At 70.4% G+C, this 115,343-nt stretch carries 88 protein-coding genes and 7 pseudogenes (1 of these 95 running past the window's edge); 42 read left to right on the top strand and 53 right to left on the bottom strand.

The features are described from left to right. The 6 genes in view from IF43_RS0107360 to IF43_RS42025 are tightly spaced (at most 29 nt apart) and all read right to left on the bottom strand, a layout consistent with a single transcriptional unit that may run on beyond the window. Positions 1–764: the 5' portion of a D-isomer specific 2-hydroxyacid dehydrogenase family protein gene (locus IF43_RS0107360; protein ID WP_030195686.1), read on the bottom strand. 160 nt of this gene lie to the left of the window's left edge; 764 of the gene's 924 nt are visible here — the first part of the coding sequence; its start codon is at positions 762–764; its stop codon lies off the left edge, out of view. Next, complete coding sequence (locus IF43_RS0107355) at positions 761–1,426, bottom strand: TylF/MycF/NovP-related O-methyltransferase (protein ID WP_030195684.1); 666 nt, start codon at positions 1,424–1,426, stop codon at positions 761–763. The genes IF43_RS0107360 and IF43_RS0107355 overlap by 4 nt, the downstream gene beginning before the upstream one ends. 5 nt (positions 1,427–1,431) lie before the next feature. Then, entirely contained in the window at positions 1,432–1,863 is a 432-nt protein-coding gene (locus IF43_RS0107350; RefSeq protein WP_234331993.1) for an NUDIX domain-containing protein, read from the bottom strand. Between the two features lie 29 nt (positions 1,864–1,892). Beyond that, the gene (locus IF43_RS0107345; RefSeq protein WP_030195679.1) at positions 1,893–2,762 is read right to left on the bottom strand and encodes an isocitrate lyase/phosphoenolpyruvate mutase family protein; all 870 of its coding nucleotides are present in this window, start codon (positions 2,760–2,762) and stop codon (positions 1,893–1,895) included. After that, positions 2,755–3,441, bottom strand: coding sequence for a dTMP kinase (locus IF43_RS0107340; RefSeq protein ID WP_030195676.1), 687 nt, complete (start codon positions 3,439–3,441; stop codon positions 2,755–2,757). Before IF43_RS0107340 ends, IF43_RS0107345 begins: the two co-directional genes overlap by 8 nt. Continuing rightward, complete coding sequence (locus IF43_RS42025; protein ID WP_199922687.1) at positions 3,438–4,199, bottom strand: hypothetical protein; 762 nt, start codon at positions 4,197–4,199, stop codon at positions 3,438–3,440. The genes IF43_RS0107340 and IF43_RS42025 overlap by 4 nt, the downstream gene beginning before the upstream one ends. Positions 4,200–4,505: 306 nt before the next feature. On the opposite strand from IF43_RS42025, the gene IF43_RS37835 reads away from it, so the two are divergent. From IF43_RS37835 to IF43_RS0107320, 3 genes are read left to right on the top strand one after another with little or no spacing between them, the layout of a single operon-like run. Beyond that, on the top strand, positions 4,506–5,918 hold the full coding sequence (locus tag IF43_RS37835; RefSeq protein ID WP_051794830.1) for a helix-turn-helix transcriptional regulator: 1,413 nt from the start codon (positions 4,506–4,508) through the stop codon (positions 5,916–5,918). Between the two features lie 59 nt (positions 5,919–5,977). Then, positions 5,978–6,979: an asparaginase gene (locus IF43_RS0107325; RefSeq protein ID WP_030195667.1), complete on the top strand. Its 1,002-nt coding sequence runs from the start codon at positions 5,978–5,980 to the stop codon at positions 6,977–6,979. Positions 6,980–7,006: 27 nt separating this feature from the next. Beyond that, positions 7,007–7,465, top strand: a complete 459-nt coding sequence (locus IF43_RS0107320) for a PPC domain-containing DNA-binding protein (RefSeq protein ID WP_030195664.1) — start codon at positions 7,007–7,009, stop codon at positions 7,463–7,465. Here the strand turns inward: IF43_RS0107320 and IF43_RS0107315 are convergent. Further along, positions 7,452–8,075, bottom strand: a complete 624-nt coding sequence (locus IF43_RS0107315; protein WP_030195661.1) for an amino acid transporter — start codon at positions 8,073–8,075, stop codon at positions 7,452–7,454. The genes IF43_RS0107320 and IF43_RS0107315 overlap by 14 nt on opposite strands. 325 nt (positions 8,076–8,400) lie before the next feature. Between IF43_RS0107315 and IF43_RS0107305 the strand changes: the two genes are divergently transcribed. The 6 genes from IF43_RS0107305 (at position 8,401) to IF43_RS0107285 (ending at position 15,627) form a co-directional block, all read left to right on the top strand. After that, complete coding sequence (locus tag IF43_RS0107305) at positions 8,401–8,967, top strand: ATP-binding protein (RefSeq protein WP_051794828.1); 567 nt, start codon at positions 8,401–8,403, stop codon at positions 8,965–8,967. Between the two features lie 78 nt (positions 8,968–9,045). Beyond that, entirely contained in the window at positions 9,046–10,872 is a 1,827-nt protein-coding gene (locus tag IF43_RS0107300) for an SIR2 family protein (RefSeq protein ID WP_051794826.1), read from the top strand. Between the two features lie 162 nt (positions 10,873–11,034). Further along, on the top strand, positions 11,035–12,255 hold the full coding sequence (locus IF43_RS0107295; protein WP_030195653.1) for a damage-control phosphatase ARMT1 family protein: 1,221 nt from the start codon (positions 11,035–11,037) through the stop codon (positions 12,253–12,255). Between the two features lie 660 nt (positions 12,256–12,915). Further along, positions 12,916–13,362: an ImmA/IrrE family metallo-endopeptidase gene (locus IF43_RS39025; protein ID WP_234331991.1), complete on the top strand. Its 447-nt coding sequence runs from the start codon at positions 12,916–12,918 to the stop codon at positions 13,360–13,362. Between the two features lie 149 nt (positions 13,363–13,511). Next, a complete protein-coding gene (locus tag IF43_RS0107290) occupies positions 13,512–14,747 on the top strand; it encodes an MAB_1171c family putative transporter (protein WP_030195650.1) in 1,236 nt (411 codons plus the stop codon). Positions 14,748–14,997: 250 nt separating this feature from the next. Continuing rightward, entirely contained in the window at positions 14,998–15,627 is a 630-nt protein-coding gene (locus IF43_RS0107285) for an HAD-IA family hydrolase (RefSeq protein ID WP_030195647.1), read from the top strand. A gap of 374 nt (positions 15,628–16,001) precedes the next feature. Here the strand turns inward: IF43_RS0107285 and IF43_RS0107280 are convergent, their stop codons facing one another. After that, a complete protein-coding gene (locus IF43_RS0107280; RefSeq protein ID WP_030195645.1) occupies positions 16,002–16,874 on the bottom strand; it encodes a helix-turn-helix transcriptional regulator in 873 nt (290 codons plus the stop codon). A 647-nt stretch (positions 16,875–17,521) separates the two neighbouring features. On the opposite strand from IF43_RS0107280, the gene IF43_RS0107275 reads away from it, so the two are divergent. From IF43_RS0107275 to IF43_RS0107225, 11 genes are all read left to right on the top strand, one after another. Further along, the gene (locus IF43_RS0107275) at positions 17,522–17,848 is read left to right on the top strand and encodes a transcriptional regulator (protein WP_030195643.1); all 327 of its coding nucleotides are present in this window, start codon (positions 17,522–17,524) and stop codon (positions 17,846–17,848) included. A gap of 1 nt (position 17,849) precedes the next feature. Beyond that, positions 17,850–18,869, top strand: coding sequence for a hypothetical protein (locus tag IF43_RS0107270; protein ID WP_030195641.1), 1,020 nt, complete (start codon positions 17,850–17,852; stop codon positions 18,867–18,869). Further along, positions 18,869–19,567: an ATP-binding protein gene (locus IF43_RS0107265; RefSeq protein WP_030195639.1), complete on the top strand. Its 699-nt coding sequence runs from the start codon at positions 18,869–18,871 to the stop codon at positions 19,565–19,567. Before IF43_RS0107270 ends, IF43_RS0107265 begins: the two co-directional genes overlap by 1 nt. 116 nt (positions 19,568–19,683) lie before the next feature. Continuing rightward, the gene (locus IF43_RS0107260) at positions 19,684–20,250 is read left to right on the top strand and encodes a WhiB family transcriptional regulator (protein ID WP_030195637.1); all 567 of its coding nucleotides are present in this window, start codon (positions 19,684–19,686) and stop codon (positions 20,248–20,250) included. Continuing rightward, a complete protein-coding gene (locus tag IF43_RS0107255; RefSeq protein ID WP_051794824.1) occupies positions 20,247–21,326 on the top strand; it encodes a DUF2637 domain-containing protein in 1,080 nt (359 codons plus the stop codon). Before IF43_RS0107260 ends, IF43_RS0107255 begins: the two co-directional genes overlap by 4 nt. Before the next feature lie 100 nt (positions 21,327–21,426). Continuing rightward, positions 21,427–21,651: a hypothetical protein gene (locus IF43_RS0107250; RefSeq protein ID WP_030195633.1), complete on the top strand. Its 225-nt coding sequence runs from the start codon at positions 21,427–21,429 to the stop codon at positions 21,649–21,651. Further along, complete coding sequence (mobC, locus tag IF43_RS0107245) at positions 21,648–22,313, top strand: plasmid mobilization relaxosome protein MobC (protein ID WP_030195630.1); 666 nt, start codon at positions 21,648–21,650, stop codon at positions 22,311–22,313. The genes IF43_RS0107250 and mobC overlap by 4 nt, the downstream gene beginning before the upstream one ends. Further along, entirely contained in the window at positions 22,313–24,070 is a 1,758-nt protein-coding gene (locus IF43_RS0107240; RefSeq protein ID WP_030195628.1) for a relaxase/mobilization nuclease domain-containing protein, read from the top strand. Before mobC ends, IF43_RS0107240 begins: the two co-directional genes overlap by 1 nt. Before the next feature lie 111 nt (positions 24,071–24,181). Continuing rightward, positions 24,182–24,583 (top strand): hypothetical protein, encoded by a 402-nt coding sequence (locus tag IF43_RS0107235; protein ID WP_324605087.1) that lies wholly within the window; start codon positions 24,182–24,184, stop codon positions 24,581–24,583. A 141-nt stretch (positions 24,584–24,724) separates the two neighbouring features. Then, complete coding sequence (locus IF43_RS0107230; protein ID WP_051794822.1) at positions 24,725–26,323, top strand: restriction endonuclease; 1,599 nt, start codon at positions 24,725–24,727, stop codon at positions 26,321–26,323. A 508-nt stretch (positions 26,324–26,831) separates the two neighbouring features. Further along, the gene (locus tag IF43_RS0107225; protein ID WP_030195625.1) at positions 26,832–27,353 is read left to right on the top strand and encodes a hypothetical protein; all 522 of its coding nucleotides are present in this window, start codon (positions 26,832–26,834) and stop codon (positions 27,351–27,353) included. 439 nt (positions 27,354–27,792) lie between these two features. On the opposite strand, the gene IF43_RS0107220 is transcribed toward IF43_RS0107225, so the two are convergent. From IF43_RS0107220 to IF43_RS0107205, 4 genes are all read right to left on the bottom strand, one after another. After that, a complete protein-coding gene (locus IF43_RS0107220; protein WP_030195624.1) occupies positions 27,793–28,122 on the bottom strand; it encodes a hypothetical protein in 330 nt (109 codons plus the stop codon). 72 nt (positions 28,123–28,194) lie between these two features. Then, positions 28,195–28,407, bottom strand: a complete 213-nt coding sequence (locus IF43_RS0107215) for a hypothetical protein (protein WP_030195622.1) — start codon at positions 28,405–28,407, stop codon at positions 28,195–28,197. 41 nt (positions 28,408–28,448) lie between these two features. After that, positions 28,449–28,709, bottom strand: a complete 261-nt coding sequence (locus tag IF43_RS0107210) for a hypothetical protein (RefSeq protein ID WP_030195620.1) — start codon at positions 28,707–28,709, stop codon at positions 28,449–28,451. A 350-nt stretch (positions 28,710–29,059) separates the two neighbouring features. Then, on the bottom strand, positions 29,060–29,407 hold the full coding sequence (locus IF43_RS0107205; RefSeq protein ID WP_030195618.1) for a DUF317 domain-containing protein: 348 nt from the start codon (positions 29,405–29,407) through the stop codon (positions 29,060–29,062). Positions 29,408–29,510: 103 nt separating this feature from the next. On the opposite strand from IF43_RS0107205, the gene IF43_RS0107200 reads away from it, so the two are divergent. Next, entirely contained in the window at positions 29,511–29,897 is a 387-nt protein-coding gene (locus IF43_RS0107200; RefSeq protein ID WP_234331989.1) for a hypothetical protein, read from the top strand. Between the two features lie 4 nt (positions 29,898–29,901). Here IF43_RS0107200 and IF43_RS0107195 read toward each other — a convergent pair whose 3' ends face one another. The 13 genes and pseudogenes from IF43_RS0107195 to IF43_RS42420 form a co-directional block, all read right to left on the bottom strand. Then, positions 29,902–30,390: a hypothetical protein gene (locus IF43_RS0107195; RefSeq protein WP_030195614.1), complete on the bottom strand. Its 489-nt coding sequence runs from the start codon at positions 30,388–30,390 to the stop codon at positions 29,902–29,904. 59 nt (positions 30,391–30,449) lie between these two features. Then, positions 30,450–31,388, bottom strand: a complete 939-nt coding sequence (locus tag IF43_RS0107190) for a DUF317 domain-containing protein (RefSeq protein WP_030195612.1) — start codon at positions 31,386–31,388, stop codon at positions 30,450–30,452. Positions 31,389–32,076: 688 nt separating this feature from the next. Beyond that, a pseudogene (locus IF43_RS42425) lies at positions 32,077–32,220 on the bottom strand (hypothetical protein); the annotation flags it as partial. A 140-nt stretch (positions 32,221–32,360) separates the two neighbouring features. Continuing rightward, entirely contained in the window at positions 32,361–33,029 is a 669-nt protein-coding gene (locus tag IF43_RS0107185; protein WP_030195606.1) for a hypothetical protein, read from the bottom strand. Further along, entirely contained in the window at positions 33,026–33,502 is a 477-nt protein-coding gene (locus IF43_RS0107180; RefSeq protein ID WP_030195602.1) for a hypothetical protein, read from the bottom strand. Before IF43_RS0107180 ends, IF43_RS0107185 begins: the two co-directional genes overlap by 4 nt. After that, on the bottom strand, positions 33,499–34,290 hold the full coding sequence (locus tag IF43_RS0107175) for a hypothetical protein (protein ID WP_030195598.1): 792 nt from the start codon (positions 34,288–34,290) through the stop codon (positions 33,499–33,501). Before IF43_RS0107175 ends, IF43_RS0107180 begins: the two co-directional genes overlap by 4 nt. Beyond that, a complete protein-coding gene (locus tag IF43_RS0107170; protein ID WP_030195596.1) occupies positions 34,287–34,898 on the bottom strand; it encodes a DUF4913 domain-containing protein in 612 nt (203 codons plus the stop codon). The genes IF43_RS0107175 and IF43_RS0107170 overlap by 4 nt, the downstream gene beginning before the upstream one ends. A 93-nt stretch (positions 34,899–34,991) precedes the next feature. After that, positions 34,992–35,897, bottom strand: a pseudogene (locus IF43_RS39015) (DNA cytosine methyltransferase); the annotation flags it as partial. A 121-nt stretch (positions 35,898–36,018) separates the two neighbouring features. Further along, positions 36,019–36,192: pseudogene (locus IF43_RS43380) on the bottom strand (DNA cytosine methyltransferase); the annotation flags it as partial. A 1-nt stretch (position 36,193) separates the two neighbouring features. Further along, entirely contained in the window at positions 36,194–36,778 is a 585-nt protein-coding gene (locus IF43_RS0107160) for a hypothetical protein (protein WP_158939194.1), read from the bottom strand. A gap of 41 nt (positions 36,779–36,819) precedes the next feature. Further along, positions 36,820–37,992 (bottom strand): DnaB-like helicase N-terminal domain-containing protein, encoded by a 1,173-nt coding sequence (locus IF43_RS0107155; protein ID WP_030195582.1) that lies wholly within the window; start codon positions 37,990–37,992, stop codon positions 36,820–36,822. Positions 37,993–38,215: 223 nt separating this feature from the next. Then, a pseudogene (locus IF43_RS0107150) lies at positions 38,216–40,004 on the bottom strand (type IV secretory system conjugative DNA transfer family protein). 93 nt (positions 40,005–40,097) lie between these two features. Beyond that, a complete protein-coding gene (locus IF43_RS42420; protein ID WP_234331987.1) occupies positions 40,098–41,363 on the bottom strand; it encodes a hypothetical protein in 1,266 nt (421 codons plus the stop codon). 345 nt (positions 41,364–41,708) lie between these two features. Between IF43_RS42420 and IF43_RS0107135 the strand changes: the two genes are divergently transcribed. Continuing rightward, positions 41,709–42,362: a hypothetical protein gene (locus tag IF43_RS0107135; RefSeq protein ID WP_158939192.1), complete on the top strand. Its 654-nt coding sequence runs from the start codon at positions 41,709–41,711 to the stop codon at positions 42,360–42,362. A gap of 156 nt (positions 42,363–42,518) precedes the next feature. Here the strand turns inward: IF43_RS0107135 and IF43_RS0107130 are convergent, their stop codons facing one another. From IF43_RS0107130 to IF43_RS0107085, 10 genes are all read right to left on the bottom strand, one after another. Then, positions 42,519–43,016: a hypothetical protein gene (locus tag IF43_RS0107130; RefSeq protein WP_030195559.1), complete on the bottom strand. Its 498-nt coding sequence runs from the start codon at positions 43,014–43,016 to the stop codon at positions 42,519–42,521. Between the two features lie 26 nt (positions 43,017–43,042). Next, entirely contained in the window at positions 43,043–43,807 is a 765-nt protein-coding gene (locus tag IF43_RS0107125) for a hypothetical protein (protein ID WP_234331986.1), read from the bottom strand. 191 nt (positions 43,808–43,998) lie between these two features. Further along, positions 43,999–44,697 (bottom strand): hypothetical protein, encoded by a 699-nt coding sequence (locus tag IF43_RS0107120; RefSeq protein ID WP_030195557.1) that lies wholly within the window; start codon positions 44,695–44,697, stop codon positions 43,999–44,001. Between the two features lie 21 nt (positions 44,698–44,718). Further along, the gene (locus IF43_RS0107115; RefSeq protein WP_030195556.1) at positions 44,719–46,224 is read right to left on the bottom strand and encodes an ATP-binding protein; all 1,506 of its coding nucleotides are present in this window, start codon (positions 46,222–46,224) and stop codon (positions 44,719–44,721) included. Between the two features lie 27 nt (positions 46,225–46,251). Continuing rightward, positions 46,252–46,704 (bottom strand): DUF6238 family protein, encoded by a 453-nt coding sequence (locus tag IF43_RS0107110; RefSeq protein WP_030195555.1) that lies wholly within the window; start codon positions 46,702–46,704, stop codon positions 46,252–46,254. 35 nt (positions 46,705–46,739) lie between these two features. Further along, a complete protein-coding gene (locus IF43_RS0107105; RefSeq protein ID WP_030195554.1) occupies positions 46,740–48,206 on the bottom strand; it encodes an SCO6880 family protein in 1,467 nt (488 codons plus the stop codon). Positions 48,207–48,337: 131 nt separating this feature from the next. Continuing rightward, the gene (locus IF43_RS0107100; protein WP_030195552.1) at positions 48,338–49,735 is read right to left on the bottom strand and encodes an ATP-binding protein; all 1,398 of its coding nucleotides are present in this window, start codon (positions 49,733–49,735) and stop codon (positions 48,338–48,340) included. Between the two features lie 27 nt (positions 49,736–49,762). After that, a complete protein-coding gene (locus tag IF43_RS0107095) occupies positions 49,763–50,452 on the bottom strand; it encodes a hypothetical protein (protein WP_030195550.1) in 690 nt (229 codons plus the stop codon). Next, positions 50,452–50,760 (bottom strand): DUF6112 family protein, encoded by a 309-nt coding sequence (locus tag IF43_RS0107090; protein ID WP_030195549.1) that lies wholly within the window; start codon positions 50,758–50,760, stop codon positions 50,452–50,454. The genes IF43_RS0107095 and IF43_RS0107090 overlap by 1 nt, the downstream gene beginning before the upstream one ends. Before the next feature lie 92 nt (positions 50,761–50,852). After that, complete coding sequence (locus IF43_RS0107085) at positions 50,853–51,998, bottom strand: C40 family peptidase (protein WP_030195547.1); 1,146 nt, start codon at positions 51,996–51,998, stop codon at positions 50,853–50,855. Between the two features lie 578 nt (positions 51,999–52,576). Between IF43_RS0107085 and IF43_RS0107080 the strand changes: the two genes are divergently transcribed. Then, positions 52,577–53,323 (top strand): site-specific DNA-methyltransferase, encoded by a 747-nt coding sequence (locus IF43_RS0107080; RefSeq protein ID WP_030195544.1) that lies wholly within the window; start codon positions 52,577–52,579, stop codon positions 53,321–53,323. 98 nt (positions 53,324–53,421) lie between these two features. Here the strand turns inward: IF43_RS0107080 and IF43_RS0107075 are convergent, their stop codons facing one another. Further along, positions 53,422–54,357, bottom strand: coding sequence for a DUF5655 domain-containing protein (locus IF43_RS0107075; RefSeq protein ID WP_030195539.1), 936 nt, complete (start codon positions 54,355–54,357; stop codon positions 53,422–53,424). 382 nt (positions 54,358–54,739) lie between these two features. On the opposite strand from IF43_RS0107075, the gene IF43_RS0107070 reads away from it, so the two are divergent. After that, positions 54,740–56,395: an N-6 DNA methylase gene (locus tag IF43_RS0107070; RefSeq protein ID WP_030195528.1), complete on the top strand. Its 1,656-nt coding sequence runs from the start codon at positions 54,740–54,742 to the stop codon at positions 56,393–56,395. Between the two features lie 61 nt (positions 56,396–56,456). Here IF43_RS0107070 and IF43_RS0107065 read toward each other — a convergent pair whose 3' ends face one another. Genes IF43_RS0107065 through IF43_RS0107055 form a run of 3 tightly spaced genes read right to left on the bottom strand, consistent with a single transcriptional unit; the run spans position 56,457 to position 61,718 of the window. Further along, on the bottom strand, positions 56,457–58,592 hold the full coding sequence (locus tag IF43_RS0107065) for a UvrD-helicase domain-containing protein (protein WP_030195525.1): 2,136 nt from the start codon (positions 58,590–58,592) through the stop codon (positions 56,457–56,459). Positions 58,593–58,629: 37 nt separating this feature from the next. Further along, positions 58,630–59,895 carry an McrC family protein gene (locus IF43_RS0107060; RefSeq protein WP_030195517.1) on the bottom strand — a complete coding sequence of 422 codons (1,266 nt, stop codon included), beginning with the start codon at positions 59,893–59,895 and terminating at the stop codon, positions 58,630–58,632. Then, a complete protein-coding gene (locus IF43_RS0107055; protein ID WP_030195514.1) occupies positions 59,892–61,718 on the bottom strand; it encodes an AAA family ATPase in 1,827 nt (608 codons plus the stop codon). Before IF43_RS0107055 ends, IF43_RS0107060 begins: the two co-directional genes overlap by 4 nt. Positions 61,719–61,931: 213 nt before the next feature. Between IF43_RS0107055 and IF43_RS0107050 the strand changes: the two genes are divergently transcribed. The 6 genes from IF43_RS0107050 to IF43_RS36145 all read left to right on the top strand — a co-directional run bounded on the left by IF43_RS0107050 (position 61,932) and on the right by IF43_RS36145 (position 71,335). Beyond that, positions 61,932–63,473 (top strand): RNA polymerase sigma factor RpoD/SigA, encoded by a 1,542-nt coding sequence (locus tag IF43_RS0107050; protein WP_234331984.1) that lies wholly within the window; start codon positions 61,932–61,934, stop codon positions 63,471–63,473. A gap of 72 nt (positions 63,474–63,545) precedes the next feature. Then, complete coding sequence (locus IF43_RS0107045; protein ID WP_030195512.1) at positions 63,546–66,695, top strand: helicase-related protein; 3,150 nt, start codon at positions 63,546–63,548, stop codon at positions 66,693–66,695. Next, a complete protein-coding gene (gene drmB, locus IF43_RS0107040) occupies positions 66,692–68,575 on the top strand; it encodes a DUF1998 domain-containing protein (protein WP_030195511.1) in 1,884 nt (627 codons plus the stop codon). The genes IF43_RS0107045 and drmB overlap by 4 nt, the downstream gene beginning before the upstream one ends. 5 nt (positions 68,576–68,580) lie before the next feature. Further along, positions 68,581–69,693 carry a hypothetical protein gene (locus IF43_RS0107035; protein WP_030195510.1) on the top strand — a complete coding sequence of 371 codons (1,113 nt, stop codon included), beginning with the start codon at positions 68,581–68,583 and terminating at the stop codon, positions 69,691–69,693. 162 nt (positions 69,694–69,855) lie between these two features. Continuing rightward, positions 69,856–71,169: a hypothetical protein gene (locus tag IF43_RS0107030; protein WP_030195509.1), complete on the top strand. Its 1,314-nt coding sequence runs from the start codon at positions 69,856–69,858 to the stop codon at positions 71,167–71,169. Beyond that, on the top strand, positions 71,153–71,335 hold the full coding sequence (locus IF43_RS36145; protein ID WP_037887580.1) for a DUF397 domain-containing protein: 183 nt from the start codon (positions 71,153–71,155) through the stop codon (positions 71,333–71,335). The genes IF43_RS0107030 and IF43_RS36145 overlap by 17 nt, the downstream gene beginning before the upstream one ends. 62 nt (positions 71,336–71,397) lie before the next feature. On the opposite strand, the gene IF43_RS37830 is transcribed toward IF43_RS36145, so the two are convergent. The 6 genes from IF43_RS37830 to IF43_RS0106995 all read right to left on the bottom strand — a co-directional run bounded on the left by IF43_RS37830 (position 71,398) and on the right by IF43_RS0106995 (position 91,004). Continuing rightward, complete coding sequence (locus IF43_RS37830; RefSeq protein WP_030195508.1) at positions 71,398–73,617, bottom strand: competence protein CoiA family protein; 2,220 nt, start codon at positions 73,615–73,617, stop codon at positions 71,398–71,400. Between the two features lie 30 nt (positions 73,618–73,647). Further along, a complete protein-coding gene (locus IF43_RS0107015) occupies positions 73,648–75,510 on the bottom strand; it encodes a UvrD-helicase domain-containing protein (protein WP_030195507.1) in 1,863 nt (620 codons plus the stop codon). Then, complete coding sequence (locus IF43_RS0107010) at positions 75,507–77,366, bottom strand: ATP-dependent endonuclease (protein ID WP_051794820.1); 1,860 nt, start codon at positions 77,364–77,366, stop codon at positions 75,507–75,509. Before IF43_RS0107010 ends, IF43_RS0107015 begins: the two co-directional genes overlap by 4 nt. 119 nt (positions 77,367–77,485) lie before the next feature. Further along, the gene (locus IF43_RS0107005; RefSeq protein WP_030195505.1) at positions 77,486–81,664 is read right to left on the bottom strand and encodes a DNA methyltransferase; all 4,179 of its coding nucleotides are present in this window, start codon (positions 81,662–81,664) and stop codon (positions 77,486–77,488) included. Further along, positions 81,664–84,621, bottom strand: a complete 2,958-nt coding sequence (locus IF43_RS0107000) for a DEAD/DEAH box helicase (RefSeq protein ID WP_030195504.1) — start codon at positions 84,619–84,621, stop codon at positions 81,664–81,666. Before IF43_RS0107000 ends, IF43_RS0107005 begins: the two co-directional genes overlap by 1 nt. A 41-nt stretch (positions 84,622–84,662) precedes the next feature. Further along, positions 84,663–91,004, bottom strand: a complete 6,342-nt coding sequence (locus IF43_RS0106995; protein WP_030195503.1) for a protein kinase — start codon at positions 91,002–91,004, stop codon at positions 84,663–84,665. A gap of 445 nt (positions 91,005–91,449) precedes the next feature. On the opposite strand from IF43_RS0106995, the gene IF43_RS0106990 reads away from it, so the two are divergent. From IF43_RS0106990 to IF43_RS0106980, 3 genes are all read left to right on the top strand, one after another. After that, on the top strand, positions 91,450–92,175 hold the full coding sequence (locus IF43_RS0106990; protein WP_234331980.1) for a hypothetical protein: 726 nt from the start codon (positions 91,450–91,452) through the stop codon (positions 92,173–92,175). 298 nt (positions 92,176–92,473) lie between these two features. Further along, positions 92,474–93,652: a ribosome small subunit-dependent GTPase A gene (gene rsgA, locus IF43_RS0106985; protein WP_030195498.1), complete on the top strand. Its 1,179-nt coding sequence runs from the start codon at positions 92,474–92,476 to the stop codon at positions 93,650–93,652. Between the two features lie 114 nt (positions 93,653–93,766). Then, a complete protein-coding gene (locus IF43_RS0106980; RefSeq protein ID WP_063753278.1) occupies positions 93,767–94,714 on the top strand; it encodes a helix-turn-helix domain-containing protein in 948 nt (315 codons plus the stop codon). Between the two features lie 58 nt (positions 94,715–94,772). On the opposite strand, the gene IF43_RS0106975 is transcribed toward IF43_RS0106980, so the two are convergent. From IF43_RS0106975 to IF43_RS0106965, 3 genes are all read right to left on the bottom strand, one after another. Beyond that, the gene (locus IF43_RS0106975) at positions 94,773–95,153 is read right to left on the bottom strand and encodes a PPOX class F420-dependent oxidoreductase (RefSeq protein ID WP_030195495.1); all 381 of its coding nucleotides are present in this window, start codon (positions 95,151–95,153) and stop codon (positions 94,773–94,775) included. Between the two features lie 251 nt (positions 95,154–95,404). Further along, positions 95,405–95,887: a DUF456 domain-containing protein gene (locus tag IF43_RS0106970; protein WP_030195494.1), complete on the bottom strand. Its 483-nt coding sequence runs from the start codon at positions 95,885–95,887 to the stop codon at positions 95,405–95,407. 97 nt (positions 95,888–95,984) lie between these two features. After that, positions 95,985–96,965: a helix-turn-helix domain-containing protein gene (locus IF43_RS0106965; protein WP_030195493.1), complete on the bottom strand. Its 981-nt coding sequence runs from the start codon at positions 96,963–96,965 to the stop codon at positions 95,985–95,987. Positions 96,966–97,381: 416 nt separating this feature from the next. Here IF43_RS0106965 and IF43_RS0106960 point away from each other — a divergent pair, with 416 nt between their 5' ends. From IF43_RS0106960 to IF43_RS0106955, 3 genes and pseudogenes are all read left to right on the top strand, one after another. Then, a complete protein-coding gene (locus IF43_RS0106960) occupies positions 97,382–99,157 on the top strand; it encodes a protein phosphatase 2C domain-containing protein (protein WP_030195492.1) in 1,776 nt (591 codons plus the stop codon). 54 nt (positions 99,158–99,211) lie between these two features. Further along, positions 99,212–99,637 (top strand): annotated as a pseudogene (locus tag IF43_RS42020) (thiamine pyrophosphate-dependent enzyme); the annotation flags it as partial. A gap of 133 nt (positions 99,638–99,770) precedes the next feature. Then, positions 99,771–100,193, top strand: a pseudogene (locus IF43_RS0106955) (ATP-binding protein); the annotation flags it as partial. A 156-nt stretch (positions 100,194–100,349) separates the two neighbouring features. Here the strand turns inward: IF43_RS0106955 and IF43_RS0106950 are convergent. Together IF43_RS0106950 and IF43_RS0106945 are read right to left on the bottom strand one after the other, a co-directional pair. Further along, positions 100,350–101,414, bottom strand: coding sequence for a DUF2637 domain-containing protein (locus tag IF43_RS0106950; RefSeq protein WP_030195488.1), 1,065 nt, complete (start codon positions 101,412–101,414; stop codon positions 100,350–100,352). A gap of 260 nt (positions 101,415–101,674) precedes the next feature. After that, positions 101,675–102,601, bottom strand: coding sequence for a (2Fe-2S)-binding protein (locus tag IF43_RS0106945; protein ID WP_107048418.1), 927 nt, complete (start codon positions 102,599–102,601; stop codon positions 101,675–101,677). 388 nt (positions 102,602–102,989) lie between these two features. Here IF43_RS0106945 and IF43_RS0106940 point away from each other — a divergent pair, with 388 nt between their 5' ends. Further along, on the top strand, positions 102,990–103,634 hold the full coding sequence (locus IF43_RS0106940) for a GntR family transcriptional regulator (RefSeq protein ID WP_051794834.1): 645 nt from the start codon (positions 102,990–102,992) through the stop codon (positions 103,632–103,634). A gap of 79 nt (positions 103,635–103,713) precedes the next feature. On the opposite strand, the gene IF43_RS0106935 is transcribed toward IF43_RS0106940, so the two are convergent. Beyond that, complete coding sequence (locus IF43_RS0106935) at positions 103,714–104,475, bottom strand: hypothetical protein (RefSeq protein ID WP_030195480.1); 762 nt, start codon at positions 104,473–104,475, stop codon at positions 103,714–103,716. A 183-nt stretch (positions 104,476–104,658) separates the two neighbouring features. After that, positions 104,659–106,323, bottom strand: coding sequence for a PucR family transcriptional regulator ligand-binding domain-containing protein (locus tag IF43_RS0106930; protein ID WP_030195478.1), 1,665 nt, complete (start codon positions 106,321–106,323; stop codon positions 104,659–104,661). A 253-nt stretch (positions 106,324–106,576) separates the two neighbouring features. Here IF43_RS0106930 and IF43_RS0106925 point away from each other — a divergent pair, with 253 nt between their 5' ends. The 5 genes and pseudogenes from IF43_RS0106925 to IF43_RS39000 form a co-directional block, all read left to right on the top strand. Further along, the gene (locus IF43_RS0106925; protein WP_030195476.1) at positions 106,577–107,470 is read left to right on the top strand and encodes a xanthine dehydrogenase family protein subunit M; all 894 of its coding nucleotides are present in this window, start codon (positions 106,577–106,579) and stop codon (positions 107,468–107,470) included. 2 nt (positions 107,471–107,472) lie between these two features. Then, entirely contained in the window at positions 107,473–108,072 is a 600-nt protein-coding gene (locus tag IF43_RS0106920) for a (2Fe-2S)-binding protein (RefSeq protein ID WP_030195474.1), read from the top strand. 2 nt (positions 108,073–108,074) lie between these two features. After that, positions 108,075–110,477, top strand: coding sequence for a xanthine dehydrogenase family protein molybdopterin-binding subunit (locus IF43_RS0106915; RefSeq protein WP_030195471.1), 2,403 nt, complete (start codon positions 108,075–108,077; stop codon positions 110,475–110,477). A 409-nt stretch (positions 110,478–110,886) separates the two neighbouring features. Beyond that, positions 110,887–112,350 carry an NCS2 family permease gene (locus IF43_RS0106910; protein WP_030195468.1) on the top strand — a complete coding sequence of 488 codons (1,464 nt, stop codon included), beginning with the start codon at positions 110,887–110,889 and terminating at the stop codon, positions 112,348–112,350. 149 nt (positions 112,351–112,499) lie between these two features. Further along, positions 112,500–113,612 (top strand): annotated as a pseudogene (locus tag IF43_RS39000) (XdhC family protein); the annotation flags it as partial. Positions 113,613–114,354: 742 nt separating this feature from the next. Here IF43_RS39000 and IF43_RS0106895 read toward each other — a convergent pair. Beyond that, on the bottom strand, positions 114,355–114,987 hold the full coding sequence (locus IF43_RS0106895) for a GNAT family N-acetyltransferase (protein ID WP_037887546.1): 633 nt from the start codon (positions 114,985–114,987) through the stop codon (positions 114,355–114,357). Positions 114,988–115,343 lie beyond the last annotated feature (356 nt).

The following is a 115,343-nucleotide window of genomic DNA, read 5'->3' as shown; positions in this document are numbered from 1 at the left end:
GGCAGGTGCTCCCGCTCGACCGGGTCGAGTGCAAGGCCCGAGAGCCTTCCGTCCTCCAGTGCCCGCAGGCAGGCGGCGACGTCGAGGGTCTCCAGCCGTCCTGCGCAGATGAGCAGAGGCCGCTGCGGAGCGACGCGTTCGAGGAAGTCCTCGCCGATGAGCTGTTCGGTCGTGGGGCGCAGCGGCAGAGCGATCACGTGTACCTGCGACTGCTCCATGAGCGCTGCCTGAGACAGCTCTCGCAGACCGGGAGGGTTCGACGGCCACGCGGCGAAGGCCGTGCGGCCCACGTAGGGGGCGAGTGCCCAGTCGGCGGCCAGCCCCACCGGGCCCGCGCCCCAGATGCCTGCGGCCAGGGTGCCGAGTGACGCTCCCATACACGCCTGCTTCTCGTGCCGGCCGAGCAGCAGCGCGTGATGCCCCAAGGGGATCCGCCGGGCCAGGGAGAGGGCAGCGGCGAGCACCCACTCGCCCACGGCGCCCGCGCCGGCCTCGGCGTTGCGATGCAGCGTGATGCCACGGTGCCGGAGGGCGCTCACGTCGATGTGGTCGATGCCGGAGCCGGTCCGTACGACGTGCCGCAGGCGGGGGAGCGCGTCGAGCTCCCGCTCGCCGAGACGGACGCCGGAGCGCAGGACGAGCACGGCCGTGTCGGCGGGCGGAGGCGAGTCCAGGTCCGGCAACTCGTGTACGGCGACATCGGACAGGGCGCGGCGGATCGCGCTCGCGTCCGCCGCACCTCGTAGCACCAGGACAGCGCTCATCCGAGGAACTCCCGCTTCTCGTACCGGCCGAAGGCGAGATCACCCTCGCCGACGACGACGGTCACGGGCGACGGCGTGCCGAAGTACGCGTCGCAGGCGCGCTTCACGCCCGGGAGCCCGTCCCAGGCTCGCGGATTGACCGCCGTGTCCGCGTAGTCGTCGACGAACAACACGCCCGTCGGCATCAGGCGGGTGACGCAGTGCGTGAGTCCCGTGAGTGTCGAGTCGTAGAAGTCGCCGTCCAGGTAGGCGAACGCGATCTCGTCGGGCAGCTCCTTGGGAAGGGTCTCGTCGAACCATCCCGGATGGATGACCGGCGCCGGCCTGCCCCAGGCCGCGTGCGTGGCGCGCACGTCGTCTGGAGACGACCGGAGCTCGCCCGCCGCCAGGTGGTTCGAGTCCTTGGCACCGGGCGCGGGCATGCCCTGGAAGGAGTCGTAGACGTGGATCTCGCGGTTGTGGTCGCCCAGCGATTCGAGCACGCTACGGATCCAGAGGGCCATCGCGCCCCTGTAACAACCGAGTTCGACCACCGGCCCCGGCAGACCGCGGGCGGTCAGGCCAGCGAGCTCATCGGCGATCACGCGGAGCCGGTCGGCGCACACCGTCCCGGGGTGCTCCCGCAGCAGCCACTCCCGCAGATCCTTCAGCATCGGATCCATGAATGTCACCACCTGTCCACGAAGGGGTCGGCGAGCTCCCCGTTCAACGCCGCCGACAGCGGGCGGTTGATCCGGGGCAACAGGTACACGTCGCCTAGACGATCCAGCGGAACCCACTCGAAGCCCACCTGGATGGGGTCCGGCGGTTCCGGCATGCGCGGCTCCGCGTCGTCCACCTGCTCCGCGAGGAAGTTGAACTGGACCTTCTGTACGTCCCCGAACTTGCCCTGCCACGAGTCGGGGACGTACTCGACGACGCACAACAGACGCCGGGCCACGACCTGCAGGCCGGTCTCCTGCGCGACCTTGCGGTTCACGGCCTGGCGCAGGTCCTCGCCGACCTGGGCCTTGCCGCCGGGAAGGTTGAAGTGGAACCCGGCCTCGTCGTTGTACGACAGCAGTAGGACGGCGCCGTCGCGCACGATCGCTGCCTTCACGGACACGCTGATCCGAGGCAGCTCGGGCGTCAGAGGCACGACAGCGCCTCCGGCTCGCCGACGCGCATCAGGTCGCCGACCTCCGCCAGAGATCCCGCGACGGTGGAGCGGAAACTCCCTCCACGCCGGAACTGACGGGCGGCGGTGCGCATACCCGCGAGGGCGGCACGGCTGAGCTGGTTCGCGTAGATGCAGAGGCGGAAGCCGGCCTCGCCGAGTTCGGCGGCGCTCAGGTCGGGGAACGCCGTGGGCACGCTGACCAGCGGCACGCCGTTACTCCACGATCGCCCGATGGCCCGCGCCTGCTCACCGGTCGCGTCCTTGGAGTGGATGAGTACCGCATCCGCTCCGGCTTCGGCGTACGCCTCGGCGCGGGCGATCGCCGTGGCCAGGTCCTCGCCGGCGATCAGGGCCTCGGTGCGGGCCACGACCACGAGGCCGTCACCGGCGACCTTCCGTATGCGCCCCACCTGTTCGCACAACAGGTCCCGGTCCGCGAGGCTCTGGTCCCGGTGAGCCGCGAAGCTGTTGCACTTCGGGTACGCGCTGTCCTCGACACACACCGCCGCGGCTCCTGCGCGCATCAGGTCGTACGCGAACCGCTCCGCCGTGCGCCCCGAGCCGCCCGCGTTGTCGATGTCCACGATGACGGGCAGTTCGGTGACACGGCCGAGCGAGGCGACCACGTCGGACAGGTCGCGGGGGCCCAGGACATTGGCGTCCGGCAGCCCGGAGGCTGCGGACACCTCCAGCCCGCTCACCCACAGGGCGTCGAAGCCCGATTCCGCCGCGACATGCGCAGCGAGCGCGTTCACCGCACCGATCGCCAGGAGCGGGTGCTTCCGCTCGCTGTCGTTGATGGCCTCGCGCAGATGCATCGCCTTCGTGCCGTCAGCCATGGGTCTCTCCTCCTTCCGTGCGGGCGGCGACCGGCGGCACCAGCTGCCGTTCACGCAGTACGTCCCAGGCGGCGAGCAGCACCTCGGACCGGGGTCGGCGGGCGTCCAGGCGGACCACGTCGCCGAGGAGCTGGAACTCGTCGGGCTTCGAGACCACGGCCTCGTAGGTCTCGCGAACCCGGCTCTGGACGTCGTGCACGTCCCAGTCGGCCCGGACCGCGTCACCCTGGCGGGCCTGCGCCCGGCTCATCGAGGCGTCGGTCTCCAGGTCCAGGACGAACGTGAGATCCGGGGCCACGGTGAGCTGCGCGGCCAGCACCTCGTACGTCTCCGACACCCTCATGCCGTGCTTCACCGCGAAGAACGCCAGCTCACTGAGGAGCCAGCGATCCGCGATCACGGGCCGGGCCGGCCGCTGGGGGAGCACGAGGCGATCCAGCGTGGCCCGCTTGTCCGCCGCGATCGCGGACAGGTAGGCGTCACGGTTCCCGGCGTTCGGCTGGTACTTGCCGGTGACGATTGCGGCGGCCTGGTCGGCGGCGAGGAAGTTGGTGGTGAGCATGCACAGCGGGGTGACGCCGTACAGCCCCTCCCAGAGCCGGAACAGGCCCTTACGCAGCGTCGTCTTGCCGGTGCCGTCGAGCCCCTCGATGACGATGAACGGATAGCGGTGGTTCATTCGACCTGCCCCGCTCCCGTGCCGCCGGCGTACTTGGTGAAGCGGCCCCGCCAGCGGGCCGTGGTGGACACCAGGTCCACGAGCCGGAGCTCCGCCAACTCGTCGATGAGGCGAGGTAGCTCGGGCTCGGCGCAGACGCCGGCCTCGACGGCCCGGCAGTACGCGGCGCGGAGGGCCGGGTCGTCGTCGGAGTTACGCAGCGCCGCCTCCAGCACCCGCGTGGCCATGCCGTGGGCCACGATGCTCACCGCGGTGCCCAGGGCCTGCTCGTGGAGCGGGTCCGGGTGCGGCTCCAGCGTGATGTGGTGCACCCCGCGGTGGCGGATGACCGCGAAGAAGCCCACCCACCACGTGGCGGCGGCGCTGACGGCGGTCACGGCGTCGGACCAGGCCGCCCCGGACTGCTCCGCGAGGATGCTCTGAGCTGCGGTGTCGGCGGCGCGGCGAAGTGCCCCGCGCCGGTTCCGCGACTCCGCTCCGTGCCGCTGGGGCAGATCCCACCAGAAGCCGAGCCCGGCGTCCGCCAGCAGCGCCATCGCGAACCCGTCGCCTGTCGGCAGCGGAGACGGGCGCTGGGCCAGCACGGAGACATCGGCGCCCGGCAAGTCGGGCAGCGCCTTCTCCTCGGCGACGGCAGCCCGCCATTCGTCGAGATGGAGATGGAGCCGCTGGGTCAGCAGCCCGTCCGCCAGCGTCTGCCAGGCCTGGGCCAGCGGCGGAGAATCGGGGGGCCGGGGCGGCAGGGTCAAGGAGGTCACAGGTCGGATCCTCACGTCCGGGGAGTCGCGGCACGCGGCTCCGGTCGGTGGTGCTCCACCACAATGGCCGCCACGAAGGCCCACGCTCATGAGTGTTTATGAGCCCCACCAGCGGAACGTGTCCGGGTGGTCGCAGAGCGAGGGAGAATGCCGACCATGGTCGACAGCGGACAGCGGCGGTGCACGCGCTGCGGTGCCCTTCTCAGTCGCTTCAACGCCGGTACACGATGCGCCTCGTGCCAGGGCGGGCCGGCGGCCCGGCGGGCCGACCCGGCCTTCTGGCGTGATCCGACGGTCCGGCGAGCCGTGGCCGCATGGGAACTCGGCACCGTCGTCAAGCTGTTCAGGAAGCACACGGGCCTCTCCCAGGCCGGCGTGGCGCGGATGGTCAGCATCGACCAAGCCGAGGTCAGCAGACTCGAGCGCGGGCTCAAACAGATCCGCGACCGACGGCAGTTCGTCCAGTGGACCGATGCATTGGGAATTCCGGAAGAGCTGCTCGGGCTCCTGCCCACGGCCGATCCGCACACCCCGGACGCCACGAGCCGACCAGGAACGGCGGGCACGGCAGCGCGTGGGTACGTGGCGCTGCCCGAAGGCCCAGGCCAGCTCCTGTTACCCGCCGGCCGGTCCGTCTCGACGACGGCGCTGCCCGTGCTGAGCCTCTCAGCGGCCTCCTTCCTCGGGGACAGCTTGAGACTCGACTCCCGCCCGGAGCTGGACGCCTGGCGCACCATGCCGATGCGCGCGCTCGTCGTCGCGAACCGCACGGTGGACGGGGCGGTCCGGCAGTTCGTCGTCGACGCCAGGCCGAGCGGCGTACGCGGCACCGCCTCCGACCCGGTCGATGTCCCGGCCGCGTACGAACTGGACGACCTGACTTACGGCATCCTGTGGGCGGTGTCGGGATTCGAGGCGGCGCTGCTCGGCGACGACCAGGCCCTGCACACCTCGTTGGCTTCGCTCACCGCTTCCCCAGGCTCGCCGCTCGCCTCCGACCACGGCCTGACCGAAGTTTCCACGATGCTGATCGGCTCGGAGACCGCGGCTCGGTACATCCTGGGTCACCGTGACCACCTGGGCGACGCGCCCGTCTTCTGGACCAGGGAACAGCGTGGTGAAGAGGCCGCCACCTGGCTGTTCTTCCGGCACAAGTACCGCTACCTCGAACGAATGGGGCCCCGGCGTCCAGGCGGTACCAGCGGCCGGGGGTTCTGCGTGCCCGAGACGGCGGTCGCCTCCTCGCCGGCGTACGAGCGCGTTCTGATGTTCCTCGCCATCGCGCTCATGGAGTCCTTCGGTATCCGCACCTGGGTGACGGACGACGGAGGCTTCGCGCACACCGACGGTTTCGCCCTGTCTCACGGGCGCCGAGCCGTCATCGCCTCATGGGTACGGACCGAGGGGGCGTCCCATCTCGCGGTCACCGCGCGGCCGGGAGCCCTGCGGACGTTCGCCGAGGCGACGGGCCACGTCAGCCACCACTCGGCCACGGCGGCCGAGAAGGCCGGACAACGCCTCGCGGCAACGGCGGAGTATCTCAACATCGATGCGTCCTGGCTCGGTCGCAGGTGCGCACAGTTGTCGGCCGTCGGCACCGAGCGGCTGGCCCGGCCGCGCAGCCGGTTGCTCGGCCTCGAAGGGCTGGAGGCCGCCTGCCGGTTCGTGGCCGAACAGCTGGTGATCATTCCGCGTACCCGGACGGCGCCGACCCGATAGCCTGCCTGAACCACTCGCGAGGCCGCGCTCGGCGGCGTCCGGACAGGGGAGCAGGGGAAATGACGGAGTCGGTCAGGAACGTGGCGGTCTTCTCCCTCGGCGGCACGATCGCCATGACCACCGATCCCACCACCGGAGGCGTCGTACCCGCGCTCTCGGCCCACGAACTCCTCGCCGCTGTTCCCGCCCTGGCCACGAGCGGCATCGGCCTCAAGGTGCGGGACTTCCGGCGCCTGCCCGGAGCCTCCCTGACATTCGAGGACCTCACCGCGCTGTCGGCCGCGATCGCGGCGGAGCTGGAGACCGGAGACGTCGACGGCGTCGTCATCACCCAGGGCACCGACACCATCGAGGAGACCGCCTTCCTCCTCGACCTCTACCACGGCCACGACCAGCCGGTCGTCGTCACAGGCGCGATGCGCAATCCCACCCTTCCCGGCGCCGACGGCCCGGCCAACCTCCACGCCGCCGTCCTGGCCGCCGCCGATCCCGGCCTCAGGGGCGTCGGCTGCCTCGTCGTACTCGGCGACGAGATCCACTCGGCCCGGACCGTCCGCAAGTCCCACACCACCAGTCCCGCCGCCTTCACCTCACCGTCTTCCGGACCGATCGCGCGGGTCGCGGAGAACCGGGTGCGGATGGTGGGCGGCCTATTGCCCCGTGGACCGCTGGTCGGCGCCCCCGACCGGGAGGCGCGTGTCGGGCTCTACGTCGTCACCCTTGGCGACGACGGTGCACTGCTCGACCTGTGGGACGGCAACTGCGACGGGCTCGTGGTCGCGGCCTTCGGCGTGGGCCACGTCCCGGAGCGTCTCGTGGCAGGGCTCACCAAGCTCGCCTCCCGCATCCCCGTGGTCCTCGCCTCCCGCATCGGCAACGGCCCCGTCCTGTCCGACACGTACGGCTTCCCCGGCTCCGAGAAGGACCTCCTCGGACGAGGACTCATCGGCGCCGGCGACCTCGGCCCGTACCAGGCCCGGCTCCTGCTGCAGGCCCTGCTCGCCCAGGGCGCCGACGGGGCCGCAGTCCGAGAGACCTTCACCGCCGCCTTCGCCCGCTGACCCCACCTCTTCAGGAGACACCCGCACATGCGTGCTCACGAGCTGACCGTTGGCCGTACCTTCGGCGTCACCTTCGACCACGGGGAGGACTTCTTCGAGGCGCTGTCCACCTTCTGCCGGGACAACGGCGTACGGCATGGCTACATCCCCTCGTTCATCGGGGCCTTCGCGGAGGCCGAGATCGTGGGTGCCTGCGAGAAGCTCGCCGACCCGGACGCACCGGTCTGGGCGAAGACGTACGTCACCAACGTCGAGGCGTTCGGCGCCGGCACCCTCGCTCACGACCCGGCCACCGGCGGGATACTCCCGCACATCCACGTCTCCGCCGGCCTGAAGGCCCAGTCGGCCGACGGCAGGACGAGCCACCTCCTCAGCGCCAAGGTCCAGTTCCTCAGCGAACTGCTGATCGTGGAGGTCACGTCGCCCACGATGACCCGGCCCCGGAACCCCGACCTCTACGACGTGCCGCTGCTCACGTTCGGCTGACCGGCAGGAGCCGCCGGAGCCAGTGGTGGGTGGGCGCGATCACCTTGATCGCGTCCGCCAGCCAGGCGCGTGCCGGAGCGTCGAGCAGCGGCAGTACCGCTTCGAAGTCGGTCTCGTCCTTGTCCCGGGTCGCTTTCGCCTTGTAGAAGAGCTGGACCTCGGGCGCGAGATACGGGATGCCCGTCTCGCTCGTGCGCCCGAGCCGGTCGATGGGGAGTCGGATCTTCGGGGTGCGCCGCGAGACCCACTGGGTGCCCTCGGCCTCGTCCAGCATAAGCTGCACAGACCAGGGCGCCTTGGGTGTGCGGCGGCACCAGATGTCGTGGAGCGGCGGCTGTAGGGCCTCTCCAGGACGCCACGGCCGAAGCTCCCCCTGGCCGGGCGGGTCCGCCACGTACAGGTCCCAGCCGGCCAGCAGGCCACGTACCAGAGCCTGGTCGCGCCGGAGGATGAGGACATCGAGATCGCCGTGGGCGCGCAGCTCGCGGCCGACCGCGAGTTCGATCGCGTAGCCACCAGCGATCCACCACGGGAAGTCCGCCTTGGCGAAGACCTTGGCCACATCCTCGGGACGATCCGGCACCCAGCGTCCCAACACGTCAGCACTCACCCGCCCATACTCCCAGTGATCGGAGGGGCGGAGACGAAGGCCGGCGGCGGGTCGGCGGTCTCGCTGGAGGGCCCTGTCACCCGCTCGTGCCCCCTGCGCTCATAAACGCCCATGAGCATCAGGGACACCGGCATCCATCGTTGAGTGCGTGACTCGCGACCGGCCTCGTGGCCGGTGCTTGAGCCACGATCCTTCCGGGACCGCGCACCCGAAGCCAGTTGCTTCCTGCGGCCGTATGCCTTCAGCGGCGTACTGGCGGCACTTCGGCGACCACGTCGCAGCGCCGGGAGGCCATCGCTGTCACCCACAGGAGGTCCGTCGCCCGATGATCAGCGCGCCATCCGCCGCTCTCGGCCTCGTGTACCGCTGGACCGACCGCACTCCCAACCCGACGGGCGAAGCCCGCGCGGTCCTGCGACGTGTCCTCAAGGGCCTGGGGCTGTCCGGGGACGTCGTCAGCGACGGCGTCCTGGCCGTCTCGGAGCTCGTGGCGAACGCGCACGAGCACGCGTACGGCCCCTACGAGGTGCACGTCCGCTCGGCCGCCGGGCGGTACATCTGCGAGATCCATGACAGGGACCCGCTCCTTCCCGGGGGCCTCTACCGCGGCGCCACGTCGTCGTCGGACGCCGAAGCGGCCGAGGAGGCGGGCGGGTTGCTCGTCGAGCGTGGCCGGGGTCTGCGCATCGTGAACGAGCTGGCCCAGGGGCAGTGGGGGTTCCACGTCACGGAACATGGCGCCAAGGCCGCCTGGATCGTGCTGGCTCCAGCGTTGCCGGCGCCCTCCGACGGGAGTGACGCTGACGGCACTCGGGCATCCCGTTCCAGCAATTCGACGAAACGAGGGTCCACCGCGTCACCGAAGGAGGATCCCTTCTTCTCGTCATGGTGACGATTAATCCGGTATCCTGCTGCCGGAGCTGATGAGCTATTCGTCCGCCGGGCGAGTCATCGGCATGAGGAGGCATAGGTGGCAAGCGACGACGCGACCGGCCCGGTCGCCATCCCGGCTGGGAGTCTCATCGAGCCTCCGATGGCCATGGCGCTGAACGTGCACTCGAGCCCGGGCGTGTACGCGCTGCTGCTCGGGGCCGGCATCTCGATCGCCTCGGGAGTGAAGACCGGCTGGGGGGTCGTGCAGGACATCGTTGGGAAGGTCGCCGCCGTCCGTGACCCCGACAACCCCGACGCCCGGGCCGAGGCCATGGCCGACCCCGAGAAGTGGTGGGAGGCCAACACCAACGAGCCCCTGGGCTACTCCGCGTTGCTGGCCGCCGCAGCACCGAAGCCCGCTTCCCGGCAGGCCATGCTCGCGGAGTACTTCGAACCCGAGGAAGGCCAGGACGACAGCAAGGGCCCGACTGCGGCGCACCGGGCCATCGCCCAGCTGGTCAAGCGCGGCAGCATTCGCGTCATCCTCACCACCAACTTCGACCGGCTCACCGAGCGGGCACTGCAGGAGGTCGGCATCTCGCCCCAAGTGGTGAGCCGCCCAGAGCAGATCAAAGGCATGAAGCCGCTCGCGCACAGCCAGGTCACTGTGATCAAGCTGCATGGCGACTACGCCGACCTTGAGCAGCGCAACACCGTCGACGAGTTGGAGACCTACCCGGACGAGCTCCAGGAGTTCCTGGAGCGGGTGCTGGACGAGTACGGGCTGATCGTGTGCGGCTGGTCCGCCGACTGGGACAGGGCTCTCGTCCGGGCCGTCGAGGGAACCCGGTCACGCCGGTACCCCTTGTTCTGGTCGCAGTACGGCCGGTTCAGCGACGCCGCCCGGGCCCTCACCGCCCAGCACGACGCGGTGGTGATCGATGGCAGGAGCGCGGACGAGCTGTTCGCGGACCTCGTACGCCGTGTCGAAGCCCTCGACCGCCTGACCACCACCCCCATCACCCGGGACGTCGCCGTCGTGCAGCTGAAGCGAGCTCTGCCCGACCCCCTGCGCCGTATCGAGCTGTTCGACCTCGTCGACCAGGCTGTCACACAGATCGCCGACCGCAGCACGCCCGAGGACAAGCCGGTGTACGTCCCGCCCACCGCGTGGGCTGACACCTTCGGCTCCAACGTCCGCGGCTATCGGGCCGACAGCGACATCCTGCTGCACCTGCTGGCCAACGGGGTCTTCCACGACGACGGCACCCACGACCACGTATGGCAGCGCGCCGTCGAACGTCTGGTCCGCCTGCGCGACACCACGCCGGGCACATCCAGCTCGTACCTGGAGGAGTTGCGCCACGTCCCGGCGCTCCTGGCCACGTGGACGATCGGCATCGCCTCCGTCCTCAGCCGCCGCGAGGAGCTGCTGGCCACCGCTCTCTACCGCCCGGAGTGGACCGTCCCCCACTCTGGACACCCCCGCCGCGGACCGGCCTGGTGCCTCAACCCCGTCCGGATCCTCAACACCGACGGCATGCACGACATGCACCCGGCCGAGGGCGGCAAGTTCCACTACCCCCAGAGCAACTGGATGAAGGACACACTGCGCGAGCCCTTCCGGCTCGTCGAGCCCAGCGACGTCGCCTACCGAGAGGCATGTGCCCGGTTCGAGTTCCTGGCCTCCATGATCGCCATGGACACCGACAAGCCTGCCTTCGCCAACCCCTGGGCAGGTGAGTTCCTCCTCGACTCCACCTGGGGGTACGAGGGGAACGGCCTCGCCGCCGTCATCGAGACGGAGCTCGCCGACACCTGGCCGCTCCTGCGCGCCGGCGCCTTTGGCGGACAGCTCCCCCGCGCCCAGAAGGCCCTCACCTCGCTCTCCGAGTGGAGGGGTCAGTACGGCAGAACGTGGTGATGTGCAAATGAGTGGCTCTGACAGCTTGACAGCACGCCAGAGCTTCGGCCCGCAGATGCTCCGCGTGCCCGGTGTGGCGGTGCCGCCGGCGGGCTGGACTGACAGCGGGCATGCCCTCGGGGATCATGGCCATGTGAGCGATGTGCGAAGGGCCTCGGCACCATGAGAGCGAAGTCTTCCCGTGCCTCGGGCGACGAAGGTGTGCCGCACGTCGGCCCAGGTGGTGCGCCGGTCGTCCTGGGCAACGAGCCCGGCTCGTTCGCCTGGAGTGTGCTGGCTCAGCGCCACCCTGCCCTCATCCAGCAGGTACGAGACGCCTTCCCCTACGGCCTCCGGCAGCACGAGGCGCTCGACGCCCTGCTGGACGAGATCGCCAACGGTGTCGTCCAACCACTCGCCCCCGCGGACCACGACCACGAGCGCTGGGCGGCCTGGGGGAATGAGCACTTCGGGCGCTCCTGGTACGACGCCCCGCTTCTGTGGGCGGAGAGCTACTTCTATCGCAGGCTCCTGGGCGCGGTCGGGTACTTCGGTGCCGGTCCGTGGCAGGGAGTCGATCCCTTCGCGCCGTTCAAGCAGGCCGAACTGCGAGGCGACGCGGTGGACGAGGAGCTGCGGGCCCTCGACGCGCTCGCGAGCGCCCCGGCTGAGGAGCGGGCCACGGCCCTCCTTCACGCCTCACTCTGGGGCAACCGCGCAGACCTCGGCTTCCGGGTCTCGGCGGGGGAGTCGGCAACGGGTGACACCGCAGTCTCGGCCCTGGTCGCCGACGACAGCGCCACACTGTGGGAGCTCCTGCCCGCCGGCACGTCGGCCGCCGTAGCCGTGGTGGCCGACAACGCGGGACGTGAGCTGATTCCCGACCTCGTCCTCATCGACCACCTCCTCGAACACGGGCACGCCGAGCAGGTCGTGCTTCACGTCAAGCCCTACCCGTACTACGTCTCCGACGCGATGACCGCGGACGTGGTCGACTGCCTCCGCCGCCTCACGGAGGCACCCGGCGAAGCAGGCCGGATCGGCGGCCGACTCTGGAGGGCCATGGCGGCGGGAAGCCTGGAGGCCTGCACCCACCCGTTCTTCTGCGATCCGTTGCCGTATGAAGAGATGCCCGAGGACCTGCGGAAGGAGTTCGCGGATGCCGCACTCACGATCCTGAAGGGTGATCTCAACTACCGCCGCCTGGTGGGCGACCGGCTGTGGCACCCGACCGTGCCGTTCGCCGAGCGCACAGCCCACTTCCCCGGGCCCGTCGCGGCGCTCCGGACCCTGAAGTCCGATGTTGTCGTCGGCCTCAAGCAGGGAACGCTGGACGCCCTCGAACGGTCCGGGGCTGTTTGGCGTACGAGCGGTACTCACGCGCTGATCCAAGTGCGCCCGTAGACCTGAGAGCGCGGGCCGAGTCCGTATCGCTCGGCGACAAGGGATACGGACTCCGACCCCAACCGCCGCGAACTGCGCAGGCGCCGGATCCTTCCGGTCATCTCCTGCAGGGGCGCCCCGAACATCGAGGGGCCGGGCGAGGACCGTTGCGGCGTCGAGCCGACGCTGCTCCACCCGTTCAAACGCGTCGCTGTCCGCTGGGGACGCCGCACCGAACTCCACAACGTCTTCATCTTCCTCGTCTCCAGCCCCATTTGCTGGAAGCGACTGAAAAAGTAGGGCAGCGGACCGACCTCACCTCGGAAGCATTCAAAATTCAATTACCGTGCAGTCGCGCAATTTCGATCTTGGGATCCAGATTGCGAGCCCGTCGCGCTTGGGTGACCTTCACAACAGCCCGTCCTGCGTGGATCGCACTTTCCTCCTTGTGCGATTAGGCGGAGACAGCGTGTGTCGGCCGACCAACGCGCACCTCAACAACAAGCTCCTGGCTACTAGCGCCTCGCGGGCTGGCAGTGAACACCTCAGTGGCATTTCAATGGAGCAACGATGCGTTGGCGTAGGGACCCTTCACGGCGCGCCCTCGTGAGAGAGTGTGAGAGCCTGCTTTCCGATCTCCCTGTTCCCGCTCCTTTCAGTGTCGAGGCACTGGTGCGGAATATGGAGGGCGCGCTCGGGCGCCAGATTCGACTGGTGCCGCTGGATGACACCGACGGTGGCCTGGGTACGGCATGCGGTCTCCGGGTCAAAGCGCCGGAGTTCACGATCATTCTCTATCGCCGCCGTTCAAGTCGCAATCAAACCGAGCACATCATTCTCCATGAGCTCGCGCACGAGTGGCTGAACCACGGTACCTCCCTGAATGATGCAGAGGTCGAGCGGTACGTCCCTGAGCGCGTTCGTCAGGAAGTCCTGCGGCGTTTCCCGTCGGCCCTGATCCAAGGGCGCGTAGATTTTGGCAGCACTGAGGAAAAGCAGGCCGAGCTTTCGGCCTCACTGATCAAGCGGCTGGCACGCCGTCAGTCGTTCACGGGAGATGACATGGTCAGCCTCCTGGAGCATTCACTTGCTCACCCAGTCGCTGCTCCACCGCGGCGACGACTTTAGTCACGATCGACTGGCGGCCACTGAGGCGCAGATCTCGACCTTGCGGCTTCCGCCACATCGCGCAGTCCACCTATTGGCAATCAAGGCTGCGGCCGACTGAGCTCTCGGGTCGGCGAAACGTGCAGCCGACGCAGATACCCACTGGTTTCGTGTTCGACTACATCAAATACCTTACTGCGGCCGTGATGACCCTCATCGCCGTATGGCGATTCCCTGCAGTTCGGTACGCCGATGCTCACCGCCGGGCGCTGTGGGGCGGTTACGCGGGATTCGCCGTAGCTCTCTGGCTCTACACGCCAGCAGTAATGGACGCGGTGGATCGCATTCCGGTAGTGGACCTGAGCGCCCTACTCAGACACTTCGCCAGTACCGCGGCGATCATCGCGGCCCTCACCTACGTCGCCACTAGCTATGGGAGGAGCTCGGAGACCGTCGTCCCCCGGCACGTAGCGGTCTCCCGCTGGATCGCCCGCGTGTCCTACGGGACGGGAGTGATAGGCGTCATTCTGCTCACGGTCCTGTTTTTCACCGTGGTGGACCGCGACAAGCCGAGCCAGAACTTCCTCATTGACCACGCTGGGCAATGGGGGGTCGCGGTCTACATGACCGTGTTCTACTTCTTTCCGCTCATCACGACCGCAGTTTGCGGCTACCAGTGGACGAGGGCGGCGCGACGGGTCGAGAACACGAGCATGCGTGTTGGGCTGGGCTTGATGGGTATTTCCATGTGGATGGGGCTGGCCCACACGTTGGTGCGTATCACCATCCTTTGGGCTGCGGTCGCGTTCCCTCTAAGCCCCTCCACGGTCCGGCTCCTTGTGGACGCCACAGCGATGTGGATGAACCTGCTCTTCCTGTTCGTTGCCGTAGGTGCGAGTATTCCCACCACCCGTGCGGCGGCCGCCCGGTGGAGAACTTGGCTCACCCTGTACAGGACTTACCCGCTCTGGTTTGACCTGGTGGATGCGTTTCCCGGGACGAGCCTGTATCCACCAGGGCGGCGTCTCGCGGAACTCAGGCACATACGCGTCCCCATTGATGTCCGCCTGGACCGATGGACTCAGGACATTGCTGACGCTTGCGAGAAGCTTCGCTATTACGCTCCACGAGACCTGATGTTCGCCGCAGAGGACATCACCGCATCGCACCCTGATCCTGAGCCGGCTGCGGAAGCGTACTGGATTAAGGCCGCACTCCAGGCTGCTGACACCGCGCAAGCCAACCCGTACGCCACTGCCCCTCTGAGAGAGAAGCCGTTCGTTGACACCGATAGTGAAGCGGCGTGGCTTGCGCGAGTCAGCACGGCCTACTCGCACATCACCACGGATCAAGCTCGGGGGCTTCTCCTGCATTCCATAGAGGTGGAATCCGAACCGGGCCGCTAGTCTGCCCTTAGCGTCACAGCCTGATTTCTGCATAGCGATCTTGAATGGCGGGATGGTGAGTGAGATTTGGCACCGTCCGCCGCATGAACTGGGCTGGTACCGTGGCCATGCGGACCGATAGGTCGTGTTCCGCCTCGTAAGTGCACCCCGGCCTGCGACGCACCTCTACTCCCGTCGCCACACGTAGCCGGGCAGTGACGCTATCCGGTCTGGATGGGCGTCCGAAATCTCAGCAATCTGGAGTTCTCGCATGTCCAACCGCCGCACGGGCCTCATCCTCGATTTTGGAGGCGTTCTCACCACTCCGCTGCTGCCCGCAGTGCTCGCGTTCGAGCAGCGCGAGGGCCTCCCGCAGGGCGCCTGCCTCAGGGCCCTGTACAAGGACGAGGAGGGCGTCCGGATCACCAGCGACCTCGAGCGCGGAGTGGTCTCCCAGACTGAGTGGAACGAGTTCGCGGGCAAGATGCTGGGCGTGCCGGCTGACAACTTGATGGGCCGTATCTTCGGCGCACTTCGCCCCGAGCCGCTGATGATCAATGCGGCAGCCGCGGCGAGGCGGGCCGGGATCAAGGTGGGCATCCTGTCCAACAGCGTGGGGCTCGCCCCTTGGGACCTGTACGACGGCTACGAGCTTGAGCGGCTGTACGACGTCGTGGTGATCTCCGAGCAGCACCTGCTGCGCAAGCCCGACCCCGAGCTCTTCGAGATCACGCTCAAGCTCATGGATCTGTCGGCCGATGAGTGCGTCTTCGTCGACGACACCGAAGCGTACGTCCAGGCAGCAGAACAGCTCGGCCTCGCGGGGGTGCACAACCAGGACCCCCAGCACACGGTGGCCACTCTCTCCGAGCTGCTCGGCGTGGACCTCACGGCGTCTTAGTCCGGCGCCGGCCGCGCGGCGGTCCGACCGGTCTCGATGTCGGAGTCGAGCCGCCGACTCTGCTCGCCCACACCTCGGGACGGCAAACTTGCCCGGGACGTCGACGCTCGCCCGCCGCGGCAGCAGCGGAGGCGGAGGGTGAGCAAGCCTCTGCCCTCGGGGTTGGAGCGCCAGGAACACGAACAGCGAAGGGACGACGGCGATACCCCTGGGTATCGCCGTCGTCCCTTCGCTGCTGTCGGCCATTGACGCGGCTGCGAAAGCGCTCGCATCGGCCTGGTCATCGCACGGCCGACGGTCTGTATCAGACGCCAAGCTGGCGGAGCGGAAACGCCTCGGAATTCCAAGCCCGTGAGGAGTGCTCGCCGACGGCGTCACTTCCCGTCCTGCACCTCTGGCAGCTTGTGCTTCAGCTCTCCGACGAGCTCGTTGATCTTGGCCATCATCTCGGCAGACAGGCCCCCGCCGTTGCCGCGGGCAGCCAGGCCGAGGATCTGCCCCCTGTGAATGGAGCCGAGGAAGCGGAGTGCCTCCAGGAATTCGCGGGCCGCAGGGTCGACCTCGGCATCGTCCTGGAAGAGGGCCGCGTCGACCTGAAGCGCCTCAGCTAGGCCGGCACGCACCACATCAGAAGCCTCCGTCGTGGCGCCCGTGCGAAGGGCGGCGATGTCGTCGGCGGTGACGGCCGCCACGCCCGCATGCTCGTTGACGATCCGCGCAATCTCCTCATCGGAGGGCGCTTCCTGACCAACGTACCCGTGCTGCAGGAGGTAGTTGATCTTCTCTCCCACCGTGCGGGGTGCGGACGCATGCTCGTCACGCGAGGCCCTGGGGCGAAGCCCGAACGAGCAGTCCTGGGCGGCCAGCAACTCCTCTTCGGTTACCCCGTACGCCTCCGCGAGCGGCTGCACGTAAGCATCACTGAGCCGGCGCCGGCCGGATTCGGCATTGCTCACCGGCACGCGGCTCGCATCGATGATCGCAGCGGCCTGCGCCACGCTGAGGCCGGCGTCGCAGCGCAGGAGCTGCAGGTCCAGCGGACCGTCGTGGGGGAAAAGGACATCAAGCGACTGACCGAGCGCCGCCGCAATCGCGGGGAGCTTCTCACCCTTGGGGAAGTCCTGGCCGCTCTCCCATCGCGCGACCGTGGGGGCGCTGACGCCCACCATCTCGGCCAATTCCTTCTGGTGGAGGTCCTTGCCCCGCCGGACAGCGCGCACGCGGCTGCCGTCGAACTGACGTGGCACATGAACTCCTGCAGGGTGGCGATCGGGCCGGTGGTGGCGGCCTCTAGAGGCAACTGTAGCCCAGGCTTGATACATTTCTGCAACTGACGTACGTTTCCGTATCGCACCTGCTGGCTGGGCTCCGGCTCTCTATGGTGCCAGCCCTGGGGGACCTCTGTGCACGTTGCGTTGTCGTGACCGCTCGCGTAACCCGCCGTCGGATTCGGTCCAGTCGTTGCCGGCCGGTCGTGGGACTACCTTCCCCGACACCGGCCGTCGTGAGCTTGTGCGACCTGTAACGAGCCAGGGATGGACTTGCCACAGGTGTCTACATATGTTCGTCGTCCCCCGCCGGGTGGCGACCCGGGGAGGGACGCAAAGAGCAGGTGAAAGGCACGAACCGACTGGGCCGTAAGACGCCGGGACACGCAACCCCTGCCTGCGGGAGTCACGCCGTATGCCTGAGGAGAGACAGACCGAGGAGGAGGTGGGGCGAATGCGGGCGCATGGTCCGTGACGTGGCTCGGTAACGAAAACCGGCGCCCGGGAGCTACCAACTCCCAAGCGCCGGGTCGGCACCCCGAGAGGTGCCCATACACATCACGCGGGCGGCGGGGCTTTTGCACGAGAACCGCCGCACCGCGCTCCTACGAAAGACGGAGTATCGCATGCTCGCCATGCCGATCGGAACCCCGGCCTGCCCGGACGCTGGCCGCCAGCGCCGCCTCGCCGCCCAGCTCGCGGACATGATCGCGGGCGCGGCCACCATCCGGGTCAGCTTCGACGACCCGAAGCAGACGTGGCCCCACCTGCACGCCGTCGTCAAGGACGAGGCCGGGAAGACCATGGATCTGGGCCGCACCACCGCCAGGGTCGCGGGCCGCTGGATCCTGCGGGCCTGGCCGCAGGCGGACTGGACGCGACCGCACACCCTCCACCTCGCCGACGCCACCCTCACACGCAGCGACCTGGTCGCCGCCGGTCGGGGCCGCTGACATGGCGCGGATACGAACCATCAAGCCGGAGGCATTCGTCTCCGAGTCGCTGGCCGAAGTGCGCGTCGAGGCAGAGCGGACCTTCTTCGGACTGCTCACCCAGGCTGACGACCACGGTCGCCACCGCGACAACGCCGCGATCATCGCCGGGCTCCTCTGGCCCCTCCGCGCCGAGCACACTTCGGTCCACGTCGAAGACGACCTCCACCAGCTCGCGACCGCCGGCCTGATCTGCCGGTACACCGGCTGCGACGGCCGCCGCTACCTCCACATCGTGACCTGGTCCGACCACCAGAAGATCGACAAGCCGAGCCAGTCGCGTCTGCCCTCCTGCCCGCAGCACCAGGCTGCCGACCGGTGTGCGCCCTGCAAGGGCTCCTGCACCAAGCGGACCGAGGGTTCGTCTACTGCTCCCCGAGGACTTGCCGAGACCTCGCCGAACGCTCCCCGAGCTTTCGACCTGCCCGCCAAGACCACGTCGACGTCTCCCGGACACACGGGTGGGGCCTCCGCCGACTGGCAGGAGGCCGCCGACCACGCGGGCGGCGCCCTTAGCCAGGCTGCAGCGAAGAGCACAGGTCGGGAGGCATCCTCCGAGGGTTCCCCGAACCTTCCCCGAGGCGTCGGAGAGGGCTCGGCGCCTGGATCTAGGATCTTGGATCCTGGATCTCTTGTCCCTACGGGGCGCATGGCGCCCGCAGACGGCGTCTCGGCCAACCAGCTCGTCGGCGAGTACGTTGCCGCCTGCGACGAGCGCCCGCCCAGCGACGTGATCGGACACCTCGGCCGGATCACCAAGAAGCTCCTGGGTGAGGGCATCGCGCCGGAGCACATCAGGGCCGGGCTGGCGAATTTCGCGGCCAACCCCAAGCACCCGAGCGTGCTGACCAGCATGGTCAACGAGGCCATGAACGCGCGCCCCGGTGGTTTGGCGCGGCCGGGAATCCGGCCTAACGTGCCCGCCCATCAGGCGTGGACCAACCCGGCCAGCGCCGCTGCCGCCTACGCCGAGGAGCTGTGATGCGCACCCGTCACCGCGAACCACAGACCCTCGGCGAGGGCACCCTGGACCGGATGGCCCGGATCCTGGCCGCCCGCAACATCGACCCCGGCGCCGCACCGGCCCAGGAGCCCGAGACCGTCTCCCCGCTGGAGGCGCTGTCGGCCGGGATGCCCCCGCGCTACCGGGCCGCCGTCGCCGACCACCCCCAGGTCCTGGCCTGGGTCCGGGCCGTCGCCGAGGCCGCCGTCGCCCCCAACCAGGGAGCCAGGCGGCAGGTCACCACCGGACCCAGCCTGCTGATGGCCGGCGTCGTCGGCGCGGGCAAGACACACCAGGCGTATGGCGCGGTCCGGCGGCTCGTACAGAGCGGAGTCGGCGTGCGCTGGCGCGCGACCACCGCCGCCGACCTGTACGCCGACCTGCGACCCCGGCCCGGAGCCGACAGCGAGCGGGAGCTGGCCGCCGTCAGCCGCTGCCCGCTGCTGATCATCGACGACCTCGGCGCGGCCAAGGCCAGCGAGTGGGTCGAGGAAGTGACGTACCGGCTGATCAACCGCCGGTACAACTACGAGCTTCCGACCCTGATCACCACCAACCTGGCGATCAGGGACCTCCGGGCCCACCTCGGCGACCGGGTCGCCTCCCGGCTCGCACAGATGACCACCCGGGTCGAGTTCGAGCAGGTCGACCGCAGACGACACCGTCTCGCGGCCTGACCCGCCCCAGGCCACCGCGCCTGGCCGCGCCTGCTGCGCGCCGCCCCGAGCCTTCCCCGACCCAGCGCACCTCTCCGCCGACGCCCCTGCGCGCGGAGAGCGATCGGAGCACCCGCATGACCAGCACGACGCACAGCCCTGTCCGCCACCGGTCGCTCGGCGACCACACCTGGCGGGACCAGGCCGTCTGCCAGAGCACCGAGTACAACCCGGTGGACCCCGAGATCTTCTTCCCGGACCCCGATGAGACCGACAAGATCACCGCAGCGAAGGCGCTGTGCGGCCAGTGCCCGGTCCGCCGCACCTGCCTGGACGCCGCGCTGGAAGCCGGCGACACCGACGGCATCCGAGGCGGACTGACCGAAGAGGAGCGCGGACCACTGCACGAGAAGATCGCCCACCGCCTCGACTACAGCCGCGTCAACGACACCATCGCCGGTCGCGACATCCACCTCACCAAGGCCGAGCGCCGCGCGGTCATCCGCGCCGCCTACCGCCACGGAGTGACCGAGCAGCGCCTGGCCTGGCTCCTCAAGATCACCGAGGAGCACGCCCAGAAGCGGTACCGCGAACTCCGCCGCGCCCTACGCAACCGAGACCTGAACCAGCCCGAAACGGCCACCGCCTCGTCCGAGGCCGGCGGCGAGCGCCTGGGTCGCGACGACTTCGGGACGGCGGCGTGACCGCCATGACCGCGCCGAAGACGGCGCACATATCCGGCTGGGACCGCGCGGTCGTCATCATCCTCGGCGGCGCGGGATGCGCGCTGTCGTACGACGCGCTGCAGCAGATGGCCGTCGCCATCCACATCCGAGGCTTCCTCACCTACCTCTTCCCCCTGGTGATCGACGGGTTCATCGCCTACGGCGTCCGGGCGCTCCTGGTCCTCCGCGACGCGCCGCTGCGCGCCCGGCTCTACGTCTGGACGCTCTTCGGCACGGCCACCGCCGCCAGCATCTGGGCCAACGCGCTCCACGCGGTGCGGCTCAACGAGTACGCGGTCGCCGGCAACGGCCTCCGGCTCGGGGACACGGTGGTCGCGGTGCTGTCCACCATCGCCCCGCTCGCCCTGGCCGGAGCGGTCCACCTCTACATCCTCATCGCCCGGGGGCCGGTCAAGGACCGCGAGGACCCCGGTCACCCCGGTCACCTTGGTCACCTTGGTCACCCCGGTCAGGGTGACCGGCGCGCCGCCGTCGAGGTAACCCGGACTGACCGGGCCGGTCAGAACCGGTCGGCGGTCGGTCAGGTCAAGCCCGGTCAGCCGGTCACCGCCCTCACCGACCGGCCGCCGCTGTCTCCGGGAAAGCAGGCTCGTGCCTCCCGGTCACTGACCGGGGACAGCGCCCCGGTGGGCAGCAGCAACCCGGTCACCGATGACCGAGGCCGGTCGCACGAGGCCGCTGACCTGCCCGGACAGTCGGACTCGGCTCGGCCGGTCACTGACCGCCCCCACGACACCGCCCCGGTCACCAGCGACCAGGACAGCCCGGCGGCAGGCACCACCCCGCCGTTCACTCCGCCGCCGGCCACTGACCGAGAGGCCCGGACACCCGGTGAGCGACGGCCCGACCCGGACACCGAGGAACTGCTGAAGATCGCCCGGTCAGCGGTCAGGGCCGAGGACAAACTGACCCGCAAGGTGGTCGCCCAGGCGATCCGCGGTCAGCAGATCCCGCTCTCCAGCGACACCCTGACCGCCCTGATGGCCCAGCTCCGCGCCCAGCACGGACAGCCGGTCACCTCCACCCGGAACTGACCGGACACCACGGAGCGGGTGACCGAGCCGGTCACCCCAGCCGGTCACCCGCTCCGGACACCCGCGCCACATCCCTCCAGAGCAGAAGCGGAGAACCCCGATGCGCACCCACCCGGCCACTCCCGCCGAAGTCGACTCCTGGCTGACCGTTCTTCACCAGCGCGGTCATCTCCACCGCGCCCAGTCCGGCCCCGACACCACCTGGATCGTGCAACGAGAGCAGCACGATCGCCCCTGGACCCTGCACCACCCGGTCCTGGCCATGGACTGGATCGAGGAACTCGTCCGCGAAATCCAGCAGCAGGACCCGGAGACGAGCAGGTGACCAGCGACGACCCGGCGGTAACCACCGCCGGACAGCAGCGTGACCCCACGACGGCTTCCGGCGGAGCAAGCTATCGCGTACGACGGTCCTACGGCCCGTCGTACGCACTTGCCCCCGCCCGGAAGGGCGGGGGAAGCCCGGTTGGTTCCCGAGCGAGGGCGCTCGGGAACCAACCGGGCAACGGGCACCAGGGGGCGCCGGTCACCGGGGGAGAAGCCGACCACGACGACCACCGCGAGCAGCCGAGCCCGAGCACGCCCGCCTTCCCCGACCGCAAACCGCGCCGCCGCAGCCGCAACCCGAGCGAGCGCACCCGCAAGACGACCACCCGCCTCTCCGACGACGAGAAAGCCGAGATCGCCGCCGCCGCCGCGCAGCGCGGCGTCACCGTCGCCCGCTTCCTTGCCGCCGCCGGCCTCGCCGCCGCCCGCGGTTCGACCGCCCTGCACACCAACGAACAACTCGACGCGGCCATCGACGAACTCGCTGCCCTGCGTACCGCCCTGGCCCGGATCGGCAACAACATCAACCAGATCGCCTACGTTCACAACGCCGGCGGACAGCCCCGCCCCGGCGAACTCGACCACGCACTGAGCGTTCTGACCCGGTCCCTCGGCCGCCTCGACGACGCGGCGAACGACCTGGTGACCAGGCGGCTGTGATGGTTCCCGACATCGGACGCGGCTCCCGCACCCACGGACTCCTCGTCTACCTCTACGGCCCCGGCCGGCGCGAGGAACACACCGACGCGCACCTCGTCGGCTCCTGGGACGGCTTCGCCCCCGACCCCGGCCGCGACACCGACCCGCAAGTCACCCTCGCCCGCCTCACCGCCGCCCTCGACCTCCGGGTCAAGCAGGCCGACGACCGCGCGCCCGCCAAGCACGTGTGGCACTGCTCGGTCCGGACCGCCCCCGGCGACCGGCGGCTCTCCGACGAGGAGTGGAACGCCGTCGCCCAGCGCATCGTCCACGCCACCGGCATCGCCCCGGACGGTGATCCTGACGGCTGCCGGTGGATCGCCGTCCGTCACGCAGAAGACCACATCCACATCGTCGCCACCCTGGTCCGTGGCGACCTGCGCAATCCCCGCCTCAACTACGACTTCAACAAGGCCCAGGCCGTCTGCCGGCGCATCGAGGAGGAGATGGGCCTGCGCCGCCTCAACGCCGGCGACGGCACCGCAGCGAAGAACCCCAGCAGCGCCGAGAAGTTCAAGGCCGAACGCACCGGCCGCCCCGAGACCTCCCGCGAGACGCTCCGCGAAGCCGTCCGCCAGGCCGTCGCGGGAGCGGACGACGAGAAGGAGTTCTTCACCCGGCTCCGCGAGGCGGGCCTACGCGTGAAGATGCGCCACGCCCCGTCCGGTGACGCGCTCGGCTATAACGTCGCCCTCCCCGGCGACCGCAATCGCCACGGCGAACCGGTCTGGTACCCCGGCTCCAAGCTGGCCCCCGACCTTTCCCTTCCCAAGATCCGCCTCCGGCTGGCCGACGGTACCGCCGAGCGGGCAACGCCTTCGGCCGCCGACGGCCGGGCGGACTGGTCCCCGCCCGCCCGAGCGCGACGCAGCGCCACCGGCAGTGCCGAGCGTGCCGCTGTCCTCCTCGACAGCGACGACGATGAAGCCGCCGACCAACTCGTCGGTGTCGGCGAACTCCTGGACGCGGTCGCCCAGACCTCCCCGGCCGCCATTCGCGCCGAGCTGGCTGCTGCCGCCCGAGCCTTCGAGCGAGCGACCCGCAGCCACGTCCGAGCAGAGCGCGCCGACACCCGGGCGCTCCGCTCGGCCGCCCGGGGCATCGTCCAGGCCGGCGGCGCGCTTGGCCGGGGCGAGGACGGCGGCACCACCGCCATGCTCGTTTCCACCCTCGTCCTGGTCACCCTTGCCGCCGCCCGCTGGCACTCCGCTCACGGTCACGCCCAGCAGGCCCATGCCTCCCGACAGGCCGCCGAGTATCTGCGCACCGCCTACCGTCAGGCCGCGGCCACGCCGATGCGGGTGCTGCACGACCAAGGCCGTGCCCTCCCCCTGGCCCAACGCCGGACGCACGAGGCCACCCTCCGCGCGGCTTTGCCGGAGCAGTGCGTACGAGCAGATGGCACGCCGACGAAGACCGACGCCCTGGTCGCCACCCTCGCCCAGGCCGAGCAGGCCGGCCACTCCCCCGAGGCCCTCCTGCAACAGGCCATCGACATGCGCGAACTCGACACCGCCGCGGACGTGAACGACGTCCTGGTCTGGCGCCTGCGCCGGATCGCCCAGCTTCCCGCCCACCCGGGCCAAGCTCCGGGTCGCCCGCAGGTCGGCACCAGCCCGACCAAGATCTCAGCCAACCGCACCAGCGAACGGAACGCACCCACAATGGTGCCGCGCCCTGCCGTCTCTGACCCGCGCAGCGGCCCACCGCGCCGCTGATCAGCGCGTACGGAGGGCCTGCCAACGACCGGCCAGACTCCACGAAATGCCTGGACAGCCGGTTTCACCTGCTGTTACGGATGAAAACAGGAAGCCCTCGACCGGGAGATGATGCTCGTGCCCAGAACCACCGACCGCACCACGGAGTCGGCACCCGCGCTGCCCATCCTTCCCACGGGCGCCGACCCCCTGCTGCAACTCCAGTACGAGACACAGCCAGCCGACGGCCCCGACGCGACACGCTGCGTCAGCAACCCACACGAACTCGCCCTCGGCGGCATCCCCGTGATGTGCTCGACGTGCCGGGCCCGACGCGACTGGCTGTTCATCAACCACGGCCGCAACGTCTGGATCCGCTGCCGGTGCAGCAACCAGTGGCTCGAACCCGAGATCAGCCGTGCCGACATTGACGCCCTGATCGCCAGCCCGTACGGCACGACCTACCCCACGGTCGAGCAGGGCCTCGCCGCGCTCGGCTTCGACGGCATCTTTGCCGGTGCCTACCTGGAATAACGAGTGGTATATCGATCGGACTTCCGGCAGGAGCGGTCGATGGCCGACGCTGCCAGTTGGGAGAGCTCTTGCCAGAAGGAGTCAAGGGCTATGCAGCAGCTCACGGGCGCTTGTCACAGGCGTGCGCCAGGATGACTGAGTATGAGTCACCACGACGAGGAACCCGCAGGGGAAAGCCCGGCCCCAGAGGGCGAGGACCGATTCGAGATCCGGCCGTGGCACGAATCGGATCTACTCAGCGAGCTTCATGCGGTGCGGGCGATCCCAGCTCCGCAGAGCCGGGGATACAAGCTCGAGGCGTTGCTCGAGCGTGCCTTCCAGAGGGCCCACTTCGAGGCGCCACACAACCCGAGGATGGCTGGGCGGCGCCAAACCGACTTCGCGGTGATCTCGCACAATAGCCGCTACCTCGTCGAAGCGAAGTGGGAGAACCACCAGGCCGGCACCGACATCATCCAGGCGATCCGAGCCCGACTGCGACGTGTCGACGGCACGGTCGTCGGCGTCCTGTTCACGATGCTCGGCATCAACGCAGAGGCAGAGAAGGAGATTGTGGACTTCCGCCAGGAGGGTTTGATCCTCGTCTTCGACGAGACTGACATCCTTCTTGCACTGAGGGAGCCGCAGGAGCTGGAACGGATGCTCCGGCTCAAGCACGATCAACTGGTTGTCCACGGCAACGTTCACTATGGAGAGAAGGCATCCCAAACCGAGAAGGCTGCAAGGCGGTCACGCAAGCAGCTGCGGCCTCTGCCGGAGAGCGCCTATAGGCTGCTCACAGCCAGTGGTGAGGACGTGACATGGTTCCAGGGAGACGGGGGTTTCGACTCCACCGTGTTCTGCCTCGACCTGCCTGACATTGACTGGGTGCCAGCCGCTGGGAGCGGCGTGTCCCTGGACATGCCGGTCGGAGCCTGGGACCAACGAGAACTGCTCCGCCTCCTGCAGTCGCTCGACGAGCTCGGGTGGATCGGCCGGAAGGGCCAGTGGAGCATCCAGCAGCACCGCCGCAACTGGCACGGCACTGGAGCTCGCTCCTTTGCAGAGGCGCTCACGGGGTGGAAAGAACGGACTGACGAACTCGAAGACCCCCACCACAGTGAGGAGTTCGTCTACTTCGAAGCGTGCGACGGCGGGTTCTTCACGATGTCAGGCAATGTCTCCGCCGAGCGAACTCGCCGCGTATCGCGGTGCAACGTGTCGTTCCAACTTGTAGGGATGCCCCTGGACCCCGGCTCGCTGCAACAGCTCTACCGCAGGTTCGACGTTCCCAGCCGGGGGTACTTCCGACCCTTGGTCGAGCGAGCCGTCACGAGACAGCGCGTCGCTGGTAGCGTCCCGCTCGAGGTGCTGGGCTACATCGTGGAGCCCGCCGACCAGCGATGGGACAACGAAGACTGGGTTGTCGGCATCCTTGCGGCAAATCCGTACGGTCCCGGCGGGTCGCCAGCCCCCGAAGAGCTGCCCGGATACCCAGCGCACTCGGGCGTCGTCGCCTGCGCTCTGCGCTCGCATCACCCTCTCAGTAAGACCAAGGAACGGTACGAGCTGTGGTCCTATGAGCGTGCCCGAACCTCCGACGCCACCGCGCTATGCATCGTCGCCGAGTGGTGGGACACCGAGGACAGCATCGAGCGAAGGCCCACCGCAACCGCAGGCTACTTCGGAGTTCAGTACGTGGAGTTGGCTCCTGGCCGAGCGCGTGTACAGACGACACTCGCGGATCGTGGCCGGTCGTGAAGGTGGCAAGACCGCGCGCTCACCCTGACCCGTAGTGGACGAACAACGCGAACGCCGAAGGCGGCTCGAGCGGCATCTCGCCTTGCCGACCTGGGGGCTCCTCCGGGAGGCCGAGAACAGCGAGGTGCTACACGCCGAGAGTTCCACCGATACATCGGTGGAACTCCTCGGCCTCGGCGTGTACAGGGTGGTCAGCCGGGTTGCCGTTCTAGGAAAGCCCGCCCGGAAGTCGCCTCTGCGTCACTCGTCCGAACCCTGGATCTGTCCCTTTCGCGAACCGCGCCCCTCCCTCTGTCCCTGGGGCGCTTGGTCGCCGAATGCCCCCTGCGTCAAGGGTGACTTGGAGAGAATCGAATCCGGGCGTCGTTGGGCGGGGGATGGCGAGCGCTTTCCCGCCCGATAGAATCCAGGCCTCGGGTCCTAGGGGTTGAAGGTATTGAGTCGTCATGCAAAGATTGCATAGTCCGCAGGGCGGGGAGCCCTGGGTATGCATCTATGGGGGTACTTGATGATCCACATCACCCTTGGTTCGAGGCGGTACGTCAACCCGCAGGAGGACCAGCTCGGCCGTAACATCGTCGGCTTCGACCCGGTCATGGACGACGAGGCCCTCTTCCACGCCAACCGTGGGTGCTGGGTTCTGGGTGAGCGCGCCGAGAAGGAGCGCTACGCCCTGCTCTCCCACGAGGGCGAGGTCCGCATGGCCATCGCAATCGACAAGCTCGTCCCCGTGGCAGGGGGACGCAAGGCGATCGAAGGCAGGTACCTCACGCCGGGCGACGAGGTGTACGACACCTACGTTGGCAAGGGAACGCCCGTCGAGACGACCCGCAACCCGATCACCTACTTCGACGCCCCGCACGACGCCCGCACCTGCTACTGCGGCTGCGGCGAGCTGGTGACCGGTGGATGGTTCGTCATCGGTCACGACCAGAAGGCCCTGCACGCCCGGATCGCGAAGATCGGCAGCGTCCGCGAATTCATCGACTGGTTCGACAGCACCTACGACGACAAGCCCAAGGACGAGTGACCGCCAGGCTCGCCACCGCGCCGTAAGTCAGGCGCCGCCCTTGCAGCCAGGAAGCCCCGCCACTGCCGGCGGGGCTTCGGTGCTGCCTACTTCGGGCAGAACGGCCAGATGGATCGCGGCTGCTGTCTGCCCTTGCTCGACTGCCAGATCTCCCATACCTCGTCAGGGAGTTCGGGGTGATGGCGTGAAGTGCGTTGCGGGGTGGCGGCCGAGGAAGACTCCCGACACCCGCCCCTCTCTGAAGAGTCCGGTCTCGCCGGGGCGTCAGACATCGAGGAGCGTCCTTCTCGTGGCTTCCTGGCCGCAGCTCATCATCGGGCCTATGTGCGAAACGTTCGGATCCCTGCGTCAACGGATCGCTGGGCCTCTCTTACTCAACGGCGTACGGCAAGGCCGCCCTCTGCCTGACCGGCATGGGACGGCCTTCTGCGGTTCTCGGTCAGACCTCTGCGAGGTGGTTCGAGAGGTCTAGGGCGGCGGTCGCGAATGCGAGGGCGGCGCAGAGGCCGGTCACCTCGTGGAGGGTCGGGCGGACCAGGCGCGGCCAGTCGTCCGGGGCAGCCGGCCAGGAGGCGAGGTGTACCTCGCTGGTGGCCAGGCCCAGGTGGGCGGTGACGTTCCAGCCGGAGCGAGAGGCGGGCTCCCAGTGGAGGCGAATGCGGCCGAGCGGGAGCTTCGGGGTTCTGGCGGCGAGCCACGTGACGTCGAGTGGGCCGTCGTGCTGGGTAGAGACGCGCTGGACCAGCGCGCCGCGTGCGCCGTCCGGCATGGGACGTGCCCGAGGCCGTGCAGCGGGAGTATGTGCGACGAGATGAGAGCCTCCGGAGAGCGGGGGAAGGGGTCAGGACCAGGTGAGGGCGGCGCGTACCGATGTGGGGAGGTAGTCCTCCTGACCGTCGTCGGGGATGAACGCCTTGCCGTCCTGGACGACCACCTCGGTCCCCACGTAGTGGGTGAAGGGGAAGTCGGGGTTGACGGCGAGGCGGATCGGCAGGGTGGGATCGAGGTCCTGGAGCTGGCGGAGCAGGTGGCCGACGGTCAGGTACTGGGGCAATGGAGCCTCCGAGAGCGTTACGGGCGGGCGGGGTTGGCGAGTCAGGGAGCGTCGAGGCGGAGCAGGTCTCGGAGGACCTTCGGCCCCTGGGCGTGGTCGGCGAGGTGCCGTTTGCGGCACTCGTTGACGTAGCCCTTGCCTCGTTGCTTCATCTCCCAGCCACCGCACGAGCAGACGGCCTGGGTGTACGTGCGCCCCGGGCAGTCGGCGTGGAGCGGCCTGCCGGAGCTGGTGTGCTTGTGGTCCGCCGGGCAGAGGGTGCCGTCGGCGTGGTGGTTGGTGAGCGGGGCGTGGAAAGGCACGGTGAGTCCCTCGTGTGGGGGAGGAGCCCCTGGACGGTCGGGGCGGTGGACGTCAGGGCGCTCATTTGGACAGGCCGCGGTGCCACTGGCGGCGTTCGGCTCGGCGGGCGGCACGTCGGCGAAGAGGCTTGGCATGGCGGCCGTACTGACCAGGCAGGTAGTAGCAGGTGCAGCGACGGGCGAAGGCGCACTTGGCGGTAGCGGGGTCGGGTGGCCAGGAGCATGCGTGCGATCGGAACCTCCTGCTGGGCCAGTGAGCGGGGACGGGGCCGGTCGGCCCGGAGGGGACGGGGACCCGAGAACGGGTGCCGGTCAGCGGGGCGGGCCGGTGGTGCAGCCCGCTCACCGATTCAGCAGGGGGAGTGGGCGACGAGGGCGGCGACGAACCCGGCCACCGCCTCGGCGGGGGTGTGGGTACCGAACTCCTGGACCCACGTGTCGCCTTCGGTTGGCTGCACCTGGACCCGCCAGACGATGTCGCGTGTCCAGGCGGCGGGGTCCTCGGGGAGCCAGCCGACGTAGACGCGGCCGTCGGGGCTCGTCGCGTGGATGTTGGCCTCCGGAGTGGCGACGACTGTCCAGTCGAGGGCGTGGAGGAGTTCGAGGACCGGAGTGGCGCAGTGGTCCGAGGCGAGCCAGTGGCGGTCTTCCGCGGCCGGACGGACGGCGGCGGGCAGGAGGGTGGCGGAGACGCTCACGGTTGGACGATCCCTTCGTTGACCTGCGGTTTTTCCGGGCACCCGTACGTTGACATGGGGTGTGCCGCAGTTCGTAGTCGTTTCCGGGGATGCCCCGTCTGCCGTGGGCGAATTGATCACGCAGACGGCCCAGAACGTCGGCGGCACGGGAATGGAACGACGCCCCGGGTTGTCGTATCCGAGTTACGGCAGCGGGCCGTACGGGACCGAAGGGGGAACAGGGATGACGGAGTCGGGCAGACATCGGGATGTGGCCGGGTGGGAGCGCAAGATCCGTGCCGCCGGGCGGCCGTGGACCGTCGGCGACATTGCGATGGTTGCCGACGGCCAGTGGGGCGTCGGCGCGCAGTCCGACAGGTGGGCGGACGAGGAAGCGCTGGTGGAGCAACGGGTCGCGGAAGGACGGCACGTCGAGCTGACGGTGGAGGAGTTGGCCCGAGTGGTGGGCGCCCGCACCGAGGACGCCCACCACGACGAAGACCCTGCCTGACCGTTCAGCGGCGCGGCCCCGGTGAGGGCGCCGACGGCCCGACGACAGCGGCAGGAACAGGCTGGTCGGGCACCTGGCCCGGGGCATGTGAAGCGAGCCCCGAGCGGGCGACAGCGGCCCGGGACAGGTGCGCCGCCGGCCCCCGGTCCGCGGCCGAGGCGGCTTCGCGTGCTTCGACCACACGCCGGATCGCCTGCACGTACGCACCGCTCTCCGCGAGCGCGACGCGAAGGTCAGCCGCCGAGTTGGAGAGCCGGTCCAGCTCGTAGAATGCCGGCACATACCCGGGCCGGGTCAGGGCGTGCAGACGATCCTGGTGAACGGACACCGCGTTGTCGGTGATGGCCAGGGCCGTACGGATGTGCATGGCCGAGCGCAGGAGCGGGTCGTCGCAGGGGCGACGGACCGCGCGGGCTTCCAGGACCTGGATGGGCTGGTCCCAGGCTTTCTCGATCATGGAAGTGGCCTGGTCGAGCGTGGTGGTGTCGGGCATGAAGGAACTCCTTTTGTCCGGAGGGGCGAAGGGGGCGTCCGGGAAGGTTCGGGCGGGGGTCAGCGGCTGTGCCGGGGAGCCGACGAAGCGGCTGGCGGCCGGGCTGCGGCTGCGGGCGCGAGGGTCCTCGACCGCTTCTGCGCCGAGGACGTGGTGCGGCTCTGGGCCGCCATCACGCGGAGGTCGGCTGCTGCCAGCGGAGCGCGCGCGGCACGGTGTACGGCCTCGGTGACAGCGGTGCGTCGTACGTCGAGCGGAGTCGGAGAGCGAGAGACCCGGGGATCGGCAGCTGGGCCGACCGGCGTCAGCGTGACTAGCGGCTCCATCTCGCGGTGGATCATGTGCCGTTCACGGACCACCGGGGCCGGACTGGCCATGACGGTCGCCGTCGCGGCGATCAGATGGGACGGAGTGCGGGCCGTGAACACCGCCTCCGCCCGCGTACCCCAGCCCCGGGGACCGGCCCACAGCATGACGGTCTCGGCGTCTCGTCCGCCGCGAAGGGTGTCGATCTCGACACCTGCCAGTCCGTCGGGAGCGGTGATCTCGACGCTTCCGTACTTGGCCGCCCCTCGGCGCCAGCCGGCATCGAGCAGCGGCTGGACGGCATCAGCCCAGTGCGACGACGGATCCGCCAGGAAGCGTCCGTTGCTCTCGTACGGGTCGGAGTCGGCGTAGTCGCGGGCCAGGGCGGTGGTGAGGCCGGTGACGATCTCGGCCGGGGTGACGTGGTTGAAGGTTGCCGTCCAGCGGGGCGTGGCGACGGCCTCCTCTGCCGCGGTGATCCTCCACAGCTCGAAGTCGTCGCCGAACCAGCCGATCCGGATCCGCTGGTCGGGAGAGGTGACGAGGAGCCGGCAGGGTCCGTCGTCGAGGTAGTGGTGAGGCCAGTGGGCCACGGGGGCGAAGCCGGCGTCTCCGGTCCCGTTGGAGCCGGCGAGATACATGGGGCTGACCAGTACCTCTTCGTAGCGGGCCGGGTCGGGGAGGGCGGGCATGGTCGAAGCTCCAGGCGCGTGTGGGAGGAGGGGAACGCGCCCGCGTGCGCAGCGTGGTGGTGGGCCGGAGCGCACGCGGACGCTGTGGCGACGGCGGGGTGCCTCTGGTTCTCGGCGCCATCCGGATCACCTGCCCCGTCCCGGGGTGGACTGGGCGGCTACGGCCATGCACCCGCGGTTGTGGCTGGGAGGCGTGGCTGAACAGGGCGTTCGGTGCGGCAGCGCTCCGGCGCAGGGCTGCTGCGGTCCGGGCGCCGTCCGACCTCAACGGAGTAGCGGAGTGGGTCCGCTGGGCCGTCGCGACGGGGACAGGGGGCGACGGGGTCCACCGCGCGGCCAAGGGGGCGCTCCAGTGCTCGACGGTCGCGTAGACGGGACCGAGCGCCTGGCCGGCATCCGTCAGAACGGAGGGGTCGCCGTGGCGTGGCCCCGTGCGGGTGACCAAGCCGTCGGCCTGAAGCCGGAGGAGACGCTGCCGGGTGAGGGCGACGTCCAGGCCGACGCCTTCGGCGATGTGGACGAACCGCATCGGGCCGCCCGCGTAGAGGACCTTGATCATGGCGGTGGAGTGCCGCAGCCGCAGACGCTGTACGGCGTCCTCGACGCGTTCGGCTTCGGCCATCCTGTCGGGCGACAAGTAGGCGCGGGACCAGTCAGCCAAGGTGCGGTGCACGGGCGCCAGGGACTCGCCGAGCACGCTGAGTCGGTACGGAGCCCCATAGCGCTCGTCGGTTCGGACGACCAACCCGTCAGAGTGCATGGCGGCCAGCCGCTTGCCGACGAACTGCTCGCTGACGAAGGGGAGCCTGGCGGCGACATCTCGTACACGCATGGGACGGCGCTCCTGGGCCAAGGTCATCGCCGCCCAGGCGGTCCACTTCGGCCCCATCAGGGAGAGCGCGTCCTCGATGCGCTGGGCATCGAACGAACTGATGGGAAAGGCGGAGGCCCGCTCGGGCGTATCGCGCGGGTTCATTCAACCGCCTCCATCCGGGCGAGCAGTGAACGGACCAGAGTGGGCAGTCCCCCTGGTTCGCCGCCGGTCCAGATGTGGTCGGCCGCCTCGTCGACGACGTACGCGGCGTCTTCGAGCAGGCCGCTGGAGATCTCCATGCAGGCGTCGGTGATCCGGGAGGCCGCCAGCAGCGACTGGGAGAGCACGTCGACATAGTCACCCGGCGGGAGCCCGGCGGCCTCGGCGGCGCTGCGGATCGCCGCCAGCTCCAGCGCGCTGAAGGCGAAGTCGAGCCCGTCTTCCTCCTCGGCGTCCTCGGTCGCGGCGAAGGCCGGGTCCCGAGGTTCCGTCGGGATGCCCACGCGCGTGCAGATCTGGTCGACGGCGGTGGTCAGCTCGGCGAGGGACTCGGTGAGCCAGCCCAGCGCGGAGGCGTAGGAGGCCAGGGTGAACAGGCTCGCTGGCATGGCAGGGCGCGGTTCGGCGGCCATGAACTCTTCGAGCCGGTCGTTCAGCTCGCACACCACGCGCGGGCCGGCGGACAACGGGCCCAGTACGGGGTGCAGGTAGGAGCGGTCGGCGGCCGTCGGGTACTCGGCGGTGAGGATTCCGAAGGCGCTCTGCGCGGCCTCGGTGAGGAGGCCGGCCAGGTCGGTACGGGACAGCGGGGCGCGGTCGGCAGTCATCGCTGGGGGACCTTTCGGGAGGGTGCGGCCGTGGAGTGTGCTGCTGGGGGAGGAGCTGCCGGGGCGGCCGTCGGGCGGTCGGCGACCAGGGAAGAACGGGACCGGGCGGCTTGGACGCGGGCCTCGTCGGCGGAGGCCGTCTCGGTGATCTGCTGAGGGGCGGTGCGTAGGTGGGCCGTGCGGTAGACCGCGTAGTCCTTCCGGCTTCCGGCAGCGACGAGATAGATCTCGCGCCTGTGGTTCGAGGTCGGTGGGGCCGGGCGGAACTGGATCACCAGTCGGTACGAGACCGAGGGGTCGACGTAGACCTTGTGGAAGCCGGCAAGGCGGCCCTTCAACGGCAGGCAGTCGTCACTTCCATGGACCAGGTTCTGCAGCTCCAGGAGAGCCAAATCGCGGATGCTGTCGGGCAGTTCCCGAAGGTCGGCGATGGCGTCAGGGTGTGCGGCGAAGGCGAAGCGGGCGCGGCTCACAGCAGCCTCCCCTGTACCGGACGCTGGACCGGTCCCGCCGGAGGCGTACGGGGGGCGTCCAGGCTGGCTTTCGGCGCCGTGGCGGTGCCGGCCGAGCGGGAGAGGGCGATGCGGGCGATGCGGGCCCGGACGACGGCAACGTTGTGATCGCTGTACTCCAGCGGTTCCGGCAGCGGGCCGCTGCGGTCGTCCAGCCAGGCGCGGGCGGCGCCGACGTCGGCGAAGGCACCCTCGCGCATCGTGTACGTGCCGGCGGCGTGGTCCCACTCTTCGTGGAAGAGGCGAACCGGCGCCTGGGCGGCACTGGAGTCGTGCGTCAGCGTCCACGTCTCGCACGGGTCGGAATCCGAGGTGTGGTTGTCGAAGACCTCGTACCGGGCGCCCGACTCGCGGATCTGCCGTTCGACCCACACCGTGAGGTCGTCGGCGGGCTTCAAGGAGCCGCCGTGGATCTTGGCGATCTTCTCGGGCGGACAGCCGCGTTCGACCAGCCACGCCTGGGCGAAGGACGCCGTGGCGTGGTGGCTCGTCTCCAGGGTGAACGTGAACCGGGTGAGATCCCGGGCGACGGCGATCGCCATGACCTGGGGCGCGCCAGGCACTCCCCACGTGGCCGACTGGTCGTGGGCGACGACGAAGCTGTGGGAGCCGTTGGGCGTGGTGTGGTGCTGGGACAGTGCCGTCAGGTCACCGGACCAGAACCTCTCCACTGCCTCCTCGGACGCGGTATCGGCGGGGGCGAGTTCGTCGAGATCGAAATCGAAGGCGAAGCCGAAGCGGTCGTTCATGCCGCCACCCCCGACTCCTGAGGGGCGGGAGTGGTCAGCACCCGGTGGTTGGGGCGGGTCGGGCTCGCCGTGCACGCGGCGAATGGGCCGTCCGGGGCGCGGAGGTGGACGAGGGCCTGGTCCAGGTGGTCGCGGTGCCAGGTCGACGGGCCGGCCAGGCCGGCCTCGGTGTCGGTGAGCTGCTGCCAGGCGAGCCAGAGGGCGTGCAGCCGAGCGACGGCCTCCGGGTGCTCGTGCCACTGCGCGCACCAGGGGCGAGTCGTGCTGATCTCCCGGCCGTACACCGGCAGGAGGAGGTGGTTCACCCAGTTGCTGAGGGCGGCGAGTTCGACGGCGTACGCCTCGCCGCCCAGGGCGATGATGAACACCGAGGTGGGGCCGTCGGTCTTCCCGGGGCCGACCGCCCCGGCTGCCGGAGCGCCGTCCGTCTGCTGATCGGCAGGGGGTACGGGATCGGGCTCGGAGCCGAGGCGGTCGAGGATGACGCCCTGGCGCCTGACCTCCGCGATGGTCCTGGCGAGGGCGCTGGCGAGGTCGTCGAGGTTCTCGTCGGAGACCCGGAACGGCTCAGGGCCGGAGGCGGGGGCGGTCGGGCTGGTGTCGGACATGAGAGCGTGCTCCATCTGTGAGACGGCGACATGCCCGAGAGGATGCGGAGAATCTGCGGTTTGGCCCGGCCGGGAAATCCCGGTAGGGAGCCGCTACCCGGCCGCGCAGCGGGGACAGCGCGGGAACGGCGGTGTCAGCAACTGCAGAGCGCGAGTGGCCTGTTGGGGGACGACGCCGTTGCCGAGCGCGGTGAGCTGCGCCGGGCGTCCGAGTCCCGGGGTGGCGGTGATCCAGCCGGCGTCGAGGCCCTGCATCCACTCGACGAAGTCGGCACGGAGCCGACCGGCCGCGTCCGTGGGCGCCGGCGCGGGGCGGGTGAGCGTCTCCCATCGGGCGATTGCGGCTGCGTACGGTCCCCATCGCCGCTCGACTCCTCGGCTTCCGGGGACGGCTCCGCCCACAGCGGCAGGACCACCGCCGACAGGGGAGGGCGCCACCCGTTGCCGGGGCGACGGCCCGGGGTGCCCGTGTCGCTGGCCCGGGGTGTGGGCAACAGCGACGCCGCCGCACTGGGCAGGGTCATGTCCCCGTTGCCGTGCCGCTGGTTGGGTGAGCCCTTGATTCCGTCCGACGCCTTCGGGGTCGGCAGCAGGAGCCACTCGACCTCGTCGGCCAGGTTCGGACCGTGGCCCCCGCTCTTCCTCTTGGCCGGGTGCTGGGAGCCGCCGTTCTTGCCGATGTTGCTGGTCGGCGTCTTGAGTAGGGTCTCCTGCGGGCCAGGCCGTGAGGAAGGTCCGCTCGCGCCGGTGCGGGGCTCCGATGTCGGAGGCGCGAAGCACGAGCCACTTCGCGTCGTACCGGAGGTCGGCCAGGGATCCGAGTACGGCACCGAGTGCCCGCAGAGGAGGCTGACCTGCGGTGTCTCCCAGACACCACGGACAGGGTTCCACGTCGCCAGGGGAGCCGGCGGGGGAGGTGAGGAGGCCGCGCACATTCTCGATCACTACCAAGCAGGGTCGGAGGGCCTCGACCGCACGGGCGACGTGCAGCCACAGCCCGGAGCGGGTCTGGGAGTTGAGTCCGGCCCGGCGGCCGGCGACCGAGACGTCTTTGACAGGGGAAGCCTGCCGTCAGGACGCACACCCGGGGGACGGCGGACCAGTCGACGGTCGTGATGTCGCCCAGGTTGGGGACGCCGGGCCAGTGGCGGGCCAGGATGCGCGAGGCGTTCGGATCGACCTCCGCGTGCCAGGCCAGGGTGCCGCCGAGAGCGGACTGCACCCCCAGGTCGAGGCCGCCGTACCCGGAGCAGAGCGACCCGATCAGCGGAGGGCGGGAGACGATGGCAGGCATGTCACCGGCCCCGTACGGTCCGGGGCGCGAGAGGCGTTGCCGGTGCCGGCGCTGTGGGGGGAGCCGGTACGGCCCCGTACACGGTGGTGGTGGTCCGGCCGAGGGCTGCCCGGAGCCGCCTCGACGGTGGCGAGACCGCGGTCGAGGCGGCGTGCAGGGAGTCGGCCGCTTCCCGTAGGGCCGTGTCTGCCGTCCCGAGGGCCTCGTCGATCACCCGCCCCGCCGCTTCCCGGGCATCCCGGGTGTCGGGCCGGTCGTGCAGGTGCTCGGTCCGTTCCAGGAACGCGAGCTGCTGGGCCACTTCCCCGAGGGCGGCTGCCGCGTCACCGGCGGGCCGTATGGCGGCGGAGAAGCTGGAGACGGCGAGGGAAGTGCGAGAGTCGTATTCCCTGCTGGCGGTGCGGAAGAGGACCTCGTCGCCCAGCTCGGTGATCAGTTTGCCGAGTTCGGAGATCTGCTGGGCGACGGCGACGCTGCTGGGGAGGCGGTGAGGGTCGCCGGGGACCGGGAGCTTGCCGCGCTGGGCGTCGAAGGCCGAGGCCGTGGCACGGATGGCCAGAGCGTCGGCGAGAGGGTTCGTGGTCACCATGAATTCCCGTACATGAGGAGGAGCGATGGACAGGGGTGTCAGCTGTGGTTGCGTGAGGGCGGGCGTGCGGCGGTCGGGGTGGGCCCGGGGCCGAGTCGGCCCGGTGGAGACGGGGCGGCGCGCGGCGTACTGCGGGTGAGGGCCGCCTGTACCCGCGCCGCCGGCGGCCCGCTCGGAGGAGAAGCGGTGGTTGGCGCCCGTGAAGCCGGCCGGCCGTGCGCGGTCTGCCAACGGGCGCGGACCTCATCGAGCGGGCCGAGCGCGTGCAGGGCGTGGTTGATGAGCCGCCCGGGGGCCAGGACCTCGTCTTCGGCAAGGGCGCGGTCGGCGAGGGCGGAGGCGGCTGCGGTGCGCGTGATCGAGGAACGCATCACCCGCTTGCCGAGCCACTCGGCGTCACCGGCCCCCACGCCGTCGCAGATGGCGGCGAACCGGTCGCCCGACAGCGTGCCGTTGGCCAGCAGGCCGCGCCGCTGGGCCTCCCAGAGCAGGGTGATCCGGTCGATGGGCTCGCCCCGGTGGTGCAGCGCCCCGAGGCACCGGTAGAGGTGCCCGTGGACCGGGTCGGCGAAGTCGCCCGGACGCAGCCAGCCCACCACCTCGCCCATGGCCCCCGGCCGCTCGACGAGGACGGCCAGAAGGAACTCCTCGTCCTCGGCAACCCGATCGGCCTGAGCCGGCGGAAGGGCAGGCGGGTCGAGGGCCCGCGATGTCGCGGGCGCGACCGGTCGCGGTTCGGTGCCCCACCGCCGTGCAAGATCGGTGAGCACCCCCGTCAGGACGTCCGCGTAGTGCAGCGCTCCCTCGACCTCGCCTCGCAGGGCGCCCGTGCGAGCCTCCTGGTGAAGGCGGATCGCGTGCTGGGTGACGGTGCGGTGGATCGCCCCCTCCAGCACCATGCGGCCGTACACCGGCGCGTGCGCCGGACGCGGACAGGCCGAGACCAGGAGATGGGCGTACGACGCGGTCAGCCCCCGGACGTGGAGGCCGGCCTCGGCAACCGCGTCGGTCACCCACGACAGCGGCACCGGACCCTCGCCCTCCACCGCGGGGTGGCCATTGCCTCGGAGCTTGCGGAGCGCGGCGAACAGCGCCTGGTGGACCGGCCGGTAGAAGTGATCCGGCGCGAGCCACTCCAGGTGCGAGAGCTGGCCCGGGTCGAGCAGCACCGCGCCGAGGACCGCCTGCTCGGCCTTCAGCAGCGGGTTCATCGACGACCTCGCGTGCTGGAAGCGGACGGCTCACTCGGCCGGGCACGCAGATCGGCGACCGCACGGTCAGCGGCGGCCACCGCCTCAGCGAAGTCGTCCAGCACGGTGCCGAAGGAGCGATCGGCGACGGGAACTGACCCGGCATCTCCGACCAGCCACCACCGGCCCTCGTGCAGGACGACCGGCGACTGTGCCAGCCGCGCGGAACGTGGCGTGGGCGCGCTCATGCCGACAGCCCGAAGTTGTCGTGGCCGACGGTCTTCGCCAGGGCCCGCTCGGTGATCGCCTTCGTGGCGCGGGCGGAGGCCAGCCCGACCACCTTGGCGGAGGGCTCCTTGTACCAGGGCCGGATGGAGAGCATGGCGATCCGCAGGCCGGTGGCCAGCAGGAGCACCTTGCCCTTGGGTAGGGCGCGGATCGCGTCGGGCGGCAGGATCCGCTCGGTGCGCATGCTCACCGAGGTGGACTTGCCGCCCTCGCTCGTGGAGACCGAGACGGTCTGGACGTCGTGGTCACCGACCTGTCGGCTGAGGCGGTCGGCGAAGTCGGCGTCGTCGATTCCCGACCCGACGATCTTGACGGTGGCGGCGGACCAGAGGGCGTCCATCCCGGCCTCGCCCCAGCACCGCTGGCCCTGCCGGTAGGACTGCAGGATCGTCATCGGGATGACACCCCGGCTCCCCAAGTGCGAGTACAGCTCCGGGAGGTCGCTGATGCGGCACACGTTCGCCGCCTCGTCGAGGACGCACAAGGCGGGCGGGTCGAGCCGTCCGCCGGAGCGCTCGGCGACGATCACGGCCGCGCGCATCACGGCGTCGGCCGCCGCCGCGATGATCGCGGACGCGCTGCCGCCGCCGTCCTTGCTCAGCAGGTACAGCGTGTCGCGGGAGGTGGCGAAGGCGAGGGGCTTGAACTCGGGGAGGTCCTTGCTCGGGGTGACCCAGGCGGCGACGTCCGGGTCGAGCAGGCAGCTCGCGTACTGCCTCGCCGTCTCGTAGATGCCGTCGCGGGTTTCGGTCGCGCCGGAGACGGTGCCCTGGAGCTGTGCGGCGACCGCGTCGTGGCCGGCGTCGGTGAGGAGGTCGACCGGGGTTCGGTCGGCGGGGGAGGCGAGCCAGGCCAGCACGTCGGTGATCGGCCGCCGGTGGCTCGCGGCGGCCAGGAACAGGGCGCCGAGCGTGTTGGACGCGGCGGTGGACCAGAAGTCGGAGCCGCTCGACTCGTCCACGCTCGCCGCGACGAAGTGTCCGGCCAGCCGCTTCGCCCCGGCAAGGTCGCGGGCGTCGGCCAGGATGTCCCACCACATCTCGCGCGGGTGGTGGGCGATCTGCTGGGGGTCGAGGGTCCAGACCGTGCCGACCTCGGCACGGGCGTCCACCGTCGCGGTGAACGCGTCATTCGCCGCCTTGTTGGAGGTGAGCAGGACCGGACCGGGAGCCGCGAGGATCGCGGGGATCGCCAACCCGGAGGTCTTCCCACTGCGCGGGGCCATGATCGCTACGATCACGTCCTCCCAGGAGGCGCGGACATCGGCCCGACCAGGGTCAAGAGTGCCGAGCAGGATGCCGCGGTCGGCGGGAGCGACCTCTTTTGCACTCCCGGCCGCTCAGGGACGGCCGCAGGCTCTTCGCCTTGGCGGTGATCTCCTTGTCCAGCAGCGGCGCCAGGTCGCTCTTGCGGGCGAGACCAGTCTTGGCACCGGAGCGCCGGCGCAGCCACAGCACCAGGCCGGTGGTGATCAGCGCCAGGGTGAGCAGGCCGGGGATGACGCGGACGCCGACCAGCAGCGAGGTGGTGCTCAGGGTCGGCCACAGCACCTCGGGGTGCAGCACGGCGTCGGTGGCGCGGAACGGGGCCCACGGGCCGCTTCCGACGAGGGAGTTGGTGAGGTTGCCGGTCAGCCAGGCCAGCGAGCCGAAGGCCATGGCGGCGCCGAGGACGCCGAACAGGAGATAGAGGAGTGCGTCGGAGCCGGTGGTCGTTGACGGCGCATCGGTACGCGGGGAAGGCACGGGCGGTTCCTTGGGATGTGAGCGAGCGGGGCGGGGCGCGCTCGGCTCTCGTGCAGCTCACGGGCTTACTCCTTGCGGATCGAACGGAACGCTTCATCGGGAGCGGGGGACGGGACGTGCCGCGGACTGAGGTGGCGTGGCGGGCGACGGAACACCGGTGCCGGCGTGGGCCCTGGCTGCCGCGGGCGACACGGCCAGCGCCGCGCTCTGAGAGACAGACAGATCCGAGGAGCGCGTCCCCGGCCTGGGCTGGGACCGAGACGGGGCGCCGACACGGCGCAGCTCGTCCTGCGAGTCGACGAGCTCCGACTGCGCTGAGACGACGAAATCCGCCGCGAAGCCGAACCGGCCCGCCAGTCCGTACGCCTCGTCGTCGAGGTCGTTGATGTGGTCTCCCGCCGCTTCCAGAGCTTCCCGGACGCGTTCCAGCGCGCCGTGCTCGGGGTGGAGGAGCTGGTCGACTGCTCGCTGAAGGTCCGCCCCGTTCTCGGCAGACCTGATCCGGTCCGTGATCTGGAGAAGCGAGGCTCCGGCAGCGTAGTGCCCAACGGGATCCGCCGGGGTGCTCATCCGGGCCACGTCCAGGGAGGAAGCAAGATCGACGCCGTAGCGGGCGGAGCGGAGCATCTCGGCTGCGTGGCTGGCGATGGCGACCTGGTCCGCGACCGGGGTGGTGGTGGGAAGCCGGTGGCGCCGGCCGTGCCAGTCCTGGATCTGCTGGAAGCCGGCGTGCCTGAGGATCATGGCGGACAGGTCATCGTTGGCACCTTTCACCACGACGCTGCCGCTGGACTCGGAGGAAATGGTGATGGGTGGAGCGGGCACAGAAGTCTCCTGGGCACGGGAAGTCGGATAGGAGCCGGTGGCGAGGTGCCCCAGCTCTGCCGCGATCCGGCGGCATTCGGTCTGGAGGCGGAAGGCATCGCGATAGCTGTGGTGCAAGCCGCCGTCCTCGCGGGCGAGGGTGGCCACGATGTGCACCTGTCGGGGCTGGTTGCGCAGGGCGACCCACCGGCAGGCGTCCGGATCACCGTCCGGAGCGATTCCGGTGGCGGACACCAGCCGGCGCAATACGGCAGCCCACTGCGCGTCGGTGAAGTCCGGCCGACGCGGGTCGGCCCGGACCGAGCAGACCCACGTCGATCGAGCTGGAGCACGTGCCCCGAGGCGCTTGACGGGAGCGTCGAGCGCCTGAGCCAAGTAGGGCAGCGAGCCCGTCTCGGCGAGCAGCTCGATCGGCGCCCCGTGACCGTCGCCCGCGATAAGCCGGGGGCTGACGTGGTTACCGCGTTCACCTGGCTCGTACAGGTAAGAAAGCAGGCCTGCGGTATCCCTGACGCGCTGCAGGTGGGCGATCACGGTGTCTACCTAGAAGGAGAAGGAAGAAATGAGGGCCCGGGAGGTCGGACCGACAGGTAGAGAATCCGAAGGATTCGGGATTTGGCCTGGCCGGAGATTGCTGGTAGGTGCCACCGACCCGTAGCGCGACGATCGCAGGCTGAGCTCGGTACCCGAGGCGTAACCGATCGAGGAGACGATCGTTCACCAACGTGGACCGCCCAGCGGCGACGGTCCCGGCTGAGTTCTATCGACCCGTGATCGACGAGCTCTAAAGGCCCGAAGGTGCTCCGCATCCTCGCCCGGATTGAACGTTGGATCCGTTGAACACGTCGGATCACGGGACCGGTGTGGACAGAGCGAGCAGTGACGAAGCACCACGCACGCAAGAAGGAAGTGCGACGCCGCATGAAGGAATCCGGGAAGAGCTACCAGTCTGCGTCCAAAGAGGGCCGGAACAATGACCGTTCCGGCGAGGAAAGTCCGCCGCTTCCGAACGCGGATCGACGCGAGGACTACATCAATGCAGTTTGGGATGCCAAGCTACCGCAGATGGTAAAGGTGCTGCTGTACGAGCTGGCATCTCGCCTGGATCTTGAGATCCCTGATTACAGCGAGGGAACTCACCGAGTCAGCTTTGACGAGGAAGAACTGGCCAGCAGTATCGGGCTGGATGTTGAATCAGCAAACCTTTGCCGGTACTTGGCGATGGAAGCCAACTGGCTTGTGGAAGTCGCCCCGAAGGTTGTCGATCTCCGAGAGCCTCACGAGGATTGGGACATGTACCTCAGGTTTCTTCAGGATAGGAAGGAACCTGTTACTGATCGCGCCGTCTATCGGAGTCGTCTGGCGGCCTTTACGGCGGAGACCACGAGACTGCGTACGCAGCGCATCATGACAGTGCGCCGTCTACGTGAGGGGATGCTGGCCATCTTGGGGCATACCTTCGTGCCTGGGTGTGTTGGCGGCGAGTTCGCCCGCGATACGAAGGGCCTGGGGTCGGGGCACGGTTGCTCCTGACCTCAAGACTGTGCGGTGGGTGGCAACCAGACCGTTGTCAGTCGTTCGCGACGCTGGTTCCCGTCCTCCAAGGAGTCTCTGGCGCAAGTCGCAAGAACACTCTCTCGGACTTGGGAAAGCGAAGCGGGTGTCCCGCGACAGCGGGACACCCGGCAGCTAGAAGTGGGGGTTCTCGCTGGGCCGGTCGGCGTCAGTGGCGGCCTGGAGCAGCTCGGCGAGGTCATCGGGTTCGGAGGAGCGCTGGTCGATCCACCATCCGGCGCGGGTGATGGTGCGAGCGGTCTCCTCGATCTCCTCCCACTCCGGCTCGCTGGTTTCGCCTTCGACGACCAGGGCGGTGTAGGCGGCGGCCAGGATCTGGTGGCGGCAGCGCACAGCCCAGGGGACGGCGCGCTCGGTTCCCTCGAGCGGAGGCATCCGGTACTGCTGCGACCAGGCTTCGGACTCGGCCTGCTCTTCGGCGCGTTTGGTCTTCACCCAGGCGGCCTTGTCCTGCTCGCTGTTCTCTTTGGAGGCGCGCCAGCAGTCGCTGCACTCCTGGCTGGCGAGCCACTCGGCGAAGCCCGCGCGGCGGTCGGCCGGTCGATTGGACAGGTCACGGTCGGCCTTGTGGCCGCATGCGTGGTTGATCGGCCAGATGGTCTTCACGGCCATGGGAGCTATTCCTTACGGGAGTTGGGTCAGCGGTCGCGGGTGAACGCGATGCGCGGGTCGACCGGCAGGGCCGCCGCGACGGAGGTGGCGGGAGCCGACACCGGCGCCTTGCCTGGGAGACTGGCGAGGACCGGGCTGGCGGCGAGCGCGGCGGCAACGATCGGAGAGCTACGGCCAGCGCCCTGGACACGGTCGCGGGACGAGGAGGGCGCGGGGCGGTGGCGGGCCGCTACGTCCTGGGCGAGGCGGGGCTGCACCGCAACCTGGACACCGGAACGGTGCAGGGCCAACGTGGCGTCGGCGACCTTCCCCAGGGCCTCGTCGCGGTTGGTGGCGGCGGGCAGTGTGTAGATGTCCAGGCGGTGATCGTGCCGCCAGCCGTGTTCGACCAGGGCGAGTTCGGTGAGTCCGGAGGCGCGGCTGTCGATGGCCGCGACGATGCCGAGCCGCGGATGCTCGGCGAACGCGACATCTGGCTCGGCGCGCGGAGCCCGGGACGGGACGGACCCCGCGCCGGGTACCAGGGAGGGGATGAACACGGCGTCCATGTCGACCCAGAAGCCGGCATTGCGCAGCAGCGCGACGGCCCGGGTGGCGCGGCCCTGCCCGTCACGCTGCTGGTCGGTCAGGGCGTACAGAGTCGGCTGACCGCGGACGGGATGGAAGTCGAGCCGCTCCAGCATCCAGGGGCCGGCGGCGAGGTTCTTGGGGTTCGCGGCGACGATGCCGTAGTCGGGGTGGCGGCCGATGGTGACGTCGGCAAGCACTTCTTCGGCGGAGGTGGGCAACATGGCTGATCCATCCGGAGGCTCGATTACGGGGGAGGTCGAGGGCCGGAATGGTTCTGCTGGTGAGAGGCATGCGGCGTACTCCGAGGCGGGAAGTGATCAGCGACCGGGGGTGGTGGTGCTGGGCGGGCGGTGGTCCACGAGGATCTGGCGATCGGAAGGTTTGGTCCCGCCGGGACTCGGTGCTACGGGCGTCAGCGGGAGCGCCCCGGCACCGGTGGGCCGGGCGCCTGTGGCGCCGGGGGAGAAGCCGGCAGGGCACCGTGTCGGCCGGAGGGGGATCGGGCGAGGGCCACGCGTGCCTGTTCGGTCCGCGAGGACTGTTCGCGGTCCGCTCGGCCAGCCAGGTAGTCCGCGGCCCGTACGAGGGCCGGGCCGCGGATGGACAGCTCGTCGGTGTAGTGCCAGCCGTCGGCGTTGCGGTCCTCCTCTGCCTGGCTCTCGTAGAGCTTCCGCGAGCCGGGGAGCGAGGCGTCCATGAGGGCCATGATCTGATCCCACTCGCGCTGGAGCTGTCCCGCCTGTTCCAGGGTGGTGTCGATCCCGCGCAGCCGGCGGAGGTCTTCGCTGACCGGCCCCTCGACGTAGTCGGCACCACGGGCGGCAGCGCGGACGCCGGCCAGGACCTCGGGACCGTGGGCGAGGAAGACCTCCACGTGTTCCCACGCCTCAGCGTCGCGTTTCACCTTGCCGTCCTCGTATCCCTGCTCGTCGACGGGCCAGCCGTCGCCGTCGCAGAAGGAGTCCGAGACCGCGTCCCAGGCGTCGGACGCCTGTCGGATCCCGGCGGCGGCGGAGGCCAGCGCCGGGATGTGCCTCCGCCACGCCAGGCGGTCGGTGGCCGCTGGCGGCCGGTTCTCGGCCGGGCCGGGAGAACTGGGAGAAGCAGACATGATCGATCCTCCGGACAAGCCCTATGCCGACATGCGGGCGTCGGTGTCGAACAGTTCGCGCTCGGCCGGGTGCAGGATGTGTTGCGTGATGAAGGACCGGCCCGCGACCTTCCACAGGCCCCGGCCCTTGGTCAGGGCGGACACCGCCTGGGTCTCGACGCCGGTCAGGCCGAGTAGGGAAGCGGCGGCGGCGAGTTGGTCGGGCTCCTGGCGGTAGATGATGCGGGTGGAGCAGTCGGCCAGGAGGCCCTCGGCCAGCACCCGCCCGCGTGAACCGGCATCGCCCGCCGAGAGCAGGTCGCTGAGCCGGTGGATGACCATGAGGTTCGCGATGCCGAGACCACGGGAGAGCTTCCACTGGGACTGCATGCGCTCCAGCAGACCCACATGCCTCATCAGCCGCCACGCCTCGTCGTAGATCACCCAGCGCCGGCCCCCGTCCGGATCGGACAGAGCGCTCTCCATCCATGCCGAGGCACAGGTCATGGCCAAGACCAAGGCGGTGTCGTCGCCGGAGCCGCCGAGGCGGGAGAGGTCGATGGACAGCATCGGCGCCGTCGGATCGAAGGCCACCGTCGAAGGGGCGTCGAACATGCCACTCAGATCGCCATGCACCAGGCGGCGAAGCGCATGCGCGAGATCCTGGGCGGCCGACCCGAGGTGTCCGGCCTGGTGGCCAAGGGCCCGGTCGAGGCGTTCGGGCGAGCCGAGGGCGTGCGCGATCTCTCCGAGCAGTGGCACCGTGCCGAGGGCGGCGGCCTCGGCTACGACCAGGTCGAGGGCGAGGTCGAGGGCGGTGTGCTCCATCGGCATCAGGTCGCGCTTGAGGACGGTGCGCGCCAGGCTGGCCAGGAGCAGCAGACGGCGCTTTCGGACCTCGGTGGCCCAGTCGTCCTCGCTGACGGAGGCGGGCCGGGCTGGGGCGTCCAGTGGGTTCAGCCGGCCCGGGAGGCCGGGGCCCAGGGCGATGCTGTAGCCGCCGAGTGCCTGGGCGACGCCGGTCCACTCGCCCTTCGGGTCGCAGGGGATGTAGATCCGGTAGCCGTGGGCGATCGACCGGGCGGCGATGGACTTCGCCAGCGCGGACTTGCCCATGCCGATGATGCCGGCGAGGACCGCGTTGGGGTTCGTGAAGCCCTCGATCCGGCCGCTGCTGTACAGCGAGAAAGGATCGAAACAGAAGGCGGCTTCGGCGTGGACGTCGCGGCCGATGAAGATGCCCTCCGCCCCCAGGCCGCCCTCGGCCACGAAGGGGTAGGCCCCCGAAGCGGTGGCGGTGGTCATCCGATGGGCGGGCAGGCGGAGCTTGCCTCCCCGGGCCGAGGCCGGACCCGGACGACCGGTCGGCGGGTAGGTCGGCCGCAGCTCCGGGTCGAGGGTTTCCTCGGTGCGGTGCTTGGGCGGTGTTCCGGCGAGGCGCGCTTGGCGGCGGGCCTCGGCGAATCCGGCTCGGGCGGCCCTCTGCTGGGCCCGCGGAGCCTTGTGCGGCACGTACAGAGGAGAGGCGCTGGCGCGGGTACGGGGCATGAACGTTTCTCCAGACAGGTGAGGGGGTCAGTGGTGGACGAGGCCGGTGAACGGCGCGTGCAGGTCGGCCGGGGTGGTACGGCGGCGGACCAGGTGGGCGGCGCGCTGGTGGCGCTGGCAGATGGTCAGCTCCGGTGCCCCTTCGGGCAGGCCGGCCTGGCGCGCCTCGGGTTCGGGCACCTCGCCCGAATCCGGCCGGGGCGCCGCGTGGTAGGCGGAGTGGACGTGGTCGGCGGCCTGCCAGATCCGGGTGCGGGCGACGCGAAGCTGGTCGCCTTCGACCGGCACGAGCTGACCGGTACGGGCGGCATGGGCGTCGAGCAGCCCGTGCACCGAGACGAGATGCGCGTGCAGAGCGTCCAGCTCGGCCCGGCTGGTGACGAGCGGACCGCCGGGGAGGTTGAGCGCGCGGTGGAAGTCGAGCGCGGCGGTGGCGAAGGGCACGAAGTCCTGCGCGGTCGGGCTGGCGGTGCGGGACATGAGGGTGCTCTTTCGAAGGGAGGGAAGGGCCGGCGTCAGACGGAGAGCGCGAGCGGCAGAGCGGCGGCGGTGAACGCTTCGGCCTGCTGCCAGGTCAGCGGCCGGACGTCGAGCTGGGCGCCGACGGCGGCGGTCTCCACGACCGCGCAGGCGGAGCGGAGTTCGTCCTCGGAGTCGGCCGAGACGGTCAGTAGGCCGGTCAGGGCGACGTCGGCGTGGCCCGCGATGAGCTGGCGCTCGCGGGACTTGATGTCCTGGTACTCGATCGAGTCCGCCTCGGAGGCGACCTGGCCGCGCCGGGCCCGCTCGGCGGCATCGGCGATCACGCTGGCCTTCTTGCGCTGGACGTCGCGCAGTGCGGCGTCCAGTCCCTTCGGCTCGTAGGAGAGCGACAGCGTGCGCCGGACGCCGCCGGTGAACAGGAGCTGGTGCAGGAAGCCGGCCGACGTTTCGGTCCTCGGCCAGTTCTCCACCCAGTACGTGGCATGGACGGCCGAGTCGGTCGCGATGTGGTCCGCCTTCTCGACGACCACGACGGGCCCGGCAGCGGCGGGCTCGGCCTCGGGACGGCCGGCGGTGGACCACCGGTCCAGCGCCGTGAGGGCCTTGGGGTCGTAGGTGGTGCGCACGACCGCGGCGATCTCGCGGGCGGTGAGCCAGCCGGTGGGGTTGAGCCCGGCGGTCCGCGCTGCCTGGTCGAAGGTGGAGGTCAGCTGCGCCAGGACGCTGAAGGAGCCGGTCAGGCCACCGCCGGCCTGGTTGATCAGCCGTCGCGCGGCCTTGGTGTCCAGCGCCACAGCGACGTACGCCTCGTGAGGTGCCGCCGCCGGGCCCGCGCTCTGGATCAGCTCGCTGTAGATCGCGCCGGCCATGGGGGCGTGGGGCCGGCCGTGCTCTTCCCAGTAGCGGCGAAGCGCGTCGCCGGAGTCCGGGACGGTGCGCTCGATCACCTGGATGCGGGCGATCTGCCCGGTACGGGCGAGCGCTGCCAGCGCGCGTCCCCAGCCGTTGACGTTGGCCTGCTGGGTGCCCGGGTCGAGCAGCGCGTAGGCGCGGGAGGAGACCTTGACCACGGCGGTCAGCGTGCCGCTGTGGGGATCGTGGACCGCACCGTACCGACCGTCGGGGGCGGTGACCACACGCAGGCTGGCGGCCGTGCCGGGAAGGTGGAGGAGCCCTTCGCGGGTCGGCCGACGGGAGGGCCGGGTGAGCCAGACAAGCTGGCCGCGCATCCGGCGCAGGACGTACCAGGTGACGATCGGAGCCCAGTCCGCCAGGGCACGGCCCCGATGGCGGACGACGACGAACAGGGCGATGACGGCCCACAACGGGATGAGCTGGAGGGCGCCGACCACGCCGCGGGCGAGGAGGACGGCGAGAAGGAGAAGGCCCGAGAGGCCGGCGACGATCAGCTGCGGGGCGGTCAGCCCGAGCAGGATGCCGCGCCTGCTGCGGTGGGGGAATTTCACGGTGGCTGTAGGGGCCTGGTGCTTGCCGGACATGGTGATTCCAGACGGTGGTTGCGGGCGGAGGACGGGCGCGCGGCGCTCTTCTGGAGGTCATGGGGGACTCCTCTGCTGGTCGGTCAGGGTGGGGCGGGCCGAGGTGTACAGCCCGCCCCCGGTGTGATGGGTCAGGAACCCGACGGCGGCTGGGTGGGGAACACCCAGTTCGTTGGCGTCGGAGAACCGGTGGCCGACGGTCCGGCGGGAGGCGGCGGCGCAACCGCGGGGCCGACAGGTGGCAGGGAGGTCATGGTGCCGCCCGGTGCCGACGCGCCGACGAGATAGTCGGAACTGCCGGTGACGCCAGTGACGAGCACTCCGGACCCTTCCGCTTCGTCCGCGCCGGGACGCGTGATCAGCGGCGGGATCCCGGGCCGCTGGATCAGGGCCCGGCCCTTGTCGCCGGTCGCGTCCGGATCCTCGCCGTACCGGAAGCGGGTCTGCTGCTTGGGCGGACCGGCGTCGATACCCTCCTTGCTGAGGCTGCCGCCGGCGGGATTGATACCGGAGGCGACGCCATCGGCGCCCGCACCGGGGACCTTGTTCGGGCCCTGGGGAGCGGGAGCGCCGGTGCCGGCCTGCATCGCCAGGGTGCCCGCGGTCTTCGCCGCCCCGGCGGCGACCGCCATGCCGGCGACGCCGGTGCGGTGCAGGTCGTCGTGGCCGCCGCCGTCGCTGGCCCAGTGCACGAACTTGTACGTCGCGTACGGACAGAGCAGCACGAGGACCATCACGACGATGCCTGCCATCGCGTCGGACAGGGCGGCCATCCCGTCGCTCGTGTCGCTCTTGCCCATGGCGGAGACGCCGATCAGGAAGACCACCGTCATCAGGAGCTTGGAGACGACCAAGGTGGCGGTGGCCTCGATCCAGCCCCGCCGCCACCGCTTGGCGACCTCCCAGCCGCCGCCGGCACCGGCGAACACGGCGAGCGAGACCATGATCAGGACGCCGACCTTGCGGGCGACCATCACGCCCCAGTACAGGAAGGCGCCGATCGCGCACCCGAGGGCGACCAGGGCTGGGACGCCCCAGCCGAGGCCGTACATCGCCCCCAACTGGTTGACCTTCACCACGCGCCGGATCGCGTCGTCGACAGAGGTGTTGGCTGCTTGGAACAGTCCGTCGGAGAGGGCGTCGACCACGGTGATGGCGACGGTGGTGAAGGCGATGGCGGAGAAGCTGAAGAGGACGCCGGTCATGGTGCCGAACGCTGCCTGAGCAAGAGCGCGCTCGTCGCGTCGCCAGGCCGCGGTCATGAGCTGGATGCAGAAGATGCCGACGGTCAGGGCGAGCCCGATGGGCAGCAGGAGCTCGTAGTTGTCCCGGAACCATCCAGCGTTGAGGTCGATGGCGGTCGTCTCGTTGACGGCCTTGGCGGCGAGGTCGGCGGCGCTGGCCGCCAGTTCACCCATCGACTTCGCGATCCACGCGCCGATGCCGTCGGTGACGGTTCCGGCGGGGTTGGTGGCGAAGTCGACGGCGCCGCACACCTTGTCCATCAGCGGGAAGTCGCAGACTCCCATGGCGATACCTCCTTTCTCGAACGGGGATCAGGGCGCGACGGACGGCATGACACCGACCAGGGCACAGGGACGGTCGGGCCGGCACTGGACCGCGAGCGTGGTGGCACGGCTCTCCGCGCCGCCGGCGGGCGAGCCCTTCCAGGCGATCGACTGCCTGCCGGAGACCGTGACGGCGTAGACGTACGCCTGGGTGATGGCGCCGGGGTCTTCCTGGAGGGCCCGGGTGAATGCGTTCGGGAAGTGCCCCTCGTGCACCTTGGCGGTGGCGAACTGGCCGTTGGCGGCCATCTCCTTCCACAGCACCGCTGAGGGGACGACCTTGTCGACCGAGGCCGGGTCGGCGTACTTCGCCTCCGTGGTCAGCCACCCGTGCAGAGCCTTCCGCAGCTCGGGCTGCGCGTACGCACGGGTGTCGTAGGACCACAGTGCTGCTGCGGCTGCCTTCCCGTACGCGATCGGGTCATGGGTCTTCGGCGGGACCGGAAGAGCATGGGGACGGGTGTGCGGCGTGAGCGGCCCGGACGGTGACGTGGGCGAGGAGGAGACCGTGGGTGAACTCGGTGGTGGAGCAGGGGCTTCGGATGGGTCCCTGCCGTCGCGGGTGAGGTACGCGGCCAGGCCGGCGAGGGCGACGAGCACCGCCAGGACGACGGTGCCGAGCAGCGCCCGGCGGCGCACGCGAGATGCGCCGCCGGGGTGGGTGGAGTGCTGAGCCATCAGTGGACCTGCGTCCCCAGCGTGCTGAAGAAGGCCACCACGCCGTTCGCCGCGCCGAGCAGAAGGGCCGCGCCGGCGCTCACCAGCACGCCCTTCTTACCGTTCGCCTCCGCCTGGTGGCCGCCGGAGTGATGGCCCCAGGCCCATACGCCCGCGCTGACGGCGAGGGCGCCGACCACCGCGATGAGGCCGAAGAGGTTGATCGAGCCCATCACCTGCTTGAGGACGGACAGGCCCGGCAGGCCGCCCTCGTTCGGCTTGATTCCGGGGTCGTAGGCGAGCTGTATGACCTGGTCGGCGAGATACATGGAGAACTCCAGTTCGATTATGTGCACGCCAAAGCCCGCTGGGGCGAAGCGGCGGTGCGAGGAAAAGGGAGGGGGGAGGGAAGAAGCGCCGGTCAGACGACTCGGCGGGCCGCGAGAATCCGCGGTTTCCAGGAGGCGAGGGTCGTGATGCGGACCACGTCGCCGGTGCGCGGGGCGTGAACGATCAGGCCCAGCCCGATGGCCATCCCGACGTGCTCGGGTACGGCGGCTGTCCCCTCGGTGAAGAGCAGGTCACCCGGCTGAAGGGCATCGACCGACACCGCCTTGCCCTCCTTGACCTGCGTGTACGTCGTGCGCGTCAGGGTGACCCCGGCGGCCTTGTACGCCTGCTGCATCAGGGAGGAGCAGTCGCACCGGCCCATGGCGTCCTTGCCGTGGGAGTTCGTGCAGGTCCCGCCCCACTGGTACGGCGTGCCGAGCTGCCCGAGCGCCCACCGGATCGCCGTCTGGACCTCTCGCGAAGCGTTGGCGGGGATCTTGTACTCGGCCGGCAGCGCGCCGGGCGGGATGGTGCCGAAGTCGGTCCCGTCCCCCTCGGCCGAACAGCCGCCCGGGTTACCGGGCGAAGGACTGCTGGTGCCGGCCGAGCCGGACGGCGAAGGGTCCGGTGACGCGCCGCCGGCCTTCGGCAGCAGAGGCTCGATGGCCTTCTGCAGAGCGGTGGCCAACGGCTCCCACTTGGCGTACGCCTCAGGGAAGCCCGACCGCTGCACCGCCTGGGCGGCCTGCGTGACCGACAGGGACTCCCAGCCCGAGACCTTCCGCAACCCCTCGTAGAACTTGGTCGAGGCATGCACCGGGTCGAGGATCTCGTTCGCCGTGCCCCAGCCCATCGACGGCCGCTGCTGGAATAGCCCCAGCGAGTCGCGGTCGCCGTAGGTCAGGTTCCGAAGGCCGCTCTCCTGTAGGGCGGTCGCCAGGGCCACGACCTGCCCGCGGGCCGGGATGTTCATCGCGACGCCGGTGGCCTGGATCGTCTTGGCGTTGGGCACCTGCTCAGCCGGGTCGTCCAGGCCCGGCACGGAGATCGAGCCCTTGTCGCCGCCGTCCAGGATGACCTTCACCTGGGTGGCCACGGCGGCGGTGTCCACATCCTGTGCACCGCCGGTCGAGCAGGAGGCCGAGGCGGTCCCGGCCCCAATGGCGAGAATCGGAACGGCCATCAGTAGCGGAGCGGTTGCGCAGAGACCGACGACGGCTCCGGTGGCCTTCTTCATCGCCGCTGCCGTTCACCGAGGCGGCGGTGCCGGCCGGGTGACGGCATCGGGTCGGGGCACGGATGTATCAGGGCATGCTGCATCGCAGCGGCTCCTCGGTGTTCGTAGGAGGCGCGGTGCCGACTTCTCGTGCAAAGCCGCCGGCACCGCGCCGATGTGCATCCGCCGCTCGGGCGGGCCCGGGTCAGAGGAGTTGGTAGCTCCCGGACGCCGGTCTCAGGTCACGCGCGGCAGCCAGCCGCGCTCGTAATCTCAGGCAGTACACCGGGGCTCCTGACGGTGCGGGAAGGAAGAGGGCAACAGTGCCTTCGATACCGCTCGACTGGACGAGACAGTACGGATAAGCACAGGTCAGCGAGGGTGGAGCGAGGCTCCTGCCCGGTGACACGGCGAGACAGTAGACAGGGATTCCGGCCGCACCAAACGACTCCCGGACCGGGGCCCGCAGCACGGCCAGCTTCGTTAGGTACGGCCGGAGATGGCCGTTAACCTCCAGCACAACCCCGCCCCGGAAGAACGCCGTTGAGCGCTGCCTGGAGCGGGCCCAGCCCCGCCATGCCCTGAGAGAGGCCCTTCCCATGAGCTACACGCTGCACCGAGGCGACGCCCTGACCGTGCTGAAGTCCCTTCCGGACGAGAGCGTCAACGCCGTGATCACCGACCCGCCGTACAACTCCGGCGGCCGGACGAGCTCGGAACGCACCGGACGGACCGCGCGCGCCAAGTACGTCACCAGCAACAGCGCCCACGACCTCGCCAACTTCCCCGGCGAGAACCGCGACCAGCGCTCCTACCGTTCCTGGCTGACGGAACTGCTCACCGAGGCGTACCGGGCCTCGACCGAGCACGCGGTGGCCATGGTCTTCTCCGACTGGCGCCAGGAACCGACCACGTCCGACGCTCTGCAGATGGCAGGCTGGACCTGGAGCGGCACCATCCCGTGGATCAAGCCCGCCAGCCGGCCTCGCAAGGGCGGGCCGAAGCAGGACTCCGAGTTCATCATCTGGGGCGTCAAGGGATCCCTCGACAACACCCGCGACCTCTACCTGCCCGGCCACTACATCGCCTCCCAGCCCCGCAAGGACCGGGTGCACATCACCCAGAAGCCAGTCGAGATCATGCAGCAGCTCGTACAGATCTGCCCCGAAGGCGGCACCGTCCTCGACCCGTTCACCGGCAGCGGCTCCACGGGCGTCGCGGCCCTTCGTGAGGGACGTCGCTTCGTGGGCGTCGAGCTGTCCTCGCACTACGCCGACGTGGCCGAGCAGCGGCTCCGCGCCGAGCTGACCAAGGACGACTTCGACCTGGCCGGACCGGAGGCGTGATCATGAGAGCAGAGAGAGCCAGGGGCTGGCTGGCCGCAGACGCCGAAGGGCGGCTGGTGCATCGAATGACCGATGCACCAGCCGCCCTTCTCGTTGCGTCAAGCCGCCTCGAACGCCCGCCGGATCAACGGCGCCGCCTTCTCCAGGTCCGCTGCCGAGGCGAGACGCACCTCCAGGTCCCCGGTCCCCAGGTGCCCGATGCCGCGCATGTCCCGGGTGAAGCCCTCCTCCAGCGCGACCGTGTCCGGGTCGAGTCTGAGATAGACCAGGATCGCCTCGTGCTTCGGACGGAAGATCACCGATGCCACGTTCACCAGCCGCCGGTAGGCGATGTAGTGCCGCAGCGGTGCCACCTCCACCTCGCCCCATGCCGTGAGCGCCTCGTCCAGCTCCGCGTACAGGTCCCGCAAGGACTCCGGCACCAGGCCGGCACCCGTCGGCGAAGGCGTCGCCGGTGCCGCCGGCGCGCTGCCGACCACCGCGTCCCGCTCCCGGCTCCGCCGAGACGAAGCGGCGCTCGGTGAGCCGGGCGAGGAATCGACGAGCAGCAGACTCAGCAGGCCGCCCTCGAAGACCCGGTAGCGCACGAGGTCGATCCGCTCAGGCAGCCACTGCACGGCCACACGGTCATGGTGGGAGAAGCCCGCCGCGATGCAGACCATCCGCGGACGACGCCAGTCGATCGACTCGGCCGCCTCCGTGCCCAGCACCTTCCGGACCAGCGCCTCGAACTCGTGCTGCGCCGAACGCAGCCAGGACAGGTACGAGACGGCCTGCGACAGCACCCCGCTGTCGGAGCCCCTCTTGAACTCGATGACCACCGGGCTGCCGTTCTCATCCAGCCCCAGCGTGTCGATCCGCCCTCGATGCCACGGACCGGTCGCGTACTCCGACGCCACGAACCGGATACCGAGCATCTGCTCCAGACCCGCCTCGACCCGCCGCTGCAGCTCCACCTCCAGCGCCACCGTCGAACCGGACAGCTCGACATCCCGCCCGTCCGCGTCCTGCCGGAACAACATCAGCTCGGCCACCAGCGTCCCCCTCCGTGATCACTACAAGAGGAGCAATCGAAACCGGCCTGCGGGTATTCCAGTGGGTACCTGCGCCTCATGCCTCGTCGGGCTCCGCTCGCTGTTTCTCAGCCAACGTGGACGCCTCGGGGTCGTCCAGAGAAGATGATCAGCTGCGGTGGGCTTGTCAGATTCGGACAGGTGCTGGACGGGTCACGGCGTTCGCGAAGTGGGTACGGGGACCCCCTGGGGCGGAGGTACGGGGAAAGGGAGCTGAGGTGCGGGCATGCCGATCTCGCACTGGTTCAGAAGAAACCAAGTGCCCGCAAGACTCAGGAGTGCGTGTACGTCGTCAACGGGGTTAATGCTCGAATTGGATTGACGGCCCGTGTACGCTGGGGCTATGACCGACAATGCCGCTTCATCGGCCGGACCTCTTGTCACCGGTGCTGAGATTGCTCGGCTCGCCGGAGTCACTCGGGCCGCTGTCTCCAACTGGCGTCGGCGTTACGACGACTTCCCCGCACCGGCGGGCGGTGCCGCGAACAGTCCGCTCTATGCGCTAGCCGAGGTCCAGGAATGGCTGGACAAGCAGCGCAAAGGCCAGGAGGTGTCACCCGAGGTCGAGCTCTGGCAGGCGATGCGGGCCGCGTACGGGGAACAGATGATCACGGGCCTTGCAGAGGTGGCCGCGGTGCTGGCCGGAGAACATCAACCGAGACTGCCGGATGACGTCGCCACCCGTGTACGGGAGCTCGCTCAAACCGAAGCGCCCGTCGACCTCGTGAACGGACTGACTGAGCGGTTCATGGACTCCGCCCGGCGCGCGGGATCGGACCAGGTGACTCCCGAGCGCGTGGTGCGGGCCATGTGCCACTTCGCTCCCGAACTGTCTGCCGACGCCACGGTCTTCGATCCCGCCTGCGGCATCGGGGTGCTGCTCCTGTCCGTCGCCCCCGAGGCCGGGATGCGCTGCTACGGCCAGGAGGTGGACGCTGACAGCGCCCGCTACGCGCAGCTTCGCGCCGACCTCCTGGGCCGATCAGGCGTGCGCATCGTGGCGGGGGATTCCCTGCGCGCGGACGAATGGCCGAATCTCAAGGCGGACCTGGTCGTCTGCGACCCGCCAGCCGGCGTGACCGAGTGGGGGCGCGAGGAGCTGCTGCTCGACTCCCGCTGGGAACTCGGTACCCCGTCCAAGGCCGAAGGGGAGCTCGCGTGGCTCCAGCACGCCTATGCGCACACAGAGCCCGGCGGCCAGGTCCTCATGGTCATGCCGGCCTCGGTTGCCTACCGCAAGGCAGGCCGCCGCATCCGATCAGAACTCGTACGTCGGGGCATCGTGCGCCAAGTGGTCGCCCTGCCGCCGGGGACGGCTACCTCTCACGCTCTGCCCGTCCACCTGTGGTGTCTGCAGCGTCCCGAGAACACGGGAAGCGCGGACACGAACCGCACCGTGCGCATGGTCGACCTGACCGGCAACAGTCCCGATGGCAGCCTGGAACCACGCCCCGACCAGGTCGCCGACGTGCCGCTCATCGAACTCCTCGACGACACCGTCGACCTGACCCCCGGCAGCTATCTCCGGTCCCGGCACCGCGACTATCCCGGTGAGTACACGGCCCTGCGCAAGGAGCTGGAGGACCAGATCCGCCGACTCGCCGCACTTCTGCCCGAGCTTGCGGCGGGCGGTGGACCAGGCTCACTGGACAGCGCCACCACCAGCGTCGCGGATCTCGCTCGCGCCGGGCTCGTCACGTACGACGGTCCGGAACCGGTCTCGGCCAGCGAACAGCTCGACACGGACTATCTGCAGGGATTCCTGCGCAGCTCTGTCAACATCCGTCGGTCAACAAGTGCCAGCGGGACCTACCGCCTTGACGGCAGGGGTTCCCGTATCCCCCGCATGAACATCGACGAGCAGCGTCGGTACGGCACTGCCTTCCGAACCCTGTCCGAATTCGAGGAAGGAATGCGCAAGGTCGACGAGCTGAGCCGGCAGCTCGCCGAAGTCGCCCGTGACGGCCTTGCCACGGGCGCCCTGGCCCCGGAGGAGTGAGGACAGCGCGGGGTACCAAGGTGGGTGCCCCGCACCGGCCCGTGCGAGGCAACAGCTCCCATCAGGCGGCGCGTGGCAGAAACGGGCTCGGAGCTCCGCTCCACGTCACACTCAGCGCTTCCCGAGCGCGAGTGCAGGCGACGAAGAGCAAGCAGCGTTCCCGGAGCAGGTCGGCGTCGTGCTGCAGTGGGTCCACCTCGCGTGGGGTGATCTCACGAGCGAACGGGACGGTGCCCTCGGTGACACCGAGGACGGACACCGCGCGGAACTCCAGCCCCTTCATTGCGTGCATCGTTGCCAACCGTACCCCCTCGGTCCCCTGCGCGACCTGTCCCTTGACGCGCAGCACCGGGACGCCCGCAGCCTTCAGTTTCTCCTCGGCCGCGTCCAGGGAAAGGTTGAAGCGTGCGCACACGCCGATCTCGTGTGGTGCGAGTCCCTCGGCGAGCAACGCCCGGACCCGGTCCACCAGGGCCTCGGTCTCCTCCGGCCGGGTCGCGTACCCCTGCGCCTGGGGGCGGCGACCGTGGAGTAGGGAGCGGTACCCGGCCAGCGAGTCCGTTCCCTCGCCCTCGAGCGCGTCGACGGTGGCGGGCGCGAGGAGCCCCGCAGACCAGGCGAGGATCTCCTCGGTCGAGCGGTAGTTGACGCGCAACCGGAAGCTGCGGCCGGCCGTGGTGATACCCAGGGAGCCGAGCGAGACCCGAGAGTCGTAGATCCGCTGATGTGGGTCGCCGGTGACGAACAGGTCGTCGGGGCCAGGAGACACGGCGGTCCGCAGCACACGCCACTGTGCGGGGTGCAGGTCCTGTGCCTCGTCGACGACGACATGGGCGTACGGAGTCGGCTCGCCAGCGAGGAGTTCCGCCGCGCGGGCGCAGACGCGCAGGTGTGTGGTCTCGCCGCGGTCGCGCAGGAACTGTTCGAACCGCTCCACGCCGCTCCACACCTCCCGGCGGCGCGTGGGGCCGAGGCCGGTGCCGCGGCCGCGACGGCTCGCCCCGAGGTAGGCGTCGAGATCGCGGAGGTTCTGGCCGAGTACGACGTGCCGGTACTCCTGGGCCAGGAACTGGGCGGTGAACGGCAGCTCGAGCTGCTTGACGGCCTTCTCCCACAACTGCCGCTGTTCCCGGTCCCCGATCGGTCTGGGCGCGGCCACCGATTTCGCGCGCACGATGCCGTTCGCATAGGCGTCGACCGTTGTCACGTCGACCCGGGCCAGCAACTTCTCGTCCTCGTCGAGGAGTAGGCCGAGCATCTCACGCAGTCCGGCGGCCAGCGCGTTCGTGAACGTGGTGAGCAGGATGCGACCGTCCTCGGAACGGCCGAGCAGGTGCTTGACCCGATGCAGGGCGGCCACCGTCTTGCCTGTCCCGGGGCCGCCGGTGACCTGCACGGGACCCCCGTACGAGGTGCGGTAGGCGACGCGCCGCTGGGAGGGGTGGAGGAAGACTCGCCACGCCTCGAACGGCTTCTCCAGGACCTCCTCCAGCTCCTGCGGCCCGGTGACCAGGCGGATCCGCGCCGGAGTGTTGGCGATCACCGTGGCGAGGTCCTCCACCGGCTCGGCGGGTGCGTCGGCGGGCCGACGGACGGCCACGACGTCCCGGTAGACCTCCTCCGGGCTGAACCCCTCGGCGAGGTACTGCAGCACCTCCAGCTGATCCTCCGGCAGGAGTGTGGAGAACGCTTCCAGTTGCGCCTTGTCCGCCAGTGAACGCGCGGCGCGCAGCACCTGATCGTCGATGCCGAGCTCGCGCAGTGTGTCGTCGGAGACGTCCGCGAACAGCAGCCGGGGAGCCGTGCGTGCGGCCGTCTCGTACAGCGGCGTCAGCTCGTCCAAGGCGACCGCGTTGCGTACCTCCAGGGCCCGGGTCGCGGAGTTCGCGCTGTACAGACGCTTCGCCGCCCAGGTATAGGCGTCGTCGTGCGGCAGGACATTGACCAGGAGGAACATGTCGCTGCCGTCGTCGGGGGCGAGGACGACGCCCCGCCAGAAGTCGGTGATGCGAATGGTGCGCATGCGCGGGTCACGGGCGTTCTCGACGGACTCCAGGTGCAGTCCCTTGTCCGCGTTGAGTTCGGCGACGCTCATGGCCTGGAATTTCGCCATGGCCTTGCGCACTCCGGCTCGAACCGGCTTCTCCAGGGTGTCGTAGCCGTCCCAGAAGCTCTGGGCGAAGGCGAGCCGGGGCATGAGTTCCCTTCCTTTTCTGCCTGACGGTGTTCCATGGTCACGGATGTGCGGTGGCTCCGGCCAGCCGTCCGGCGATCTCCTTCAGTGCTGACAGGAGTTGTCCGGGTTCGCGGGAGAGGGCGAGGCTGTGCTGGTACAGCCTCACTCCCCGTCCGCCCGGCCCTGCCGTCGTTCCGCGCACCTCATGGAAGCGCTCGGGCAGCTGTCCCGCCGCGTACACCAGGTGCGCCTCGGGCAAACCGAGCACGGTGGCGTACGCCAGCGCCTGGTACAGGTCGGCGTTGAGGAGTCCGTCGGCCTTCTCGACCTTGTACTTGGCGTCGACGACGGCGAGTGGAGTGCGGCCGTCGCCGGTGCGGACGACGAGATCGGGGCGCATCCGTATGAGACCCGCGGTGTCGAGGTGGTGGGAGTCCTGGAGGCGCGCGGTCAGGCCGTGCTCCTGAAGGGCCTCACGCAGGGCGACCGTGACGAAGTCCTCGAACAGCTTGTTCATGTCGAGCAGGAAGCCGTCGACGGTGAGCGGTTCGGACCCGGCCGGCCGGTGTTCCGGTGAGGTGCCGCGCAGGACGGCCTCGGCGAGCCGCAGCGCGGGCTGGTAGCGGGAGTTCAGGCGTGACGGCTGCCAACGCGGCAGTTCCTGCCCCCGTATCAGTGGCAGCGCGTCGGCGAGACGTACGCGCTGATGGGCGAGACGCCGTCGGACGGGACCGGGAACTCCCTGCAGCCTCAGCAACCGCTCGGTGGCGGCGCGCAGAATGCGGTTCTCGGAGGTGTCGGCGGTGTACGCGTCGTAGGCGATCTCCACGGGCGGTGTACGGCCGAAGTGCCGCCGGATCTGCTCGGCCTCGCGCAGCCGCCCGCGCACGACCAGCGCGGACTCTTCCACCTCCTGGTAGCCCTGGAGGACCCCCTGCCGCAGCGCCGCGTCGATCTGCCGCTCCACGGCGTGCGCGAGCGCCGGGACGATGTCGTCGTACGCGCCGATGTCGACGGTGCCCTCTCGGCTGTCACGCCAGGCGCGTGCTGGGTCGAGACTGAACCCGAGAAGGAAGAACAGCCGGCTCACGGGGGTCTTGGGCGTGATCCGTACGACCGGGCCGCCGGGCGTACGCACGGCGCCAACCCGGCTGCCCGCCCGCAGCAGCCAGTGCCCGTCCCGGCCAGGATCTGGCGTCGCGCTCTGCAGAATGCCGGAGGCGGCGAGGGCCCGCCCGGCCGCGGAGCCCAGCGGGACGGAGACGGCGGGCCCATACTCGCGCAGCGTCACCTCACCCACGGGCACGGGCACGGGCGCGGTCACGGGCACTGCTCGCGCAGCGAGTCGAGGCCGTAGCGGGCGGTGATGTCGAGGCCCTCGCCGTAGTGGTGCTCCTCCAGCAGCGGCAGGATCTTCGTGCGCCAGGTCCGTTCGAGGCCGCCGTTGCGGTAAACGCCCGGCTTCATCAGGTACGAGGGGCCGATGGCGAAGTCGGTGTCGTTGATGAGGGCGTTGAGGGCGTCGAGGAGGCGGGCGGACTCCGAGTCCCTGCCCTCGCGCTTCAGCCAGCGCGCGAGCAGCCCGGCAGTCGGCTCGGCGCGCGGAGACAGCTCCACGAACGCGAAACGGCGCCGCATCGCCGCGTCGACCAGGGCGATCGACCTGTCAGCGGTATTCATCGTGCCGATCACGAACAGATTAGGCGGCAGCGCGAAGTCGTCCCCCGAGTAGGTGAGGCGGACGGACCTCGTCCGGTACTCCAGCAGGAAGTACAGCTCGCCGAAGACCTTCGCCAGATTGGCCCGGTTGATCTCGTCGATGATCAGGAAGTGCGGGATGTGCCGGTTGCCCTCGCGGGAGGCGAGATCGGCGAGCTCCCGCAGCGGGCCCGCCGTCAACCGGAAGGCAACTTCCCTCGTCTCGGGATCCTCCACGGGCCGGAACCCCTCGAAGAAGTCCTCGTAGGCGTACGAAGGGTGGAACTGCACGATCTTGACCTGCTCCGGACCGCCGCCGAAGTACTCGGCCAGCTTCATCGCCAGATACGTCTTACCGGTGCCCGGCGGGCCATACAGCACCAGCTGCCGTTCATCGAGAAGTAGTTCACGCATCTCCTCCAGCCAGGCGCGATCGTGGACCAGGAGGTCCGAGGCAAGTCCCTCGGTGACATCCGGCAGCGACAGCTCCCGCTGCGCCGGCCGTTCGACGGCGGGGTACTCACCGGTGTCGTCGGCCGCTGCCGGGTCCGTACGCTCCGCATGCCCGGTGAGCCCGTCCAGCGCGTCCAGCACGCCGGTCAGGTCGACGACGTCATGCTGAACGGACAGTTTCTGCTGTACTTCCTCCGGCAGTTCCTCGTACGCATGGCTCTGCGGCAGCCAGCCGACGGTCCTTCGCAGATTGGACAGCCCGCCCGGCGACGAGGTTTGCACGGCCTCCCCGGTGATCCGCCCGACGTGCAGCCGGCCATCGCCGATGGTGGCCGCCGTGTCGCCCACGCGCATCTGCGTCAGGAAGGCGTGCAGCTCGTCGACGAGGCCCCGCTTCTGGTTGTACGAGGCCGCCCCCTCGTACCCCTCCTCCACATAGCGGCGCAGCACGCTCTTGGTCGGATCGGTCTCCTCCAGAGGCGGCAGGTGCGCCCCTGCGAGCGAGACGAACCCCTCCTTCAGCCACAACTGCCGCACCAGGTTGCGCCCGGAGACATTGGAGCCGCGCACTAGCCATGCCTTGCGCGGGGCGCGCCAGCCGGTGGACAGATAGTCGGCGAGCGGGTGGCCCTCGGCGGTTCGCCAGGACTCCGGGCCGGACGCGTCGTAGCCGTACACCAGCGCGGCGGCGGCCGAGGACGAGTTGCACGCGATGTCCTGGGCCGCCACCCAACGCGGCGGCGCCTCTGGCCGGTCGGGATCGGCAGGCGCGTCGACGAGCCCGCCGCTCGCGCGCAGATCCGCGCGGATCCGGCGTGCGTGATCGCCAAGCCCGGGCCATGCCTCGGCCACCACCATCGAACCCTCCAGCAGGAGGAACTTGTGCGTGCCGTTGCCTCCGAACTCCGCGAGCAGATACCCGCGCGCCTCGCCACCCTCCTTGGGAAGCTTGACGCTGAACTCGGGGGCGCCAGGGAGGCGGTCGGAGTGCGGCATGGGTGACCTTCCGAGGTAGGGCGAGGCATGCGCGAACACCGCACACCTTACCTGTTGACGCTGTCAAGCGATTCCTGCAATTCGTAAACAAGTCAGTTCAATGCGTTGACGGTGTAAACGCACTCGGCCTACAGTGTGGATCCGTCCGACCGACTCTTTCGGGCGGAACTGGCGCATGGTCGCTGGAGTGGGGGCGTTATGGGTGGGGAGTCCGTGGCCGAGTCCGAGCGGCGCGCGATCGAGGCGGAGTTGCCGTCCGTCATCGAGAGGCTGACGCGCTGCGCGTCTCGTTCGGGCATTGTCAGCCAGCGGGCCTTCGCGCTGGAGGCGGAGCGACTCGGGCTGAGGACCGACGAACAGCGGCGAAGGTTTCGTAACGGGCTGGCTGCTGCTGGCATTCACGTGAAGCCGTCCCGCCGGGGGCGGGTGAATCACCGCCCCGCGCCCGCCGGTGATCTTGAGGCGCGGGCTGTGACCCCGTCGCCGAAGGTATCCGCCCCACCGGCCTCCGCCCCTGAACCCGGGCTCGCCGCGACGGAGGCAGCCAGACGCCTGGCCCAGGCCCGGCACATGCTCGCCCGCTATGCCGATGCCGACGGCACCGTCAGCAAGCTCGCGCACGACGGAGTTGTACGGCTCCACGGGCTCAGCCCATCCGAAACGGGTGAGCTGACCGTCGACTTCCCGATCACCCGCCCCGGAACGCCCCGCGTGCCCGCCGAGCCGGTGGAGCGTCGTGAGGCCTGCTTCGCTGCGTCTGCACCTGTTCCGACGTCCAAGGCCACGCCCCAGAGCCCGCCGACGGGCGGGAAGCGTCACCGAGTTGCGTCCACTGCCGCTGACGCCCGACTGGCCGACGCCGTCCGCGCGGCACGGGCTGTGTTGGAGGAGGATCGGTGGCGGCGTGAGCCGGCCAAGGTCCTGCTGAAGGCGGACGAGGAAGTCGGGCTTGCCGTTCTTCTGCGGGGCGGTGCCGACTGCCTCGGCCGCGATATTCCGGCGGAGGAGATCGGGGCCCTACCCCGCGACGGCGAGCAGTGGTGCGCTTATGAGTGCCTCGTGCTGCACAACCGGCGGCTCGTGTGGAAGATCGCGCAGGGGTACCAGGGACACGGGCTGGACATCGAGGACCTCATCCAGCACGGAACCATCGGGCTGATGCGCGCGGTGCGCAAGTTCGACGCCACCAGGGGCTACAAGCTGTCGACCTACGCGACGTGGTGGATCAAACAGTCCATTACCCGGGCCATCGCTGACGAGGGCACGCTGATCCGGGTGCCGGTGTACATGCACGAAAAGGTCAGCAAGGTGGCCGTGGCCGAGCGCAAGCTGCTGAGTGAGGGCCGGGCCAGGACCGTCGACAACGTGGCCTACGCCACCGGCCTTAGCTTCGCCGAAGTGGAGGAGGTACGCAGGATCAGCCGGCCCACCGACTCCCTGGACCGGATCATCGGCGACGACACCGCCCTCGGCGACCTCATCATCGGGCCGAGCCGACTGCCCGGACCCGCTGTCGTGTTGATTCGCAAGGAGCTTCAGGCGCGCCTGCGGCACGTCCTGGAGCACCTCTCTGAGCGTGAGCGGCATGTCCTTGTCCGGCGCACCGGTCTTGACGGGGACGAGCCGGACACGCTTGAGGACATCGGGGTCGTCTTCGGTGTCACACGTGAGCGCATCCGCCAAGTCGAGTCGAAGGCCAAGGCGAAGTTCCGTGGCCAGCTGATCCGTCACGGGATGATCCCGTCGCACCTCTGAACCGACCGCATTTCACGGCGGGCCCACAGCTGTTCCCGCTCAACGCCCCCACTCGATCGAAGGAACCCGCAGATGGACCCGCGCCAGGAGCTGGTCGATTACCTCACCCGCCAGCTCGTCGGCCCCGCCGGCGGTGACGACGAGGTACTCGACGCACCGCCGGACCGGCAGTACCTGATGGGCACGCTCTACCCGCAACAGGCGGATCGTCAGCGCCGGCTCGACCTCGCCGCCGACGCCCCCGAGGCACCTGGTGCCGAGCAGGACGCCCCCGACGTGGACCCGGCCCCCGACCCCGTACCCGAGACCAATAGCTGGCTGCCTGCGTCCCTCGGCATCAGCTTCTACACCGATGCCGTGGACATCGAGGTGAGCTGCGCCGCCGCCCGCTACGAGACGCAGCGGAACGAACCCGGGCGCGGGCGGCGCTGGCAGCGCATCCCCCTCAGGTCCGAGACACACACGATCGGCCCCGACCGGGAGGAGGTGCCTGTCTTCGACGGCCGCGCGAAGATCCAGCTGACCCGCCGCTCCTACGGCGCGGGCACCCTCATCACCGTGGCCCTGGTCAACGAAAAACACCACGACCCTGCCGACGACAAGGCGCCGGACTGGGACGACATGCTGTTCCAGTGCCGGCTCAGCGTCCGCCCCGCCGATGGCGCCGTGCTGCCCTATCCCAGCGTCCGGCTCGCCAGCCGCGATCCCGAGGAACGCGAACTGCGCCTCCAGTACCGGCACGTCGTCACCCATGCCGTCGGCCACGGCTGCGCCGTCCGCGAAGACCACGGCGAGGACGGCGGTGTCGAACGCCTCGCCTCCGAAGCCCTGCCACGCGCCGAGGTACCCGCCATCCGGGCCGGCGGCCCGCTCGACGCCCCCGCGCTCACCATCTCCCACCTGGCCGACCCGGCCGTCGGCAGGGACCAACTCCGCGAGGAGCTTGCCGAGTTCGCCGCCGCGTACCACGCCTGGTACGTGGGCCAGCGTTCCGTCGAGGTGCCGCCATGGGGCCGGGAAGCCGCGGAGCGGATCCTCGACCGGGTCCGCCAAGCGGTCACCCGCATCGAGGCCGGCGTGCGCACCCTGTGCGACCCCGACCGCCCCGAACTCCTCGACGCCTTCCGCATCGCCCAGCGCGCCATGCTGCTGCAGATGCGGCACTCCGCCCCCGACCAGGCCGGTCAGCGGCGCCACCGCGCGGACACCGTGGCCCTCGACCCGCCTGTCGACCCCAAGGCCACCTGGCGCCCCTTCCAGCTCGCCTTCTTCCTCCTCGCCCTCGACGGCGTCGCCGACCGTGGACACCGCGACCGCGAGACCACCGACCTGATCTGGTTCCCCACCGGTGGTGGCAAGACCGAGGCGTATCTGCTCCTGGCCGCCTTCACCATCGCCCTGCGCCGGATCCGCGGCGAAGGCGGCGGGACCACCGTGCTCAGCCGCTACACCCTCAGTCTGCTCACCACCCAGCAGTTCCAGCGCGCCGCCACCACGATCTGTGCTCTGGAACACCTTCGCCGCACCGAACCCGGACTCGGCCTCGGTGGCGAGCCCATTACCATCGGCCTGTGGGTCGGCGACACCACCACCCCGAACAAGTTTCAGGCGGCCAAGGACGCCTTCGACGAGCAGCGCGAGGCCAGCCACCCCGAGGACGTCTTCATTCTCGACCGCTGCCCGTGGTGCGGCACCCGCATCCTGCCGCCGACCCGGTCCAGCGTCCGCTCCGACTACGGAGTCCGCGCCGAAACGGACGAGTTCACCTTCTACTGCACGCGTGACGAGTGCGCCTTCCACGACGTCCTGCCCGTTGCCGTCGTTGACCAGCACCTCTACGAGGATCCGCCCACCTTCGTCCTGGGCACCGTCGACAAGTTCGCCCGGCTCGCCTGGGAGCCCGACTCCGGCAGCCTCTTCGGCGCCGGCACCGGCAACCGGCCCCCGTCCCTGATCATCCAGGACGAGCTGCACCTGCTCACCGGGCCGCTCGGCACCACGGTCGGCCTCTACGAGGCGGCCGTCCTGGAGCTGTGCACCGGCCCGGACGGCCGCCCGCCCAAGATCGTCGCCGCCACGGCCACCATCCGGCGCTCCGCCGAACAGGTCCGAGCCCTGCACCACCAGGACGTCCAGCTCTTCCCGCCGTCCGGGCTCGATGCCCGCGACAGCTTCTTCGCCGTCCCCGACACCGGCCGCCCCGGCCGCCTCTACCTCGGCGTCATGGCTCAGGGTCACACCGCGGGCCGCGGAGCCGTCGGCACCACGGCGGCCATGCTCCAGGGCGTCCACCAGCTCCCCGAGGAACACCGCGACGACTACTGGACGCTCGTCGCCTACCACCACAGCCTGCGCGAACTCGGCCGTACCGTCACCGCGGCCGGCGACGACATCCCCGCCCAGCTCCGCGGCCTCGACGAGGGTGCGGGCACGCGCGAGCTGGTCGGCGAGCAGGTACAACAACTCGACAGCAGCGTGAAGCGCGCCGATCAGCCCATCCTCCTCGACCGCCTTGAAAAGCCCTGGACGGACCCCCGGTCGGTGTCGTTCCTCCCGTGCACCAACATGCTCTCCGTCGGCGTCGACGTGAAGCGGCTCGCGTACATGCTCATGCAGGGCCAGCCCAAGACCACCGCCGAGTACATCCAGGCCAGCAGCCGCGTCGGCCGCCACCACGTGCCCGGACTCGTCGTCACCTACTTCAACGCGACCCGCCCGCGCGACCGGTCCCACTACGAGACCTTCATGGACTACCACCGGGCGCTCTACCGCTACGTCGAACCAGCCAGCATCACGCCCTGGTCTGTGCCCGCACGCCGCCGCGCCCTGCACGCCGCGCTCGTCATCCTGGTCCGCCACCGGCTCGGCCTGGCCGCCGAGAATCGGGCCGGACGGATCACCGACCACAAGGAAGGGGCAGGGCGGATCGCCGACGCCCTCGCCGAGCGTGCCGCGACCGCCGAGCGCGGCGCCACGGGAGCCCACGCCGAAGTCGTACGCGCCGACGTGCGAGCGGAACTCGGCTACCTCCTGGACGACTGGTACCGGCAGGCCGACACCGCCGCCGCCGAGGGCAAGGACCTCTACTACCGCAGCCAGGGCAAGGGCCAGCACAACCTGCTCAAGGCCTTCGAGCAGCGTTACGGCCTGTGGGAGACCCTCAACTCCATGCGCAGCGTCGACCGCGAGTGCCAGATCACCGTGACGGGAGCAGGAAAGTGAAGCGCAAACTCCGGGTCCGCCAGGCACAGACCGTGCTGCCGTTCGGCGTGGGCGCGGTACTCGACGTCCAGGGCGAGTCGTTCGTCGCCACCGGCATCGAGAACTGGCCGGGACTGAAGACCCCCGTCCCCTCCGAAAGGCTCGCCGCCCGCCTCGGCGTGATGGGTTTCTTTGCCGCGCCCCACACCCTCAACGACCGCTACGACAAGCCCGACCGCCCAGGCGTTCCCTATGTGCGCTTCCCCGGCTGGCTGTTCTGCGGCTCCTGCCGGGCCATGGTCCGTTTCCTGCGCGAGAACGAGAAGCCCGGCGAGCCGCCCGTCTGCACCTCCTGCGCCGCCGCACCCCGCCTCACTCCGATGCGGTTCGTCCGCATCTGCCCGGACGGACACCTCGACGACGTCGACTGGTGGTACTGGGCCCACTCCAAGCTCGCTCCCGAACTGCGGGACTCGTGCTCCGAGTCGAAGCAGGCCTGGAAGGCACGTCGGCTCAGCTTCCGCGTCGCCGATCGCGCCTCCGGACTCGAAGCGCTCTCAGTGCGCTGTGGAGCGACCGGGCTGGGCGGCAAGCCGTGCGGCGCCGAACGTGACCTGCTCGACGTGCTTGGCCCCCAGGGCGGACACTGCTCGGGCCGCAACCCCTGGCAGCACTGGGACGCGCGGGCTTCCTGCGGCCAGCAGGTGCACATCGTGCAGCGCACCGCCGGCAACGTCTACTACCCGGTCGTCTACTCGGCCCTCGACATCCCTCAGACCGCCGAAGCCCCGCGTGCGGAGCAGGACATGGCGGAGGCCGTCCTGGGCCACGGCTACTGGCCGATCCTGCTCGAAGCCCTCGGCACGCCCAGGGCCGACACCTTCCGCGGCATGATCAAGGAGGACACCGAAGCCCCCGGCAGCCTCATCGATCAGCTTGTCGCGGCGGCCACGGGCGCTCCCGCACCACTGCCTGCAGACCAGCCGGAGCCTGGAAAGTCCGGAAAGATCGACCTGAGTCGCGACGAGTGGTCCGCCTTCGATGCGATCCGGCTCCCGGAGCCCACCAAGGAGTTCGCGATTCGTCGCGGCGGACTCGGCCTCGACGGCGAGAAGGAGGAGCCCTGGGCCACTCTCGACGCGCACATCGACGGCGTCGTCCTCGTGGACCGCCTCCGCGAGGTCCGTGCCCTGACTGGATTCCGCCGCCACTCGCCGGGCGGCACCCTCGTTCCCGCCGACACCAGCGGCCGCCTGCGCTGGCTCCCCGCGACCGAGGTCTACGGCGAGGGCATCGTCCTCACCCTCGACGAACAGCGCCTGACCGTCTGGGAGAGCGACCCCCGCGTGCAGGCCCACGTCCACGAAATCCGTACGGACCTCGACGCGTCGTTCCGCGAGGAACAACTTGCCGAGACGACCGGCAGCGAACTCTCGCCCCGCTTCCTGCTCCTGCACACCGTCGCCCACCTGCTCATCCGCCAGCTGTCCTTCGACTCCGGCTACACCACCGCCAGCCTGCGCGAGCGCGTGTACGGCCGCCCCGAGTACGGCCAGCGCGGACTGCTGATTTACACGGCCGCCGGTGACGCGGAAGGCACCCTCGGCGGTCTGGTCCGGCAGGGCGAAGCGCCGCACTTCGCCGAGACGCTCATCCGGATGCTGGAGGCGGCTGCCTGGTGCTCCGCCGACCCGCTGTGCGCCGAGCACACTGGCCAGGGCTTCGGCAACCTCAACCGTGCTGCCTGCCATGCCTGCACCCTGCTGCCCGAGACCAGCTGCCAGACCGGCAACACCCTCCTCGACCGCGCCCTGGTCGTCGGCTCCGCCCGCGTCCCCGGCTACTTCACCGACGTCCTCACCGCAAGCCGCGAACAAGCGGCCGCCACCGCCCTGGGATGACACCCATGACCATCGCGAAAACCCCCGTCTTGCACCCCGACCTCACCCCCGCCCAGCGCGACTGCCTGGACGCGCTGCCGCTGACCGGCAACCACGTCGTCAGCGGCCCGCCCGGCAGCGGCAAGAGCCTGCTCGCCGCGCACCGTGCCGTCCACCTCGCCCTCACCGGCCGCCCCACCTTCCTGATCTCGCGCTCCAACTTGTTGCGCCAGCTCCTGCGCGACACCCTCGCGGGTCTCGCGGTCCCCGGCGCACCTGTCGAGGCATCCACCGCCCACCTCTGGGTCTACAGCCGCTTCGGCCGTGACGCACCGCGGACAGAGGACAGCTGGTTCGACTGGCCGGCTCTCACACACCAGGCCGCCGGCGCTGTCGGCGAACACGATGCCGCCACACCCCACCTCGTCGTCGACGAGGGCCAGGACCTGCCGCCGGGCTTCTACCGAATGGCCCGTCTTGCCGCCGCCTCCGTGACGGTCTTCGCCGACGAGTGTCAGCGCCTCACCGAGACGAACTCCACCCTCACCGAGATCGCCGAGGCCCTTGGCCGCTCCACCGGACACGTCGAGATCTTCGGCAACCACCGCAACACCCGCGAGATCGCTTCCCTCGCCGAGCACTTCCGCACCGGCGGCACCCGTCCCGACGTCCCCTTCCGCAGCGGAGCCCTGCCCTCAGTCCGTCACTACTCGGGCATCAAGGACCTCGCCGACGACATCACCACCCTGGCGGCCCGGCACCCGCGGGACCGCATCGGCGTCATCGTCAACTCATTGCGCACGGCGTCAGACCTGATGCGCCGCCTGGAGCGGTCCGGCCTCGCCCACGAACCCCAGCTCTACAGCTCGGCGGCCTCCTCCGGACGCTACCGCGACCTCGACCTCGCCCGCCCCGGTGTCGTCCTCGTCCACCGTGCCAGTGCCAAGGGGCTCGACTTCGACACCGTCGTCATCGCCGACGCGGAGTCCGACTCAGGCATCGACTCCACGTCGGCGGCCCTCCGCATGGCCTACTACGTCATGATCACCCGTGCGCGTCAGCGGCTGGTGCTGGGCTGGCAGGGCAGCAGGTTGCCGCGGCACCTGGAGGGGCTGGATGGATGGGTGCGGATGTTGTGATGGGATCATTTTGGCTGCGGGCACGCGAGGGAGCCGACGCGGTTCCGGAGTGGTCCGGTGCGCGCCGTGCGACGCCAGGGCGCTGCGATCCGAGGAGCGCAGCCACGTGCCGTTCGCGTTCGATGTCAGACCTGAGCCACTGCCGGGAACAAGGGGGAGACGATGACTGACGACCGTAAGAAGACCGTGCCGGTGCTGACGCTGGCGACCGCTGACGTGCAAGTGCCGGGGGTGATGACCGCAGGCGAGGTGATGACGGCTGAGCGCCTGGCCGAACTGCGCGGAGTGCTGGCCGCCCTGGCCGACAACCCGATCGTCACCCTTGAGGTGCATCCGCTGCCCGACAAGATCGACCGTGGCCGTGGCTTCCCACTCGACGCAGCGAGCCCTCTGGCGCAGAGCCTGTCGCAGCTCATCACGCAATCGGCGCGCAGCTCCCTTACGACGGCCAGAGCGACCGTTTCGGGCGAGAACCTGTATCGCATGGTGGTCCCGGCCAAGGTCGCCGCCCAGTTCGGGCAGGGCATCGTCCGCTCTCTGCCGTCGAAGGCCGCGGCAGGTGGCATCTACGGTTCACTCGTGAACTCGGCGGGGCGCTTTGTCGAGCCGGCGACGTTCGTGCCGGTGGGCAAGGCTGCGGCAGCCGGTGCGGTCGGTGGGGCCGGTGCGACGGCCGGCGCCGCGGCCGCCGGGGGCGCGGCGCTCACCGTGGCTGCGCCGCTCGTGCTCATGGCCGTGGCGGTGGGGGTGAGCGCGCACGCCGACAGCAAGCGCCAGCGGGCCATCGAGCACATTACGGAACTGCTGGAGCAACTTCAGGAGGACAAGCTCGACGACGAGCACAGTGGACTCAACGGCTGCCGTGCCGCCATCGACAAGGCAACGGCCATCCTGCTCGATCAGGGCAAGCTCGGTGTCTCGCTGGGGCTCGACTCGGCGGTGCACACCATCGACACGGCGCTAAGCAAAGCCGACATCCGCCTCGCCCGATGGCAGAGCGCGCTCGACAGACTCCCCGAGGGTGAGGCCGTCGAACTCGGCACGCTGACCAAGTCGTTCCCTGGCATCGACGACGACGGTGGCACGTTTCGCACGCACCTCGAACTCGCTTCCCTGGCCGTCGCGCTGATGCGACGGGTCGTCGTCCTCCAGGCCGTCGAGCACGCCCAAAGCGAGCCCGGCAATCCGTTCGAGAACTTCACCCGCGAACTCAAGCGCGATCAGCAGCGCCTCGACGAACTGGAGTCGAGCATCGCTGGTGTGCTGGTACGCCTGTCGGCACTGGAGCTCGCACGCCCGAACGGATTGCGACCCGTCTTCACGACCGGTGAAGTCGATCGCCTCATGAGCGCGGCACACCGGATTCACAGGCTGGGCGACGGCGTCACGGTCAATGGCCGTACGACGGACGTGGCGATCGAGATCGCCCGTGACCAGGACGGCTCGGTGGTCGTGTTCCCTGCGCTGCCTGCGTAGGCGCAGGCGCGCTCACTACAGCGTCAGCCAGAGCGATGACTGCGTGGAGGTCGCGATCGACGAACAGGTCGTCCATGCAAGGGACTCCAAGGACGTGACGCGCCCCGACTTCGTCGTCGGGCGTGAGGAGTGGTCGCGGTGCATGGGGTTCGTGGCGGACGCCTGAGCGAAGCGGCGCGCGTGATAGCGGCGCTTCCGGGGGGACCACGACGGCGGTTCGGTCAGGCTTCACCGTAGTTCTGAGTGACGACGCAGTGCCATGCGCCAGTGCATGAACAGGGCCTCGGGTGGGGGAGCGATCCGGTCCAGATTGAAAAGGATCTGCTGGTAGAGCGGATGCGGCCGGTCGCCTCCGTGCGCGGTGACCAGTGCGGAAAGCGGGGGCCTGTCGTCCGGTGTCTCACGGTCTACCTCGACCAATACGGCGATCTTGTCGTCCGGGTCGAGGGCTGAGAGGGGAGCCCCGATCCGCAGGGCCAGTTCGCCCCATGTCGTCGTACGCCCTTCGCGCGCGGCCTGCCGCAGCGCGACGCGGACGGCGATGGCATGGCCGCGTATCTGCGACAGCGTGAGGCGCTCGGTCATCCGTTCCAGGTGCCGCTGCCAGCGCGCGATGTCGCCACGTTCCTCCGCCGCCAGATCGTCTCCGACCTCTTCAGCGAGTTCCTCGGCACTCCGGAGGGCGCGGCGCAACTGGTCCGGATAGAGGTCGTCTCCGTCGCGGTTGATTGTGTCAATGAGCGCTGCCAGGCGCTCCCAGGTCTCATACAACTCGTCGGCGCGCTGGTCTATCAGCCAGTCAGTGTGTTCCCGCACGGTCTCGTGGGCATCCGTCGACGGCGCTGCCCGTTCTGCCAGGAACAGGTTCTGTTCGAAGGTATCGAGGTCACCGGCATGCCGTGCTTCGTGAGCCACGTCAAGCAGAGCGTCGAAGGCGGCGCGGCGTCGGGCGGCGGCGGAATCGGACCGCTTCCCTCTGACACGGCCCGGTGGCTTGCGGTGGGCTTCCTGCTGGGGAAGGGACGACGGGTTCGCCTGGCTGCTTCTGCTGTAGGCCGCGTGGACGCGGCCACGCTCGCGGTTCCAGATGTCGAGCAACTCGGTGTTGGAGAACCTCTTCGTCCAACCGAGTGCGTGCAGTACCTCTTTGAAGAACGGGGCTGGGCCGCCGTCTCGCCCCTTGATGAGGGCTGACAGAACGGGCTTGCCCGGTGTCCGGGGCTGTTCGACCCGGAGGAGGAGCTCCCGCCACCGGTCCACGGGGAGTGCGTGGCCGTGGAGCGACGCTCCCTTGCACAGGGTTGCCAGCGTAACGACGTTCTTGCTCCGCGCGGCGTTCTCCAGCGTTCTGCGGAAGGAGGCGACGAGGTCGGCGTCAGGAGGAAGCGACTGCTCCTCGGGCGACGGAGTATGCGTGTCGGCGGACGGCCCGGCGCTGTCCGTGGGCCGGTCGGCAGCGTCGGTCTGGACGCGCTGCAGTGCGCCGGCCTCGATCAGCCATGTGCCATCGCTGTCGAGGGAGAGAGTGGCGTCCATGGGCAGGTACGTGCGGTGAACGTCGGGCGAATCCGCACGGGCGGGGAGCGACAGGCGGGCGTTGACGCGTATGGAGACATCGAACCAGCGGTGGGTGTCGGTGGCGTGAGACAGCGCGGCGTCGCTGATGAGGACGGAGGTCGAGGTGAGCGGCAGGCTGGACGGGGGAGGGGCGGGTTCCGCGGGGGCCGCATGGCGCGGAACGATGCCACTCGGTGTGTGCATGAGACTCGGGGTGACGATACCTTCGGGGGCGAGCGTGCACTCCGAGAATGAGGTCCACTCCACGGGTCTGTCCGGGAACTGGGTGCCGATTTCCACGGTTCGGATCGCCCCGAGTGATCGGCACTGCACACGAAGGGCGTACCCCTGCCGCTCGACTTGCCAGTTGGCCAGGAGACTGTCAGGCCCGAAGAACCAGTCGAGTTCCGAGTGCCGGACTCGAAGCTCCGCGTCGGCCTCCTCCCACTCCCGCTTCGACCTCCGGGCGAGCTGGACGCGTATGAGCCGGTGTCCAGCCTCGTACGACACGTCGACGACATCGCGGACCTGGTGCCCCTTGGGCTTGTAGACGGGCTGCACCGCCTGCTGCCCCTGCTGCTTCAGCCAGTCGGTGACGGCCCGCCCGATGTAGAGGTGATCGGCGCTGTCCTCACCGATCTCCGTGCGGCGGCAGTGCACGGGCGGTCGGTGCGCGAAGTGGCACTTCTTGTCCGTGTACCGCTTCGGGGACAGCCTCTTGCCGCAGCCGCCGAGCAGGACGCCGCAATAGAAGTCGTCGCGCGTGCGACCCCGCATGAACCGGTCGAAGTCATCATGGTCGTACGGCAGGAACACCGGCCAGTCCGACTCGGCCCGGCCGATGACTGCGGTCTGGACCTTGCGCGTGTCTTCTTTCTCTGCGTACGGCACTGGGCTCCTGGTGACGGGGTGGTGGGTTAGTTAGCCGCTCAGTCTCAGCTGCTCTTGCTGAGGCTCACGGAGGGCGCGGAACGGGACGCCTCGCCTGGCGAGGAACGTCGCAATCATCGCCAGGGGGTCGTCTTCCAGCGCAAACGCGAGGAGACGACGGGCGCGTGTCGCGGCTACGTATAGAACCCGTAGGGCCTCGCCGATCTCTCCGGGCATCATGCGGGCAGGGCCTTCCGCCCAGGCTTTGACGAGGTCTGTCGAACGGCTGTCCTCCAGGGTGGCAGCTGGGATGACGACCAGCACCGCGTCTGCCTGATCGCCTTTCACTCCATGAACGGTACTGGCCCGCCCGACGGAGACGTCGGGAGACGAGGGCGCTCCGAAACCCACGATCTGCCATGCTGCTTTGCCATGCTTCTTGCAGGGATAGGCGCGCTGCACCTGGGGCACGAGACCGAGCAGGCCGGCCTTTGCCGTGAGGACACTGTGTGCCGCCCGACTCCACTCGGCTGCAGGCATGTCCAGCGAAGGTAGGGCGCGAAGGACTGACTGCTCGGCTACGTGCAGTTCCAGTGGACTGAGTCCTTGATGAGCAAGGTTGACAGGCTCAGGGGTGTTGGGTTGGCCGTACCAGTGCCGCAGAACGGCTTCGCGCAGCACTTTGTGGGCGCGTTCCTGGTGCCTGGTCGACGCACCTGGTGAACGTAGGACGGCTGTAGCCCAAATGAGTCGGCCCAGCTGGTCCGAGGGGGGAACTCGTGTTCCGGTAAGGCCTTTGGGTAGTGTCGAGTTACCGTGTGCGACCACGAGACGTTGGCTTTGGGGGACGGCGAGTTGCTCTGCCGCCGCACCGAAGTCCCCCAACCACTCGCCATCCTTCCGCCCGGTGGTGGGAAGGAGCAAGATCGGTGTCGTCTCGGCGTGATAGGGGCCTACTGCGGTGTCGCAGGGAGCGTTGGTAGTGCGCAACGTGTGCGCGAGGTCGCAAATAACCTGGGTGCTACGCCAGTTATGCGTCAACCGGTGATCTGGTGCCGCATTGCTGCGCGTCTCGGGTACGGCAGTCGTGAGTGAGACCACGTTCCTGAAGCCGTAGATGCTTTGGTCCGGGTCGCCGACAAGCAGCAGGGGTATGTCGAGCCCACACAGCATGTCGACGATCCGCAAGTCCTCTTCGGAGCAGTCCTGGGACTCATCAATGACGACTTCACGGAAGCGGGTGAGCAGTACCCTCGCGATGCGCTTGCGACGCTCGGTATCGGACAGGAGGTGAAGTGCCATGTCGCGCAGCTGGTCCCCCGACAGATAGCCCTGACTCCACAGGCGCTGCATCGCAGACGCCGCCCACACCGTCAGCTTCTGTCGCCCCTCCTCGTCGCGCCGAAACCGGTGTGGGAGCCGGCGGATGATCGGATGCGGGTCCGAGATGCGGACGACGCCTCCGCCGTACGAGAAGCTGAAGTCGTCCAGGGAGGCGCCGTCCCTACGAGCCTGCGGGTGGTCGCTCCACTCCTCCAAGCGCTGCCATATTTTGCCGGGCTTGGGCAGCAGGTACGGGCGGAGAAGATGCCGCCAGATGAACGCGTCGAAAGTGCCTATGAAGTGGGGGAACTGGGCAAGCTCAGGGCGCCCTTCATCAACACACCGCTTCCTGATCTCGCGTCCCGCGACCTTGGTGAAGGAGACCAGCGCCCGGCCCTGACGCGGCCCCGCCGGGCAGGCCAGATGGCGTTCGACGATGGTACGGGTCTTTCCTGCGCCAGGGCACGCCTCGGCGCGGACGATGCGACCGGGGCTGGTTTCCATGTTCACCAGTGCGCGTTGAGCAGCGCCGGCTTCAGCGCGCAGAACGGCGATGGTGTCGGCGGCGGTGCTGGGATCACGAGGGGTCATGACACCTCCTCGGTGACCCACAAGAGAGCGTCCTTCAGGTACTGGGGCACCGCCATCGGGGTGGCCTCGCGCGGCCGCTCAGCAGCCACTGCCAGAATGTCCTGGGCGAGGTCGCCCTTGCGGATCAGTTTCCGCCCGTTGATCAACTCGGCCAGGGCCTTGGCCTGCTGGGCAGGCGAGCCGGCACCCACTGCCTTCCAGTGATCTTCCCAAGCGATCGGCTTCTGCCGCTTCCAGGCATCCAGGACGATCTCGCGGTTGGGGCCGCCCGCGCGCAGGAGTTCCGGCTCCAGCGTGAACTCGTTACGGAAGACACGGGCCAGGTTGTCGGAGGCCGTCGCGGAAATGATCTGTTCGAGCTCCGAGATGCGCTTTTCTGCGGCCTTCGCGGCTCCTGTCCCGGCATCACCGTCAGTGATTACAGCGACGCGTCGGGCTATCCGGAACTGACTCGCGCTGTCGACGGTCAAGAGGGTGCGGATGTACGGCATGAAGTCAACGCCGTCGATCGGAACGAGCGCGGTGCCGAGGAACCGTTGAAGCCGTTCCCGGCTGAGTGTGAGTCGTGCGAACTCAGGAAGGAGCAGGGCTTCGGCCAGACCTTCGACGAGGAGAACGCGCTGTCCGAACAGGAATGTGTTGCGCGTGGCGGTGAGATAGCTACGGAGCTTGATGTGGTCGTCCTTGCCCAGCGACAACCTGTCGACCGCGACGGCGGTGGTTTCGTACGAGGTGCTACGTGTAGACCCTTCGACGGCAGCAGCACCGGGACGCTTTGGCCTGCGCTGAAGTACAACGAGATTCTTGGGCGCGACCGCGGTGGCGACGTGCGGTGAATGCGTGGTGACAATCACCTGGATCTGGCCGCGCCACGGGCTCTTGGAGTCCGCTTGACGCCTGCTCTCCTGGGCTTCCTCCACGAGGTAGTTGAGGAGGATGGACTGGAGTTGCGGATGCAGGTGTGCTTCCGGTTCTTCGACCAGGAGAAGGGTGAGGTCGGCTTCCGCCGCATCTTGGAGCTGCGTCAGCACTGTGGCCATGAACAGCAAGTTCGCGTAGCCGAGCCCTGATTCGGCCAGGTCGCGGGGGTCGAGTCCGGCTTGCTCCATGCGCAGTCGCAACCCCCGTGCGATGGAACTGACGGAGGCGTCGGCGAACCCCAGGTCGACCGACTGAGGTAGAGCTCCCTCAGTGAGCCGGGCGAGACGGTTGCCGACGGAGTCCAGGGCATCGGGCAGCGGCGAGATCTTGCCGACCTCCTCGAACTGCTTGCCGACCTGGCGGAGGAATTCCTTGCGGTCCGCCTCGTCCTTGAGCAGTCTCTCGACGACAAGCTGGATGCGACCACCGCTGCTGGATGCAAGTTCGCGCTGGGCATCCCGCAGCGGGGGCAAGTACAGGTGACGGATCCCCTCCCGGGCTCTGGGCTCGGGGTCGAGGTCGGCGGTCGCACCCTCACCTGCCCGCCACGACAGGGTGGCGCGCCGGAAGCCCTCCGGCGGGGGAGTGATAGTGAGGTGGTAGCTCGCCGTTTCTCCGTCCCGCTCGAAGGCTTGACTGAACATGTCCAGATCGCCGGGTGATCGTGATCTATACCGGGCGGACAACTCGATGGTGTTGCGGCACCCTTCAGCATGCCCGTCTTCGGGGCAACCGTCCCGGTGGAGATCGTCGCGGTCCGGGTAGAGACCGCTGCCCTTGCCGTCGAGGGGAGGCGTCAGCAAGCGGATGGCATCCATCACGTTGGACTTGCCGGCGTTGTTCTCGCCGACGATGACCGTGACGTCGGGCTGGAAGGAGACTGTGGTGTCGGCGGCTGAGCGGAATCCTTGCAGACGGAGCTGATCGAGGTACATGGATGGGTCTCCGGTGCGGGGTGAGGCGTGGTACGCACGAGCAGAGATGCGCCGCTTCTGGCCCCTGCCGGTTGGCAGGGGCCGGGCACTGGGCAGGGCCGGCCTTTGACCTGACGTGGTCAGGCGGGGTGGCGGGGGCCCTGGCCGGGGGGCGGGGTGAGGACGGAGCAGTAGGCGCTGGACTCACCCTCGGTGAGCGGGGCCTCCAGGGTCAGGCCGGCGGCGGCCATGCGGTCGTATTCGGCGAGGACGAGGCGCTTGGTGCGGTACTCGCCGAACTTGGCGTTCTCGTTGTTCTTGAGGCCGCCCGACGCCGATTGGAAGGACTCCAGGATGTAGTCGGTGTCCTCGCGGGAGATCCCGTACAGGTGGAAGAAGTAAGCGTCCAACTCGGCACGCAGCTGGGCACGACGGTCGTCGTGCCATCTGAACGGTTCGCCCTCGTCGCCCAAGTCGCGGGCAAGGGGGGTCATGTCGTAGGCGGTGTAAACGAGTTCGAGGACACGGGGGAGGAGGAAGGGGAGGTGTGGTTGGAGGGTGGTGGGGGTGGGGACGGGGAGCTGTTTCCAGATGAACGGTTTCATGTGAGCGTCACTGATCTTCTGGCGACTCACGAAGTCGAAGACAAGCGAAGACTGGGTGGCGACCATAGCCGCGACCAGCGGGGGTGCGACGCGGGGGAGCATCAGGGTGTAGGTGTTGCCGACGGCCGTACGTGGGAGGAAGGCGGGGATGGCGGTGCGCTCGTTGGTTGAGGCGGTGACGTCGCACCACCCGCAGAGCCAGTCGTGGTCCCACCCCTCCTCAGCGAGGCGTAGCTCGACCCCCTTGACATGGATGTCCTTGTTGTTACGTCGAGTGGGGATCGTTCCGTCTCGCTGAATCCAGTTGAGCGGCAGAGCCAGACGCGCGGGGTCTTGCAGCTCCTCGGCGGGCAGGTACCTGGGCTGATTCTGGCGGTTGACGGCGGTCGGGCTTTTCACGACATCGGCAGCGCGGTGGTTGAAGAAGTCCACCATCTTCGCCTCATACAAGGGCAGCATCCGCTCCCCGCCTCGCTCGAAGACGTTGCCCTGCAGTTCCCACCCCTCGGACTCAAGCCTTTCGCGGCTGCGGAACAGGTCGGAGTCGTCGGTCATGTCGAAGAGGCGCTTGAAGGACATGGCCCACGCGTTGCCGTCCTGGCGTCCCCCGTTCCACAGCACCGGCACGCGCCGGTAGACGCCGGCCGTGATGTCTGCGTCGCGCTGCGTGCGCAACACCGGCAGAGTGCCCGTGTTCGGGTTGATCCGAGCCAGGTCCTCGGGGTCCAAGGCGAACACCCGGTTCGGGTCTTCCAGGTCTGTGATGTCGGACAGGAAGAAGCCGACGCGGCTGGCGTCCGCGCGCGCGGCGTGGCCAGTGAGGGTGAACAGGCAGAACTTGTAGCTGGCGTGCACGCTCTCGAACCACCTGCCGCCCTGGGGCAGCGCGGGCGATTTCGGGCGGCGGTTCTCGAAGTCGTACAGCGACGCCAGAACCCCCCGCCGAGCGAAGTCACCGAACAGGTACTGGGAGCTCGCACCCGTGGCAACCGCCGTCGGCAGGATCAGGCCGAAGCGTCCCTGGGGCGCGACCACGTTCGCCATTCGCTCAGCGAAGAGCTGGTCCGTCTGGAGGGAGTTAACGCCCTTGACCGTCAACCCCTTCGCGCACAGCGGGAAAACCCCCGAGTCCCCCACGAAGTGGAACGTCCCCTTGATCGCGCGCCGAGCCTGGCGGTACTGCTCTCCGGCCTCGGGGTTCTCTTCCTCCCACTCGGCGATGCGGGTACGGCGGGCCGTGCCGGAGATGTCTGCGATCTCAGGGGCTACCACGCTGAAGTACTGCTTGTCGTGGAAGTCGACCTTGTCCCACGGCGGGTTGCCCACCACGCACGTGAAGCCGCCGTTCCACCCCGTGGCCGGGTCGACAGCGCCCGTGTAGGCCGACGCGTCACCGTCCTCCGGAACCGCGAAGATCTCGGGGAACTCCAGGTGCCAGTGGAAGAAGGCGTACTGGTCGCGCAGGCGCACGATCTCGTCGTGCGTCGACTGCGACGCAGCGTTACCGTCGGCGTCCTCCAGCCCCCGGAAAACCTTGTGTGTGATGGCCGGCGGCGCGTCCTCGCGCTTGACCCAGACGAACGCCGCGCACCACGCGTCCGCCAGGTGCAGGGCACGCAGGTACTCGGCCGACGTCTCCCAGTCGCGGTAGGCGGCCTCCTTGCGGCGGACGTCGGTAAGGCTGTCGGCTGGGGACGCGGTGATACGGCGCAGCCCGTGGGCAAAGGAGGTGTTGGCGACCTTCGTCTCGGTCTCGATCTCGAACAGGCCGCCCTGGCCTTCGCGTTCCAGAGCATTGCGGTTGAGCAGCGACCTTGCCCAGGCCTCGTCGTCGCCCTCGGCCTTCTTGAATGCCTTGTCCGGGATGCCGTCCCGCATCAGGGCAGGGGTCGCCCCGATCAGGCCGTTGCCGTGCTTAATGTGCGCGTCGAGGAACCCGAGGGGGCGGCCGGGCTCCATGGCCTCCAGCCACAGGGACACCTTGGCCAGCTCGACCGCCATGGGGTTGAGGTCCACGCCGTACACGCAGCGCTCGACGACCTCGTGAAGGGCGTGGCGCACTGCCTCGGCCGTGGGCTCGGGGTTGCGCTCGCGCACCGCCGCGACGCGCTTGGCGATACGACGGGCCGCACCCACCAGGAAGTGCCCCGACCCGCACGCGGGGTCGCAGACCGTGAGGGAGAGGAGTTCCTCGACGATCATGTCGGCGGGGTCGGGACGTCCGTTGGCGCTCGCGTTCTGCTCGCCGCGCTTGACGGCGTCGTCTATCACCGGGTTCAGCGTCGAGTCGAGCAGGGTCTCGGTGAGCGCGGTCGGGGTGTAGTAACTGCCAGTCTTCTTACGGTCGTTGCCGATGCGGTCAACCAGTTCAAAGGTGCGGTCGGCGGCGCTGTGCTTCGGGACCAGCTCCAGCAGGGCCTCGTACACCGAGCCGAGTTCTTCGGCGCCCATGCGCTGGTAGTCGACGGGACGCCAGCGGGCGGAGCCCGCGTCGCGCACGCGGGCCAGGTGTTTGACGGCCTCGAACAAACGGCGGTTGGCCAGCCGCGCACCGCGCAGGGGCTCGTCGGCGGGCGTGTCGTTGAAGAGGCCGCCGAGTCCCTTCAGACCCAGCTCAGGGCGGCCTTCCTCGGAGCCCAGCGCCTCGATCAGCAGCTCCAGGGCACGGTACTGATCGTCGTGGGCGGTGCCCAGGCGGCGCAGGGCATGGCGGCGAAGCCGAGCGGTCGAGAAGTAGCGGGTGAAGCGCTCGCGGGTCAATTCGTCCGTCTCGGGGTCCAGCAGGGCGCCTCGGTCCTCGGCGACGAAGAGGAAGATCATGCGGTAGACGAGCCGAAGTAGCGCCGTCTGGAAGGCGTGGACGTCCAGGTGCTCGCGGAGCTTGTCGTTGTGCGGGTGGCTCAGGAATCCGGTGCCGAGCACGGTGAGGGCCGCCTGGACGCCGTCGCGGAAGTGGTCGAGCGCCCGGCTGCCAGACTCGATGGCGACCGTCCGCCACTTCTCCAGCCAGCACCCTGAAGCCGCCGCCCCCTCCGCCACCATGAACCGGGAGGCGTGCAGCACGCAGTACAGCAGCACGAACTCGCTGAACAGCTCGCCGTCGAAGATGGCTTCCAGGTCGAACTCAACGTAGGCGGCCGTGGCGAAGGACGAGGAGTCGCGCAGCAGGCGCAGGCGGCGGCCGTTGGTGAGGACTGCCCACAGGTGGACCTCGGTGCGGTTGAGGCAGTCCTGGAGCATGGACTGGGCGGGGACCTGGCTGGCCGTCGGGCGCTTGTCCAGTTCCTGGTTCCAGGGGATCAGGTGGACCAAGGCCGGGCCGTGGCGGTGGGAGATCGGGAACCGCTTCTCCGGGTCGGAGTCGGCCGCGATGCCCGCCGCGCCGACCTCCGTCAGCGCACCGAAGTCCAGCTTCCGGAAGAGCTGCGCGAGCCAGTCGGTGCCGGCCCGGCCGACAGGGTCGGCGGCGGGCGCGCCGGTGATGGGGTCGGCGGGCAGGGCGGCGCGCAGGTCGCGCCAGAGCGGCTTGAGGTACTCCCAGGCGCGCTCGGCCTCGTCGCGCACGGGTACCGAGGCGGGCAGGCCGTAGTCGGCGGGCTTGGTGCCCGGCAGGTTCCGCGCCTCGGCGATGCGCAGCAGCATGTCGGCGGGGAGCAGGCCGCCGACCGTGGTGACGGCGGTGAAGGCCAGGGCGGTGCGGGTGGCGGCGGACATCAGGCTTCGGCTCCCGACGAGATGGAAACGGGCTGCTGCGGCAGATAGACGTACACACCGAGGACGTCGGCGGGTTCCTGCGGGACGACCTTCAGGCCGCGGACGATCTCCTCGTTGGCCTTGCGGACCCGGCGGTGCGAGGTATCGAGTTCGGAGGCCAGGCTTTTGCCGTACTCGGTGAGGTGCGCGGACAGGTCCGGCAGGCCGTCCAGGGTGCGGGTGATGTGGTTGCGGGCCGACTGCTCGTGTGTGTTGGTGGTGGCGCGGGCCGCGAGGAGGGCGGTGGCCGCGTCGGCGTCCAGCCAACGGGCCCGTGACGGCATGCCCTCGTAGGCGAGCAGACGGGCGTCCTCGGCGACCACCTGTCGCTCGCCTGTGCGGGACGGCAGGGTGAGGTGGAAGCGATAGCGGACCAGGAGGAGCGTGGTGCGGGTGATGACTGCGTCCGTGGTGACCACACCGCAGCGGCGGGCCGGGCGGGGGCCGAGGGTGTCCACGTCCAGCGCCGAGTCCAGGACGTACGAGGCGATGGCCCCGATCGCCGGGTCGGTGCGAACCAGCGCCGCCTCGCCGCGGGCGATCGCCGGAGTGCTGCGGAACGGGATCTCGCGGTCCTCCTCGACGAGCCGGTTGCCGAGCGTGGCGGCGAGCGCGTCCCGCAGGCCGGCCGGGGTGCCACCGACCTGGGCGGTGAAGTTGCCGCTGCCGTCGCGCGGGTCGCGGACCAGCGCGTCCAGGTCGCGCAGCGCCTCGAGGGCGAAGTCGCGGACCTCCTCGGCGCCGCCGAGTGCGGCCCGCACGGCGGCGACCTCGCGGGCCACCTCCTCGGGGTGGATGGCGCGCTGGGCGTATTTGGAGCGGGAGGTCTTCTCCCTCTCGGCGGCCGAGCTCCACTCGCGCTCGATGCGGTCGAAGGACTCCTGGTGGGTGTCCATTTCGAACAGGCTCTCCTGGCTGCCCTGCCGTCCGTGCAGCAGCAGCCACTCCACGACGGCGTCGGTGACGCCGGAGGCGGTCTCGTCGGGGACGGAGACAGAGATACCCAGGTCCTTCTTGATCTGCCGGTGCTTCTTGAACAGCACCTCCAGGACCTTCCCGTCGATGCCGTTGTCCTCGCCGTACATGGTGATGACACGGACCTGGTCGCGCTTCTGGCCGTAGCGGTCGACGCGGCCCTCGCGCTGGTCGTGGCGGGTCGGGTTCCAGGCCAGGTCATAGTGGACGACTGCGTCGAAGTGGTGCTGGAGATTGACGCCCTCGGAGAGGCAGTCGGTGGCGATCAGCACGCGGCGGACGGCCGGGTCGCCGCCCTCCTCAGCGGCCTCGGCGGCGAGCTGCTCGATGCGTTCCAGGCGCTGCTGCGGGGAGAGGGTGCCGGTCACGGCGGCGATCTTCGTCTTCTTGCCAAGCTTGCCGTCGAGCTGCTCGGCCAGGTACTCGGCCGTGGGGATGTAGCGGCAGAAGACGATCGGGTGGTAGCCCTCGGCGATCAGGTTCTTCAGATGGCGGGTGAGCGCCTTCAGTTTCGCGTCCTCGGCCGGGCCGACGAGCTGTGCGGCCCGCTCGGCGAGTTCCAGCAGCCGGGCACCGGCATCCTCCGTCTCGGCGGCACCCGGAGCGACGTCCATGCCTTCCAGCCGGTCGTTGTCCGTGGAGTCGGCCCCCACCGGGGCGCCCAGGACGTCCGCTTCGTGCGCCGTACGGGCGGCGGCGGACTCGGAGCGGGTCTTCAGGGTCTGCGCAGCGGCCGCCGGCGAAGACACCATCGAGCGAAGCAGCGCGATTACCGACCACCATGCGATACGGGCCTCCCGCTTGCCCTGCTCGCCGGCCGCCTCGACGCGGTCCCTGGCGTAAGCGATGGCGTCGTCGAGCAGAGCCCGGTAGGCCGGGGTCAGCTTGTACGGCTCGTCCTTCATCCAGCGGTCGGACGGGAAGGCGGTCCGCTCGGCCAGGGAGTCGTCGGCGAGGCCGTCCTCCTTGGTGAGGTAGTCGCGGACATCGGCGCGCTTGCGCGCCACGAAGTGCTCGGCGAGCTTCGCCCGCCCCGCCGGGGCTTCCAGGTTCACAGTCGCCAGTTCGGGGCGCACCAGGCCGAGCAGATTGCGGAACGCGGACTCCTTGCCGGAGTGCGGCGTCGCGGTCAGTAGCAGCAGGTGACGGTCGGCGTCGGCGGAGATCCTCCGCAGCAGCTCGTAGCGGAGCTGGTTCGAAGAGGAGGACGGCGACGACGCAGAACCCTGTGCGGCGTCGTCTGCGGCCACGCATGTGTGAGCCTCGTCGACGATCACCAGGTCGGGGCAGTGCCGTACGAAGTCCTCACGGTGACGGGTCGACTTGATGAAGTCCGTCGAGATGATCGTGAACGGGTGCTTGTCGAACAGGGACTGGCCCAGCTCCAGACCGCGCTCCAGGCGCGACACCGTGGAGGCCAGAACGAGTTCGGCGTCGATGCCGAACTTCTCCCGCAGCTCGCCTTGCCACTGCTCGGCCAGCGCCGGGGAGCACAGCACGGCCAGCCGGGTCGCCTCGCCCTGGGCGAGGAGCTCCTTGGCGATCAGACCCGCCTCGACCGTCTTGCCGATACCGACGTCGTCGGAGATCAGCAGTCGCACATTGCGCTGCCGCAACGCCATCAGCAGCGGGACCAGCTGGTAGGCGCGGGGTTCCACAGCGATCGACGCCAAGGAGCGGAACGGGCCCGCACCCGACCGGAACCCGATGCGCAGTGCCGTGCGGAGCAGGCCGGCGGCGCGCTGGTCGCCCAGGTCGGCCGGGCTCGGCGCCGCGAACTCGGCGGGGCGTACGTCCTCGAAGGCGGGGAAGACGGCCGCGACGTCGTCCTCGCTGCCGCCCAGCGGGCGCAGCACCAGCATGTCGGGGGCGCTCTCGGGCAGGACCACCCATTCCCGGCCGCGGGCGGCGACCAGGGAGCCGGCTGTGTACGTGAGGCTCATGAGATGTCTCAGTTCCTAATGGTCGGGAGCCGGTGAGGCGATCAACGGAGGTGGAAATAGGCGGCGTTGTTGTCCGTGATGGTGTCCCAGTCCGCGTCCGTCGGGAAGCGCAGGACGTCCCAGCCAACGTCCTCCAGGCGGTACCCGGCCTCGACGTCGCGGGTGGAGTCGGCCGTGCGGCCGGGGAGATCGACGAACACGGCGAGGTTGGCACCGTCCAGGCGGAACACCAGATCGGGGCACGCCCCCGCCTCCTGCACGAGGACGTTGACCTCGTCCGGCAGCCGGTAGCCCTTCGCCCGCAGCCAGCCGAGCAGATCGCCTTGTGCGACGAGGGCAGCCAGATCCGCCTCCACCGAGGTCAGTGAGACGCTCTCAGAGGCGGCGTCCCCGCTGCTGACTGCGGGAGCAAGCCGGCGGAACTGTTCGCTGCGGGACTCGCCGCGGTCCTCCCGCTCGGTGCGGGCATCGGTCAGCCGCACCAGCAGCGGGTGAGCGGCGTGCCGGCTCAGCTGGCGATGGTGCGCCTGGTTGGCGTAGGTCAGCAGGCAGGCGTAGCAGCCGCGGGCACACTTCTCGTTGTCCGTCGGCCCGCCGCGGTCCTCGCCAGTGTCCGGGTCGAAGTGGCAGATCTCCAGTGCGGTGCGGGCAGCCCTGGCGAGGGCGTCCTTGTCGTGCTGGATCCGGCGCAGCACGCCGGCGCCGCCCTCGGCGGCCTCCGTGAACAGCATGTGGCGGCGCGGGCCATCGTCCGGGGGCAACAGCTCCGCGGTCAGCTCCGAGTCCTCCAGCTCGAACGCGGCCTCGATGCCCCGCTCCAGCGCGTACAGGAACGACAGGGCCACCGGCTCGGGCTGCGGCTCGTCCAGGGTGACCACAAGGATGTTACGGCGGTCCTCCACATAGGGCAGGACCCGCTTCTTGCGGCGCTTCTCGTTGCCGTCCTCGTCGACCACCGGCATGCCGGTGCCCTCGATGGCGTCCGCGGCGGCCCGGTCGTTGAGCCAGCGGCCGTCGCCCAGGTCCAGCCAGTAGCCGTCCGGCTCGCCCTCCTTGTCCCGTACGCGGCCGAGGTTGGTGATGCGGACGGTCGCGGAGTCGCCGTAGTCCAGGTTGAGGACGGGCGCGCCGTCGACGTCGGTGACATGCGAGGTGAGCCGTCCCTTGCGGGCCCCGTGGTCCTGGAACGCATACGAGGTCTCCAGACGGAAACCCGCCCGCCGGCGCTCCTCCTCGTCGGAGGAGATCCGCTCGCGCGGCGTGGTGTACACGGTGTGGAGATGGAGCAGGCCGGTGCGCTTGCTCCGCAGCTCCTCGTGGCACATCGTGCACCTGTCTACGCCGGGCTTGACGGCGTAGTGGTAGCCGCAGCCGTCGCAGCGCCGCGCCTCCGCCGTCGCCAGGTCCCCCGAGGCGTCCGGCGGCAGCTGCACGCGGGTGACCTGGTAGCGGGCACCCTCGTGGTAGATGAGCGCGCCGGGGCCGAACTCCCGGATCGCGAGGAACCGGGGACGCTGCAGATAGTCGCCGTCGGCGTTGCGGCGGTTGCCGGAGCGCGGGATGTACGCGGCCAGCGGAAGCCGCGGGAAACTGTAGCCGGGCAGGAAGCCCTCGGACGCGAGGTAGCGGTACGGGTTGAAGTCGCTCATTACCGACTTGCTGTCCGACGAGCGGTTCAGCAGCAGGTTCGCCTGCGTCTCCGCCTCGCGGCGCCGGGTGCGCGCCCGGCCCTGCTCGCCCTGCGAGAGGGTGTGGTCGACGACCCGCTTGTTCTGCTCGTACTGGTCGACGACGGCCGCCCGGAACAGCTCGCGCCAGCGGTCGAAGGAGTCGTCGAACCGCTGCGGGGCCCGCTCGATCCGGTCCTCGATCCACTCGTCGTACCACCAGGTGGTGTCCGCGAAGTCCTTGATCAGCGGGGCGAGGACGGTACGGGCCGCAGCGACCGCGCGCCGGCGGGCGCCCTTGTCCAACGACAGGTCGCGGATATGTGGGAGGAGCGGCAGCAGCATCTGCGGGTCGGGGCGGTCGCTGCCGTCGGGGTCGTAGGCCACGTCGACTACGTCCGGGATCGCGACGCCCAGCTTCATCCCCGTCTCCGCGAGCCAGATGCCCTGGATGTGGGACCGGACCAGGTCCTCGTTGGCGAGGTCCAGACGCGGCGGCGCTACCTGCCCGGCCACCATGTCCTGGGAGCGGCGGAAGTAGTACTGGTCGTGGCTGTTGCCCGTTGCGCAGTACGTGGTCACCAGGGCGGGTTGGCCGGAACGGCCCGCCCGGCCCGAGCGCTGCGCGTAGTTCGCCGGGGTCGGCGGCACATTGCGCATCAGCACAGCGTTGAGCGAGGAGATGTCGACACCCAGCTCCATCGTCGGCGAGCAGTACAGCAGGGGCAGCTCCGCCGTGCGGAACCGGCCCTCCCGCTCCAGCCGGTCCTCCGGGGTGACCTGCGCCGTGTGCTCCCGGGCGAACAGGCCGGCCAGCTCGGCCGCAGCCGTCCGGTACAGGTCGCGGAAGAACGGGTTGACGCGCGGGCCCTCCCCGCTGCTGTACGTGCGAGCCAGCGGGTCGACCGCGCCCCGCTCACCGCTGCCGGCACGCCAGATCAGGGCGGCGGCCGACACCCGGTAGCCGGTGCGCTTCTCGGCCGTCCGACGGCGGTAGGCGGGGCCGGCGTGCTCGGGGGCCGCCTCCACCTCGCGCACCAGCTCCGCGTCGAGCAGCACCTTCAGCAGGTCCTCGATGACGACCTGGACGTCGTCCAGCGGCAGGGTACGCAGTTCGGGCATGTTGCGCCGGAGGTACTTGCCGAACTTGCCGCGCGCCGACAGGAACAGCGCCGAGCGTTCCATACCCGGCTTCGAACCGTACGGGTAGGCAGTGCCGACGGCGGGCCGGTCGCCCTCGCTCAGGACCCACGGCCCGGTGAGGCGCTCCTCGCTCGCCCGCAGCAGTGTGTCGAAGTCGTCGCGGAAGTACTGCACGTCGATGGCGAGGGCACGCCGCATGTAGTCGAGTAGCGTACGGGCGACCTCCTCGCGCAGCGCGGGGTCGGCCTGGCGCAGGACGGCGTGCGCGGGCTGCCAGCGGTCCGGCTGAGCGGCGATCCAGCCTAGGTCCTCGTAGTCGATCCGCAGCAGGCCCGTCTGCTCCAGGTTCGGCATCGTGATGCGCCAGCCGCGCTCCAGGTCCCGGTAGAGCCGGTAGCCCACGACGTCTCGGAAGGCCTTCGTCGCACGACGCTCCATCGAGGGAGCCAAGGCCCTGCCCTCCGCGTACTCGCGCGGCGAGAGACCCATCACCTCGGTCACCGCCTCGGCCAGCTCGTCGTGGTGCAGGCCTTCCTCGCCCGCCTGCACGGCGGCCTGGTAGAGAGCACCACGCAACTGGGTGACCTGCGCGAAGTCGTTGAAGTGGCCCGCCTGGAGCGAGGCGTCCTGCCGGTTGTCGACGAAGGTGAGGAGCTTGCGCGCCTCTTTGCCGAGGCTCTCCTCCGGCACCGCCCGCAGGGACTTCACGATCGACGCGGAGATCAGCGAGGTGGCCGAGGAACGGCCCTCCTGGTCCAGCGTGGCCAGCTTGGCGAAGTCCCGGCCGCGGGTCTGCTCGTACGAGACCTGGCAGTGCACGCAGAACAGGAACGGCGCCGGGACGAACGCCGCCACCAGACCCTCGCCCGACTCGTTTCCGAACCCGTCCACGACGACCCGCTTGGGCACCCGGGGCCGGTAGGACTTCTTGACGGCGGTTACGCCCTGCGCGTCCGTCTCGAGCCACGACTCCGGCAACCTGCGGTCGTCCACGGCCGTCTGCGGATCGGCCGGCCACTCGTAGTCCTCCCCGGGCATGCCCAGGTACAGGTACCCCTCACCGTCCCGGCCCCCGGAGGCGGAGGTGTCCCGGCGCGGCTCGTACCGGAACGCCCCGCTCTCCTCGGTGCGCCAGACCGTCAGGTACTCCTGGCCGCACTCACGACAGAACGCCAGCGGGAACAGCGGCTTGCCGTCGCTGCCGGGCTGCTCCAGCTGGTAGGTGCGGGTGAGCGGGCGGCTGAGCGGATCCTCGAGGGTCGTGTAGACCGTGTCGCCCTTCGAGAGGAACTGGTGCAGCCGGAAGGCGAACAGCGGCCGCTCGGTCATCGGATTCTTCGCCTGCGAACCCGCCTCCAGCGTGGTGCGGATCGCCTCGCGCACGCTCTCCTCGGCCACCCCGGACTCCGCGGCGAGCTCGGCCGCCGCGTCCTCGACGGTCCCCGGGGCACAGCGCCGGAACCGCCCTGTGCCCTCCTCGCGCTCCAGACCGAACCGCGACTCCAGCCAACGCGCCAGCGAGTCCTTCGTGAGCGCCTCGTAGGAACGGGGCGCCGCCGGCACCCGCAGCCGTTCGGCGGGCACCGTCACCGGCGCCTCCTCGGTGGCCCGGATCAGGGTCTCGCCGATGACACGCTTCGGCAGCACCGTCGTGCCGAACAACCGGCCGGCGACCTTGGCCACCTCGCGCCGCTGATTCTCCCAGGTTCCCTCGGTGGACATGGTGGCCGAGGTGCCGATGCACTGAAGGGTCGCCGAGGCCCGGCAGGCCTCGCGGACCCGGCGGATCAGGAACGCCACGTCCGCACCCTGCCTGCCCCGGTAGGTGTGCAACTCGTCGAAGACGAGGAACTGCAGTCCGTCGGCCATGCGGATGAGACTCGACCGGTCGTCCGGCCGGGTCAGCATCAGCTCCAGCATCACGTAGTTCGTCAGCAAGATGTCCGGCGGGTTCTTGCGCAGCTCTCGCCGCTGCTCCTCGGACTCCTGGCCGGTGTACCGGGCGAAGGTGACCGGCTCGTTCCCCGCCCCGAATCCGTGACGCAGGTACTTCTCCAGCTCCATCAGCTGCGAGTTCGCCAGCGCGTTCATCGGGTACACCACGATCGCGCGCACCCGGCCCCCCGCGCCGCCTGCCTGACGCTCCTTCAGGACGTGGTTCACGATCGGGACGATGTACGACAGGGACTTGCCGGAGCCCGTACCGGTCGTCAGCACATAGGAATCGCCCGCCTGCGCGGCTTCGATCGCCTGCCGCTGGTGGAGATGGAAGGTCAGCGGGCGCCCGTCCGGGCGCCGTGAGCTCTCCTTCTTGCCCGCCTGGAAGATCTCCGCGCACTTGGGATGCAGGATGCCGTCCCGCACGAGGTCGGTGACCTTGCCTCCGTCGGCGAAGAACGGGTTCAGCGACAACCACGGGTCGGGCCACTGCGACTTCGCCGCCATGTCGTCCTCGACGAAGCCGGCGATCCGGGCGTCCCGGATCACCGTCGCGCTCTTGGTGAAGCTCTCGTACTCGCTGATCAGGTCGGCGTGGATGCCGAAGACGTCCATCGTCTCGGGCAGGCGCGGCTCTCTGCGCGGCACGGGAGCGGGCGCCGCCGAGGTGCGCTCGGGGAGCAGGGCCCGCAGCCGGGCCACCGGGTCCATCACCTGCCAGTGCGGGGCAAGCAGAGCGGCCGTGTCGTCCGGCGCGAACGCGAGCGGGACCAGCACGTCACGGAGCAGGGCGGCGTTCTCGGGTCGCAGTTCGGCTTCCTTCTCGAGCAGGCGGTCCACCAGGCGGACCAGCTCAGCGGGCAGGTCCGGGCGCACCAGGGTGAGCAGCGGCGGCCGCGCGTGCTGGTGCTGCTCGGAGAGCTCGTACGGGGTCCGGGCGGAGAACGGCGGCTGTCCGACCAGTAGTTCGTACAGAATGCAGCCGAGCGCGTAGAGGTCGGCGAGCGCGGTGACGCGTTCGGCCCGGAACTGCTCGGGTGCCATGTAGCGGGCCGTGCCGACGCTGACGCCGGTGCTGGTCAGCCGGGTTTGGTCGGGGTCGTCGACGATCGAGCCCATGCCGAAGTCGAGGATCTTGACGGTGCCATCGCTGGTTAGCATCACATTGGCGGGCTTCAGGTCGCGGTGGACTACCCCGGCCGTGTGCGCGGCGGCGAGTCCGGCGACGATCTGTGCCCCGATGGCGGCGACCCAGGAGACCGGAAGCTGGGGCTCCTCGTCGATGAGGTCCGCGAGCGGGTGACCGTCGAGCAGCTCCATGGCCAGGTAGGGCAGACCGCTGCCACCCGGCTGGTCGTCGACGCCGCCGTCGATCAGCCGGGTGAGGTTCGGGTGGCCCTGGGAGAGCATGCGCATGATCCGCACTTCGCGGCGGAAGCGGTCGATCTCCTTGCCGGACCCCGATGCGTCAATCGCGACTCCGGTTCGGCCGCGCAACACGGTCTTGACCGCGACCTCCCGGTGTGGGGAGTCCGGGGCGGCCTGCCGGTCCTCGGCGCGGTGTACCTCGCCCATGTTCCCGCGCCCTACGATCCCCGTGATCCGGAATCGTCCGTTGACCGTCACCGGGTCCACTCGCCTTCCCCCGTTTCACCCGTCGCATGCAAGGTGGGCACGTCCTGCACGGAGCGTACACCTTCACGTGTTGACGAGATTCACACACTCGCGTTGACGTTGTCAACGGACTGGTCGGAAGTCTGCTCTGTCACGTCGCCCCGGACGCGCGGCAACCAGGTCGCAGCGGTCTTACGCCAGCGTCACCGGCATCGTGCGGTAGACCGGGGCGACTCGTGGGGCACTGCGACGAGGCACTACGTAGCGCGATCACTCATGGTCGCGTAGTGCGTGGATGCGCGGGTGGGGTGTCGCTGAGGGTGCGGTTGGGGCAACTGAGTCAGACCTTGCTCGGACCTCATGACGTGCGAGCCGGCGTCTCTCTACACGTGAATTCCGGCTACGCCAACCGGCGAGGGCATCGGATCCTTGGAGCCTCTGAACATCGCGCTGCCGGAGGAAGGTCATGGCTCCCTACCCGCATTACAGCCCCAGTCGGGATCGGAAGCTCGACGACGCCAGGGCGGATCTGCCACACGTATCCGCGTCGGATCCCGTGGGCCGATTCCATGTGGCACGACAGCGAGTTGGAAAGCCCATTGCGGTGTCGGCGTGGCGCGTTACAACGGAGAATCCTGCGGTCGCTGACGCTGTGGGTGGGTTCTATGGAGGTGTGCCGCAGATGTTGGACGCCGGCGACGAGCATGTCGCCGAGGTCCTGACTCGCCGCGATCACATCCCTGTCTTGCTGGATGGCCGCGGGGCCGTCTCGCTTCGCATGGTGATGCGCGGAGCTGGTGAGACCTTCCATGTCTGTGATGGAACTCGGTTCCTGGAGCCAGCGGGCGCACGTGGATCGCTGTGTGGATGTCCGGCGAGCCTGGCTGACCGCAAGGCGGCAGCCCAGGCGGGTCGCGGGCCGACGCCGGAGGTCCGAATCGGCTTCCGGCTGGCGGACCTTCCCGAGCTGGGTGTGTTCTCCCTCGTATCGACTTCATGGGAACTCGCTGCCGAGCTGCCCATGTTGGCTTCAACCCTGAACGCGGCGGCCGTTCCGGCCATGGGTGTGCTGCGGTATGGACTGGTGGAATTCACCACGCGCTCCGGGATCGCCGTGAGCTACAGGCGGCCGATCGTTGAGGTCGGCAGGACCCAGGTCTTCGCCCAGGACGCTGTACGACTCGCGGCGTGACGTTGGTCCGCCGGCTGTCGGCGTCGTGCGGGTGAGGCCCCGGATTTAATCGGTGGTGCCGCGTCCTGGGGTGGGGCTATGGTTCTGCTCGTTCCAAGGCGCGGCTGTGTCGTTGCCGAGGGCACGGTGTTGGTTCGTTGAGAAAAAGCAGGAGGTGAGGACATTGATGACTGTCACGGTGACGGGCTCTGCCCGCATTCAGGAGTTCATCGTTCCCACCCCTGTGGTCTCCGGCTGACACCCACTCGATCCGCGCGCTCGGAGCGCGCCGCCGGGGCCACCCTTCGAAGGGTCCCCCTTGTCCAACGCTCCTCTCCACCCGTTTTCCTCTTCCGCTGTCCAGCACCCGCTCGCCGTCTACGGCTGGGACGAGGGCTGGGAGGCCGAGTTCGCCCCGTACGCCGCGCAGGGCCTGGTCCCGGGCCGGGTCGTCCGGGTCGATCGCGGTCAGTGTGATGTGGCCACCCCTGACGGCGTCGTCCGTGCCGACACCGCGTTCGTCGTTCCCCATGACCCGATGAAAGTCGTGTGCACGGGGGACTGGGTCGCCGTCGATCCCGAGGACGGCGACCCGCGGTACGCGCGCACGATCCTCCCTCGCCGGGCCGCCTTCGTGCGGTCGACGTCGTCCAAGCGTTCCGAGGGTCAGGTGCTGGCCACTAACATCGATCACATCGTCATCTGTGTGTCGCTCGCGGTCGAACTCGACCTCGGGCGGATCGAACGGTTCCTCGCGCTCGCGATGTCCAGTTCGAGCGGCGAGGCACTGCTGCGTACGTCGGCGGACTCCTGGGAGTCCGGGGCCCAGCCGCTGGTCGTCCTGACCAAGGCGGACCTCGTCCCGGACCCCGTCACGCTCGCGCACCTGGTCCAGGACGTGGAGACCAGCGCCCCCGGCGTGCAGGTGCTCACCGTCAGCTCGCTGACGGGCGAGGGCATGGACGTCCTCGGGGCGGTCGTCGGCACCGGCACCAGCGTGCTGCTCGGCATCTCCGGCGCCGGCAAGTCCACCCTCGCCAACGCCCTGCTCGGCGCCGAGGTGATGGAGGTCCAGGCCACCCGCGACGTCGACGGCAAGGGCCGGCACACCACCACCACGCGCAACCTCCTCCTGATGCCCGGTGGGGGCGTCCTCATCGACACGCCGGGGTTGCGCGGCGTGGGGCTGTGGGACGCCGAATCGGGCGTCGGCCAGGTCTTCTCGGAGATCGAGGACTACGCCGCCCGGTGCCGCTTCCACGACTGCGCGCACGATGCGGAGCCGGGCTGTGCCGTGCTGGCGGCCGTCGACAGCGGTGAGCTGCCCGAGCGCCGCCTGGACAGCTACCGCAAGCTGCTGCGCGAGAACCAGCGCATCGTGGCCAAGACCGACGCCCGGTTGCGCGCGGACATCCGGCGCGACTGGCGCATCAAGTCCGCCGAGGGCCGCGCCAACTACGAGGCCAAGCGCGGCGGCCGCAGCGACCGCTGGGGGTAGGGCCTGCCGTGGTGCCGGGTGGCCCCGCTCGTGGGTCACCCGGGCCGGGAGGGCTCGCTGCCTGGCCCTGACAGGACCAGGCAGCGCGGTCGCCGTACGGGCCACAATCGGTGCATGACCAGGACGACGGGGACATCCACGATGCGAGCAGCGGCGGCCGGCCTGGGGGCGTTCCTGCGCGCCCGGCGCGCCGGTCTCACGCCCGACGACGTCGCGCTGCCCGACTACGGCGGTCGACGCCGGGTCGCGGGGCTGCGGCGCGAGGAGATCGCCCAGCTCGCCGGGGTCAGCGTGGACTACTACACGCGGATGGAGCAGGACCGCGTACCGAACCCCTCGGCCGAGGTGCTCGACGCGCTCGCCCGGGCGCTGCGGCTGACCGCCGACGAGACGGCCCATCTGCACCTGCTCGGACGTCCGGCCCGCCGCGTCGGCGGCGGCCGGGCCGGGGCGGCGGGCGCGGAGCGCCCGCGGGCGGCCGAGGTGCAGCAGGCCCGGCCGATCCTGCGCGTCCTGCTCGGCGAACTGCGCGACGTGCCCGCCCTGGTGATGGGGCGTCGGATGGACGTGCTGGCCTGGAACCCGGCCGCGAGCGCCCTGCTCGGCGACTTCGGGGCACAGGACCCCGCCGAGCGCAACATCGCCCGCAACACCTTCCTGAACCCGGCCGCCCGGGAGCTCTACGCCGACTGGACCGCCTGCGCCCGCGAGAACGTCGCCTACCTCCACCTGGAGGCCGGCCGCCGCCCCGGCGACCCGGAGCTGGCCCGGCTGATCGGCGAACTGTCCATGCGCAGCCCGGAGTTCCGGCGCTGGTGGGCCGAGCATCCGGTGCAGGACAAGACTTCGGGGCGCAAGGGGTTCCACCACCCCGTGGTCGGCGACCTGGAGCTGGCGTACGAGACCCTGCGCGCGGCCGACGACCCCGACCAGGCCCTCATCACGTACACCGCCGAGCCGGGCAGCCCCGCGCACGACGCCCTGCGGGTCCTGCTGGCCTGGTCCGCCGCCGCACCGGAATCGGCGCGGGCGGCGGGGCCGGGCGGCACGGCACGGTCCTGAGGCCGGGATCCTGAGGCCGGTCTTGAGGCCGGTCCTGAGGACGGTCCTGAGGCGGCGGTCAGTCCTGTCCGAGCCCCCAGGAGTGCACGCGCTCGGGGTGGATGACGATCACCTCGGGGCTGAAGCCGGGGCCCAGGTCGTGCGGCCCGGTGCGCAGCTCGGCCCGACCGCGGATCTCGACGCCCCGCACGCGCCAGGGCCGGGTGCTCGCGAGGTCGTCGACCACCAGCGCCAGTCTCGGGTTGGCGACCAGGTTGCGCCACTTCTTGCTGTCGCCCATGCGCATGCCGCCGACCAGGACGGTGCCGTCCTCCTGCGGGAAGAACCCGACCGGATTGGCCTGCGGCTGCCCGTGCGGGTCGACGGTGGCGAGCCGCCCCAACCGCTGCGACGCCAGGTAGGCGCGCTCCTGCTCCGTGAACCCCGTGAATGCCCTCATGGCCCCAGCCTCTCCCAGCCGCCCCCCGGCCCGCATCGGACCACGGACGCAGACTCCCTCGGCCCGGCGTCCTAGGCGTATGGGCCCCAGTGAGGTGGTGGCCGCGTCCCCGAGGCCCGCGTGTCGAAGACGGCCGGCTCGGGGACGGTACGGGAGCCCGGCGCGGCCCGCCCGAGCCGGCGCACGGAACGCTCCTGGTCGCGCGAGCCGAGCGCGGCCGCCAGCCCGGTAGCAACGCCCCACCACCCCCCTCACCCCCACAGCACCGCCCCCAGCCACGCCCCCGCCACCAGCAGGCAGGCGAACAGTTCGACCAGCACGCTCGTGCCCACCGACCGCATCACCACCCGCGTCGAGGCCGCCGCCTCACCGTGGCTGCCGAGCCGCAGCCGCTCGCACAGGTAGACGCCCCCGATGAAGCCCGGGACCGCCCCCACCACCGGCACGAGGAAGAACCCCAGCAGCGCCCCGCAGCCCGCGTACACCGCCATCCGCCGGCTGGCGCCGGTGCCGCGCAGGTGGCGCGGAGGCAGCTGCCACTTGACCACGTCCATGAAGAGCAGCAGGGCCGTCGAGGCGACCAGGATGACCCAGGCCAGCCCCGTGCGCTCGCGCATGGACCACCACAGGACCCCCGCCCAGACCAGCCACGTGCCGGGCACGCCGGGGATCAGCACTCCGATCAGGCCGAGCAGCAGCACCAGCCCCACCAGGAGTTGCTGAGGCAGGTCCATTTCCCCAGCGTGCCGGACCCCCGGCCCCCGGGCCACCCGACGTGACCGGCCGGTACGCCGCCCGGGCACCCCGGTCCGCCCCCTGCCGGTAAGCCCCCTACCGCGCCACCCACCCCCGCTCGTACGCGTGCCACCCCAGCTGCAGCCGCGTCGTCACCCCGGTCAGCTCCATCAGGCCCTTCACCCGTCGCTGCACCGTGCGCAGCCCCAGGTCCAGGTGCTTGGCCACGCTCGCGTCCGTCATCCCCGACAGCAGCAGCGACAGGACCTGCAGGTCCGTGGTGTCCGGTACGGACCCCTCCTCCGCCACCGTGTCGGCCGGCCCGAGCCGCAGCGGCAGCGCGTCGCGCCAGACCGCCTCGAAGAGCCCCATCAGCGACTCCAGCAGTCCGCTCGCGTGCACCACCAGCGCCGCCGGCTCCGCCGAGCCGCGCCCGGTCAGCGGCACCATCGCCAGGTTCCGGTCCGCGACCACCAGCTTCGTCGGCACCCGGTCGGTGACCCGGACCCGCTCGCCCCGGCCCAGCGCGGTGGTCGCCTCCAGCAGGCCGTTCGGCAGGGCCAGCACGTCCCGCTCGATCACGACCCGGTACGCCACCCCGCGGTCCGCCGCCCGCTCCTCGGCCTCGTTGTCCGTCCCCGTGACCACCTGCGGCTGCCCGGTGACCAGCGCGCACACCTCCGCCGCCGCGCCCAGCTGGAGCTGGACGAAGCGGTGCGCCACCGCACTCGCCCCGGTCACCACCTCCACCAGGTCGTGCACCGCCGGCTCGGCCGCCTCCGCCCGGTACTCCTGCGCCAGCAGCGCCGCCGCCAGCTCGGCCTGCTCCAGCTCGTGCCGCTGCTGGGTCAGCAGCGCCCCCAGCGCCACCCCCGGCGGCGCCGCCACCCACCGGCCCGGCCGCGCCGAGGACTGGGCGGCCAGCCCCTGCCGTTCCAGGTGGCGCAGCGCCCGCTCCGTGAGCGGCACCGGAAGCGCCAGCCGGTGCGCCAGATCGGGTATCTCGGCCGCCCCGAGCGCCACCAGCGCGCGATAGGCGGATTCCTGGGCCTCGTCGAGACCGAGCGCACCCAACACCAGAAACCACCCCTTCACGGACCAGCCCACCGTCGGGCCACCGCGGCGGAAAACAGCCACGGCGCAAACCCGCCCGGGGACATCATCACCGCACCTGGCACCGCTCTGCCAAGGTCATGCCACCGCAGCACCGAACATCCACCGGTCACGGCCCGCCGGCGCCGGTGCCTGAGCGGCGCCCCCCGGGGCGCACGAGACGGGCCCGCCGGGGCCGGGACACAGCCGTGGGGGCTGCGGACCGGCCGGCGGCGGGTCACCGAGAGGGGTCCGCCGGGCGACCTTCCCGTGGGGGGTGGGGCCGCCCGGTGGACCTCTCGCGCTGGTGGCGGGGCCGCGGTGAGGGTCCGTCAAAGGTGCCCACTTTAGAGACACTTTCGAGAGGTTTTCGTCCTGGCCCGGCGGTGGACAATAAGTGCATGAGTCAGCAGGGGGACGCGGACGACTGGTGGCAGGGCCTCTACGAGGACTTCCCGCCGGACCTCTCGACGCCATCCGAGGACACCCTCGACGCCCACTTCCGTTCGGCCGCGCGCCTGTCCGACCACCCGGCGGTGCCCCCGCCCCCCGGTCCGCGCGAGACGGCCGGACCACCCGCGTCGGGGGCCCCGCCGGCCACCGCCCCGCCCGGAGCGCCCGGGGCCGCCGAGGGCGGCGGACTCCCGCCGCGGGCCCGCGCCCCCTGGGAGGGGCCGCCGCCGGCCGCGGGCGGCTACGGGCCCGGCTCGACCCTGCCGGACGTCCCGCTCGCCGAGCCGCCCGAGCCGCCCGAGCCGCCGGAGGGGTACGGCGGCGGCGACGGCGGCGGGCCCGCCGACCCGCCCCCACCCGATACCGTCCGCCCCCCGGCCCCCTCCGGGACCGGCGCGGGACGGCCGCCGGAGCCGGCGCGCGGCGCCGGCCTCCCCCCGCGCCCGGAGCAGCCGCCCGGCGCGGCGCCCGCCCACCGGCCGCCCGCGGAGCCGTGGGACCGGCCCGGGGAGACCTCGCACGGCAGCGGTACCGCACCCGGCCTGCCCGCCCAGCGCTCGGCTCCCCCCGAGTTCCCGAAGTCGTTCCCCCTGCCGCCGGCCCCTGCGGCGCCACCCCTGCCGCCGACCGCCCCCGGCACCCCGACGGGACCCCCGCCGCCCGCCGCCCCCGGCGCCGCCGACCGGCCGCCGTACGCGTACGGAGCCGACGCCGCCGACCCCGCGGCGTACGACGGGGCCGAGCGGTCCGACGGACCGGTCGCGGCAGGCCCCGGTCCGGCCGCGGACGCGGTCCCCGGGGGCGCGGCCGACCCCGGCAGGGCGGGCCAGGAAGAAGGTGCCGACCCTGACGCCGACCCCGCCGAGGGCCGCGACGGCGGGACGCGGCGGTTCCCGCGCCGGCCCGTCATCCGCTACCTCGGCGACCGGCCGCCGACCTACGAGCCGGAGCCCGGCGCCCTGCCCCGCACCGACCCCGCCGAGCTCGACTCGCTCGTGCACGACACGGTCCTCGAAGGCGCCCGGTACGGCCGCTACACGCTCCGGGCCGCCTCCGTGCGCGGCGACTCCGCCCGCTACCGGGGCGAGGTCCGCCGGGACTGCCTGCTCACCGCCCGCTTCGGCGGCGGCGACAACGCCCTGCTGCTCGTCGCCGTCGCGGGCGGCGACCGCGCCGTCCCCGGCGCCCCGCAGGCCGATGCCGAACTGTGCCGCTGGATCGCCGGGGCCATCGGCCGCAGCCAGGAACGGCTGGGCGACGACATCAGGGCGGGCCGCCGCGACGACCTCCGCTCCGGACTCCAGCGCCTCACGGACCGCGCGTACGGCCGGCTGCGCGCCCAGGACCAGCCCCAGCCCACCGGCCTGCGCTGCCTGCTGCTGCCCATCGACCCCGAATGCCGCATCCGCGTGGCCTTCGGCACCGGCGAGGGCGGGGTGTTCCGACTGCGCGGCGGGGCCTGGGAGGACATGGAGCCGCAGGTGCCGGAGCAGCCGTTCCGCTTCCGCGCCTCCCTCGCCCGCCCCGGCGACACCCTGCTCGCCTGCTCGGCGGGGCTCGCCGAGCCGCTGCGGGGGGAGCCCCTGTTCCCCGAGGCCCTCGCCGGCCGCTGGGGCCCCGACGCGGCCGGGCCGCCGGGGCTGGCCGCCTTCCTCGCCGACACCCAGATCCGCGTCAAGGGCTACGCCGACGACCGCACGGCCGCCGCGGTCTGGGAGACGTAGGGGCTGTCCGGCGGACCGGGCCGGGGACCGGCCGCGATCCGCCGGACACCGTCCTTCTCCATGCTGACGGGAGATTTCCTCACCCTCGTGCAGTAGGACCTGCCCGTCAAAGTGGTGCTGTTCGCCAACTCCTCCTCGGTCATGGTCGAGTGGGAAATGCTCGTAGCCGGACTGCCGTCGTACGGAACGGCCCACCGCAATCCCGACTTCGCGCCGCGTCGCCCGGGTGGCGGGCGCCTACGGGGTCCGGGTCGAGAAGCCGGAACTCCCGGCGGGTCCGTGGAAAGACGCGTTCGCACACGAGGGACCTGCACCGGCGGACGTCATGACCGATCCGAATGCGCTTCCATTCCACCGCGGATCAGGGCCGAAATGGTCACGGGATGAGCCCTTTCCGCCGGCAAGACCGTACTCGACGGGGGCGTCGCCCGGATGCTGCGGAGGTTGCCCTCGAATCTCGGGAATGTGCCCAGGCCATAAGCCGTTCCGGCGCGCTCCGGAGCGCAGGAGTGCCGCCGGCCGCGCGGGGCATGCATCCCCGTAGGCGTGTTCGAGGTTCCGGGAAGGGGATGGGGGAGTCGCCGTGCGGGTGGGGGCGAAAGCCGGTCAGCAGATGCGAAGGGGCCGGCCAGGCGCGCGGGAGCCGGCCGAGGAGGTGGAGACGGAGCGGCGGATGAGCCGCCGGCTCCGCCGGGCCGATCTCCGGGGCGTGGGCGATGTCCGGCGCGCCCTGCGGGAGTTGCTGCGGGAGTGGGGGAGACCGGAGGCCGCCGACGTGGCGGAGCTGCTGACCACGGAGCTCGTCACCAACGCGCTGGTGCACACCGACCAGGGGGCCGAGGTCACCGCCCGGCTCGCCGGCTCCCGGCTACGGGTCGAGGTCCTCGACCACACCGCGAAGCGCCCCGAGCCGCTCGTACCGACCGCCGACGACGGTACGCACGGCAGGGGGCTGCTCCTGGTGCAGGCGCTGGCCGATGCGTGGGGGGTGACGGCGCGGGGGATCGGGAAGGTCGTGTGGTTCGAACTGGGCGGGACGGAAGAGGACGCGGCCGAGCGGGACAGGGCAGAGCGGGGCCGGGCGGAGCGGCCGGGGGTGGGACGGGACGGGTCGGAACAGCCGGGGACAGCAGGGGACGGGGCGCCGGAGGTGGGCCCTCCGGCGCCCCGTCGTGGGTGACGCGCGAATCCGTCAGCCGAACTGCTGCTCCAGGTCCTTGAGTTTGCGTTCCAGTGAGTCGAGGCGGGGGATGGTCTGGGTGTCGTCCTCCGCCGTGAGGTCGACGGTCCGGTTCCCGGAGACGTCAGTGGAGCTGGAGCCCCCGCGGCCGACGGCCTGGAGGGAGGGGCGCTGGCGCAGTGGCAGTTGTCCCGGTTCCACTATGGCGGGCTCCGCGCCGACCGGCGCGGAGCCCGATCCCGCGGTCAGGCCGGGCACTTCGACCTGGCGGCCGCGCGGCCGCCCGAAGGCCCGGTTCTGGCGTCCGAGCGCCTTGAGGTGGGCGCGCTCGAGGCGCTGCTGCTCCCGCCGGCGGAGCCGGGTCTGCTCCCGCTCCCGCTTGTCCTCGCGTACCTCCTCGACGGCCTCGTCGAGGGTCCGTACGCCCTCCAGCAGCATGAGCGACCAGGCGCCGAAGGTCTCGCGCGGCGCGCGCAGCCAGCGGACGATCCGGATCTGCGGCAACGGACGCGGGACCAGGCCCTGTTCGCGCAGGGCGGCGCGGCGGGTCTGCTTGAGGGCACGGTCGAAGAGGACGGCCGCGGACAGCGACATGCCGGCGAAGAACTGCGGGGCACCGGCGTGGCCCATCCCGCGCGGCGCGTGCACCCAGTTGAACCAGGCGGCCGCGCCGGCGAACATCCACACCAGGAGGCGGGAGCCGAGCGCCGCGTCGCCGTGGCTGGCCTCGCGGACCGCGAGCACCGAGCTGAACATGGCGGCGCCGTCGAGGCCGAACGGGACCAGGTACTCCCAGCCGCCGGAGAGGTTGAGGTTCTGGCGGCCGAAGCCGACCAGGCCGTGGAAGGAGAGTGCCGCGGCCACCGCGGCACAGCAGAACAGCAGGGCGTAGGACGCGATCCCGTAGATCGCCTCCTTGCGGCGCCGACGCTCCTCGCTGCGCTCCCAGCTGTCGTCGGCGGCGGCCTTCTCCCCCTCGCGCTTGCCGCGGGCCAGCACCGCCACTGCCGCAAGCACGCCGAGGATCAGCAGGCTGCCGGGAAGCAGCCAGTCCAGCGATATGTCGGTCAGTCTCATCCGGTGTCCCTTGCATCGCGTGAGCGGCGTTCCGGGCGCCATAGTGGCGGAAGGGGATCGGGCCGCACGCGGGTTTCGGGACAAGAGAACGCCAATGAGGTGCACGGACCTCCGGATAGGGTGATCTGTCTCGAACTCCCGTATGAGTCATGGGAATTGTGTTCGAGTATCCGCACTCCATCGGGTGGTGTGGGGCTCCGGGGCACGGCTCTGCCCGTGCCGCGGGGGTTGGGCCGGGTGGGGGACGCCGGCGGACGCCGTCACGCGGCGGTCGGGGCCGTCAGCCGGGCGATCCGCTCCGGGTCGCCCGTGCGCGGGCACGTGACGCACGTGTCCTGCGGCCGCACCGTGTAGAAGAGGCAGCAGCCGGCCCGGTCGCGGGTCGCGAGCTCCTCGCCGTCCGGGCCGCGCAGGGTGCGGAAGCCGGCCGAGCCCGTGTAGGGGGCGGTCGCCCCGGGCAGCAGCAGCTCCAGCTCCTCCCGGGCGCGGGCCTCCTCGCCGAGCAGTCCGGCGACGTACCAGAGCCCCTCGACCACCTCGTCCGTGACCATGCCCCACAGCGCCCGGCGGCCGCGCCGCATCCGGGGCCCGAAGCCGGTCAGGACGGGTTCGAGGTGGCGGGACACCGCTGCCCGCACCTCCGCCCGCAGGGCCCCCGCGTCCGGGACGACCCGGGCCCCGGGGAGGCCGGCCGCCGGGTCGTCCGGCAGGCAGGCGAAGCCCGCCACGTGGACCGACATCAGCCCGCGCGTGCGGTGGAAGGCCACCGCCGAGGCCGGCAGCTCGGGTACCCGGCGGGCGAGGAACCAGGGCGCCGTGAACAGCAGGCAGGCCGGCCAGGCGTACCGGTGCAGGCCGAAGCCGGCCACCACGTCGGGACGGCCGGGGCACCCGTAGTCCCGCAGGACCTGGGCGGCGTCCCACGCCAGGAACGCGTCGAGGGCCGCACCGCCGGCCCCCAGCCCGTCCGCACCGACCCAGCCGGCACCGCGCGGGGCCGGGTCGCTCGCGGACCGCTCGGTGATCAGCAGTCCCGGGTGGACCGCGGCCAGGCGTGCGTACGCGTCCGCCACCGGAGAGCCGGCGGTGACGGGGGCGGGTGCGGGTGCGGTCGCGGGTGCCGTCGCGGTGGTTGTGGCGGTGGCGGTCGCGGTGGCGACGGGCGGCAGGGCGGCCGGGTCGGGCATGGCGGGACCACCGAATCACGATCGTTAACAGGTAAGCCTTACCTTACCCAAAGTGGTGTGGTCCGTACCGGACGGTCCCTCCGACCGGGTGGTTCGCGTCGCCTATCCTCAGAGCGGGGGGAAGTCCCGGCCATGATCCGGCGCCCACCCCCTGGACCCCGGGAGGAGAGCGACCAGACGTCAGGAGGACCGCGTGCCGACGCCCGATACGGCCTCCACCGACCCGGCCCCGCCGGACCCGGTGCGGCCCTCCACCGCGCCGGAGGCGCCGCCGTCCCCGGAGTCGACGCGCCCGGCCGCGCCCCCGCGGGACGCCGCCCCGACGACGCGCCCGCCCGCGCCCCCGCAGACCTCCGCCGCCGCACTCCCGGACGACCCGGCCGCGGCCCTGCCCGCCGTCCCGACGCAGAAGGTGGCGCGGCACTCCGTCCGCGGCCAGGTCCTCGACGCCCTGCGCGCGGCCCTGGTGGGCGGCGAGCTCGTGCCCGGCGAGATCTACTCCGGCCCCGCACTGGGGGAGCGCTTCGGGGTCTCGGCGACGCCGGTGCGCGAGGCGATGCAGCAACTGGCCGTCGAGGGGGCGGTGGAGTGCCTGCCGAACCGCGGCTTCCGGGTCGTGGAGCGGACCGTGCGCGAGCTGGCCGAGCTGGCGGAGGTGCGCGCCCTGCTGGAGGTGCCGGTGATGCTGCGGCTCGCCCGTACGGTGCCGGCGTCGACCTGGCCCACCCTGCGGCCGCTCGCCGCCGCGACCACCGCCGCGGCGGCCGCCGGTGACGTCGCGGGGTACGCGGAGTCCGACCGGGCGTTCCACCGGGCGGTGCTGTCGCTGGGCGGCAACGAGCAGCTCGTCGCCGTGGCGGACGACCTGCACCGGCGGTCGCAGTGGCCGCTCCCGGGGGTGCCGGCGGTCCGGCGCGCCGACCTGGTCGCCGACGCGGCCGAGCACTCCGCGCTCCTGGACGCGCTGATCGCCCAGGACCTCCCGGTGGTCGAGTCCCTGGTCCGCGAGCACTTCACGGGCTCCCACCCGTAGCGCCCCCGCCCGCCGGCCAGGACCCCGGGGGCCGCCCCAGCGGCCCGGACCTCACGGGCCCGGGCCTCCTGCTCCGGGATCAGACCGCCGGGGACGGGGTCAGCTGGTCGGCCAGCCAGGTGGGGATGCCGCCCAGGAGGCGGAACAGGCGGGCGGCCTCCTGGCGGAGCCGGGTGGCCTCGGGTTCGGGCTCGGCCTCCGCGAGGGCCGCCAGGGCCGGGGCCGTACCGATCAGGAAGCCCAGCTCCTCACGCAGGCGCAGGGACTCCGAGAAGCCGCGCCGGGCCTCGGCCAGCTCGCCCTCCCGCAGCGCCAGCGCCGCCAGGTGCCGGTAGGTGAAGGACAGCAGCAGCAGGTCGCCCTGGGAGGCCGCGCCCGCGTGCGCCCGCCGGTACGCCGGCTTCGCCGACTGCGGGGCGTCCGCCAGGTGCTCGGCCACGAGCCCGCGGCGGAAGTCCAGCAGTGGCCGGAAACGGGAGGAGGGGGAGAGCAGGGCCGCCGCCCGGCCGAGGGCGGAGCGGGCCTCGTCGGCCCGGTCGCGCACCCCCAGCACCGTCGCCGCGTACGCCAGCTGGCCCCGCTCGCAGGCGGCGGCCCCCCGGTCCTCGTCCTCCCGCGCCACCGACTCCGCGGCGCGCAGCGCGTCCTCCGCCTCGGCCCACCCCTGCCCGGTGAACAGGCACCGCTCCACCAGGAGCGCCGTGCGCTGGACCGCGGGGCCGGGCCGGGCGGCATGGGATTCGAGCAGCGCCGCCGCATCCGTCCAACAGCCGCGTGACCGCAGCCGCCATATCGCCCGCTGGAGGGGATCCTCGTCCCCGGCCGTTCCGGTACCCGACATGGCGGTGTCCGCCACATTCCCTCCCCAAAGCGCGCGTCTTCGAGCCCTGTGGGCGAATCCCAGCACACACCGGCGGGCGCGGCCAAGGGGTCAGGTGAACGGTTTCACAATCCATCCGTCGTGTTTTCAGCCAGCCCCCGGCGGGCAGGGAAGCGCCTCCCGGCCCGCCGGACCGACATCGCGTCAGCTCATCCGCAGGGCGAGGAAGAAGTCGAGCTTGTCCTCCAGCCGGGACAGGTCACGGGCCGTCAACTGCTCGATCCGTCCGACGCGGTAGCGCAGCGTGTTGACGTGCAGGTGCAGCCGCGTCGCGCAGCGCGTCCACGAGCCGTCGCAGTCGAGGAACGCCTCCAGCGTCGGGATGAGCTCGGCGCGGTGGCGCCGGTCGTAGTCGCGCAGCGGGTCGAGCAGGCGGGCCGTGAAGGCGCGCCGGACGTCGTCCGGGACGAAGGGCAGCAGCAGTACGTGCGAGGCGAGCTCGTGGTGGCCGGCCGCGCACACCCGCCCCGGGCGGGCCGCGGCGACCCGGCGGGCGTGCCGGGCCTCCTCCAGCGCACCGCGCAGGCCCTCGGCCGAGTGCACGGCGGCGCTCACGCCCAGGGTGAGCCGGCCGTCGTCGGCCAGGCCGGCGGCCAGCGGCTCGCGTACGGCGGTCAGCAGGACGTCGGCGTGCAGCGCGGTGTCCGGGTCGCCCTCGCCCGCCAGCGCGGGCAGCGGGACGAGCGCGATCGCCTCGTCACCCGAATGGGCGACCGCGATCCGGTCGGACGGCTCGGGCCCGGACAGCCGGGGGTCGACCAGGATCTCCTCGAGCAGCGACTGGGCCACCGGGCCGCCGGCGATGTCGCCGCCGTCCCAGTCCACCCGGGCCACCACGACCTGCCAGTGCGGGGCCGCGCCCAGGCCGGGCAGCAGCACCGGGGCGGCGACCCGCAGGCGGGCGGCGATCTCGGCGGGCGCGGCGCCCGTCTGGACCAGCTCCAGCACCTCCTGCGCCAGCCGGCGGCGCACCGTGCGGGCAGCGTCGCGCCGGTCGCGCTCCACGGCGATCAGCTGCGTGACGCCCTGGAGCAGGTCGAGCCGCTCGGCCGGCCAGTCGCCCGCGTCGGCCTCGACGGCCAGCAGCCAGTCGGACAGGACGCTCTCGCGCACGTCGCGCCCGGCCAGGCCCGGGGTGCGGCCGTTCCCCCTGATCGGGAAGAGGGAGTAGGTAATACCCTGGATGGAGATCCGGTGCGGGCCCCGGCGACCGGTCCGGACCGCCGCCAGGTGCTCGCTCGCGAGCGCCGCGCAGACGCCGGGCGAGAGGGGCTCTCCCGCCCCGGCGATCTGGCGCCCCGTGGGGGAGAGCACCCATGCCCGCAGATCGAGGTCGGTGGTGAGCAGGTCCAGCACCACATCCGGTCCGCCACCGGCGGGGCCCGAGGTCATCAGGCGCCGGTGCCGGTCGACCACGGCCGCGAGGTCCCCCGCCCGCTCACCGGACACCTGTCGCACGACGTACTCGGTGATCGTGGCGAATGCAACGTCCTCGTTCACGGCGAACAGCGGCAGCCGGTGCCGGACGCAGGCCGAAACGAGATCTTCGGGGATGCCGCCGATCTCCGCCTCGCCCGCCGCGAGGCCCGCGACGCCCGCACCCACAAGGATTCGTACGAAAGGCTCGGAATCGGCCGGATCTTGTCGCCAGGCGAGGCCCGTCAGCACCAATTCTCCGCCGGAGAGGTACCGGCTCGGGTCTTTCAGGTCCGTGGTCATGACGCCTCGAACCGTGCGGTCGAGTTCTTCGTCGCCGCCGAGCAGCCGCAGGCCCAGCGCTTCGGTTTCCAGCAGTGCGCGCAGCCGCATGGGGTCGTTTCCGATCTGTCTCGATGTTGCCGTTGAAAATCAGCGAGGTGTGCGGTTCTCGCCTTTCATACGAATCTACAAGACGAGGGAGGTCGTCAGCCAACTGCTTCATGGTTTCGGTGACTGCACCCGAGGGACGCGCGGCTTGTGTACTGACTCCACACCGCGTTAACAGCACGTGAACGACCAGTCGAGGGACTCTGGCCCTCCTGGCTTGAAGTGAACGACCCGATTAAGAAGAAGAGAGCCGCACATGGACTTCCTTCGCCCCGGCAGCTGGGAGGAGGCGCTCGCCGCTAAGGCCGAGCACCCCACCGCTGTGCCGATTGCGGGTGGTACCGATGTGATGGTCGAGATCAACTTCGACCACCGCCGTCCGGAGTACCTCCTGGACCTCAACCGCATCGAGCTGCTGCGGGACTGGGAGGTCGGCGAGGAGGTCACCCGTGTCGGCGCCTCCGTCCCGTACACCCAGATCATCGAGAACCTGCGCGGCACCCTGCCGGGCCTCGCGATCGCGTCGCACACGGTCGCGTCCCCGCAGATCCGCAACCGCGGTGGTGTCGGCGGCAACCTCGGCTGCGCCTCGCCCGCCGGTGACGCCCACCCGGCCCTGCTGTCCTCGGGCGCCGAGGTCGAGGTCGAGTCGGTACGCGGCGTCCGCATGATCCCGATCGACGAGTTCTACACCGGCGTCAAGCGCAACGCGCTCGCCGCGGACGAACTCATCAAGTCGGTGCACGTCAAGAACGCCACGGGTCCGCAGCAGTTCTCCAAGGTCGGCACCCGCAACGCGATGGTCATCGCGGTGTGCGCGTTCAGCCTCGCCCTGCACCCGGAGACCCGTACGGTCCGCACCGGCATCGGTTCGGCCGCCCCGACCCCGATCCGCGCGAAGGCCGCCGAGGAGTTCCTCAACGCCGCGCTCGAAGAGGGCGGGTTCTGGGACAACGGCAAGGTCATCACGCCGTCCATCGCCAAGCAGTTCGGTGAGCTCGCCTCCGGCGCCTGCAACCCGATCGACGACGTCCGCGGCACGGCGAAGTACCGCCGTCACGCGGTCGGCATCATGGCTCGCCGCCAGCTCGTCTGGAACTGGGAGCAGTACCGCGGCACCAACGGCCGCACGCTGGAAGGAGCTGCGTAACCATGCGCGTCAATTTCACCGTCAACGGCCGCCCGCAGGAAGCGGATGACGTCTGGGAGGGCGAGTCCCTCCTCTACGTCCTGCGCGAGCGCCTGGGCCTGCCCGGTTCCAAGAACGCCTGCGAGCAGGGCGAGTGCGGCTCCTGCACCGTGCGCCTCGACGGCGTGCCGGTCTGTTCCTGCCTGGTCGCGGCCGGTCAGGTCGAGGGCCGGGACGTCGTGACCGTCGAGGGTCTGGCCGACTTCTCCAAGAAGCGCGAGGAGCACGGCCACGCGTGCGGCACCGGCGCGTGCGGCGGCGCCGGCGGCGTCTCCACCGACGCGGCCAAGCAGTGGTCCGCCAAGGGCACCGACTCCCAGACCGGTGAGGGCGTCGAGCTCTCCCCGATCCAGCAGGCGTTCATCGACGCCGGCGCCGTCCAGTGCGGCTTCTGCACCCCGGGTCTGCTGGTCCAGGCCGACGCGCTCCTGGAGCGCAACGCCTCCCCGTCCGACCAGGACATCCGTGAGGCCCTGTCCGGCAACCTCTGCCGCTGCACGGGCTACGAGAAGATCCTCGACGCGGTCCGCCTGGCGGCCGCCCGCCAGGGAGAGGCGGTCTGATCATGGCCAACACCCGCACCGCTCCTTCCGGTACGCCGACCAACGTCTCCCAGAAGCACAACAAGGGCGGCATCGGCGAGTCCACGCTCCGCCCGGACGGCACCCTCAAGGTCACCGGCGAGTTCGCGTACTCCTCGGACATGTGGCACGAGGACATGCTGTGGGGCCAGACCCTGCGCAGCACCGTCGCCCACGCCGAGATCGTGAGCATCGACATCTCCGAGGCGCTGGCCATGCCGGGCGTCTACTCGGTCCTGACGTACGACGACCTGCCGGCCGAGATGAAGAACTACGGCCTCGAGATCCAGGACACCCCCGTCCTGGCCAACGGCCGGGTACGCCACCACGGTGAGCCGGTCGCCCTCGTGGCCGCCGACCACCCGGAGACCGCCCGCCGCGCGGCCGCCAAGATCAAGATCGAGTACCGGGAGCTGCCGCTCGTCACGGACGAGGCCTCCGCCCTCGCCGCCGACGCGCCGCTGATCCACGAGGGCCGCGACGACCACCACGCCGGTCACGTCCCGCACCCGAACATCGTGCACCGCCAGCCGATCATCCGCGGCAACGTGGAGGAGGCGCGCAAGCGCGCCGACGTGATCGTCGAGGGCGAGTACACCTTCGGCATGCAGGACCAGGCCTTCCTCGGCCCGGAGTCCGGCCTGGCCGTGCCGTCCGAGGACGGCGGTGTCGACCTGTACGTCGCCACCCAGTGGCTGCACTCGGACCTCAAGCAGATCGCCCCCGTCCTCGGCCTGCCCGAGGAGAAGGTGCGCATGACGCTCTCCGGCGTCGGCGGTGCCTTCGGCGGCCGCGAGGACATCTCGATGCAGATCCACGCCTGCCTGCTGGCCCTCGCGACCAACAAGCCGGTCAAGATCGTCTACAACCGGTTCGAGTCCTTCTTCGGACACGTGCACCGCCACCCGGCGAAGCTGTACTACGAGCACGGCGCCACCAAGGACGGCAAGCTCACGCACATGAAGTGCAAGATCGTCCTGGACGGCGGCGCCTACGCGTCGGCCTCCCCGGCGGTCGTCGGCAACGCCTCCTCGCTCTCCGTCGGCCCGTACGTCATCGACGACGTCGACATCGAGGCCGTCGCCCTGTACACGAACAACCCGCCCTGCGGCGCCATGCGCGGCTTCGGCGCCGTCCAGGCCTGCTTCGCGTACGAGGCCCAGATGGACAAGCTCGCGGCGAAGCTGGGCATGGACCCGGTCGAGTTCCGCCAGCTCAACGCCATGGAGCAGGGCACGATCATGCCCACCGGCCAGGTCGTGGACTCGCCCGCGCCGGTCGCCGAACTGCTGCGCCGGGTCAAGGCCCGCCCGCTGCCGCCGGAGCGCCAGTGGGAGACGGCCGGCGAGGGCGCGGACGTCCGCGCGCTGCCCGGCGGCCTGTCCAACACCACCCACGGCGAGGGCGTCGTCCGCGGCGTCGGCTACGCGGTCGGCATCAAGAACGTCGGCTTCTCCGAGGGCTTCGACGACTACTCCACCGCCCGCGTGGTCATGTCGGTCGTGAACGGCGAGCCCGTCGCGATGGTCCACACGGCCATGGCCGAGGTCGGCCAGGGCGGCGTCACCGTCCACGCGCAGATCGCCCGTACCGAGCTGGGCGTCACCAACGTGACGATCCACCCGGCCGACACGCAGGTCGGCTCCGCCGGTTCCACGTCCGCCTCCCGGCAGACGTACATGACCGGTGGCGCCGTGAAGAACACCTGCGAGGCCGTGCGCGAGGCGGTCCTGGAGATCGGCCGCCGCAAGAACGGCTCGTACCACCCGGCGTGGGCCACCGCCGAGCTCCTCCTGGAGGGCGGCAAGGTCGTCACCGACGGCGGCGAGGTGCTGGCGGAGATCGCCGACATCCTCGACGGCGAGGACGACATCGACATCGAGCTCGAGTTCCGCCACCGGCCGACCGTCGCGTTCGACCTGGTCACCGGCCAGGGCGACGGCCACGTCCAGTACACGTTCGCCGCGCACCGCGCGGTGGTCGAGGTGGACACCGAGCTCGGCCTGGTCAAGGTCGTCGAGCTGGCCACCGCCCAGGACGTGGGCAAGGCGCTCAACCCGCTCTCCGTCGTCGGCCAGATCCAGGGTGGTACCACCCAGGGCCTCGGTGTCGCGGTGATGGAGGAGATCATCGTGGACCCGAAGACCGCGAAGGTGCGCAACCCCTCCTTCACGGACTACCTGATCCCGACGATCCTCGACACCCCGAGCATCCCGGTCGACTACCTGGAGCTCGCGGACCCGAACGCGCCGTACGGCCTGCGCGGCCTCGGCGAGGCCCCGACCCTGTCGTCCACCCCGGCCGTCCTCGCGGCGATTCGCCAGGCGACCGGCCTGGAGCTGAACAAGACCCCGATCCGTCCCGAGGCCCTCACCGGAACCCTCTAGGACGGCGGATGCCGGGGGCCCGAGGCCCCCGGCACCCAGGGACCCCCCACGGGTCCCACCCCCGGGACCGGGACGTCCCGGAACAACCCTCCGGGGGCGCACGGCCCCCGGACCCCGCTCCGGGGGACGCACAGCCCCCGGAACGCAAGACTCTCCGGGCGGTGCGCATGGGAACGTCACACTTCACCGCGCACCGCCCGGAGCACCGAAGTACCGCACCGCTCGCGGAACGCTTCACCCCCGCATCAAGGGATGCCACCTCATCACCCGATGCACCGGCTTTGCCGCACACCCCAGCAGTAACACAGCTCGGGCCGTCACCCCGGGTCGTGCAGCCAACGCAGTCCCAAATCCCGCAGCCTCTTGCACCTCATGCGGGTGCCCCTTTGAACCTTGGGAGTTAGGCACCATGACCCAGTCGTCAGTGGAGCCCAAGACCACCGCGGAAGACGCCGGCGAGGGAACTCGCCAGCCCGCGGGCAAGTCTTGGCTCGACCGGTACTTTCACATCACCCACAGAGGATCCACGGTCACGCGCGAAGTGCGCGGCGGCATCACCACCTTCATGGCGATGGCGTACATCCTCTTGCTCAACCCGCTCATCCTCTCGGGCAAGGACGTCGCGGGCGACACCCTGAGCCAGAAGGCCCTCATCACGGCCACCGCCTTCGCCGCGGCCGTGACCACGCTCCTGATGGGCTTCGTCGGCAAGGTACCGCTGGTCCTCGCCGCCGGCCTCTCCGTCTCCGGTGTGATCTCCTCGCAGGTCGCCCCCGAGATGACCTGGCCGCAGGCCATGGGCATGTGCGTGATGTACGGCGTCGTGATCATGCTCCTGGTCGTCACCGGCCTCCGCGAGATGATCATGAACGCCATCCCGCTCGCCCTGAAGCACGCGATCACCATGGGCATCGGCATGTTCGTCGCCCTGATCGGCCTCTTCAAGGCCGGCTTCGTGGGCCGCGGTCCCGAGTTCGGTCCCCCCGTGACGCTCGGCCCGACGGGTGAGCTCGCCGGTTGGCCCGTCGCCATCTTCTGCCTCACCCTGCTCACCATCTTCGCCCTCCAGGCCCGCAAGGTCCCCGGCGCGATCCTGATCGGCATCGTCGGCGGCACCGCCGTCGCCGCGATCCTCAACGCCGTCATCGACATCGACGCCAAGGCCTGGAAGAACGGCCCGCCGGTGCTCTCCGGCTCCGCGGTCTCGATGCCCGACTTCTCGCTCTTCGGCAAGGTCGAGTTCGGCGGCTGGGGCGACGTCGGCGTGATGACCGTCGGCATGATCGTCTTCACCCTGGTCCTGGCCGGCTTCTTCGACGCGATGGCCACCATCATCGGCGTCGGCACCGAGGCCAAGCTCGCCGACGACAAGGGCCGCATGCCCGGTCTGTCGAAGGCCCTGTTCATCGACGGTGCCGGCGGTGCCATCGGCGGCATCGCGGGCGGCTCCGGCCAGACCGTGTTCGTCGAGTCCGCCACCGGTGTCGGAGAGGGTGCCCGTACCGGCCTCGCCTCGGTCGTCTCCGGCCTGTTCTTCGCCGCCTGCCTCTTCTTCACCCCGATCACGCAGATCGTCCCGGGTGAGGTCGCCTCCGCGGCCCTGGTCGTCATCGGCGCGATGATGATGCAGAACGCCCGCCACGTGGACTGGGCCGACAGCGCCACCAGCATCCCGGTCTTCCTGACCGTCGTGCTGATGCCGTTCACCTACTCGATCACGGCCGGTGTCGCCGCCGGCGTCATCTCCTACGTCGTGATCAAGATCGCCCAGGGCAAGGCCCGCGAGATCGGCGGCTTCATGTGGGGCCTGACCGCGATCTTCGTGGTCTTCTACGCCCTGCACCCCATCGAGGGCTGGCTCGGCGTCCACTGAGCCCCCCCGGTGACCGGCACCGGCTGACCCACCCAGGTCGGCCGGTGCCGCACCCGCACCACCCGCGCCACCCACCCGCACCACCCCGCACCACCCGCCCCGCGCACGCGCATCCGATACTGGAACCCGAACCTCGTCAGGAGGCCGACATGCTGGACATCGCCGAAGAGCTGAACCGGTGGGTCGAGCAGGGACGCGACTTCGCCATCGCCACCGTGGTGTCGGTGGGCGGCAGCGCGCCCCGGCAGCCCGGTGCGGCGCTCGCCGTCGACGGCGACGGCACGGCCATCGGCTCGGTCTCCGGCGGATGCGTGGAGGGTGCGGTCTACGAGCTGTGCCAGCAGGCCCTCGAAGACGGCGAGACCGTCGTCGAGCGCTTCGGCTACAGCGACGACGACGCCTTCGCCGTGGGTCTGACCTGCGGCGGCATCATCGACATCCTCGTCACCCCGGTCCGCGCGGACTCGCCGCAGCGCCAGGTGTACGCCGCCGCGCTCGCGGCCGCCGCGGCCGGCGAGCCCGCCGCCGTGGCCCGGATCGCCGAGGGCCCCGCCGAGCTCATGGGCAAGGTGGTCCTGGTCCGCTCCGACGGCGGGTACGAGGGCGGCCTGGGCGGCCACCCCGAGCTGGACCGCACGGTCGCCGAGGAGGCCCGCGCGATGCTCGACGCCGGCCGCACCGGAACCCTCGAGATGGGCGCCGACGGCCGGCTCTGCGGCAGCCCGCTGAAGCTCCTGGTCGAGTCGAGCGTCCCCGCCCCCCGCATGATCGTCTTCGGCGCCATCGACTTCGCCTCCGCGCTCGTGCGCATCGGCAAGTTCCTCGGCTACCACGTCACCGTCTGCGACGCCCGGCCCGTCTTCGCCACGAAGACCCGCTTTCCGGACGCCGACGAGATCGTCGTGGACTGGCCCCACCGCTACCTCGCCGAGACGGACGTCGACGGCCGGACCGTGCTGTGCGTGCTCACGCACGACGCCAAGTTCGACGTCCCGCTCCTGGAACTCGCCCTCAGGCTCCCCGTCGCCTACGTCGGCGCGATGGGCTCCCGCCGGACCCACGAGGACCGCAACAAGCGGCTGCGCGAGGTCGGCGTCACCGAACTCGAGATCGCCCGCCTGCGCTCCCCGATCGGCCTGGACCTCGGCGCCCGCTCCCCGGAGGAGACCGCGCTGTCCATCGCCGCGGAGATCGTCGCCAACCGGCGCGGCGGCAGCGGCGCCGCCCTGACCGGCGCCCACACCCCGATCCACCACGACAGCAGCGAGCGGGTCGTGAGGCCCACCCCTGGGGCAAGGGGGCTTCGCCCCTGGCCTGCGGCCACCCCAGGCCCGGGCCTGCCTCCGGACCAGCCTGCCATGACGCCTCAAGAGGCTCCCCCACACACCACAGGGCGGCACTCCCTGGAGCGGGTGACCCGGATCCCCGTCACGGGGCCACCGGGCGCGAAGCCCCTTGTCAGTGCCGTGATTCAGACTGACGTACGACGGGGAGGAGTCCGGGGCAAGGGGGGCGATGTCGATGATGTTCGGGTACTCGGACGACTGGTGGGTGATCCTGCTGCTCCCGGCCGTGCTGTGGGTCCCGTTCGGGCCGTTCCTCATGCTCGCGCTGGGGTCGTCCTGCGCGGGCAAGCCCGGTCGCGGCAGGCGGTGGGCCTCGGTGCTGATCCCGCTGGTCCCCGTCGTGACCGCGTTGGTCCCCATGGTCTTCCCGCTGGAGAAGTGGGAGCGGCCCCGATTGGTGGACGGCAGCCTGGGGCCGCCGGAGCACTTGTACGACTTCCTCGGCTTCTTCGCCGTGTACGTCGGGGGCATCACGTTCGGGCCGTGGCTGCTGGGCTACGCCTGCACCCACCTGGCGCGCTTCGTGCGGGCCCGCATACGCGCCCGACGGGGCGGCCCGGCGGAGCCGCCGGAGGCCGCCCACGCGACTCCGGAGGCGTCCGCACCGTAACCCGGACGCTTCCCTACTGCTGCCTGCAGCCGCCCTGCTGACGGGCGATCAGGAAGAGACGGCGTGCGGGGCCGGGAGGGGCTCCGGGCGGTCCAAGAAGGCGAGGACGGCCCGCTTCTCGGGCAGGTACACCTCCGGGAGGTCGACCTCGGGGAGGGTGATCTCGCCCTGGCGGACGAAGCCGATCCGGCCCAGCAGGGCGAGGGCCTTGTCGTTGCGGGCGTCGGGCTCGCCGACGGCGCGCAGGGCCGCCGGGTCCCGGAAGAGGAAGCGGATCAGCGATCCGATCAGCGTACGGCTGAAGCCGGGGCGGGGGCCGCCCGTAGCCGGGGCCAGCATGAGGTGCACGCCGACGTCGCCCTCGCGCACCTCATAGCACTCGCTGATCCGGTCCTCGGACGGCTGGTACGTCTGGAACAGCGCCACCGGCTCGCCGTCCAGCCGGACCATGAACGCGTGGTGCGTGTGACGGCGGTCCACGTCCTCGTATATCTCCTGGACCAGTTCCCGGCTCGCGCCGTTCATCCCCCAGAACTCGGCGCGCTCCTCGAGGACCCACGAGTGCAGCACGGAGGAGTCGGCGGCCGGGTCGACGGGCGTGAAGCGGACGGTTCCGAACCCCTCGACGGTCTCGGTGTAGACATCGGCGCGGGCGGTGGAGGGCGCGGAGTCGGGTCTCATGGGGGGCTCGTTCCGTTCGATGGGAGGGGCCGGCCGCGAGGCCGGGTGGAGGGGTCCACGGATGAGAGATTAGGTTAGGCTGGCCTAAATGTAACGATCAAGGGGGGTAGGGCCCTGGAATTCGCCCTGCACCCGGCGTGGCCAGCGACTGGGCGCGCACCCCCTGGCCTACTGGCGTCCCCCCGCCGACGCCTGACCCCTCCAAGCCCCCGGTCCTACCCCTCGAAGCCCCCGGTCCCATCCCCTCGAAGCGCTGCCGTCCCGTGGTGTGTGGGGGAGCCTCTTGAGGCGTCATGGCAGGCTGGTCCGGAGGCAGGCCCGGGCCTGGGGTGGCCGCAGGCCAGGGCGAAGCCCCA

The organism is Streptomyces sp. NRRL S-87 (assembly GCF_000719335.1).
Classification (GTDB): domain Bacteria; phylum Actinomycetota; class Actinomycetes; order Streptomycetales; family Streptomycetaceae; genus Streptomyces.
The sequence above is the reverse complement of the archived record's forward strand: the minus strand, read 5'-3'. Positions and strand labels throughout refer to the sequence as shown.

Bases quoted from the DNA above. Each gene is read 5' to 3' on its own strand.
- IF43_RS0107355 (WP_030195684.1), bottom strand. From the start codon at position 1,426: ATGGATCCGATGCTGAAGGATCTGCGGGAGTGGCTGCTGCGGGAGCAC.
- IF43_RS0107345 (WP_030195679.1), bottom strand. From the start codon at position 2,762: ATGGCTGACGGCACGAAGGCGATGCATCTGCGCGAGGCCATCAACGAC.
- IF43_RS0107340 (WP_030195676.1), bottom strand. From the start codon at position 3,441: ATGAACCACCGCTATCCGTTCATCGTCATCGAGGGGCTCGACGGCACC.
- IF43_RS0107325 (WP_030195667.1), top strand. From the start codon at position 5,978: ATGACGGAGTCGGTCAGGAACGTGGCGGTCTTCTCCCTCGGCGGCACG.
- IF43_RS0107320 (WP_030195664.1), top strand. From the start codon at position 7,007: ATGCGTGCTCACGAGCTGACCGTTGGCCGTACCTTCGGCGTCACCTTC.
- IF43_RS0107305 (WP_051794828.1), top strand. From the start codon at position 8,401: ATGATCAGCGCGCCATCCGCCGCTCTCGGCCTCGTGTACCGCTGGACC.
- IF43_RS0107295 (WP_030195653.1), top strand. From the start codon at position 11,035: ATGAGAGCGAAGTCTTCCCGTGCCTCGGGCGACGAAGGTGTGCCGCAC.
- IF43_RS39025 (WP_234331991.1), top strand. From the start codon at position 12,916: ATGGAGGGCGCGCTCGGGCGCCAGATTCGACTGGTGCCGCTGGATGAC.
- IF43_RS0107285 (WP_030195647.1), top strand. From the start codon at position 14,998: ATGTCCAACCGCCGCACGGGCCTCATCCTCGATTTTGGAGGCGTTCTC.
- IF43_RS0107275 (WP_030195643.1), top strand. From the start codon at position 17,522: ATGCTCGCCATGCCGATCGGAACCCCGGCCTGCCCGGACGCTGGCCGC.
- IF43_RS0107270 (WP_030195641.1), top strand. From the start codon at position 17,850: ATGGCGCGGATACGAACCATCAAGCCGGAGGCATTCGTCTCCGAGTCG.
- IF43_RS0107265 (WP_030195639.1), top strand. From the start codon at position 18,869: ATGCGCACCCGTCACCGCGAACCACAGACCCTCGGCGAGGGCACCCTG.
- IF43_RS0107260 (WP_030195637.1), top strand. From the start codon at position 19,684: ATGACCAGCACGACGCACAGCCCTGTCCGCCACCGGTCGCTCGGCGAC.
- IF43_RS0107250 (WP_030195633.1), top strand. From the start codon at position 21,427: ATGCGCACCCACCCGGCCACTCCCGCCGAAGTCGACTCCTGGCTGACC.
- IF43_RS0107240 (WP_030195628.1), top strand. From the start codon at position 22,313: ATGGTTCCCGACATCGGACGCGGCTCCCGCACCCACGGACTCCTCGTC.
- IF43_RS0107235 (WP_324605087.1), top strand. From the start codon at position 24,182: ATGCTCGTGCCCAGAACCACCGACCGCACCACGGAGTCGGCACCCGCG.
- IF43_RS0107230 (WP_051794822.1), top strand. From the start codon at position 24,725: ATGAGTCACCACGACGAGGAACCCGCAGGGGAAAGCCCGGCCCCAGAG.
- IF43_RS0107225 (WP_030195625.1), top strand. From the start codon at position 26,832: ATGATCCACATCACCCTTGGTTCGAGGCGGTACGTCAACCCGCAGGAG.
- IF43_RS0107220 (WP_030195624.1), bottom strand. From the start codon at position 28,122: ATGCCGGACGGCGCACGCGGCGCGCTGGTCCAGCGCGTCTCTACCCAG.
- IF43_RS0107195 (WP_030195614.1), bottom strand. From the start codon at position 30,390: ATGCCCGACACCACCACGCTCGACCAGGCCACTTCCATGATCGAGAAA.
- IF43_RS0107190 (WP_030195612.1), bottom strand. From the start codon at position 31,388: ATGCCCGCCCTCCCCGACCCGGCCCGCTACGAAGAGGTACTGGTCAGC.
- IF43_RS0107185 (WP_030195606.1), bottom strand. From the start codon at position 33,029: ATGACTGCCGACCGCGCCCCGCTGTCCCGTACCGACCTGGCCGGCCTC.
- IF43_RS0107175 (WP_030195598.1), bottom strand. From the start codon at position 34,290: ATGAACGACCGCTTCGGCTTCGCCTTCGATTTCGATCTCGACGAACTC.
- IF43_RS0107170 (WP_030195596.1), bottom strand. From the start codon at position 34,898: ATGTCCGACACCAGCCCGACCGCCCCCGCCTCCGGCCCTGAGCCGTTC.
- IF43_RS0107155 (WP_030195582.1), bottom strand. From the start codon at position 37,992: ATGAACCCGCTGCTGAAGGCCGAGCAGGCGGTCCTCGGCGCGGTGCTG.
- IF43_RS0107130 (WP_030195559.1), bottom strand. From the start codon at position 43,016: ATGGCCGTGAAGACCATCTGGCCGATCAACCACGCATGCGGCCACAAG.
- IF43_RS0107125 (WP_234331986.1), bottom strand. From the start codon at position 43,807: ATGTTGCCCACCTCCGCCGAAGAAGTGCTTGCCGACGTCACCATCGGC.
- IF43_RS0107120 (WP_030195557.1), bottom strand. From the start codon at position 44,697: ATGTCTGCTTCTCCCAGTTCTCCCGGCCCGGCCGAGAACCGGCCGCCA.
- IF43_RS0107115 (WP_030195556.1), bottom strand. From the start codon at position 46,224: ATGCCCCGTACCCGCGCCAGCGCCTCTCCTCTGTACGTGCCGCACAAG.
- IF43_RS0107110 (WP_030195555.1), bottom strand. From the start codon at position 46,704: ATGTCCCGCACCGCCAGCCCGACCGCGCAGGACTTCGTGCCCTTCGCC.
- IF43_RS0107105 (WP_030195554.1), bottom strand. From the start codon at position 48,206: ATGTCCGGCAAGCACCAGGCCCCTACAGCCACCGTGAAATTCCCCCAC.
- IF43_RS0107100 (WP_030195552.1), bottom strand. From the start codon at position 49,735: ATGGGAGTCTGCGACTTCCCGCTGATGGACAAGGTGTGCGGCGCCGTC.
- IF43_RS0107095 (WP_030195550.1), bottom strand. From the start codon at position 50,452: ATGGCTCAGCACTCCACCCACCCCGGCGGCGCATCTCGCGTGCGCCGC.
- IF43_RS0107090 (WP_030195549.1), bottom strand. From the start codon at position 50,760: ATGTATCTCGCCGACCAGGTCATACAGCTCGCCTACGACCCCGGAATC.
- IF43_RS0107085 (WP_030195547.1), bottom strand. From the start codon at position 51,998: ATGAAGAAGGCCACCGGAGCCGTCGTCGGTCTCTGCGCAACCGCTCCG.
- IF43_RS0107080 (WP_030195544.1), top strand. From the start codon at position 52,577: ATGAGCTACACGCTGCACCGAGGCGACGCCCTGACCGTGCTGAAGTCC.
- IF43_RS0107070 (WP_030195528.1), top strand. From the start codon at position 54,740: ATGACCGACAATGCCGCTTCATCGGCCGGACCTCTTGTCACCGGTGCT.
- IF43_RS0107065 (WP_030195525.1), bottom strand. From the start codon at position 58,592: ATGCCCCGGCTCGCCTTCGCCCAGAGCTTCTGGGACGGCTACGACACC.
- IF43_RS0107055 (WP_030195514.1), bottom strand. From the start codon at position 61,718: ATGCCGCACTCCGACCGCCTCCCTGGCGCCCCCGAGTTCAGCGTCAAG.
- IF43_RS0107045 (WP_030195512.1), top strand. From the start codon at position 63,546: ATGGACCCGCGCCAGGAGCTGGTCGATTACCTCACCCGCCAGCTCGTC.
- IF43_RS0107035 (WP_030195510.1), top strand. From the start codon at position 68,581: ATGACCATCGCGAAAACCCCCGTCTTGCACCCCGACCTCACCCCCGCC.
- IF43_RS0107030 (WP_030195509.1), top strand. From the start codon at position 69,856: ATGACTGACGACCGTAAGAAGACCGTGCCGGTGCTGACGCTGGCGACC.
- IF43_RS0107015 (WP_030195507.1), bottom strand. From the start codon at position 75,510: ATGACCCCTCGTGATCCCAGCACCGCCGCCGACACCATCGCCGTTCTG.
- IF43_RS0107010 (WP_051794820.1), bottom strand. From the start codon at position 77,366: ATGTACCTCGATCAGCTCCGTCTGCAAGGATTCCGCTCAGCCGCCGAC.
- IF43_RS0107005 (WP_030195505.1), bottom strand. From the start codon at position 81,664: ATGTCCGCCGCCACCCGCACCGCCCTGGCCTTCACCGCCGTCACCACG.
- IF43_RS0107000 (WP_030195504.1), bottom strand. From the start codon at position 84,621: ATGAGCCTCACGTACACAGCCGGCTCCCTGGTCGCCGCCCGCGGCCGG.
- IF43_RS0106990 (WP_234331980.1), top strand. From the start codon at position 91,450: ATGGCTCCCTACCCGCATTACAGCCCCAGTCGGGATCGGAAGCTCGAC.
- IF43_RS0106980 (WP_063753278.1), top strand. From the start codon at position 93,767: ATGACCAGGACGACGGGGACATCCACGATGCGAGCAGCGGCGGCCGGC.
- IF43_RS0106975 (WP_030195495.1), bottom strand. From the start codon at position 95,153: ATGAGGGCATTCACGGGGTTCACGGAGCAGGAGCGCGCCTACCTGGCG.
- IF43_RS0106970 (WP_030195494.1), bottom strand. From the start codon at position 95,887: ATGGACCTGCCTCAGCAACTCCTGGTGGGGCTGGTGCTGCTGCTCGGC.
- IF43_RS0106960 (WP_030195492.1), top strand. From the start codon at position 97,382: ATGAGTCAGCAGGGGGACGCGGACGACTGGTGGCAGGGCCTCTACGAG.
- IF43_RS0106950 (WP_030195488.1), bottom strand. From the start codon at position 101,414: ATGAGACTGACCGACATATCGCTGGACTGGCTGCTTCCCGGCAGCCTG.
- IF43_RS0106945 (WP_107048418.1), bottom strand. From the start codon at position 102,601: ATGCCCGACCCGGCCGCCCTGCCGCCCGTCGCCACCGCGACCGCCACC.
- IF43_RS0106935 (WP_030195480.1), bottom strand. From the start codon at position 104,475: ATGTCGGGTACCGGAACGGCCGGGGACGAGGATCCCCTCCAGCGGGCG.
- IF43_RS0106930 (WP_030195478.1), bottom strand. From the start codon at position 106,323: ATGCGGCTGCGCGCACTGCTGGAAACCGAAGCGCTGGGCCTGCGGCTG.
- IF43_RS0106925 (WP_030195476.1), top strand. From the start codon at position 106,577: ATGGACTTCCTTCGCCCCGGCAGCTGGGAGGAGGCGCTCGCCGCTAAG.
- IF43_RS0106920 (WP_030195474.1), top strand. From the start codon at position 107,473: ATGCGCGTCAATTTCACCGTCAACGGCCGCCCGCAGGAAGCGGATGAC.
- IF43_RS0106915 (WP_030195471.1), top strand. From the start codon at position 108,075: ATGGCCAACACCCGCACCGCTCCTTCCGGTACGCCGACCAACGTCTCC.
- IF43_RS0106910 (WP_030195468.1), top strand. From the start codon at position 110,887: ATGACCCAGTCGTCAGTGGAGCCCAAGACCACCGCGGAAGACGCCGGC.
- IF43_RS0106895 (WP_037887546.1), bottom strand. From the start codon at position 114,987: ATGAGACCCGACTCCGCGCCCTCCACCGCCCGCGCCGATGTCTACACC.